We start from the raw sequence: 113294 nt of genomic DNA, 5'->3' as shown, positions 1-113294 counted from the left end.
ATGGCCGTTATTCGTTGATTGGGTGTAAGGGGAGGGACAGATTGCAATTAAAGGCGTATGAAGACTGGCTAGCCGAACTGACGCAGGAACTTCAACGATATTTAGTCGGGCGGGGTGCACAGCGCGAGGTTGCCGAGGACATTTGCCAGGATGTTTTTGTGAAGGTTTTGGAGATGGAACTCGTATTACCACCGGCTGAACTCAGACCCTACCTTTACCGGGTAGCGTGGTCAACCTATCTCGATCACTATCGGCGAACACGCCGATATCGGGAATTGGTCACGCGATATATTCGACCAACCGGGGTTGTAAATCCTCCGTTGATGGCCGAGAATCCGGTATTGGTGCGGGCGTTACGACGTTTATCACCACGGGAATGTCACTTGCTCGTCTTGCGGTACGCGGAGGATCGACCGATTCGGGAGGTGGCGGTGCAATTGGGCATTAGCAGTTCAGCGGTTAAGATGCGGCTACAGCGGGTGCAACGAAAGCTAGAGAAGATTATGCGGAGGGATCAAGATGAACGAGAGTAAGAAGTTTCGACGACTGGCGCGGTGGGTGAAGATTCGCCGTTGGTTGATTACAGTGGGAATTGCCGTGATTGTGGTGGGGGCCGCGCTACCAATCGCCTATAAATTAACCCAGATGCGTGCGGCCAAGGAATCGAATGCAATCATGCAGGCCATGACGTTGAACCAAGAAATTATGGCCCCAAATATTCAAACGAGTGACCAATATTTGGGGAATACGTCGATAATGGGTGGTGAGGTCATCAGTCACCGCTACAAGGAGATTGAGGGGTACCGGGTACCATGGTCAACGGCAAGTGGCAACTACACGTGGCTCGGTGGCGGCGGTGATACGCTGGCAAATGCCACCGACTGGGGGGACACGGCCGACGGGGGCCTATACGATCGGCTCACGCAACAGAAGATTCCACTGTTCTACAATACCCGGGTTAAGAAGCCGGAGATCAAGGTGACTCAGGCGATTAATCAGGTCGCTCGTTCACAGCGAGCCGTGGCCGAAATGGCGATTACCTTCAAGCAGCCACTGACCTATCGGCAGGTCCGCGCCAAATTACCGGCCAAGCTACACGCCCAATGGTATTGGATTGGGGTTGATGGCCAGGCGGATTCAACCATGATGGATAATAATTTCTTGGGTCTGCAGGTACCATCCATAAAGCATTCAGGCCGACTAACCACCGCGGATTATCAGCCATTTGTGGCGGCCCTACGCGAGGAAGGCCAAGCGTCATCGGGGATGTCATATGATAAGTTTGATCTCAGTAAGTTTGCCAGAAAGTACGCCAAACAGCATCCAACGTTGCGTCAGGCCAAGTTTGCCGGTGTGATTGTGACGGGCAATAGCGAAGATTTTACGGCATTGACGCAAGCCAATTGGATCTATGCCAGCTCGGTGGGAATTTTTAAACCACGGACCGAAATTAAATGATAAAATGATTAAATCGCCTTGACTTTTTTCTAATTAAATATTAATGTTAATGGCAATCGCGTGGCGCCATTACGGTAGATGTTGTGGTGGACGCGTAAATTTAAGGAGCGAATGTCTATGCCAGAAAAAAAGACCGATACCCTACAGACGGCGATCGATCAGGCCTTACAAGCCGATCGACCCCGATTAGCTAAGTATTTAAGCGTTGAAACGGTTGCGGCCAAACACCTCGGGATTGCCGAAACGGTCAGCGTGATCGAACAAGCCTTTCAGGATTTGGGTGCGGTGGTGACGGTCTGGCGGGACATTCCGGGCAGTAATCCCTTTGTTTTTGCGACATTACCGGCGGGGCCTAATGGGAACGCCGACAAGACATTATTATTCTACAATCACTACGACGTTCAGCCGGCAGAACCCTTGGAAGAATGGGATAGCGCCCCCTTCCAGCTCACGGAAAAAGACGGGCGATACGTGGCTCGTGGCGCGTCGGACGATAAAGGTGAACTGATGGTGCGGTTGTCTGCGGTCAAGGCCTTACAGCAGACCGGTGGGCTCCCTTGTAATCTGAAGTTCGTACTCGAGGGTGAAGAAGAGATTGGCAGTCCCCATATCCAGCCAATGACCGAGAAGCACGCGGCGGATTTAGCGGCCGATGCCATCATCTGGGAGACCGGTGGCAAGGATGCAGATGAGAACTTCCAAGTGACCTGTGGGGTCAAGGGCATTGTCAGCTTCAACGTTACCACCAAGTCGGCCGAAAGTGACCTGCATTCCTCGCTGGCTACCTTTGTGGATAATGCCGTATGGCGGTTAGTTCAAGGCCTCGCGACGCTGCGGGGAGCCAAAGGCGAGGTGTTGGTCGATGGGCTTAACGAAGGTGTGAAGCCGTTAACGCCCACCGAGCAAGCAGCGATCAACGACTTACCCTTTAATGAAGCCGCAACACGCCAAAACTTTGGCCTGAAGTTGCCATTACTCTCGGATAAGCCGGCGGAAGCACTGGTGAACCGACCGTCGATTACGATTAACGGTATTTCCGGTGGTTACGAGGGCGATGGTTTGAAGACCGTCCTGCCAAAGGAAGCCCGGGCCCAGTTGGATTGTCGGTTGGTTCCCGGCCAGGATCCACGTCACGTGGCCGAGTTGGTTCAGCAACAATTGAATCGCAACGGGTTTTCCGATTTACACGTGTCCTACAATCAAGGCGAACCAGCCTTTCGTTCCGACCTGACGGATGACTTCGTTCAGACGGCGGTCGCCACGGCCCATGAGGTTTACGGCGACGCGGTAAAGCTGGTTCCCAATGCCGGTGGGAGTGGGCCACAAGCCCCCTTTGCCGAGGCAGTGGGCGCCCCCATCGTGTCCATTGGGTCGACTTGGGCCGGTTCTGGGGCGCATGCACCAAACGAAAATGTTCGCGTCAAGGATTACGCGCAGGCAACGCGGTATACGGCGCGAGTCTTACAAAACTTTAGTCAAAAGTAACTTTTAATAAAGGATTTCAGAGAGAATCAGTTGCTTAAAAAAACGCGCGTTATCAGTAGGCCGAAAATGGCCGTAGCTGATAACACGTGTTTTTTAAATTTGAAATTAGTTGACGACGATGTAGTAACTTGCAGGCCAGTAAGTTTGGCTGAAGACGCCGATACCATCGGATTCATTTTGGGCGGCAACGTATTGGCCATTCCCCAGAGAGATACCGTCGTGGTAAGGGGCACTGTCGGATCCCCAGAAGAGGATGGCGCCGGCAGGGGCGTTGGCCACGTCATAGTGGTGGGTACCCAGGTTGGTTTGTTGATAGGTCGTCCGGGCACTCAGACCAAAGGCGTACTGCACCAGGCCGGAGCAGTCAAAGCCACTGAGGGAGCTACCTCCGTAAACGTAAGGGACACCGCTATTGGCAACGGCGAGGGCCTTGGCGACGGCGCTGTTAGAGCTGGCGGCTGGCGTGCTGGTCGTGGCAGAAGTTGCCGTGTTCGTCGCGGTCGCTTGATTGGCCGTGTTGGTGTGTTGGTAGCTGGTATTTTGGGCAGTGGCCGTGCCAGTCGAACTGGTTGTGGTCGTTGCCGCTGGTGCTTGCGTGCTGACCTGCGTAGTTTGGGCGGTGTTGGCACTGTTAGTCGTGGTCATATGTGCCGAAGCAGTCGTGGTGCCGGTAAGGAAAAGGGCTGCGGCACCCAGGGTCGTCACTAAAATTTTGGTCGTTGTGGTTTTAATAAATGTCACTCGCAATCTTCTAAGTATTTGGTAGCCAATTAGCTGACTACAAAACTGAGTATAGCGAAGAAAAATTGCGGGGGCGTATCAGTCAAGTGACAAACGAATACCGATTATATGACGGGATATGTCAGACGAGTTAAACGGTTACGTTGCTATCTAGCTGACCGTTTTAGTTGCTTGGCGGGTGAAATACCTGCGATTAAGGCGCCACCGAGATTTTGGCCAAAATAAAAACCCGTTAGTCGCGCAACTAACGGGTTCATCGATGGAGGCGGCGGGGATCGAACCCGCGTCCTAGCATATTGCCAACTTAACGTCTACACGCATAGGCAGACTACTTAAAGTTTCACTGAACAACTTGCCGCCTGTCAGGGCCAACATGTCCAGCTAACCTGATTTTTCTCTTCTACCGTACTTCAGGTGGGAGTCGTTAGCGTAAGTCTGTTAAATTTAGGACCCAGATCTAGACCACAGACAAACCTAGGAGGATCTACGTTAAGCGCCTATTAAGCAGCTAAAGCGTAAGAATTGTTATTATTTTTTGCAGTTATAATAAACTGGACCTTTTAACGTAGATGCCGCTACGGCGCGCAGTCAAGCTTCAACCTATACCAGTCGAATCCAGAACGCCCCCATAAATTGATACTCATCTAGTTTAACATACCGGTGGGGGAGTGCAAACAATTTTGCCCAGTCCCACGTAATTTAAGGAAAAAAACGGCAAGCCAGTATAGTATAATGGGGAAGTAAGCAACCAGATGGCACGGGCTCGCCGGAAAAAGTTACAGAAACTTCATGGTTCTATCATGACAGCTTCTGATTGACCGCGTAGTTTTAGGTCACTATGACGCACAAACTTTTTGCCGGCTCCGCATACAGTTAGCCTAACCTTGGGAGGTAGCAATGAAGTTATTAATGATTGAAGATAACCATTCAGTTTCACAGATGATGTCGATGTTTTTTAAGAAGGAGCAGTGGGACGCGGAATTTGCGTACGATGGTAATGAAGCCGTTGAAATGTTTAAGGCCGCACCCAACGATTGGGACATGGTGACGTTGGATCTCAACCTGCCCGGATTAGACGGGATGCAGGTGAGTGCCGAGATTCGCAAACTGTCACCAACCGTGCCAATTATCATGTTGACGGCTCGTGATTCGGAGAGCGACCAAGTGCTTGGCTTGGAAATGGGCGCGGATGATTACGTCACCAAGCCCTTCAGCCCCATTACGCTGATTGCTCGGATCAAGGCACTTCACCGCCGGGCCGAGCTGGGCCCCATTTCTAAGGGGACCGAGACGGCGCCGTTGGATGATACCGAAGCCTTCGACGTGGTGACGGAGAATTTCAAGCTGAATACCAAGACGCGAGAGGCCTATTTGAACGGCAAACAAATCCATGACTTGACGCCGAAGGAATTCGATCTCTTGAAGACCTTGGCTCAGAAGCCGCGACAGGTCTTCTCCAGAGAACAGCTCCTGCAATTGGTCTGGGACTATGAATACTACGGAGATGAACGAACCGTAGACGCCCACATTAAAAAACTACGACAAAAAATTGAAAAAGTTGGTCCACAGATTATTCAAACGGTCTGGGGTGTGGGTTATAAATTCGACGATAGTGGAGCAGATCAGCAATGAAGCTAATGTATCAACAAATGCTGGGATTTTTTGCGGCGATCATGATTATCCTGATTATCATGGGGGTGTCCTATTCCCAGATGACCCGGCACATGGTCTACAGTAATACCTGGAATTCGCTGGAAAAATATTCCAACAGTTTAATTGAACAGTCCTTACGGATCAGTTCACAAGATTCGCACACGGTTAATTTTGATACGACGTCGCTGGAGAGCAGTGAGCAACTTTTGCAGAATCAGGCGATTAGCACCACGATCTACAGTGCCAGCAATAAGGTGGTCTTTCCGGCCAGCGTTTATCAGCAGTCGATCAAGTCGTCTGACTGGAAGAAGCTCAAGAATAATCAAATCATTCACAAAGTGGTTGATCGTCGCGTCCGTAATAAGAATGGTCGGGTCAGCCCAGCCATGACGGAAGTGATGAAACCGTACTTTTACAATAACCGCTTGGTTGCCGTGGTGGTGATGGGGGCGTTTGTCTCCGATATCAATACCAGTGTGAACCAAATCAATCGTAATTTGATTCGGGCGTTACTAGTGTCCATTGTGGTGGCCATCGTGGCCAGCTACATCCTAGCACGCTACTACACGTCGCGGATTAACCGGCTGCGAAAGGCCACTAATCAAGTGGCCAAGGGAAATTACGATGTCGAGATGACCAGTAAGAATCGTGATGAAATCGATGACCTGATCAACGATTTCAACGGAATGGCCCATTCGTTAAAGGACTCACAAGAAGAGATTCAACGGCAAGAACAGCGTCGGCGTGAATTCATGGCGAACGCGTCTCATGAGATGCGGACACCATTGACGACCATCAATGGCTTGTTGGAAGGCCTCGCCTATGACGCCATTCCGGAGGAGAGTAAGGAAGAAAGCATTGATTTGATGCGGAGCGAAACCAGCAGGCTGATTCGGCTGGTCAACGAAAATCTGGATTACGAAAAGATTCGTTCCAACCAGATTTCGCTCAATCTTCACGAATTCAATGCCGTGGATGCGCTCCATAATATAGTAGAACAATTAAAACAAAAGGCCGACGATAGCGGGGATACACTCGAATTACAGTCGCCTAAAGAAATTCCGGTGTACGCCGATTACGACCGATTTGTTCAAATTATGTTTAACATTGCACAAAATGCGATTCAGTTTACCCAGCACGGGACGATCACGTTGTCTGCTCAACGCGGCTACGAAGAAACCATCGTCAAGGTGGCCGATACCGGGATGGGGATGAGTGAGGAGCAGTTACAAAATATTTGGGAACGGTACTACAAGGCCGATCCATCGCGGAAGAACACCAAGTACGGGGAATCCGGACTTGGGTTATCCATTGTTCACCAGCTGGTTCAATTGCACCATGGTAAGATTAGTGTGACCAGTAAGGAGAACGTGGGAACGACTTTCACCGTCATTTTCCCCGACCAACACCAGACCAATTCGGAACGGGCCAAAACGGATTAATTGGCGGAAAGTAAACCACTTGCTGTGTTTATGGCGTTCTCGTGATACAATGAGGGGAACCATTAAGGAGGAAACTATTGAAACGCGTACAAATTACTGGGAAGTCCGTTCGTAAATTTGAGGACGGCTATCCCATCGTATCTTTAACAGACTTAGAAAATGCCCAGGACTTCGACAACGGGGCTTGGGTGCAACTCGAAAATCACGGCCATTTTGTGGCCACAGCTTACTTTGCCAAACAACACCGCGGGGTTGGGTTTGTCATGAGCCTGCGGGAAAATGAAAGTATCGATGAACGCTTCTTTACCAGTAAGTTTCGGGCGGCCGTTGCCAAGCGCGCGGCGTTTGCCGACAGTCCCGCTTACCGGTTATTTAACGGGACCGGAGACGGCCTCGGTGGCTTGGTCGTTGACGTCTTCAACGGACAGTATGTCTTTCGTTGGCAGAACAATGCGATTAAGCAACAGGCCAAGCTGATCTATGCGGGATTTGAGCGCATTGTTGGCAAGGGACAGACGATTCTGGCCGAGGTTCCGGGACAGGAGCACCTGCAGTTGGTCAGTGGTCAATTGGCAGACCAACCAACCGACATTTTAGAAAATGGGGTCACGTACCCCGTCGATTTGACGGTCAGTCGGCAACAGCTGGCGTTGGAATTTCGTGATATTCGGGCCTGGGCCAAGGCAACCAGCCAACAACGGCGAATCTTGAACTTATTTAGCGCCGAAACGGGTCTGGTGACGGCCGCGATGCTTGGCGGCGCAATCGAAGCGGTGACCGTTGATCCGACCAATCGAGCAACGACTGCCGTTCAAGCCCAGTTAGCGGCGAACAACTTTGATCAGGCGGCCGTGGAGATGCGGACGATGGACGTGGCAAATTATCTGGACTACGCCGTTAAGCATGGGCTTACCTTTGACACCATCTTCATCAATCCACCGGCCTTTATTCGCGGGAAGAAGCGGGCGTTCACGTTAGAACAAGACCTGCAAGACCTGCTCGAGCAGGCGTTGAAGCTGGCCAAGGCGGGAACGCAGGTGGTTGTGACGACCACGACACCAACCTACAGCATGAAGCGGCTGCGCGAAACAATTCAGGACGCGGTACAAAATTATACCGGTCATGTAACAGTTTCCAACACGTACCTGTCACCTAATGACTTTTTGACGAATCGTGCCGACCGTCATAGCGAGGCCTTAAAGGGCGTTCAGTTGACTGTCGATTAATTGAAAACAGTTTGAAAAGCGTTGTCAAGAATCCCAACCGGTAAGATAGACCACTTGCCGATTGGGATTTTTGCTAAGTATTTATAGTTTACATTTAGAATCGAAAACAGTAGACTTACTATTGCTAAATAAAAAACGCTTTCAAGAAAATAACGCAGAATTGAAACGAGAGTTGAGGTTTACAAATGGGTATTTTACTAGCTTTAATCCCCACGGTCTGTTGGGGAAGTATCGGATTGATCAGTGGTAAGTTAGGCGGAACTTCTTACCAACAAACGTTGGGGATGACCGCAGGGGCCGTTTTATTCGGTCTATTTTCAGTCTTTTATTTTCACACGGCGATTTCCGGCATGGCAATGATTGTGGGGATTGCTTCGGGACTCTGCTGGTCCGTTGGGCAATTTGAACAATTCCAATCCATGAAGTTTATCGGTATCTCGCGGACGGTGCCCATCTCTACCGGGTTACAGCTGGTAGGAACGGCGTTGGCCGGGGTCCTATTGTTCCACGAATGGAAGACGGCGCGGATGGTTACGATGGGGACAATTGCCGTCATCGTCTTGATTGCCGGGGCAGCCTTAACGTCATTGCGGGATGCCAAGGCCCAAACGGCTGGAACGGGTCAACCGATGCAAGCCGGTAAAGGGGCAACTGCCATTATTATTTCCACGATTGGATACGTGCTCTACACGGTGATCGTGAATGCTTCGGGCCTGCCTTCAAAGACGGTCATCTTCCCGCAATCGCTGGGGATGATTCTGGGAGCTACGATTTTCGTTCTATTCTCACGGCAAAAGGTGATGCACAAGGCGACGGCCAAGAATATTATGACCGGGATCGTTTGGGGAATTGGGAACTTCTTCATGTTCATGGCCATTCCTTCGATTGGTCTAGCCATCAGTTATTCGTTGGCGCAATGTGGAATTGTGATTTCAACCTTCGGGAGCATCTGGCTCTTGGGTGAAAAGAAGACGAGTCGCGAAATGGTCTACATCACAATTGGCTCACTATTGGTCGTTGTGGGTGGGGTTACCCTAGGTTTGATGAAATAGGTTACATTTGGTTGATAACGATGGTTATCGACCTTTTTATTTACAAAAAATTTGGACTATACCATTTACATCGTGGCAGTTTGCGTTATAATGGACTAGTCAATAACAATAAAAGTGAGGTTTTCTGAATATGGCACATATCGCCTTTGATCTTTCGAAACTTGAACCATTTGTTCATGACAACGAATTAGGAGAAATGCAAGCAATGGTTACGGCGGCGGACACGGAGTTACGCCAAGGAACCGGTGCCGGGAGTGACTTCCGTGACTGGTTAACGTTACCTAAGGACTATGACAAGGAAGAATTTGCACGGATTAAGGCCGCAGCGAAGAAGATTCAGTCCGACTCTGCTGTGTTAGTCGTCATCGGTATCGGGGGATCCTACCTGGGTGCCAAGATGGCCGTCGATTTCTTGAACGATACGTTCTTCAACTACTTGCCAGCCGACAAGCGGAACGCCCCGCAAGTCTTCTTTGCCGGGAACTCCGTCAGTGCCGATTACGTCCATGATTTGATCAACCTGATTGGCGATCGGGACTTCTCCGTCAACGTGATTTCGAAGTCTGGGACTACGACGGAACCATCCATTGCCTTCCGAATCTTCAAAGACATGTTGATTAAGAAGTATGGTGAAGCAGGGGCCAAGGACCGGATTTACGCCACGACGGATAAGAAGCGCGGTGCCTTGAAGACCGAAGCCAATGCGGCTGGGTACGAATCCTTTGTTATCCCGGATGGCGTTGGGGGCCGTTACTCCGTCTTGAGTGCCGTTGGGTTATTGCCTATTGCGGCCTCAGGCGCCAACATTGACGACTTAATGCAGGGGGCTGCGGATGCGCAAGATGCCTACACGAACCCTGATTTAACTAAGAATGAAGCCTACCAATACGCCGCTTTACGGAACATTTTGTATCGGAAGGGCTACACGACTGAATTACTGGAAAACTACGAACCACGTCTGCAGTACCTGGCAGAATGGTGGAAGCAATTAACCGGTGAATCCGAAGGTAAGGATCAAAAGGGGATTTACCCATCTTCTGCAAACTTCAGTACTGACCTGCACTCATTAGGGCAATACATCCAAGAAGGACAACGGAACCTGATGGAAACGGTTGTGATGATCGACAAGCCACGTACTGACGTTGATGTTCCAACGGCTGACGATGATTTGGATGGCTTAGGCTACCTCCAAGGTAAGAACATGGGCTTTGTGAACCAAAAGGCCTTTGAAGGGGTTGTCTTAGCCCATACCGATGGTGGCGTGCCTAACATGAGCGTTCATATCCCAGATACGACGCCATACACGCTGGGTTACCTCATCTACTTCTTTGAAGTGGCCATTGGGATTTCCGGTTACCTGAACGGGATCAACCCATTCAACCAACCCGGTGTTGAAGCTTACAAGACCAACATGTTTGCGCTTTTAGGCAAGCCAGGGTTTGAAAAGTTAGGTAAGGAACTTAACGCTCGTCTGTAATTGTAGAATAACGAAACGAGAGGCACTCAATTCGATTGAATGGGTGCCTTTTTTGTTGGCATCGGGAGACCAAATCCCCTTGTTGTGGGGGATAGACGCCGTAAAGCTAGTGCGGGGTGAACCTATTCAAGGTCGAAATGACTGTTAGCAGAAATGTTACAGCAAGTGAAGATTTTGTTACAGATGTGTCATACCCCTTGAGAAGTGAGAAATGGCCCCGTATAGTGGTAGAGGGAAAGTTAAACTAGACATTACTGTTTCAATCGGAGAAATAGGGACTTAAGATAGGGGAGAGAATTTTAGTGAAGGCATCAAAGAAGAATTATGGGCTTTATACGCTAATCTTTGTTGGATTAGTCGTGTGCCTCTATGGCATCTTTATTCTGACGGGGAAGTCGTTTATTTGGGAAGGGGACGGCTTAGCACAACACTATCCCGTTTTGGAAAAGTTCTATACCTGGCTACACGCCGGGAGTTTATCAGGGTGGTCTTGGAATCTGGGCTTAGGCGCGGACAAGATGACGACCTTCTCTTACTATGTCCTGGGCGATCCCTTTAGCTACCTCATTTGGTTCTTCCCGAAACATAGCATTGAAATGGGCTACAACCTGCTTATTTTATTGCGATTATACGTGAGTGGGTTGGCCTTCATGCTATTTGCCCGGCAACGCCACTTCAAGCCGGGAAGCCAGATGTTGGGAACGTTAACGTATACGTTTACCGGATACTCGCTGTACGTCAGCATTCGACACCCGTTCTTCCTATTGCCAATGATCCTGTTTCCACTGTTGGCCTACGGGATTGACCACATTTATCTGGGGAAGACTTGGGTACCCTTGACCGTGTTCACTGGTTTGGCGTTGATTAGTAACTTTTATTTTGCCTACATTCTCGCAATTGGGAGTCTGGTCTACGCCGTTCTACGGTACTTTGCCGTCCGTGAAACGATTGCGCAGAAAGGCTGGCCACTGATTATAAGACTAGTGGGCGCCGGATTGGCGGGTTTCTTGCTAGCCGGTATCATCTTTATCCCATCGTTAATCGGGGTCTTAACCTCGACACGAGCGACGGGGAACTTTGCCAACGGCTACTTTATTTATCCCTTTAGCTACTATCTACGATTGCCGAATGCGTTAGTGACGACCGGGAATGCGATGCGTTTCTGGGCGAACCTCGGGCTAGCGGGACTGACCTTCTTGAGCTTGATGTACGTGGTGCGGCATGCACGGCGGTATCTCTGGTTTGATATTGGCCTGTTGATCTTAATCATTGGGTCGCTACTGCCGGAAGTCGCCGCAGTCATGAATGGGGGGACTACGCCCTCACAGCGGTGGCTGTTACTGGGGTGTTTAGCCTTTAGTTTGGCCGTGATGTACTTTATCGACGCATTACCGCGGATTGACCGCAGCGACCTCTCGGCGATGATTGTGGGAACCCTCTTCTTGTTGGTCCTGGTCTGGGCCGCCAACGGGTTTATTTTCAGTAATCAGCCACATGATCTCGTCATCTATGGCTTACTACTACTCACGCTTGGCGCCATCGTGGTGGGGCACTTCTATCAGTGGTCACGTCACCAGGTGATTTGGACGTTGCTCGGGCTCTTGTGCCTGAACATTGTGGCCAATGGGTATGGTTACTTCAGTCCCAATTCTGGGGGCGCTAGTAATCAACTGTTGACGCGTGGCGTGGCTAGCAAGTTCCAGAAGAACTTTTATGATGGGGCTGAGAAATACGTCAAGCAACAGCCCGGCTTTAACCGGAGCACGATTAGCAAGTATTATTACTACAGTAATGAAGCAAAAACCAACATGGGGATGAACCTAGGTGCTCATGACATCATGTCCTATTTCTCGATTCAGGATGGTTCGGTGGGTGAGTTCAGTGAAGAATTGGCGAACTCGCAGTTCAAGATGAACAAGCCCATTAATCAGGCGGATAATCGAACGACCATGAGTAACCTACTGGGCGTAAACTACATTTTTGCCCGTAGCAATCAGCTCAAGACACAAGGGTTCCCTTATGGTTATACGCCGGTAAAAAAGAATGGTCGGGTACTGACCTACCAGGATCAACCGGTTCACGATTTGGGAAATAACTACGATACGGTTATTTTGAAGTCAAAATATGCCCTGCCCCTGGCTTACCTGCAGACGAAGCAGCTCAGCCAAGCCCAGTTCAAGCAACTGAACGGGAGCGATAAGGAACAGGCACTCACGGTCGGAGCGTTACCGGAGAAACGGGTCAAGGGCGTTCCAACCACGTCGTACCACAGTCAGAATCGGACCTTGCGTTACCAGACCAAGGCGGACAACAGTACGGTGTTGGACAACTTACGCCAGGTGATGAAGTTCCGGCAACAGGGGAACCAGATGGATCCGGATAAGGTGACGACGACCAAGTCCTCACTGATGAAGAATAACCAAGATCGGTCGGTCAATATCACGGATGATAAGGCGCGGTTGCGACAGCTGACCAAGCAAAACCGGACGGCGTTGGCGAAAAACAATCGGGCTAACCGGACAACCCTACACAAACTGATCAGTGATAACCAGAATCAGCCGGTGACGTATCACTTACACCTCGAACACCCTAAGCAAAACAAGGGAACCGAGCTGTATTTGGAACTAGACGGTATTCAGGCTGAACGGTTCTCGGTGGCTGATAAGTATCGGGCCGCTAAGGCGACCAAGGCTTTCAGTAATCAGGCCTTTACGGGGATTGCGCGGCTCAATCAGCTACGGTCAGCTATTTGGAATCAGAGTGATGGGGCATACGGTGTGACGGCCACAACGGCGAATAACGTCACGAGCTTTAATCAACTGGGACAGTCGAACCTGTCGGATTATCAGAAAAAGCAGCATGTGCTCTTGAATCTGGGCTATTCGGATAAGGCGCGGCAAAATATTAAGTTAACGTTCAAGGGAGTCAAAAGTCTGTCGTTTAAGTCGGCTAAGGTCATTGCAGTGCCATTTGGTAGCCAATATGCACAACGGATGACGCACCTTCAGCGGCAGGGATTACAGGGCCTCCACGTTAAGGATAACCGTGTGACGGGAACGTCACGGGCAACGCAGGCCAGCGTCTTGACGACGTCGATTCCGTATAATACGGGGTGGAAGCTGAAGGTGGATGGCAAAGAACAGCCAATCACCAAGGTGAATGTTGGTTTCGTGGGTGCTCGGCTTTCAGCTGGTAACCACAAGATTGAATTAACTTATCGGACACCAGGACAACGATTGGGGATGGCATTGACCGCACTCGGCGTTCTCGTACTTCTGATAACGGGCGGCTACCATTATTGGTGGCAACGACGACGGTAAATTTAGAAAAAAGCATCTCTCGACACGTCGGGAGATGCCGGATGAAGCGGTACTTCGTGTAAAAGCGGGGTGCCGTTTTGCGTTTAATTGTAAGTGAAAAAATCCCAAATTAAGGTGATTGCGAGGCCAACGAGAAAGGCGAGTTCAGCGAAAAAGTAGTGATGGGGTGGTGTCTGTCGTCGGCCCATCATTGACGAAACAGTCCTGTGCGGGGTGCGATGATCGAAAAATAGTGGTCAAACGGTGACTGATCCAGCATTTTAGGTGCCTCCTTAAGCGATCTAACGGTACAGACCAATCTTAAAGGATGGACAACGATTTGACAAGAAGTTTATCTATTTAATTATTTATAGCATATCATTAAAATTATAAAAAGCCCGGCAATTTTTGGCGGATGGTTGAGCGGACGTAAAGTGGCTTAGGAGGCGGTTTGCGTCGTTCGAGAGAGGATGGTGAACTTCTCGATGACAAACTGCTGACGGGCGTTATAGTGGCCGTATACGGCGACCTGTGCGCCAAGAGTGGCTTGGTAGAGGAAATTCAGGCCGTGTTGATGAATTAAACAGTTCAGCTGGACGCCTTCTGCCGTTGTAAGTTTTGCGAAGAGTAAGAGGGGGGCGAGTTTTAAAACTTTGGGTGTGCCGGTAATTTTGCCATTTACGGCGCGTTTTGTCATTGTGATCACCTCAATCACCATTATACGAACAAGCGTTCGGCAAAGCAACTCGTCGTCTCTAACTTTTTTTAGCGTGCCATGATTTTTATAAATGAGCATAGCTTGAAAATAATACGATCATTTTTAAAGAACAATCATGGCTCTTCGCAAAGTTTTCGCTGGTTGTGGTGAATGATCCTATTGCAAAGAATTTGCAAAGATGAGGTTGCTCGTCGACGATTTTAAGCAAAACAAAACGTCCTGTAAACGCTGATACTACAGCACTTACAGGACGTTACGTACGTTAGTGAATCTCTAATTATCACCCGCACGGGGCTCGAACCCGTAACTCCGCCTTGAGAGGGCGACGTCTTAAACCAGTTTGACCAGCGGGCAATGTCATTAACTAGGCAATTACTAATGTACGCTAGTTGCTAAAAATTGTCAATTGTTGTTTGCATAAAATTACATGAAAATGGGAATTCATACAGTTTACTGAACTTTTTCGTGAAAATGAGTTGACACTAATATCCAAACAAGTTACTATTAAATAGTTGTTTCGACAACGAGCCTTATTGGGTATTCGCCAAATTGGTAAGGCAGCGGACTCTGAATCCGTAATTTACTGGTTCGAGCCCAGTATACCCAATCATAGCGTAATCATTAGTCATCGTAGGAGCTTATAAAGCCCGCTATGATGGCTTTTCTTTTGCTTTCGGTGGTTATTAGTCGCCATAAATTACGACGAAATGACAGCCAATTGACAGCCAAAAGACATTCAGTTTGGAAAGTCACAATGGTGGCTGGAAAACAGGGCAAGCGATGAGTTTCCGGGGCGATTCGTTTTTCCTTAGCAGCAATTTGTTTGTTAAAACCTGGGTCAAGGGTGTAAACCGAACCGGAGCCAAAATCGGAGCCAAAAATTTTCTAAAAAAAGTGATTCTGACCGAAGTTAGAATCACTTTTTGAATGGCTATATTGATCAGCTTGAGTGTTGATCAAGTTTGATTACAAACGTTTAGGCGTGGCGTTCATGATACCAGAGGCCCAAGCTTGCGAACAAGAGGGCAAATCCGGCAAGTGTCAAAATATGATTGCCAGTCTTATGTTCACCCGTTTGTGGAAGCTTACCGCTAGCATAATGACCGGATGCGGATGAAGTGCCCGCACCATTGGTTGACGCGCCAGATGCGCCAGTAGTTTGTCCGGCTCCATTGTCTCCTGAACCGCCATTACTGCTCGAAGGATTCATTCCTGAGTTGTTGGGCGACGTGACACTAGGATTCTCTGAAGAACCCGGCGTTTCTGGTTCTGCTGGCGTGGTTGGCGTCGTACCAGTTTCAGGATTCTCAGGTTCAGTTGGCGTGGTTGGCGTTGTGGTGCCCGGATTTTCAGGATTCTCAGGTTCAGTTGGCGTGGTTGGCGTTGTGGTGCCCGGATTCTCCGGATTCTCAGGTTCAGTTGGCGTAGTAGGAGGCGTCGTGGTGCCCGGATTCTCAGGATTTTCGGGTTCAGTTGGCGTAGTAGGAGGCGTCGTGGTGCCTGGATTCTCAGGATTTTCGGGTTCAGTTGGCGTAGTAGGAGGCGTCGTGGTGCCCGGATTCTCAGGATTCTCAGGTTCGGTTGGCGTAGTAGGAGGCGTCGTGGTGCCCGGATTCTCAGGATTCTCAGGTTCGGTTGGCGTAGTAGGAGGCGTCGTGGTGCCCGGATTCTCAGGATTTTCGGGTTCGGTTGGCGTAGTAGGAGGCGTCGTGGTGCCTGGGTTCTCAGGATTCTCAGGATTCTCAGGATTCTCAGGTGTGGTGCTACCGCCAGAGAGAGCCGTATCTTTAGCAGATACTGAGACTGTGGCAGAAGAACCTGCTGTAATGTCAAATGGAAGTGGTGCTGTATTTAAAGCATAGCCTTCAGGGGCTTGTGTTTCAACGAATTGATAATGTCCCGCTGCCAAATTAGAACACGTGAGAACACCTTCTGCATCAGTCTTCAGGCCAGATTCTAGAACATTGCCGTTGGCATCTTGTAGTTCATAGATAGCGCCAGCCAGAGCTTTACCGGTTGCGGCATCGGTTTTGGTTAATTTAACGTTACCCAGGTTTTCATCTGTGGTATTGTTATCATCTTCGTTACCGTTACCGTTACCACTACCAGTGCCCCCCCAAGCGATACTGGAACCAACATTTTGGCCGTTTAAAGAAGCACTATTCTTCCAAATGCCACTCGTGCCAGAGACGTCTGGCTTGGTGTGGTAGGTCATGTTGACCGCCGTGGTGACATCATCAAACGTAAAGATAACGGTATTACCACTGGCGTCAACACTTGGGGTCAGAGAATTGCCATCGCCGACAAAGTTACCATTTGCATCAAACTTACCCGTGGAAGCCTGGACACTTCCAGGAATGTAGGTTTGACCAGGGCCAAGGTTATCGGTAATGACCGTTTCACCTAAGTGCGTACTGTTTGGGTTAAACGCAATATTCCAGGTTAATTGCGAAGGGGTTCCGTCTGAGTTATGGCCGGAGACCCAACCAATCTTGTTGATCCCCCAATCAAGCCCAACATTTTCATTTTCTTGGGTTCCTTTAACGTAGAATTGAAGCGTTCCTTCACGGTTAGTCGCGGTGCTAGCTAAGGCATCGTTGAACGTAATTGTCCCGGTCGTGGCACCCTCGGCAATCGAGAATGTCCCAATCTCGGCGCCGTTGTCATCATAAAGTGGAAAACTGATGTCCTTATAACCGACAGCGTTTTGTGGAAGGTTAACCGTTACCGTATCGCCGGCTTGAATAGGTTCACCATCTGGAATCCCCCATTGATAATGCACTTCGTAGTTGTCCCATTTACTCAGATCGCTACCGTTGGGAATGGTTTTGCCGCTGGAATCTGTAATCGTGGCATCATTTTCGCCTAAACCGGAAACGCTAACTGTACTAGCGTGAGCAGAGATGCCGCTAGCACCAAAGCCACCGATCAAACAGATCATGACAGCTATTAGAAAACCAATCACAACGTGTGCTTGTTTTCTTTGCATTATAATTCCTCCAATCGCCTCAAATTAGTAGTCGACTGGTTGAGTCATGGTCAATCAGCGTAACTGCTGAGATTAGAAATATCTGATATGAGATATCTCACTTCACTGCTCTACTTTCACTATAGTGCGATTTTGACCGGTGGGGGAGCTGAAGGAACAAAATGGTCATGTTGAGAAAGGTGAGATGGTTAACGGAGCCGGAACACCGGTTTCCCGTTGACTTCGGCTCTCAGTTGCGACCACTGAAGTCACATGGAAATAATTTGATTGCTAAGTGAGTACGCGGATAAGATGTTTACAGGATTGGGGCCTAAAAAAGCAAAGAAAAAAAGCCACTCTAGAGAATGACTTGCCGTTTAGAATTTATCGCCGTCTAATTTGAATAAATGTGGTTTGCCGTAAAACCAGCCCTGACACAGATCGATCTCTAACTCATCGGCCATGTCTGCCTCGTCTTGGTTTTCCACACCCTCTAGAATTAACCGTAGTTTGTACTGGTCGGCAATCGACTTCCAGAACTTCAGATTCTTGGGGATCTCGGCTTCGCGTCCCTCTTGTCGAAAGTTTTGCATGGCAAACTTGATTTCACTGGCATAGGGCAGAATCGGTTTGAGGTGCTCATATGTATTAATGCCAGTGCCGATATCATCTAGACTCAACTGGATACCGTGATCATCAAAGAAGTGGACTTGCTCGATGATCTGTTGGTTGGTGACGTGCTTATCTGTCCGTTCTTCGGTGACTTCTAGCACTAGGTTGACGGGATAGATTTGTTTTTGCGCCGCAATGATGGCCTGCGCAATAGTCGGCTCAATGAACTGGCTCTGGTTAACATTGAATGATACGGAACCAATCTTTAACATGAGCTTCTTTGCCGTTCGCGTAATCAGGTCGGCCTGAATATCAATCGGAATGGATTCAAAATCGTGTGGAAGCGTCCATTTACCGTCAACTCGTTGGCGAATAAGCAGTTCATAGCCAATGAGAGAGTTGTTGAGAACGTCTAATTGTGGTTGTAAGAAATAACGATACATAAATTCTCAAATCCTCCTTCTGTAAGCGGTCAGTTACTATGATACTTTATTTTGCCGAATTAAAATAGGGGTTTCGGTTAAAAGGGGGGAAGGTCATAGCCGTTATGTTACAGGTTCGCCGATTCGAGTAACAAAGTGCTATAGTATTATCGGCATATTTGGATTATAGTTATAACAATGGATTAGTTATGCTGACAATCTTATTTGTCGATAATAAATTAATGTACCATTGCTTCCCATCGTGGGAAAACTACTGAAAACAAGGAGATTGATCAGATGACTTGGTCAGTTTGGTTGGTACCACCGATGATTACCAGTATCTTCTTCGTCTTGGGCGTCATCACCCTTTATTGGTCAATCTTTAATTGGGCGACTTCTAAGGCGGAATCACAAAACAAACCGGTGAATGTTAAAAGGGTTCAAACCATTGTTGGTTTAGTTTGTGCCGTGACTTCCGTGTTTGCCTTGCAATTAATCGTGCGCGATAGTCACTTGTCGTGGACCTTTACCAATTTTCAATTGCTACTTTTGATTTTCGTTGCGTATTTTCTTCAGGTTAAGATCCCTTATTGGGCGGTCTTTTTGGCCGGTATTGGCTTCATGCTGTTGAACGGCAACATTAATCAACCTCTATCTTGGACTTACACGTTTCTATTTGTCTTTTTCTATGTTTTTTCGTATGTGCAGAGTACCCATCTGTGGCGCGCGCCGTTTACCCGTTATGCGATTGTGGCCGTGGCGTTTGCCTTGCCGCTCTGGTATCTCGTCAAGTTACGGTTCCACTTGCCATGGTCGACGTATCTGGACGAAATGATTAACTATTTGATTCTGGTTGTTTTGATGTATGGTTACTTTAAAATTCAGGATAAGGACCGCCGGATTAAGGATCGGCTCTTTCAGTCTGCCAACTGGGACGCACTGACCAAAGTCCAAAATTTCGCGGCGTACGATCGGGCGATTGGCTATGAATTTCGTCAGAGTGCCACGCACGGCCGTGATTTATCCATGATGATGTTTGATATCGACCATTTTAAACACGTCAACGATACGTACGGGCACCTCGCTGGTGATGAAGTACTTAAGCAAGTTGCTCGAGTGGTGACGAACACGCTTAAGGCGCAGGACCCTAAGATTGTGCTCTACCGTACGGGTGGGGAAGAGTTCAACATCATCTGTCCCAACTATACGGTTGATCAGACGGAGAAATTGGCACAGTCCGTGTTCGATGCCGTGAAGGACCTGACGATCACGTACAATGACGTGACCATCAACGTCACCATTTCCGTGGGTGTCTCTGCGTTAAGCCTGAAGGACAGTAACCCACTGGATTTCTACAAACGGGTCGATGCCAACTTGTACCGGTCTAAGCAGAATGGGCGGCAACAGATTACGGTTGGATAATTTTTAATTAAACTGGGCAATAATTCGTGAAATGCCGCGGATTATCGTGTAAAATAGGCTTCTAGTCAGGGGGAAACCCGTGACGGATTGGAGCGATCACCGTGATCTTTTTATTACTTCTGTTATTGTTACTGTTTCCACTGTTACGCCTAATGTTCGGCTTGGCAGGCTGGCTGTTAGGAATCGTGGGAACGGTCATTATCGGGGCCATCGTTCTCGTCGCTTTCGCGGCACTGTTCCGGTTCTTCATCGTGGCGGTGCTGGTCGTTGGCGGCGGACTGTGGGCCTCACATGCCTTGTTTAGTTAATGTGAAGGCGACAACGCTGGTTGACGATAAATGTGATAAATAAAAAAGCTTCGGCCTAGCCGGAGCTTTTTTTGACGGTTCGCTATTCAAATGACATTTCTACGAGGTAGGTGTGTTCACTCGTGACGTAACCGGTGGTAATCCAAACTTGTTGGTAATCGAGCTTGGAACTCTTAGTGCGTGCGAAGAAGTCTTCCAACAGGTCGCCGTTTTTGGCTAAGAAATCATCGCCCATGCGGTTAACCAGTAAATTGTTTTCCGGAAAGTAAATATCGGCGTTGGCTACTGGTACCGTGTCGGGCACCCCAACGGTCACGACGTTACTGTTCGGCTGGGGAATGAATTTAACTTTGTCTTGGTGTCGGTGAATATAGGATAGAACATTATAAATTGAATCAGAGTTGCTCGCCACAGTTGTCTTGCTCCCTTCGGTGTCTATATTGTAACAAATATTTTTGCGTTTACCAGTAGTTCGCGAAGAGATAATCCGTTATTGCAAACGAATTTCAGGCGAGTATAATTGTCGCATATGTAGTTTACACAGTTTCCAGAGAGAAAAAAGAAGAAAGAAGGCCAAAATTCAATGATGCGACTTGCCCGAAAACACTTGGACTGGTGGGCAGTAGTCCTTGCTGTGGGCTTTATGATCATTCAAGTTATTTGTGATCTTTCGTTGCCAACGCTAACTTCCGATATTATTGATAAAGGGATTGCGCAAAACGACATTGGCTACATCTGGCAAACCGGTGGGAAAATGCTCCTGCTGAGTTTTATTGGGGTGTTGGGTTCTGCAGGTAACGTGTACTACGCGGCCACCCAATCGCAAAAGATGGGCCAACGGATTCGGTCGTCAATCTTCAAGAAGGTCACGTTTTCCTCAACCGAAGAGTTTGAAACGGTGGGGAACGCGTCACTGATTACCCGGACGACCAACGATGTGGTGCAGATTCAAAACGTCATGGTACAGATGTTGCGGATGATGTTGATGGCGCCCATCATGTTAATTGGTGCCGGCGTCTTGGCCTATGTGAAGAGTCCCAAGTTGACGCTGGTCTTTTTGGTGGCATTGCCCGTCTTGGCCATCTTTACCGGGGCCATCATGTATTTTGCGGTGCCCCTATTTAAGAGTCTGCAAAAAAAGATCGACCGGATTAACCTGACTTTCCGTGAAGGTTTGACCGGGGTTCGGGTCATCCGAGCATTCAATCAAGATCAGTTTGAACAGGATCGCTTTGAAGGTGCCAACCAAGACTATACGCGGACTGGGATTAAGGTCTTCATGATTGTATCCCTGATGTTCCCTGTCATTACGTTAATTATCAGTGGAACCAATATCGGGATTGTGTGGTATGGTGGTCAATTGATTGCGAGCCAATCGATGGCTGTCGGGAATTTGGTGGCGTTCATGACATATGCCACCCAGATTCTGATTAGCTTTATGATGGTTTCCATGATCTTTGTCTTCGTTCCCCGGGCACAAGCTTCGGCGGCGCGGATCAACGAGGTCATGGACTTGAAGTCTAAGATTAACGATGCCGATCAACCCGTTGATTTGACGGATGATGCGGCTAGTCTGGCATTTGATCACGTGGACTTCCGTTACACCGGGGCCGAGGAGTTGGCTTTGGCGGACGTGAACTTTAGCGCGACGGCCGGCCAGACGGTGGCGATCATTGGGGGAACCGGGTCCGGGAAATCCACGCTGGTTAACCTGATCCCACGGTTATTTGATCCCGAGAGTGGTCAGATTCGCCTGAATGGCACGCCCTTAACGGCGGTGAGCCAACACGATTTGCACCACGCTATTTCAATCACCCAACAAAAGGCGGTTCTATTCTCCGGCACCATCAAGAGCAACATGGTCTACGGGATGCCGGACGCGACGGACAGTCAGATTTGGCACGCCTTAGATGTGGCACAAGCCAGCGACTTCGTCAAAGAAGAGGGCGGCTTGGACGCAACAGTTGAACAAGATGGGGATAACTTCTCCGGTGGTCAACGACAACGGTTAGTCATCGCCCGGACGATTCTGAAGCGCGCGAGTGTCTACATCTTTGACGATTCCTTCTCCGCTTTGGACTTCAAGACCGACTCCTTATTGCGGCAAGAGCTGCGAAAGGATGAACAGGTTCAAAACGGCGTGACGGTCATCGTTGCGCAACGGGTCTCAACCGTGGCTGATGCCGATCTCATCTTGGTTATTGATGGTGGGAAAATCGTCGGTCAAGGGACCCACGAAGAACTCAAGGCAACCAACAAGACTTATCAAGAAATTCTGGACTCACAACTCCGAAAGGGGGATGTCGTCGATGCGTAATGGACGCGGATCCGTAACCAAACAGCGGCCACAAAGTTTCTGGGGCACGACGATTCGGCTCTTCCGTTACATGGGCCGTTGGATTCCAGGCATTGTGATTGTGCTTATTTTTGCTGCAATTGCGGTTATTTTACAAATTAAAACCCCTAAAATTTTGGGGAAAGCAACAACTGAATTGTTTAAGGGTGTGCTGAAGGGACAGGCGGAATTAAAGGCCGGGCTCCCGATTCACAGTCTACCCGTCGACTTCGGTAAGATTGGTCAAATCCTATTGGTCGTGGGGATCATGTATGCCGCTGCGGCCGTCTTCAACGTGATCCAACAGGTCATCATGAACTGGATTGCCCAGAAGGTCGTTTACCAACTGCGGCGAGATCTTAAGCAAAAGATGCAACATCTGCCGATCAGCTATTACGATACCCATAGCAACGGGGATCTGATGTCGCGGATGGCTAACGATATGGATAACATCGGTGGGACGTTGCAACAGACGCTGTCACAGATGGTGACCAGTGTGCTGACGTTCTTCGGGGTGCTCTACATGATGCTGACGATTAGTGGCTGGTTGACCTTAGTGGCCTTACTTTCCGTGCCACTGAGTTTGGTCGTCGTCATGATTGTGGCGCCAAAGTCACAGCGATTCTTCGCGAGTCAACAGAAGAACTTGGGGCTCCTTAACGATACGGTTGAAGAAACGTATGCTGGCCATACCGTGGTCAAGACGTTTAACCGCGAACAGGCGACCCAAGAACAGTTCGAGCAACACAACAAGAAGTATTACCAATCGGCTTGGAAGGCGCAGTTTGTCTCCAGCCTGATCTTCCCATTGATGAACTTCGTGAAGAACTTAGATTACTTGGCCGTTGCCGTCATTGGTGGGATTCAAGTCGCTAATGGCCAAGTTAGCTTGGGGAACGTGCAAGCCTTTCTGCAATATACTAACCAGTTCTCACAACCAATTACGCAGATGGCCAACTTGACCAACACCATCCAGGCGACAATTGCGTCTGCCGAACGGGTCTTCGCGGTCTTGGACGAAAAGGACATGGACGAATCCGCCGACGCAGCATTACCTGCGCAGACGGCTGATGCGGGCAACGTGATTGAATTTGATAACGTGGCCTTCCAGTACACGCCTGAGAATCCACTGATTGCAGACTTCAATCTGAAGGTGAAACCGGGTGAAATGGTCGCGATTGTCGGCCCAACTGGTGCCGGGAAGACGACCATCATTAACCTGTTGGAACGCTTCTATGACGTGGAGGCCGGTCAGATTAAGTACCGTGGCGAACCGACAACCAAGGTGTCCCGATCAGAACTGCGGAAACACTTTGCGATGGTGCTGCAGGATACGTGGCTCTTCACCGGGTCGATCTTCGATAATATTCGGTATGGTCGGGAGAACGCGACCAATGAAGAGGTCTATGCGGCGGCCAAGGCGGCTCATGCGGATACCTTCATCCGGCAACTACCGGATGGCTATGATACCGTCTTGAACGAAGCGGCTTCGAACATCTCACAAGGCCAACGCCAACTGTTGACGATTGCCCGGGCCTTCGTGGCCGATCCGGATGTTTTAATCTTGGATGAAGCCACAAGTTCCGTGGATACACGGACGGAAATGCTCATTCAACAGGCCATGGAACGCTTATTGGCGGGGCGGACGAGCTTCGTGGTGGCGCACCGATTATCCACGATTCAAAACGCGGAAAATATTGTGGTCATGAACCACGGCCACATCGTTGAAACGGGGAACCACGACAGCCTGTTGGCGGCCGATGGCTTCTACGCCGACCTGTACAACAGCCAGTTTGCGGGCAACAATCTTGCCTAATGGCTTGCTCAAAACGATACGGTAACACAGGGCCCTGGACGCGACTTGTTCGGGGCCTTTTCTATATCTGGCGAAACTTTGTCAATCCAGTAGTCAGCCACCAAGGTTCCGGGGTAGAATGGAATGGAGAGAAAGATGAGGCGATAGAAGTGACGTATCCACAGACAAAGGCGGCATTACAGCGGTTAATCAACGAGGGTATCGTTCCCGGGGTAAGTTATGCGTTTATCGATCAAGATCGCGTGGAGACCGGTGAATTAGGGCGAGCGGCCCTGGTCCCCCATAGCGAGACTTTACGGCCGGGGATGGTGTATGATGTCGCTTCACTGACTAAGGTAGTTGGGACTTTGAGCGTCACGCTACAACTTCTGGCGCAAGGGCGGCTACGGCTGACCGATTCCTTGCATGATTGGCTTCCCGCCTGGCAAGACCGACGCGTAACCATTCGCCATTTACTCACGCATACATCGGGAATTGTGGGCTATATTCCCAATCGTAATCAGCTAGCGGCACCGGATTTAACGGCGGCCTTACTCAAACTTCACGTGGGGCCAACCTTTAATCGCAAGATGGTTTACGCCGATGTTAATTATATTTTTATGGGGTGGATTGTCGAACGGATCTTGGGAGAACCCATCCAGAACGCCGTGCAACACCGAGTGCTGACGCCACTAGGAATGGTGCACAGTACGTTTACGCCTCAGGACCCGCAAGCCTGTGTGCCCACGGCCATAACGCGTGAGCGCGGCTTGATTCGCGGCGAAGTTCACGATCCCAAGGGATTTGTCCTGCAACGCCGCTGTGGGTCAGCGGGGCTCTTTAGCACGGCTCGCGACTTGGCCACGTTCTGTCAGGCTTATCTGTATCCCGAAAAGGTGGCCGGAATCCTGCCGCCAACCTGGGTGCACCGTCTAACGGCCGATTGGACGCCGAACGGTCAGGCTAATCGGTCCTTGGGCTGGGCGTTAACTGCCTCGCAGTGGCCCACCAGCCATCGGCTTATCTGGCACTCCGGCTTCACGGGCACTTACTTGGTGATTGATCAAACGGCCAAACAGGCCATGGTGTTTCTGTCGAATCGGGTCCATCCGGTTGCACCAAACCTGCCGTATCTCGACCAGCGCAATGCCGTGATTGGTACGTATCTAGCTGAAAAGTAAGGGTGTAGACACAGAGTACTGCATGGTCAAAAACTAAAAGCGCAACGAAAAAACTGCGGTTAACCAACGGATAGTGCTGGTTAATCGCAGTTTTGATTTTAACTGAATGTTGAAGTTTTTAAATCTTAGCTAGAACGTTGCCGGAATCGGTAAGGCTTCCTGCTGACTGAAATCGTCGTGAGGGAACTTACGTTGGAGAGCGGCAACCAGTAAGTGTTTGGCAATCTCGCCGTTACGGGTCAGGATGGGGCCGTGGAAGTAGGAGCAGTAGACGTTCTTGTAAATCGCGCCTTCCGTTCCATCTTCGCCATTATTGCCCTTACCACTGACCACGTTGCCCAGTGGTCGTTCGTTCTTGCCCAGATAGGTCAACCCTTGATGGTTTTCGAAGCCGTGGTAAGTTTCGCCGGTTTCCTGATTCTTGATCACGATGTCGCCGATAAACCGGTTGTGATCCTGGGCCAACGTATAGTGGTCCAACGCGCCAATGCCGGGCAGTTTCTCGCCATCGGCCCCGATGTAGTAGTGACCGAGCAGCTGGAAGCCCCCGCAGATAGCCAACAGGGGACCGCCAGATTCGATGAACTTGGTCAGCTCAGCCTTCTTGGTTTGAATATCCTGAGAGACAATGGTCTGTTCAAAGTCTTGGCCACCGCCGAAGAAGGCGAGGTCATAATCGGCCGCCCGAAAGTCTTCTTCCAGGCTGACAATCTTGACGTTTAAATGCACATCCATTTGCTTGGCATAGTAGTTTAATGCCAAAATGTTACCGACATCCCCATACGTATTCATGAGGTTACCGTAGAGATGTGCCACGTTTAATTCGTAGGTCATACGCCCAACCCCTCCTTGATGTAGCCCTTATCGGCTAAAATCTTTCGCATTTGTAGCATGGCGGTGTAGGTGGCCAGAACGTAAACGCGTTCCGTGGGCACCTTCTTAATCTCCGCCACGACTTTTTCCAAATCAGGTTCGACAATGTGGCGATCATCCGGAATTCCCGCGACCTTCAGTCTAAACGTGATGTCCTTGTAGCGTTCGCCACCGGTAATAACGGTCGGAATGTTGCGCTTTGCGAGTTGCTCGAAGTCACCATCCCAGATCCAACTGGTGTCGATGCCATCGGCATAGTTGGCGTTCAATAAGCCAACCAGTGAGAATTTCTGCTTGTCGGTGCCAATCATGTGGAGCACTTGGTCCAGTCCGACAGGGTTCTTGACCAAGATGATCGTGACCTGCTTGCCATCCACGTCGATGACCTCTTGCCGGCCGAAGACCTGTTGATTACCGGTAAAGGCACGCGCGATCTGGGCCGGAGCCACCCCCATGAAGCGACCCACGGCGTAAGCAGCGAGCGCGTTGTAGATGTTGTAGGTCCCGCCGACGCCAATCTTAAAGGCATGGCCGTCGACTTCGAATTCAGAGGAGGTCGGCGTCTGTTCGCCCAACTGCGTCAAACGGTAGGTCAATTCTGGCCGTTCGAAGCCACAGTTTGGGCAGAAATACTTGCCCTGGTTGCTGTAGGTCAACGAATGGTAATGTAAAATGTGTTCGCAGACGGGGCACAGGACGCCATCCGTATTGGGTTTGGCCTTCAGGTCCTGATCGGGCTGGTCGTCAAAGCCGTAGTATTCGATGGGATTCGGCAGTTCCTTGGAGTGGAAGATCGGTGAATCCCCATTGGCGATGATCGTGGCGTTGGGCGCCAGGGCCACCCCGTCGAGAATCTTTTGGTAAGTCGTGTAGATTTCGCCGTAGCGGTCCATTTGATCGCGGAAGATGTTGGTGAATACGAAGACTTTGGGTTCGATGTACTGGGTCACCTTGATGACGTTGGCCTCATCGACTTCCAGGACGGCCAAGGGACGACCGGTCTTGGGATTCTTAGCGTTTAAAAATGTGGTGACAATCCCTTGTTCCATGTTAGAACCGGTAGGGTTGGTGAGAATGGTGGGGTACTTTTGGTGAAGGACGGAGACCGTGAGTGCGGTGGTCAGCGTCTTACCGTTAGTCCCGGTAATGACGATGACATCGTACTTGGCACCCAGCGTCCGTAAAATGTTGGGGTCCAGCTTCAGGGTAATCTTCCCGGGCAGAGAACTCCCCCCGTGGAGAAATGTGTGGAGAAACCAGTAAGAGGATTTCCCCGCGAAGGTGGCAAAGCCGCTTCTTAATGACATGGCTATTTCGCTCCTTAATCGCGACAAATTTTTTAGTGTCAGTTCCTTAATTATTCAAGCCCTAATTTTAGCATTTTTTCAACGTTTAGGGGAGAACTACGCCCAACTTTGACAAAATCCCAAGAACTTTGGTCGCGTCACGGTCGAATTTTCGTAGGGAATCAGCTATAATAGATGGAAACTGTCAAAAAGGTGGGAATAACGTGGCGCAGCTATTTTTTCGGTACGGTGCAATGAATAGTGGGAAGACCATTGAAATCTTGAAGGTCGCCCATAACTATGAGGAACAACACAAGCGGGTCATTATCATGACGAGTGGGTTAGATACGCGCGATGAGGTTGGCTATATCGCCAGTCGCATTGGGTTAAAGCGGCAAGCCCATCCGATCTTTGAGAAGACCAATCTGTACGACGAAATCAAGCGGATTGATGCGCACGCCAACTGCGTTTTGATTGATGAAGCCCAGTTCTTGAAGAAGGAACACGTGCTTCAACTGGCCAAAGTGGTGGATGAGTTAAAGATCCCCGTGATGACGTTTGGCTTGAAAAACGATTTTAAAAACGAATTGTTTGAAGGATCGAAGTATTTATTACTGTACGCGGATAAAATCGAGGAAATGAAGACCATCTGCTGGTTCTGTACCAAGAAGGCCATTATGAATCTGCGGTTCCACGACGGTAAGCCCGTGTATGAAGGCGAGCAGGTTCAGATTGGCGGCAATGAGGCCTATTACCCGGTCTGCCGCCGACACTACTTCAATCCGCCTTTGGATCAGATTGGCCAATAGTAGTGCTGGTGCCATCACGAGATAATCAAAAAGAACTGGTACTCGCGGCCAGATATGGTAAGCTGGCTTAGCGAGAGTGACTGTCGTATTTGGCGGCCTAGACGCCATACGACTTTTTGTGCCGCGCTACTCTAGTGGCGGTTACGATCAAGAGAATTTAAGTTAAAAGAAATGAAACGAGGTTAATCGAATGGATGAAATGTTTGACAAGCTCCAAGCCGTAGCCGATCGCTACGATGAGCTGAATGAATTAATCAGTGACCCGGAAGTCATTGCGGATACGCAACGCTTCATGGCACTCTCCAAGGAAGAAGGGGAGCTGCGTGAAACGGTCGACAAGTATCACCAGTATCAAAAAGTCACCCAACAAATTAAGGATGACGATGAAATGCTACGCGAAAAGCTCGACGATGACATGGAGGCCATGGTCAAAGACGAGCTCAAGGACTTAAACGAGCAGAAGGCAAAGCTGGAAGAAGACATCAAGGTCTTACTGTTGCCGAAGGATCCCAACGATGACAAGAACATCATCATGGAAATCCACGGGGCTGCCGGTGGGGATGAAGCCAGCTTATTTGCGGCCGATCTTTTTAGCATGTACTCCAAGTATGCCGAACGCCAAGGCTGGAAGACGGAAATTGTCGATGAGAATGCCACCGAAGTTGGGGGCTTTAAGGAAATCGTCATGATGATTACCGGCGACAAGGTGTACTCCAAGCTGAAGTACGAAAACGGTGCGCACCGGGTTCAACGGGTGCCCGTAACCGAATCGGCTGGGCGGGTTCACACCAGTACCGCCACGGTGGGCGTGATGCCGGAAGAAGAGGATGTGGACATCGATATCGATCCCAAGGATATTCGGACCGATGTGTACCGTTCCTCCGGTGCCGGTGGACAACACATTAACAAGACGTCTTCTGCCGTGCGGATGACCCACTTGCCGACGGGGATCGTCGTGGCCATGCAAGACGAACGGTCACAACAACAAAACCGGGCCAAGGCCATGCAGATTCTGCGGGCGCGGGTCTACGACTACTACAAGCAACAAGAAGAAAGTGCCTACAACGCGGAACGGAAGTCGGCCGTGGGGACGGGGGATCGTTCCGAACGGATTCGGACCTACAACTACCCGCAAAACCGGGTGACCGATCACCGCATTGGTTTGACGTTAAACAAGTTGGACCGGGTGATGAACGGAGAACTCGACGACATTATCGATGCCTTAATTCTGTCCGATCAGGCCGCTAAGCTCGAAGACTTGAAGAACAATGGCTAAGCAACCGACCTATTTGGCCGCATTACGGCAGGGACAGGCCCAGTTGACGGCGGCCAATCAGGATCCCAGCGCGGCCCAATACCTGCTGACGGAAGCCCACGGGTGGACCTTTACACAATTGGTCCTACACTACCGCGAGGCGATGTCGGCGGACGCGGCGCAGGCCTTTCGGCAACAACTGGACCGGGTAGCCGCTGGTGAACCGGCGCAGTACGTTTTGGGTCGGGCTAATTTCTACGGTCGCGACTTTCATGTGACGTCCGCCACGCTGATTCCGCGTCAGGAGACGGAGGAACTGGTGGGGTGGATCTTGACGGCGACCGCTAACACGCCGTTGCAGGTCTTGGACGTGGGAACCGGCAGTGGGGCGGTCGCGGTCACGCTCAAGGCCGAGCGCCCAGACTGGGCTGTGACGGCGAGTGATCTTTCGGTAGCGGCCGTGGCGGTTGCCCGGACGAATGCCCAGCGACTAGCGGCACCGATTACCCTGGTAACGGGGGATCTGTTCGCGCCGGTCGCAGGACAACGGTTCGACGTGATTGTCTCGAACCCACCCTACATTGATCGGGCGGAGATGGCCGTCATGGATGCGTCCGTTAAGCATTACGAACCCGAACAAGCCCTGTATGCGGCGAACCACGGTCTGGCCTTTTACCAACGTTTCGCAACCGAACTGGCAACCTATCTGTTACCGGGTGGCCAGTTTTTTGCCGAGATTGGGTATCGACAGGGGGCGGCGGTCAAGGCCATCTTCGAGACGGCTTTGCCGGCCGCTACGGTGACGATTCGAACAGACATTAATGGTCATGATCGCATGGTGCGGGTACAACTCTAGTTTTTTGGCGATGGGAGAGAAGAGACACTTTATGGAAACTAAAATTTTTCAACCAGATCAAATTGATGAGGCGGCGGCCGCCATTCGCGCCGGTGAACTTGTGGCCTTTCCAACCGAGACCGTCTATGGCTTGGGAGCGGACGCCACGAATGAGGCGGCGGTGAAGCAGGTGTACTTGGCCAAGGGACGCCCTAGCGACAATCCCTTGATTGTCCACGTGACGGGCGAAGACACGGTCAAGCAGTATGCCCAGCCGCTGTCGGACAAGGCCGAGGCTCTAATCAAGGCCTTCTGGCCGGGACCGTTGACGCTGATTTTTAAATTACAACCCGGTAAATTGTCCAAGGCGGTGACCGGGGGACTGGAGACTGCGGCCTTTCGTAATCCCGACAATCAGGTCACCTTGGATTTGATCAAGACGGCCGGTGTGCCGTTGGTTGGTCCCTCTGCCAATACGTCGGGTAAGCCCAGTCCCACGCTGGCTAAGCACGTCTATCACGATCTCAACGGGAAGATTGCCGGCATCTTGGATGATGGACCTACGCAGGTAGGGGTGGAATCGACGGTCTTGGACATGTCGACGCCGGTACCGACCATCTTGCGGCCAGGCGGCGTCACTGAGGAACAGCTAGCTGCCGTGATTGGCACGGTGCAATCCAACCATCATAAGGTCGGTAAGGGTGAAATTCCCAAGGCCCCGGGGATGAAGTACAAACACTATGCACCGAATGCGCAAGTCACCATCGTGGATGACGAGGCCGACTGGCCGGCAGCACTGGCCTGGGCCGCGCAACAATCCGGAACCATTGGCGTCATGGCGTTGGACCGGACGTTAACGCACGAGAAGCTACCAGCCAACACCGAGGCCTTTTCGCTAGGCGCCGATATGGCGAGTGCCAGCCACCGCTTGTTTGCGGGGCTGCGCCACTATGATTTGGAATCACCGGTCACCGGTATTTTGGCGCAAGGATTTGCGGCCGATGGCTTGGGTGCGGCGTACATGAACCGCCTGAACAAGTCAGCGGGGCAACAGCATTTTACAAAATAACGACCTTTAAATGAAACTAGCTAGACCTTAGCTGGTGATACAGGATCCCCCTGGGACGGGTAGATGAAAAATAAGCACGTCATCTACCGGTTTTAGGGAGATTTTTGTGCGCTTTGATGGGCAATCGTGAAGCCGGGCAAACAAAATTATAAGTCTTTTGACGTCGAAAATGAGTGGGACTATGGTTTAATGAATCTAGAAATCTTAAAGAAAGTCGGTGGCAATTGTGGCTGATGAGATTAATCTGTTGGTAACCCTCAATTCAGGCTATTTAGACCCCCTAAAGACCATGTTGTACTCGGTTCACGTGAACAATCCGGACGAGCGGTTTCGCTTGTGGCTTCTGCACGCGAGCCTAACGGAGGCGGAAGTTGCGAGCGTTCGGCAATTAACGACGGCGTTTGGCTGGGCGCTCAGTAATGAAAGGGTCGCCACTGATTTTGCGGCTGGAGTGCCCCTCATCAAACGGTATCCCAAGGAGATGTATTTCCGATTGTTGAGCGGTCAAATTCTGCCAACGACGGTCAAGCGCGTGATTTACTTGGATCCAGATCTACTGGTGATTAATCCGTTACGGCCATTGTGGACGGTAGACCTGCAAGGACACCTACTGGCGGCGGCCGTTCACCGCGGGGTAACGGGGATCATGGATGGCGTTAACCAGTTACGACTGGGCACAACCACCAGTTACTTCAATTCCGGCGTAATGGTGATGGATTTGGACCAAGCGCGGGCCAAGATTAGGTTGCACGATATTATTGCAACGATTCAAAAATACGAAAGTGACTTGATCTTGCCGGATCAAGATATTCTTAACTTCTTGTATGGTGCCGACATTCTGGGGATTCCCGAAGAAGTTTGGAATTATGACACGCGTAAGTACTTGTCCTATCAAACGCGAAGTCTTAATCAACATGAGATTCACTGGGTGATGGCGAACACGGCGATTATTCATTATTGTGGAACGCCTAAGCCCTGGGAGTTGGCGAGTGATAGTAAGTTTACTGGCTTATTTTTACATTATCAGCGTTTGCAACAACGATTGGTTGCGCGATTAAACCGTGACTGAGTGAGCGGACGACCGGCTAGTTTTCTAAGAAAATGGGCACTAACGGTCGCGGCTGGTCGTCGTGATATAAAAAAATAAATAACGGCGTGTTTTCCCCGTAGCCCAATGAAATTTGGTAAAATGGGGACAACTACAGTTCAGGAGGGATCGCCAGTGAATTTTAAAGAACAAGATCCAGCGTTATGGCAAGCCATTGCCCACGAGGAACAACGACAAGAGGACACCATCGAACTCATTGCCTCGGAAAACATCGTGAGTCACGCTGTTCGTACCGCTCAGGGCTCTGTCTTAACCAACAAATACGCCGAGGGCTACCCGGGTAAACGTTATTACGGGGGCACCCAGTACATTGATGTGGTTGAGCAGCTCGCCATTGATCGCGCTAAGAAGCTGTTTAACGCCGAATACGCTAACGTCCAACCCCATTCCGGATCACAGGCGAATCAGGCCGCCTATGCGGCATTTTTGAAGCCTGGCGACACCATCTTAGGGATGGGTCTGGACGCCGGTGGGCATTTAACCCATGGTGCCAAGGTTAACTTCTCCGGGAAGCTCTACGAAGCCTACAGTTACGGCTTGAATTCCGAGACGGAACTCCTGGACTACGACATGATCCGTGATCTGGCCTTAAAAGTGAAGCCGCAGATGATTGTGGCTGGGGCTTCGGCTTACTCGCGCACGATTGATTGGCACGCCTTTCGGGCGATTGCCGACGAGGTTGGCGCTTACTTAATGGTCGACATGGCCCACATCGCCGGATTGGTGGCCGCCGGGCTACATCCGAGTCCGGTGGGAATTGCCGACGTGGTGACGACCACGACGCACAAAACCTTACGGGGTCCCCGTGGCGGACTGATTCTATCTCAAGCGGAGAATGCCAAACGGATCAATTCGGCCGTGTTCCCTGGCACCCAGGGCGGCCCCTTAGAACACGTCATTGCCGGTAAGGCGGCGGCATTCTTTGAGGATCTTCAGCCGAACTTTAAGGACTATGCCCAGCAGATTATCACGAACGCGGCGGCAATGGCCGATGAATTTAACCAATTGCCCACCGTACGCGTCGTCTCGGGTGGTACGGACAATCATTTGATGACACTTGATCTGTCAGCCACTGACCTAAACGGTAAGCAGGCACAGGAGTTGTTGGATAGCGTGATGATTACCACAAACAAAGAAGCCATTCCGAACGAAAAACTGAGCCCGTTCAAGACGTCCGGGATTCGCTTAGGCACGCCAGCGATTACGACCCGCGGCTTTAACGCCGACGAATGTCGTGAAGTGGCCCAGCTCATCGTCAAGACACTCTTGCATCCTAACGATGAGGCGGTCCTGACTGAGGTGAAGACCCAGGTTCACAAGTTGACTCAGGCACATCCCTTGACGGCTTTACCATAATTTTTCTGAAAAAACGTTTTCATTCAAAAATTATGCGTTCTGGTAGCGTAGATAATGGTACAATTGTAAGAAATCATAAAGGAGCGTTTATTCATGGGGAAGTTTCAAGTACTCGACCACCCGTTGATTCAACACAAATTAACTATTATTCGGAATAAGAACTGCGGTACCCGCAGTTTCCGCGAGGTGGTTAATGAAATCTCGACTTTAATGGCTTACGAAGTGTCGCGTGATATGCCATTACAGGATAAGGTTATTGAAACGCCGGTGGCCAAGATGACCGCCAAGGAACTTGCTGGTAAGAAGGTGGCGATTGTGCCAATCTTACGTGCAGGTATCGGCATGGTCGATGGGATCTTAGAGTTGATCCCCGCTGCAAAGGTCGGTCACATTGGGATGTACCGTGACGAAGAGACGCTGCAGCCCCATGAATATTTTGTTAAGATGCCTTCTGACATCGATCAACGACAAATTTTCATCGTCGATCCAATGCTCGCCACGGGTGGCTCCGCCATCATGGCGATCGATGCGTTGACGAAGCGTGGTGCTAGCGAAAAGAACATGAAGTTCGTGTGCCTCGTATCTGCGCCTGAAGGGGTTAAAGCCCTACGCGAAGCTCACCCGGATGTCGATATTTATGCGGCAGCCTTGGATGATCACTTGAACGAAGATGGCTACATCGTCCCTGGTTTGGGCGATGCTGGTGATCGTTTGTTTGGGACGAAGTAAACTTTAAAGAGATTCAGCTGCGGGCTGAGTCTCTTATTTATTTTCCGAAATGGGGGTGGTGCGCCGTTTGCACCAGATTTTCTTGGATTTATGCGGCAGACGATGGCCGTTTGCGGCTTGACCGGACGCATTTACAGAAAATCTCCTTGACAAGTCACGGTTATTATGGGGCTACTTGCGCGCGCAAACAGGATGTGAAAACGGTTACGAACCTTTTCAGCACTAAGTTTATCCAACTTCCGAATAATGTTTAGAGTATAAAAAATTGTTTTGTTTTTTAGCTGAATTGGTGGTATCATTTCCAGTGTATTTGAATGGAGCGCTCGCTTCGTTCACTATTCCGCATTTCTCGAAAGAAAACTTGATGAAAACGTTGGGTGAAACCTTCGAGAAACCGCGTCCATATAGTGTTGAAAAGAGGTGATATTCGGTGAATGATGGTCCAGTTTCGACCTTCCAATTTCTGGGATTGACGTTTAGTACGGCAAACATTGCATCTGCATCAATTGTTTTTGTTTTGGTGGTTGCCTTAGTATTCTTCACTTCCAGACATTTGGCCATGAAGCCAACCAAGGGGCAAAACTTTTTGGAATGGCTGATTGATTTTACCAACGGAATTTTGAAGGGGTCCATTCCTACCAAGGAAATTGGTGGTTTTGGATTGTATGGTTTCACTTTATTTATCTTCCTGTTCCTGTCTAACGAATTGGGTTTAATGTTCAATATCGCGATGCCGAACGGTGCCACCATCGTCCGGAGTCCAACGTCTGATCCAATCACGACGCTGACTTTCTCATTGATGACGTTGATGCTTGCGCAGTTTGCAGGGATAAATAAATTGGGTTACAAGACCCACTTTGAGAACTACTTGAAGCCTTTCAAGGTCTGGATAGTTATCAGTATCTTTGAAGAGTTCACAAACTTCTTAACGTTGGGTCTACGTATCTTCGGGGTTATCTTCTCAGGTGAAATGTTACTGGGGATAATCTGGAAGCTCGCAGCGTCACATGGCATCGCAACGATGATAGTCGCTGTACCACTCGAAATGGCTTGGCAAGGATTCTCCGCATTCTTGGGAGCAATCCAGGCCTTCGTCTTCGTTACGTTGTCATCAGTTTACATTTCTCAGAAGCTTGAAGTTGAGGAATAAAGTCTTTTTATAATTTAAGGAGGAAACAAAGATTATGGGAGCTATTGCAGCTGGTATCGCTATGGCCGGAGCCGCTATTGGTGGTGGTGTAGGTGACGGTCTTATTATCGCCAAAATGCTAGAAGGTATGGCCCGTCAACCTGAACTTTCAGGTCAATTACGGACGAACATGTTTATCGGTGTTGGGCTTGTTGAAGCTATGCCTATCATTGCCTTCGTTGTTGCTTTGATGGTTATGAACAAGTAGTTTTAGACACGATGATGTTTATATCTGATAGTAAAAGGAGGTGTCAATAGATGCTCTCACATTTAGTGGTTGGCGCAGGGCTTTACTTCGGTGATTCAATTTTCTACGTTATCACGTTCTTACTGTTACTGTGGATTGTTAAGGTACTGGCTTGGAAGCCAGTAACCAAGATGATGCAGGATCGGGCCGACAAGATCAGCAATGATATCGACTCCGCTGAAAGCTCACGGAATGAAGCGGCTGATTTAGTTCAGAAGCGGCAAACCGCGTTAGCTAATTCACGATCCGAAGCACAGACGATTGTTAACGATGCGAAGACCAATGGTCAACAGCAACGTGAACAAATCGTGACACAAGCTCAAACGGATGCACAGACGTTGAAGCAAAATGCCCAAAAGGACATTGAACAAGAACGCCAAGATGCCCTGGTCAATGCCCGCAATGACGTGGCGGACCTATCTATTGAGATTGCTTCCAAGATCATTCAACGAGAATTGAAAGCTGACGATCAAAAGGCATTAATTGATTCTTATATCGAAGGGTTGGGGAAGCAACATGAGTCTTAATAGGGCAACTGTAGCGAAACGCTACGCAAAAGCATTATTTGAACTGTTGTCCGAAAAAGACCAACTGGAGTCAGGCTTCACAGAGCTCAAAGAACTTCGAAGTATCTTCCAGGACAACCCGCAATTGAGCACTTTGCTCTCAGACGCTAGCCTGCAGGTTGCTGAACGTGACGCTTTAGTGCAACCGTTACTGAAAGACGCATCGCCATATATCAAGAACTTTGTTCAAATGGTATATGACTATGGCCGGATGGAAAACGTGGTAGATATCGTTGACCAATTCCAAGCCATGTATGATGAGGCGAACCATACGGTTTACGCTGAAGTAACCACGGCAGTGCCTTTGACTGACGACCAAAAGACGCAGATTGAGACGTCTTACGCCAAGCGCGTGGGGGCCGACAAGGTTATTTTGTCGAGCCAAGTCGATCCCGCTGTGATTGGTGGCGTCGTCGTTAAAGCCGCTGACACGGTTCTTGATGGTAGCTTAAGAACAAAAATCAATCGTTTACGGCAGCAACTGCTAGCATAACGAATTCGGTAATAAAGAGGTGAAACTTTCATGAGCATTAAAGCTGAGGAAATCAGTGCTCTAATTAAACAACAATTAGAAAGCTACAAGGATGAAATCTCAGTTGAAGAAACTGGTACGGTTACTTACGTTGGTGACGGTGTTGCTCGGGCCCACGGCTTGAACAATGCGTTGCAAGGTGAGTTGCTGTTGTTTGATAACGGGGTTTATGGGATGGTCCAAAACCTCGAATCCAGTGACGTTGGTATCGTTGTCTTGGGTGATTTTACTGGAATCACTGAAGGCGATTCTGTTAAGCGGACTGGACGGATCATGGAAGTTCCCGTTGGCGATCAATTAATCGGTCGGGTTGTTAACCCACTGGGCCGGCCAATTGACGGTAAAGGGGACATTTCCACGGACAAGACGCGGCCAATCGAACACAAAGCACCTGGTGTTATGGAACGGCAAGGGGTTAACGAACCTCTTCAAACCGGGATTAAAGCCATTGATGCCTTGGTTCCAATTGGACGTGGTCAGCGTGAATTGATCATCGGTGACCGGAAGACTGGGAAGTCCTCTATTGCCATCGACACGATCATTAACCAAAAGGATCAAAACATGATCTGTATCTACGTTGCCATTGGTCAGAAGGCTTCTACGGTGCGTGCCCAAGTCTCAACGTTGGAGAAATTCGGCGCCATGGACTACACGATTGTCGTTACCGCTAGTCCTTCCGAACCAGCGCCAATGCTATACATCGCGCCATATGCCGGTGCTGCCATGGGTGAAGAGTTCATGCACAACGGCAAGCACGTTTTGATCGTTTATGATGATTTAACCAAGCAAGCCGATGCTTACCGTGAACTCTCTTTGATTTTACGGCGGGCACCAGGTCGTGAAGCATATCCTGGTGATATCTTCTACACCCACTCTCGTTTGCTGGAACGGGCTGCGAAGTTAAGTGACGAGCTCGGTGGTGGTTCCATGACGGCGTTGCCTGTCATTGAAACCAAGGCCGGGGACGTTTCTGCTTACATCCCAACCAACGTTATTTCAATCACCGATGGTCAAATCTTCCTGAACAGTGATTCATTCTATTCTGGTATTCGGCCAGCTATGGATGCCGGGACTTCTGTTTCCCGGGTTGGTGGTGACGCCCAGATTAAAGCCATGAAGAAGGTTGCCGGGACGTTGCGGTTGGACTTATCTGCCTACCGTGAACTGGAATCTTTCGCCCAATTCGGTTCTGATTTGGATGCCGCAACCAAGGCTCGACTAGACCGTGGTGCACGGACCGTGGAAGTCTTGAAGCAAGGCTTGCATGAATCCGTTCCAGTTGCCAAGGAAGTTATCATCTTGTTTGCGTTGACTCATGGTCACTTGGACAAGCTCGAAATTGAGGACGTTTTACGTTACCAAAACGAGTTGTTCGACTACATGGATGCCAGCCATCAAGACATCGAAGACACGATCACCAAGACGGGGAATCTGCCTGAAGGCGACGCCCTGGAAGATGCTATTGCTGAATTCGATGAAACTTTCCAACCAACTGCTAAGGCCGACAATCAGGCGGCTGACACGGCTAATTAAGATTACTTGAAGGAAGGATGGTGAGAAATAATGGCTGAATCAATTCATGACGTTCAACGTCGAATTAATTCCACGAAAGCAACCCGTCAGATTACGGCGGCGATGCACATGGTTTCGACCGCGAAGTTAAATAAGATTCAGAAACACGCAGTCGGCTACCAAGACTATGTTTCGAAAGTTAAGGCTGTCGTTATGCATCTTTCACAGTCTCATCTGTTAGATAATTCCTCAAGTAGCCTACAGTCGAACCGTCCAGTAAAGAAAACCGCATATTTAGTGATCACCTCCGATCGTGGAATGGTGGGGAGCTATAATAGTAGCGTGCTCCGTGAAGCCAATACGTTCATCAAAGAACGGACACCCAATCCTGACGACTACATGGTGTTAGCCGTTGGGGGAACCGGGGCTGACTTCTACCGGAACCGTGGAATCAACGTGGCTTATGAATACCGTGGGGTCAGCGACGTTCCCGAATTTAACGAAATTCGAGAAATCGTTAAGACCGTCACCACGATGTTTGACAATGAGGTGTTTGATCAACTCTTTGTCTGCTACAACCACTTTGTGAACCGGATTTCATCCCGTTTTCGGGCTGAAAAAATGCTACCAGTCGACAAGGAAACCTTGTCCTCTGATGCGGCAAACGATACGCAAGCTGCACCTTTAACGGCTGAATACGATACTGAACCTTCCGAAGAAGAAGTGTTACAGGTCGTGCTGCCACAATACGCAGAAAGCTTAGTTTATGGTGCGATCTTGGACGCGAAGACTTCCGAACATGCATCCAGTTCTAACGCGATGCAATCAGCCACTGATAATGCCGATGATTTGATTGATACGTTGCAACTGCACTACAACCGTGCACGGCAAGCAGCGATTACCACTGAAATCACTGAAATTACCGGTGGTCAGGAAGCCTTAAATAATTAATGACGGGAGGAATTAACGAATAATGAGTGCTGGTAAAATTGTTCAAGTTATCGGACCTGTTGTTGACGTTGAATTCCCACTGAATGATGAATTACCTGACATCAACACCGCCCTTAACATCAAAAAAGATGATGGTAGTATCCTTGTAACCGAAGTTGCCTTGGAATTAGGTGACGGGGTTATGCGGACGATTGCCATGGACGGTACCGATGGTCTTCGCCGCGGGATGGAAGTTGAAAACACAAAGGCTTCGATTTCTGTTCCTGTTGGTGATGACACGCTTGGTCGGGTGTTCAACGTTTTGGGGAACCCAATTGACGGCGGTGCCGAATTTGGACCAGACGCAGAACGGATGCCTATTCACCGTGATGCACCGAAGTATGACGAATTAAACCCTACGACTGAAATCCTGGAAACGGGTATCAAGGTTATTGACTTACTCGAACCTTACGTTCGTGGTGGGAAGATTGGGTTGTTCGGTGGTGCCGGTGTTGGTAAGACCGTTTTAATTCAAGAATTAATTCATAACATTGCACAAGGCCATAACGGGATTTCCGTCTTCACCGGTGTTGGTGAACGGACCCGTGAAGGTAACGATATGTACTGGGAAATGAAGGGCTCCGGTGTTCTGAAGCAAACGGCCATGGTTTATGGTCAGATGAACGAACCACCTGGTGCCCGGATGCGGGTGGCCTTGACTGGTTTGACCATTGCGGAATACTTCCGTGATGTTAAGGGCCAAGATGTGCTGCTCTTCATCGATAACATTTTCCGGTTCACGCAAGCCGGTTCTGAAGTTTCTGCCCTGTTGGGTCGGATTCCTTCAGCCGTTGGTTACCAACCAACGTTGGCTACTGAAATGGGTCAGTTACAGGAACGGATCACGTCGACGAAGAAGGGGTCAATCACCTCGATCCAAGCCGTTTACGTGCCTGCCGATGACTATACCGACCCTGCACCTGCCACGACTTTCGCCCATTTGGATGCCACGACTAACTTGGAACGTGCTTTGACGCAACAAGGGATTTACCCAGCCGTGGACCCATTGGCTTCAACGTCAACGGCCTTGGCCCCTGAAATCATCGGTCAAGAACACTATGACGTGGCTACGGAAGTTCAACACGTCTTGCAACGGTACCATGAATTGCAAGATATCATCTCTATCTTAGGGATGGATGAACTTTCTGAAGAAGAACAAACGATTGTTAACCGTGCTCGGCGGATTCAATTCTTCCTGTCGCAACCATTCTCCGTGGCTTCACAGTTTACGGGTATGGACGGGAAGTACGTGAAGTTATCCGATACCATCCGGAGTTTCAAGGAAATCTTAGCTGGTAAGTATGATGACCTACCAGAAGATGCTTTCCGGAACTGTGGTGCTATCGAAGACGCCGTTGAGAAGGCTAAGCAAATGAACGCTGCCGTTGCCAACAGCTAGGGAGGGATTCTAATTGGCTGATAATCAATCAGTATTATCCGTTAGTATCGTAACCCCAGATGGCCGGGTCTATGAACACGATGGTGAGCTCTTAGTCATCAAGACTAAGCTAGGTCAACTCGGAATCATGCCCAATCACGTGCCCGTCATTTCCTCTTTGGAAGTCGACGAGGTGCGGATCAAACATGATGGTGAAGAAGATGAAGTTGCCGTTAACGGTGGCTTCCTCGAATTCTCCGATAATGTCGCCACCATTGTTGCCGACAGTGCGGAACGTCAAGACGATATTGACGTCGGTCGTGCCGAGAGTGCTCGGGATCGTGCGCAAGCTGCCATTAAAAAGGCACAAGACGAACACGATGCGGATACTTTGGCACGGGCTGAGGTCGCTTTGCGGCGGGCCATTAACCGAATTAACGTCGCCAATCATTAAGCACAAGCATAAGTCTTCAAAAAAACCATTCTCGCTAACGGGAGTGGTTTTTTTTGACCGAAAATTTGTAGAAGTGGGTACGATTGGTTTTCTTCGTAATCGCACATGCCAATGGTTTTGCTGCATAAATTTTACGATTGGTATAGAAGTGCACGAAAGGAAAGTTCGGTTTTTCCGTTGCGAGGGTGAACGACAGCGACGATCAATTGGCAGCCAAGATTGTTCACCCTATACGTCTTGAGATGCTATCAGTACTGAAGAGGCTAATCTTTTGAATATCTTATAGTTTGTTCAGTTATAAAAGTTAATAAAGCCAAATGTAATATTACAAACGCCGATTTTGCTGGAATTTCAAGGACAGGGACGAAAAATTATGCTATAGTTGGTGAGAATGTTTAGAAAGGATTGAGTTAATGAAACTTATCGGGTTGCAGGGGATTTTAACGATTATTAGTCATTTGACCTTTATCGCACTCGCATTTTGGGCGATATCGGCGTTGCACATTGAACGGCTAATGTCGGTATACCCACGTCAAGCGCGCGTTGTGATTGTGATGCTTTCGGTTGCAATAGGGTATGGCTGTAGCTCGTTCTTCCTAGACTTCATCAATAACGTTCGTAATCTGGGCTATTTACTTTAGCAAGCCCAAAAATTCTTTTGGAGGTATCCCATGGAAAAAATTATTGTTCATGGTGGGAACCGCTTAACTGGTGAGGTAAATATCGAAGGGGCAAAGAATGCCGTATTGCCAATTCTGGCGGCCTCGATTTTGGGCCAAGATGGACTCACCCATTTAGCAAATGTTCCAGTGTTATCCGATGTGTATACGATGAATAAGGTTTTACGTTTCCTCAATCTACGGGTTGACTTTAACGAAAAGCAGCGAGAAGTTACCATCGATGCAACCCACCAGGTATCCAGTGAAGCACCATTTGAATACGTTTCCAAGATGCGTGCGTCGATCGTTGTCATGGGCCCACTGTTGGCACGTTTGGGTCATGCTCGGGTAGCCTTACCGGGTGGTTGTGCGATCGGTACGCGGCCAATTGATCTGCACCTGAAGGGATTAGAAGCTTTGGGTGCGCGAATTGAGCAGCATGATGGCTTTATTGAAGCCTTTGCTGAACAATTGAAAGGAACCCATATTTATCTAGATTTCCCTAGTGTTGGGGCCACCCAAAACATTATGATGGCGGCCTGTCTCGCAAAGGGCACGACTGTGATTGATAATGTTGCCCGTGAACCTGAAATCGTGGACTTGGCTAACGTCTTAAACAAGATGGGGGCTCATGTTCGGGGTGCCGGGACGGAAACGTTGCGAATCGATGGCGTCGAAAAAATGCACGGGACCGAGCACAACGTGGTTCAGGATCGCATCGAAGCCGGGACCTTTATGGTTGCGGCGGCGCTGACCCAAGGTAACGTGCTCATTAAAGATGGGATTGTTGAACATAACAAGCCATTAATTTCTAAATTACAGGAAATGGGTGCTCGGGTGACCGAGGAAGCTGGCGGCATCCGCGTGATTGGTCCAGAAAAGTTACGACCAACAGACGTTAAAACGTTGCCATATCCTGGCTTTCCAACCGATATGCAGCCCCAGATGACCATTTTGCAGTTGGTTGCTGAGGGAACCAGTACAATGACGGAGACCGTGTTTGAGAATCGCTTCATGCACCTAGAAGAATTACGGCGGATGAATGCCCAGTTCCAAATCAACGGTCGGACAGTGGTTATGCATGGACCAACGGACTTTAACGGGGCCGAAGTGGCGGCTACAGACTTACGGGCTGCCGCAGCGTTAGTTCTGGCCGGCTTAGTTGCTGATGGCTACACGCAGGTCACGAACCTGAAGTATCTGGATCGCGGCTACTACGACTTCCACAAGAAGTTGACGGCACTGGGAGCCGAAGTCAAACGGGTTGATTTCCCCGAAGACGATACGGTTGTCCTGAAGAACGCACATGTTAAAAACTAGAACTTATTTGGGGCGGCATTCTTGGCCGTCCTTTTTATTTCGCTCTGGAAATGGGAGCCGACTTGAAACGTTAACAATTTGTTTAGTTCCACGGTATCCTAGAGAAACCGTTTAGAGTTCGTGAAGATTATGGTATAATGAAATGTTGAAAATTGGCATTAAAAATCAGGAGGACGCATAAGTATGGCGAAAGACATTGGAATTGATTTGGGGACTGCGAACGTTTTAATCTACGTGGTCGGCAAGGGTATCGTATTAAATGAACCGTCAGTTGTCGCAATCGACACAAAGACTGATAAGGTATTGGCGGTGGGCTCCGAGGCTTACCGGATGGTTGGCCGGACGCCCGGCAACATTCGCGCAATTCGGCCCTTGAAGGATGGCGTCATTTCTGATTTCGATATTACCGAAGCCATGCTCTCCTACTTTATTAATAAATTAAGCGTTAAGGGCTTTCTATCCAAGCCGAACATCATGATCTGTGCGCCAACGAACATCACCGAGATCGAACGTAAGGCCATTATTCAGGCGGCTGAAAAATCCGGCGGTGCTAAAGTTTATCTGGAGTATGAACCCAAGGTCGCCGCTCTAGGTGCCGGAATGGACATCTTCAAGCCAAGTGGTAACATGGTGATTGACATGGGTGGTGGGACCAGTGACATTGCCATTCTGTCGTTAGGCGATATTGTGGCTAGTCGCTCCATTCGTGTGGCCGGTGACCGGATGAACACGGAAATCGTGAACTACTTGAAGCATCACCACAACCTCATTATTGGGGAACGGACGGCTGAAACCATTAAGATTAAGATTGGGACGGCCTATCCAGAACCTGGAAACGAAGACAAGACCATGGAAGTTCGTGGCCGTGATTCCGTGAGTGGGATGCCGACGGAAACGACCATTACGGCCGCCGAAGTCGAATTGGCCATCCACGATTCCGTGGAACAGATTGTTTCGGCTGCCATGGCGGTTTTGGAGACGACCCCACCCGAATTGGCCGCTGACATTATTGACCGGGGCATCATGCTGACCGGTGGTGGCGCCTTATTAGATGGGATCGATAAGCTCTTCTCCGAACGCCTAACGGTTCCTGTCATCATTTCCGAAGATCCATTGGATAATGTGGCTAAGGGTGCCGGCGTTCTGCTGGAACATATGGATACGAAGACGGCAAAGGAAAATAATTAGGATTCACGAAAGGGCGGATCAGCGATGAAATGGTTACTGAAAAAATTAGTACGAGGCTATCAACGCTTCATCTCACCGCTGTTTCCACCGACTTGTCGGTACTATCCGACATGTTCGACCTACATGCTTCAAGCGTTAGATAAGCATGGGGCTATCAAGGGTGGCCTGATGGGGATTGCCCGTATCTTACGGTGTCATCCCTTCGTTCACGGCGGCGTCGATCCCGTACCGGATCACTTTACGTTACGGCGTAATTTTGCGGCCGAACAGGCTTACCGCAAGGAAATGGGCCTTGATAAAAATTCCCCCATTAAATAAAGGAGAGTTGTCATGAGTAAACGAGAAAAATCTGTCCAAGTGACGGTTGACGAACAAAAATTGCCAGACGGCACGACCATGTCCATTCTAAAGATTGGTCAGGACACCATCGGCACGGTTAAACCCAATGAAGATCGGTTTGAAGCACAGCTGAACGATGGCGACGTTTATCGGGTTAAGACCGTTGACGAGGGTGTTGAACTGCTCTTGCGGGACTATCATCTGCATCGCGGATAATAAATTTTTGTAAAATTGGCCGCAGTGGATCGTTAAAGTTCACTGCGGCCTTTATACTTAAGACAAATCTTAGTTTGAATTAAGGAGCAATCATTGTGGCAAAGAATGCGACAGAACAACGGACCGAGACAGACTCCCGGATTGATTGGGGAATCATCTTCTGCGTCCTGATGTTAGCCTTAATCGGGCTAGCGTCCATTTACGTGGCTGCGACCCATGATAGTAGTGCGACGAGTATCACCTCTGCCGTGGTCTCTCAATTGGTATGGTACATCATTGGGACAGTTGCAATTATCATTATCATGCAGTTTGATTCCGAACAGTTGTGGAAGGTGGCCCCACTGCTTTATGGCCTGGGACTTTTCCTACTGGCGGCCGTGTTGATCTTCTATAGCCGGGCTTACTACGCGAACACGGGTGCGCGGAGCTGGTTTGCGATTGGGTCCTTGACGTTTCAGCCCTCTGAAGTCATGAAGCCGGCGTTTATCCTGATGCTGGCGCGGGTGGTAACCGAGCATAATAGCTTGAACCCGATTCATACGATGCGAACGGACTGGACGTTGATTGGGAAGCTGATCCTCTGGACGCTTCCCGTGGCGGTATTACTTAAATTGCAAAATGACTTTGGGACCATGCTGGTGTTCTTCGCCATTGTCGGTGGGGTACTCCTGGTCTCGGGAATCACTTGGAAGATCATTGCCCCGGCATTTGCGATTGTTTTCGGTGTCGGTGGTAGTGCTTTGGCCTTGGTCACGACGGATGTTGGGCGAAAGATTCTGGAGAAGGTTGGTTTTCAAGCCTACCAATTCTCCCGGGTCGATACCTGGCTCCATCCCTCACAGGATACCTCCAATAGCGGGTACCAGTTATGGCAAAGTATGAAGGCGATTGGGTCCGGCGGGATCTTTGGGACCGGCTTCAATGTGTCCCACGTCTACGTCCCCGTCCGTGAATCCGATATGATTTTCTCCGTAATCGGCGAGAACTTTGGATTTATCGGCGGTTGTGTCCTCATCTTCCTGTACTTCCTCCTGATCTATCAAATGATTCGCGTGACGTTTGACACGAAGAACGTCTTCTACGCCTACATCTCAACCGGGGTCATCATGATGATTCTTTTCCACGTGTTTGAAAACATTGGGATGAGTATCGGACTGTTGCCGTTGACGGGGATTCCGTTACCGTTTGTTAGTCAAGGGGGGTCAGCCCTAATCGGGAACCTGATTGGGATTGGTTTAATCATGTCAATGCGGTATCATTATAAGAGTTACATGTTTAGTCGTAACGATGCATTTAAATAAAAAGGAGACGTGTGAATATGGCTGAAATGGTCAAGTATTTTTGGACAAAAGCAGTAGATGACGGGACACGTATCGGTTTGACAACTGAGGGCCAAGACGAATTAGGAACGATCAAGTTCGCTAAGTTACCAGCAGTTGGCGACACGGTTAAGAAGGGTGACAACCTGTTAAGCGTTGAAGCCGATAAGGCCGTTTCTGATATTCCTAGTCCAATTTCCGGGAAAGTCGCTGCGGTTAACCCCGCCTTGGCCGACGACTTCGCCGCTTTAAACGGTGCGGACACGGACGCTGCTTGGTTCGTGGATATTCAAGAAGCTTAATTGCACATCAACGACCGGTGTTAATCTCCTTTGTGAGGTTGACGCCGGTTTTTTGGATGGGGCCCGCTAGTCGCCAAAACCGGTTTTTTAGTGCTTTACGCGTGAGTCGGGTATAATGGAGATAGTATATCGGAAATGGAGTGAGTCGGATGAAGGAAAGAAATGTGTTTCACATCAACGGCTACCTGGGCCTGTTGATTGTCTTAGCCTTATTCATCGTTGGTGGGTGGATGGCCTTTGAGGGTATCATGATACCGTTGGCCGTGATCATCATTATTCTGGCGGCGTTGGCGGCCAGCAGTCTGACCATCATCAGCCCCAATCAGTCGAAGGTGTTGACGTTCTTCGGACGCTACATTGGGACGATTCGCGAGGCGGGGTTGTATTTGACCGTTCCGCTGACCAATAAGTCAACCGTCTCGCTGCGGGTACGGAACTTTAACAGTGCCATCCTGAAAGTCAACGACCTGCAGGGGAACCCCGTGGAGATCGCGGCGGTGATCGTCTTTAAGGTGGTCGATACCAGTAAGGCCTTGTTCTCGGTGGAAGACTACGAGCAATTCGTGGAGATTCAAAGCGAATCGGCTATCCGGCACGTGGCCTCGGAGTACGCCTATGATAACTTTGGCGATGGAGAGGCGTTGACCCTGCGGAGTAATCCCACGGAAGTGTCCAATCATCTGACCGAAGAGCTACAAGAGCGCTTAGATGTCGCCGGTGTAAAGATTATCGAGACGCGCTTGACCCACTTGGCCTACGCGACTGAGATTGCCTCGGCCATGTTGCAACGGCAACAGTCGCAAGCCATCCTATCCGCCCGAAAGATCATTGTGGAAGGGGCCGTCTCGATTACCGAGGGGGCCATCACCCGGTTGGCCAACGAAACGGATCTCGAACTTAGCGACAATCAGAAACTACAGTTGATCAATAACATGATGGTCTCCATCATTAACGAGCGGGGCTCTCAACCGGTGATTAATACCGGTAAGATTGAGTCTTAGGCTTATAGAAAATAGCAAGATGTGCGGAAAATTACTGGAGGGTCACGTATGGATGAACAGATTGGGGAGTTGCAGCGACAGCTAGCGGCCTTAAATCAGGAATTAAAGGACGGCGCGGTGTTTCAGTCACTTGGTCCACGGTTAGGGCAGTTAATGGACGGCATCCACCGGCATCGGCGGACGCCCGTCACCTTACCCGATGATCAGGATGGGATTACCGAATTTTTAGCTGAGCTTCGTGATGAGCTTAACCAAAATCATGCCTTGTATTTGCCGCTACAAGACCTGGACTTTCTGTTGGGGCATTTGGCCTCGCCCAATCCGGACATCCGGTATAATGGCGTGAACTTTACCGTTTACGACGCGCTTCAGCAGAACGCGCTAGATGCCAATGAGCAGGTGACGTTGATTAACTTTCTCAGTCGCGATGTCACCCTGTTTTCTCACGTCTTGGAACCCGTTAATACCGCGGTATTCGGACGGGCAAGTTCGGCATCGATGTTGGCCGTGGCCCTGCACTTTGCGGCCGAGAATCAGATTCAGGGGATGCTGGATTATCAGCATCTGGTGAATCAGGTGGCCACCTATATCTGTCTCGAGACGGATACCCGGGGCTTCGTGAATCAACAGGGATGGGCCCACGCGTACGCGGCCATTATCGACCTACTAATGGTGCTCTCCGAGACGGATGACTTGCCCCGAGCGGATAAGTTATTCCTGTTGCTGACCCTGATCGAACGGCTGAAGCGCCTGACCACGCCGCTGATCTATGGTGAAAATGACCGAATGGCCACGTACTTTGTCACGCTGACCAATCGGCATTCGTTGTACGAAGTGGCCTTACTCAACGCGCTTAAGCAATGGCGCCAGACCGTGGCCCGGCGTCGGCGCCCAGACAACTTGGCCGGCTGGAATCAGTTCTTTAATCGTAAACGGTTAGCGGACGCCCTGCGGTTACGCAAGGATGCCAGTCCCAAGCTCAAGAAATATTTAAACTCAACTATCGATTTTTTAGGCTGAAAAGATATTCAATTTTTTAGAGAAATGGTATACTGAAGGCTAACCGAAATATATACGATAGGATGAGTGACAAAATGGATACAAAAGCAAAATTACACGTAGGTCTATTATTCGGTGGTAATTCTTCGGAACATGATGTTTCTAAGCGTTCAGCCCACAACATTTACGATGCCATGGACAAGACGCGTTACGACGTTAGCTTATTTTTGCTGACACGTGATGGGTTTGTCCTGAGCGATGCGGCTTCACGGCGCGTGTTTGATGGCGAAGACGAGGCAACAGTGGCTGCTGAAGAACAAGCCCAGGTAGACGCTACGAACCCATTGGCACCCATTTGGAATTTATCTCAAGCAAAGGATATTGATGTTTTCTTCCCAATTATTCATGGTAACTTGGGTGAAGACGGTACGATCCAGGGGCTTTTCCGGTTATTGAAAAAGCCTTTCGTGGGGAGTGGCGTCTTGGCATCAGCGACGGCCTTTGATAAGGATATGACGAAGCAGGTTCTGACGACCCACGGCATTCGTAACACGAAGTACGTGGTTATCACGCCGGAAAACCGGGACGACTACGATTACGCCACGGTTCAAGAAAAGTTGGGGACCAACGTCTTCATCAAGCCTGCGAACCAAGGGTCTTCAGTCGGCATTCACAAAGCTGGTAACGAGCAAGAATTTAACGAGGGCCTCGCGGATGCCTTTCGTTATGACTTTAAGATACTAGTGGAAGAAACGATTGCAGGGCCGGAGGAAGTCGAAATTTCCATTTTGGGTAATGAACAGCCGCAAGCGTCCAAACTGGGCGCCATCCGGGTACCGGAATCCGATGTATTTTACGACTACAACAACAAGTTTGTTGATGCTAGTGGCGTGACATTTGAAGTCCCTGTTGAACTTCCGGCCGAATTGACGACGGAAATTACCACGATGGGTCTGCGGACGTATGCGGCACTTGGCCTGAAGGGAATGGCTCGGATTGATTATCTGGTTTCCCAAGACGGTGTGCCTTACGTCGGTGAAGTGAACACGTTGCCTGGATTCACCAACATTAGCTTGTACCCACAGCTGTGGCAAGCTTCTGGCATCAGTTATGCCGACCTGATCGACCGGTTGATTGACTTGGCACGCGATGAATTTAAGGTTCAAGACGAATTGGCTTACGACTTCATTCCGTTAGATGATAACTCGGCGGCTTCAACTTACAAGCCGAAGGAATAAGCGTAGATTCGGAAACAAGAGTGGGACAAAGGGCGGTTATTAGCCTTAATGCTCGCCAGCTACCTCTTGGCCCACGTTTCAGCAATTTAGTTTTAGAGATACCAAGGGTCTGGGCATTTTGTCCCAGACTTTTTTGGTTGTCGCGACATTGCGTTGGGATTGGGAGGTCGGAACGGATGGGATTACAGACGGCGTTTACGCACCGTTTAAGGAGAAGTTGGCGCCAGGGCCTATTTGCCCCGGGAATGTTATTAGGCTGGGAAATACTGGTGGGGTTATTTACCGCCGTACGTTGGCTCGGGCAGCGTCCTGGCTGGTCATTGGCCTTAGTTGCGGCTGGATTAGCGCTACTGGTGATGGTCGCGGGTCAATTGATGCAGGTGGCGCGACTGTACGGTCAACCGGAGATGCAGCCGGATTGGGCCACCACTTGGCGATTGGTCTGGCACCATAAATGGGCGTGGCTAGCTGTCGAATTGGTGGTGGTCTTGTTGGCCTTACCGTTGGGCTTGTGGGGGCTGAGCAGTCGGTTCCTGGTTCGGTTGCCCATGGCGGCGAGCGTGGTCAATGCCGTCTCGCTTCACCGTCGTCCCATCGTGATCACGGCTGGTGTGATCTACGGATTATTGGCGGGTTACCTGCTGTTATGGGGACCCCGGCACTTCCATCGGTTGACCCCGAAGCTGCGCCACCCCGGGACGATCCGTCAGATGTTGGAAGGCCTCGCCGTTTGCGGGGGATTAACCCTGGTTTGGTGGGTGCTCGGGGAGGCCCTCGTCTGGTTAAATTGGTGGGTTGATCGACAAGGCAGTCTCCGAGCCACACGCTGGTTACTGGGAGGCTCTCTGGCCGTTGTTTTGCTGCTCTTCGTTCTGGTTAGCATCCTGGGGGCGCTGACCCTGGTGTGGAGCTGGTGTGGTCAGCCGATGCTGGGAACACAAGGTCGACAGCCGATTCGGCAACGGTGGTCATTCATTGGCGGGGGGCTTTGCCTGTTACTCCTCGGGGCGGTCGTTCAGCAGACGTTGACCCAAGCGCCACAGTTTACACGAACCGCAGCCATCAGTCACCGGGGCGTGGATCACGCCCGTGGCGTTCAAAATTCGATTGGGGCGTTAAAGCGGGTAAACCGTGAGCGGCCGAACTACGTGGAAATGGATCTCCATGAAACGCGGGATCACCAGTGGGTGGTGCTACACGATGAAAATTTGGCGGCACTGGCCGCACGAAAAGCGACGCCTCATCAATTGACCTACCGGCAGTTAACCGGGCTGACGCTTCACGAGAATGGGCACTCAGCCCGGTTGGCGGGATGGCCCACCTATTTGGCGGCTGCGGAACGGCTACAGCAACCGTTGATGGTTGAGATTAAGACGACACCACAGGATTCAGCGGGGATGGTTCGGCGCTTCGCTCGGCAGTACGGTCGTCGTCTGGTCCGTGACCACGCCATCGTTCATTCGTTGGATTATCGGGTGGTCGCACAGCTTCGCCGGTTGGTGCCCCAGCTGAAGGTGGGGTATATTCTACCGTTCAACTGGGTGGCCCCACGGTCGGTTCCGGCAGACTTCTACTCATTTCAGCAGATTTCGGCGAGCCAGCAGTTTATCCTGGCTGCCCACCAAATGGGCGCTGCGGCCTATATTTGGACACCGGATTCGACGGCCAAAATGGCTCGGATGTGGGCGCTGGGGGCCGATGGCCAGATAACCAATGAATTACACCGCCTACGCACCGTCACCCAGCAGGATCCTAGCCGAGAGCAGTGGGCGGTGCTACAGAATTTTATGTACAGTTATTAATTAGTTTGTTGTTGATTAAATGCTAGATTAATAAGCGGATATTCTTAACTATAAAAGGATTAATATACGGCTGATTGGCGACCGAATATTAATCCTTTTATATCTAAATGATAAAATGGTATAGACAGATTAAAGTTCCTTAATAAATCCGCATAATGCTTGTAATTCCCGGTGAATCACTTATCATGGTAAATAAGATAAAGCGGCCATAGCATGGCCAGTCATTACCAGGGGATGAAGATTAACGCCTGCTATTGTTTGCGGTCGGGGATTGGGTGTTAAGAACATTTTGAGTAATGTTCGGTTTTATCAAGTTGACTGCTACCTAACGTTACGAATCGTAGGGAGAGATAAGATGCGTTTATTAGGGAATAAAGTTAAACAATACCGGAAACAGAAGAATTTATCGCAGCAGGAGTTGGCCGATGGCATTTGTACCCAAGCGACCGTCAGTCTGATGGAGAAGAAGAACAAAGTACCCAGTATCAAGATTATTCTACAGATTTGCCGACGTCTAAATATTTCACTGGACGATGTGTTGTCCGGGCTGGGCAGTGGGTTGGATGAACAGTTCAACTGCATCTCTACGGCGGTACGACGAGAGGACTATGCCTTAGCGGCCGATATGCTGGCCAAGATGAATATGACCAACGTTCAGAATGGGTTTGACCGTGAACGGTATCATTATTATCGTGGCTTTATTGAATTGGGGGCTCGGCAACGACCGGACGAAGCGATCTTTCATTTCAATCTGTTGTTGCACCGGTCGTACCGGATGCCGTGGGACCTTTACGCCATTGTCGGTAACGTGGGTATGGCAGCGGCTTATTTGGAACGACAAGAGCTGGATAAGACGCGTTACTATCTGAATGCGGCCAGCAACTACTTGGATGATTACGAATGGCATGATGAGGAGAGTTTTCAACGGATGATTTGGGCGCGGTACCGCATCTCTAAGCTGTACCTAGCACTCGAGCAACCCCAGTTAGCCGTTGATAATGTTGAAGCCGCTTTGCGGGCAGTGAAGTACCAAGCCTCGCTGTACTTAATCGATGTGTTGTATGAAGTTAAGGGTCAAGCGGAACAAGCCTTACTGGCTACGGCGGCTGCTAAACGGAGCCTGGTCATCGCCAGAACACTGGCGTTGGTGACGCACAACGTTGCTTTACAGGAACGGTTGATTCCCCAAATCGGACCAATGTTAACGGAATAGACGCAGCGCAGGTGGCCGAACGACCAGCGAGTTGTTACCACCACAAGCGGTGCTAAAAATTAAGAAGGAGTCGGGCCTTTTGGCCCGGACTCCTTTTTGGACGTGTGATCAGTTGCTAAATAAAAAAACCGCCACTGGTTGACCAGTAGCGGGGCTTGGTTTCAAGCGACTCTGTGTTATCTTTCAGGATGTGTATTCTTTGCGGGGCGGTTGTTTTGATCGGTCCGAACCACCAGAACATCACAGACCGCAGTCCGCGTGACATATTCGGTGACTGATCCAATCAGCAGCCGTTCTACCGCGTTTAACCCAGTGGCGCCGATCATGATCAGATCAGTATCGTTATCCCGGGGAACGTCGCGGGCAATGATGGTCTTAGGCGCACCATATTCAATCGCGTAGTCGATGCTTTGTAAGCCGTCAGCCTTGGCATCGGCCACATATTTATCCAGCGTCTTCTTCGCCGTTTCCGTGACTTGCTCAACCATGCTGGTATCGAAGCTGGAAATATTTTGGAAAGCCCGCGTATCAACAACGTGAACGAGATGTAAATCAGCATCGTTACGCTTAGCTACAGCGACCGCTTTCTTAAAGGCCAATTCAGCCTCGTATGAACCGTCAACTGGAACTAAAATGTGCTTGTATTGTTGTAACATATTGTTCACCTCTCATTACTTTATACTCTTATCATACGTTATTTGACGCCAAATAAAAAGCAATATGGTGAAAAAAGGTGGAAAACTTGGAAACGGTTACCGCTTTGGAAACCAATGCAAGAGCAACAATTGAAAAGCCATAATCGCAACAACGCCGGCGAGTAGGGTGAGCGAAATAAAGATGGTATTGTTCATGATAGTCGCGATGGCGGCGAGCACCCCAATCAGCATCAAAATAACGCCGCAGATGATGAGCACGTGGCTGAGCACGCTGGATTCTTCGGGATGAAAGACTAAAAATGGGCGTTGGCGGTGACTGAAGGCAAACCAGCCAATACCAAATGAGAGTAACGTGTAGCAAATCATGAGAATCGTGATGACCATGAGGGTCCTCCTTGTGGGGTGAAATTTAGTGAATTTGAGTCAGACGGTGACCCACCGACGGCATGAATCTTGGGTGGAACGCCTATCAATCTATTCAGAATAGCACACTGACACCAAAAGAAAAGGGCCATTCAATGGAATGGCCCTCAAAGCACGAATGCTTTTGATGATCTAAGTGGTGCCGTTAATTGTCTAGTCATGTTGACCCGCGATGACAAATGCAGGGGGGAGAGCGTGGCAGAGCGTCTGACTTCCAAGTGAAAAGGCATGTCATCTTCTCTGCCCTTAGACAATCCCGTTTAATAATTACTTGTTCGGCAACTTGTAGTGAGACAACGCGTACACCTTAGAACCACTTGTATAGTAGCATAATTTGCATGAAAATTCAATTCGTTATGGTCGATTGGCCTGGCGCAACCGCTTGTATTGTGCAGCTAGTTGACTTTCGAAGCGGCCATTTGTTTTCGGATGATAGTACTGCGCGTTGCGAAGCGTGTCGGGCAGATACTGTTGTTTCACCCAATCATTGGGAAAATTGTGTGGATACTGGTAGTCTGTGCCGTGGCCTAGCTTCTTGGCACCGGCGTAGTGGGCATCCTTTAAATGATCGGGTACGGCACCGTTATGGCCGTTCAGGACATCGGATAGGGCATCGTCCATGGCGGTAATGCCGGAATTGGACTTTGGCGACAAGCAGAGCTCAATCACCGCATCGGCCAGGGGAATCCGGCCTTCCGGTAGTCCCAGTTGCTGGGCGGCCGTGACCGCTTGGACTGTACGTGCAGCCGCGGGGAGATTGGCCATCCCAATGTCTTCGTAGGCGATGACCATCAGACGCCGGCAAATCGACGGCAGGTCACCGGCCGCAACGAGCTGGGCCAGGTAGTGAAGGGCGGCGTCGGTGTCACTCCCCCGGATGGACTTCTGAAAGGCCGAGATGACGTCGTAATGGGCGTCACCGTTCTTATCGCCGACGAGCGCTTTGCGTTGAAAACACGCCTCGGCAACTTGCAAGGTCACGTGAATCTGACCGTCTTCGGCTGGTGGCGTAGACTGAGCGGCCAATTCCAGGCCGTTCAGCGCGCTTCGCAGATCACCATTAGTGGCTCCGGCCATGAAGTGAAAGGCATCGTCGTCAACGGTGAGGGGCAGCGTGCCCAGTCCCCGGTCCTTATCCGTGATGGCCCGCCGTAAAGCCGTTTCAATGTCAGCCAGGGATAACGGGTGAACTTCAAAGATCTGTGTCCGGCTTCGAATGGCCGGGTTGATGTTGATGTAGGGATTTTCGGTCGTAGCGCCGATGAGGATAATGCGCCCACTTTCCAGGTGAGGCAACAGAAAGTCCTGTTTGGTCTTGTCCAAGCGATGAATTTCATCCAACAGGAGAATGACGGTACCACTCATCTTGGCTTCGGCCGCCACGACCTGAAGATCCTTCTTAGAGTCGGTGGCGGCGTTGAGCTTGCGGAAGGCGTACTTGGTGGAACCGGCGATGGCACTGGCGATACTCGTTTTCCCAGTGCCCGGCGGCCCGTAGAGAATCATGGACGATAGTAGTTTTGCAGCGACCATCCGGGCAATGATTTTGCCGGGACCGACCAAATCCTGTTGGCCGACCACGTCTTCTAAACGTTGGGGTCGCATGCGATAAGCAAGTGGTTGTGCCAAAAATAAAGGTCCTTTCGTTATTTACCCAAAAGTTTGTCCAGTAACGACTTCTTTTGGTCTGAAGGGGTCGTTGCAGGTGACGATTTTGGATATTTCTTAGTGAGATCAACGGGATTTTCATTAATCGCGTGGTCGCTGGCGACCAATAGACCGTAATCGTCTGCGGCCATGCCATAGAAAATGTCGTTGCGAATCGTAAATTTTAAATTGTGCTGACTGGCCAGCTTTAGGTAGGGGGCCAAGTCGGCTTGATCGATGTGTCCGTTTAAAATGACCTGATAGTCGGGATGAGCCGTGATTTCGGTCACGAACGCGTCCACGTTATTGCGGTCGGTGACTTCAGCAATGGTCATGGCTAACGAGACGCGTTCCCGGAAAGTCCCAAGGTAACGGCGTTGCTCATCCGGATTAACTTTGGGAACCCCAAAGGTAGAATTTTGTAAATGCTTGTCCATTTGACTCTTTTCAGCCATGTCGAATCCCTCTTTTCAATATAGTGTTGTTAGTATAACATGGAATGGGAGTCACTTTCAGGAAGGGGGACCTACAATGTATCAGGACCAAGATTTTCACGTTTTCGATGATCCCACGTTGCCGGGACGGTTGGGAAAGATTCGGCAATATATTGACCCGAAGTTTGAGGCGACCGTCACTGACTTGGCGCCAACCTTTGCGCGGTTGAGTATGCCCATCTACGACCACATCTCACAGCATCGCCGGCGTTCGAAGAATCCACCGCCAGATACTTGGGTGGCGTTCAGCACGTCCAAACGGGGCTATAAGATGTTACCGCACATTGAGATTGGGTTCTGGGACGACCGCTTCTTTATCTGGTTAGCGGTCTTGCAGGAGGCCAAGGCGCGCCAGACGTTGTTAAGCAGCTTGAAAGAAGACCTGGTGCTACAATTACCGACTGGTTTTGAATGTGGCGGTGACCATACGGATAAGAATTGCGGGGTGCCGTTGACGCGAGAAAACTATCAGGCATTGATGGCCACGCAAACGCAGCGCCATGCGGAGTGGCAAGTGGGGCGCAACTTTCGGCGTGGCGATGGGTTCTTCACGCTGTCGGCCGCAGGACAAAAACAGGTCATTCAAGACCATGTGGCGGCATTATTGCCAATCTATGATCAATTGATTCGATTGTAAGTAAGCGTAGACGGGTTGGCTAGGCCGACCGCAAGGGGGATTTTTGTGATAGATATATTGAAACGTTGGTGGCAGAATCCATTAACGATGTATTACTTAGCGTTACTGTTGCTGATTATCTTGGTGTGGCGGGCCCACGCCTTCTTATCGTTGGCGCTATTTACCATTATCTTTATTTATCTGGGGGATGCCGCCATCATGGGGTTAGAGCACCATTTGCGCCTGCACCATCTCTGGGCCACGCTGTTGGTTTACGTGCTGTTTCTGGGCGTGTTGGTGGCGGCCTTTGGGCAGATTATTCCGCCGTTGGTTTCCGAGGCGTCGAACCTACCGCATACGTTGGACACCTTGGTGCAGACGTATCCACAGTTGGAGACGCAACTGACCAAATTGGTGAAAAATTTAACCCAGAATGCTACGGTCATCAGTAATGGAAAGGCCATGCTGTCGAGTGGGATGGTCAAGCTATCCCGCTTTAGCTCCGGCGTGGAAACAATTCTGTTGGCGTTCTTCTTCAGTTTTATTTTCAATCTGACCAAGAATCAGTTAAAGCACTTCGTTCATGCGTTTACGAAGAGCCGGTTCGCCGGGCTATTCGTGCCCATGGGGGAACTTATCCTGAAGTTTGTCCGGATCTTCGGAACGGTGATTGAAACCCAATTGATTATTTGTACGATCAATACGATTTTGATGGTATTGGGCTTGTGGCTCTTGAAGATGCCTAGTCTACTTATCTTAGGGATTATGGTCTTCTTCTTGGGTCTGATTCCGGTTGCCGGCGTTCTGATCTCGATGATTCCACTGATGATTATTGCTTTTGTCACGGGTGGAGTTATTCGCGTGATTGAGGTCATTGTATTGGTCGTCCTCATTCATATGTTTGAGTCCTACTTCCTCCATCCCCGGTTGATGGCTAACGCGACTAATTTACCAATCTTTGTCACGTTTATCACGTTGATTGTGAGTGAGCGGCTCTTCGGGGCCTGGGGATTAATCGTCGGGGTCCCCTTGGTGGCCTTCCTACTGGACGTGTTTGATGTCCAGTTGAAGACTAAGCCGATGAGATCTAAGGTACCGGTTGATAAATCATAGTGCAAAAAATTCACGTTCTCCCAAACATAGGGAAAACGTGAATTTTTAGAAGTGCTGGAATTAGTGCATGATGAGCTTAGCCACGAGGAAAATGACCAGTAGCCCGGCGTAATAGATCAAGGTCTTGGTGGTGACCTGTGGCGTCTTGCTGTGGCGGTCGCGAAGCCAGAGAACAAAGACGACGAGTAGGGCAATGACGGCCAGCCCAAGTAAAATGTTAAGCACGAGTGATAGGCTCATAACGAGATTTAAGACAGGCATGTGATTCGCCTCCAATATGTAAATTTTCTGCGGCTTTTAGCGCCGGTCGGCAGGCGGGGCGAAAACATCTAGTTTAACTGTATAGAAAAAGTGTGGGGGAATCAAGACGGCGGGCATAAATTGGCAAAAGAAAAAAATCTCGCCAAGCAGTGAGAACCAATGTACCAAGAAACTTCAGAAAGAAAGTCGCTGGCATTCCTCTCCTGATTGAAGTTAGAATAGGAATGCCTGGGCTATCATTGAAGCGAAAGCACTCTATACGATCTGATGAATAGTGTGTCTTTTGTAAAGTTTCATGATACAAACTGTGCCTCGCGTTAAGTCATGTGAAGTTTGTGGTCCTGTATGTTATAATTCGATGTATAGAAAAGGCCGGTGCTAGAACACCGACCGAGTAAGCCGCTTTAAAGGCGGTGGCAAGAACGTTAGACTGTTAGGTCGTCCCGTAACTGGCCAAAGTTACATCGGGGCGGCTTTTTTATTTGCGTTTGTCAATGTACGTCAGCAACGCTATTAAAAACGTGCCAAATAGTAACATCAACGAAAGTGCCTGAAACACACTCACTGGCTGTGAAACCTTTCAAAGTTTATTCCATGTTCCCATAGACATCACCCCATAAGGGAAAAGACAGCCACCGTCCATAAAACTTCTCACAGACTGTATTATATCAGAGACGAAGGGGCCTGAATAGAATTGAGTGTTGTACTTAATTTACGTTAAAAAAACGCACCCTCCACAAAATGGAAGGTGCGCACCTCTATAATCCTTGACGCTGTCCTAAAAAGTTCCCACAGATGGGGGTAAAAAGGGTGAAAGAAAAAAGCCTCGCCAGATAGCGAGACTTTCTTCAAAGCCAATTAAGACGTTAATCTTAACGGTTGTAGTATTCATAATGCTTAGAACATAGGCTCTAAACCGTTGGTACCAAGGTATTTCGCATTTTGTAAAATAAAACTTCCCTCAAAACTTCCCTCACTAGCTAAAGGTTGACGATTTTTGCGAAGAGTTCTGCATTTTTTTCATCGTTGCCTTTAATCGCATGAGCGTAAATTCTTAGGGTGATGGCCGGATCAGAATGACCAAGCCGGTTTGCCACATCCACAGGACTGACGCCAGCGCCCATGAGCAAGGTAGCGTGGGTATGACGCAGACTGTGGATGACGTACTTACCTACTTCGATGCCGGCATTTTTGATGATGTCTTGGAAATAATAGTAGGCTGACGTGTGGTTGAAGCTAAAGATGAGGCCATCCTTGTCAAACCTCTCTCCGCTTCTCAGAAGGGCGGCCTTAGTGGCCACTTTGAACTTATGGAGAAGGGCAAGCATATCATCTTCAATGAAGATGGTTCGGACACTAGAAGGCGTCTTCGTTGGACCGACACCAAATGGTGTGCGTGAGCGTTCAATTGACACGGTCTTCTTTTTGAAATTGATATCATTCCATTCAAGCCCCAGTCCTTCGCTTAATCTCATGCCAGTCATTTCGAGCAGTTGAAAGAATAGACGTTTCTCCAACTATTCTTGTTTTAACTGGCCATTGAACCGAGCCAAGTCATCTTCACTGAAGGGTTTGCGGCGCTCTGACGTCTTGAAACGCACGCCCTTCAACTTATTTCGTGAGATAACTTCGTTTTCTTCCGCAGCGTTCATGATGACCATGAAATAACGGTGGTTAGCTTGAACGGAGGAAGGCTTCAGGTGTTCCAACTGTGGCTGAATGAAAAGGTAGTTGTATTCCATCTTGGTCAACTTACTAAGTTTACGGTCGCCAAGTAATGGCAAAATGTAACGATTGACGGCCGTAGTGATGTTCTGCTTGTAGTTTGGTCGCCACTCAGCCTGTTTCAATTTGATAAACTGTTGGGTCCATTGTCGTACTGTCATACCGGAATCTAAAAGTTGCCGGGCTTCATCATTGGCTACGAGAATTTCGGCTTCCAGTTCAGCTTTGTGGGCTGCCTCTGGGGTTTTAAATTTTCGTTGCTGCTTATCGTGACGTTTGCCGAAAGCATCCACAAACTGATAGCGGAACATCCACATAGTGCCTTTCTTAGTTTCATAAGAAAAAACGTTCTTGTACTCTGTTTTTGCTGGTTTCATTGGTATTCTCCTTAAATGCGTGGACAGCGCCGTTTTAGGAGAGGTTGTGGCATCACCTCCTTTCATTTATAATTGTGAATGTAAAGGGGTATAACTATCCCTTGAAGTGTATTGCATCCCATTATCTTGGCGGAGACGGGGATGTTTTTTAGTCTTTAAAGATCCAATCATGTGTGAGTTCCATTTTGGAAAGTAAGTACTGTTCATCGTTGGGAAATTGCTTTAGGTATTGGCGTGAATAATAAGAAATAGTTGCATTCAATTCATCAACAGGATCTTTATTATCTAAGATTGCCAATGTTTTTAATACCATTCCTAGCTGACTTTGTCCCTTACCAAGGCGATAGTCAGCCTCCGAGATCTTTAAAGTCTGCTTATGAAGGAATGAAAGATAAGGCAAAGCGTGCTTTTGAGAGCGGTGATTGTAGATTCTGCCACCGTGGGCTGCCGTATTCCGATAATCTAGGTATAACGTAAGCATAGAACCGAAGGTTTCACGCAGTTCTGGAAGAGTTGAAATAAATGATTCTGGAATATTTAACATTCTGGAAATGATTAAATCCGAGTATTCTGAATCCATTAATTTAAACCACCAAATTAAGTTTCCGAAACTCAGCTTTTTTACCAATATCCATGGTGGTACATTGCCGTGATGTTCACGATAATGTTTATAGGGATCAGTTTTTGCACTTACAATTTTTTTCATCGTAGAGATCAATTTATCAATTGGATAAGTGTACTTACGAAGATGATGATCATAATACTTTATTCCAGTTCTGTATTGCTTACGTTGAATATAGACTTCTTGATCATCGGATATTTTTTGAGCAACCGTATAAGCGATTACCTGCCTAATGTTCGCCTCAAAAAGTTCCAGCGAATTCATAACACCTTCACGGAGATGGCGATCTAGTTCAAACAAAGAGAAGATATGTTCAAAGGTTATTCCGGGGGTAAATCCTTGAGAATCATCAGTAGAATCAATCATAAAATGGTCTTTGTAGCCATTGATTATTTCGTAATATCCGTAACGCGTGAGCATATCGCGAGCATGTTCCTCAGAGTTAAAAAGTAATCCTCGTCCATCTCGGAGTTGCTTAATTTGATTATCAATTTCCATAAAAGGCTTTTCCATTGTCAAGATTGTCACCTCCTTATATAGCGCAAAAGGGATATGCCAATAACGACATATCCCTTTTGGTACGGCCGCACAGCAGCCACTTAATTGATTAATGCTATTTTCGCACTAAAAGTGATATTCGTCAATAAATTACTAAAATGTTCAGCTATTTTAAACAGCAGTCAGCTGTACTCAGCTAACTTAATTCCCTCCACTGGAGTCAAACCAGTACTAGCTACCGAGGAGGGCAGCGCATCTTACTTCTTGGCGGGAGGAGATGCGCTTTTTTTATTTTCTTAGCAAAATACATGAGCGGTAGAAACGTTCGTATAGCAGTGATTGCTTCTTTTCTTAATTAATTTGTATAGTCGAGAACGACTTCATAGGAATTGAATTTTTTATCTGTCATGAATTCGAATTGGCTGGTTTGATTTTTATCCCAATCATCAACGTAAGTTAACTGAGTATCAACTACAGTTTTGTCAGAATCCATTAATTTAACTTTAATACCAAAGTTCTTAAACGAATATCCCGAATTGTTCTTAACCTTGGCATCATAAGTGTAATTATAACCATCATCTTTAGCTTGCTTGAATTTGATAGATTTAACCAATGCATTAATGGCTTCGGTTTTTTGGTCTTGATTTGCCACTTCATCACCGTGACGAGTTAGTTCCGTCAGGTCGCTCTTGTATTTATCAGCAACTTTGAGTTTATGCTTCTGATTAATTTTTACAATCATCTGCGTTCGAGTGTTGTAGGCCTTATTCCATTTGTCGAAGAAATTTGACTTATCGTAGCTTTTTAGAGCTGTTTTCTGATCCTTGAGAGCGTTGATGTAGGTAATAGCTTGTTCGTGGAGTTTATCATTCTTAAACTTCTTATTTTCATACGGCTTTACAACATCTAGCTCAGCATTTACAGACTTTGTCAAGGTATCTTGGGAGGCTTTGTCAATATCTTTCACGGTGTCAGTGATTGCCCAACGTTTTTGAAGTCCACTCTCAAGAGCAGATATAAAATCACTATCATAATACTTTGTTTCGGACTTTTTGCTACCACAGGCTGTTAGTGATAGTCCAGCAAAAAGTAAGATAGCAATAGTAACTATGCGTTTCATGATGTTTCCTCCTAAATGGGGGTATGTATTTGCAGCTTTTAACGCCGTCAGCTTTATTGGGCCAATTTTATTTGAACACTTCGGTACCGTACTTTTGTACCATAGCTTCATGCCATTCCTTGTAGTTTTGGTGAGTGATGTTCTCGGTTTTTCCAGTTTTAGGGTTCCGTGCAACTCTTTTATCTGGTGTCGACAGTCCAGAAATGTGGGGAACAATTTCACATCGACACCCATCATGAAAAGGTGGGAGGTTAACTCCAGGTTTGGCATGAGAAGCTTGGAATACCCTTCCATCCATCTCACCACATTTTGCACAAGTTGCTATATCAAGTGAACCAAGAATTTCATAGGCATCGGCATCATAATCTTCAAGCAGGGTCAGAAAGTGTTTGGTAAGTCCTGCCTGGCTTCTTGAATAATTGAGTTTCGACTGCATTTCTTCGATGGAATGGTTCAGAGCATTAGCTACATTAATTACACCATCCTTAGAGTTGTGCTTATGAGCCCACACCAAATAATTATACTTTTCTAAAAGCAAATTACCGGCGGGCGTGCAGACAAGAGTTCTATCAGAAATAGTATTTGAATACGAACTTTCTTCAATATTATCAGCAATGCGGTGGATTAAGTCAGCTTTCTTTCCTGATAGTTTTTGGCCGTTACTCCGAAGGATACCTTTTAGTTCAGGTACTCGTAAGGACTTTAATGATTCGGAAGGGGATGCAATTGTTAAGTAGCCCAGCCTAGCGAGCTTATGTCTGTCTATAGTTGCATTGAGTCCATAATCATATTCAAAGTAGGCAGGTATACTGGCGTGTTCGCTTTTATGGTTGGACCATTCTAGAAGAATGATTTCTCCAGGAAGCAAGCCTTCTTCAAGGGGCTTCATCAATCGCTTATCTATGCGCATTGACGGGAAATGTCGTGCTTGTGCTTCGAATTCTTGCATATCTCTATTTGATGAGATATATGGTTCGACGGTCTTTGTGGGGAGTTCAGTAGATTTTTCAGTTCGGTTTGATAATTGTTTTTGAATCCAAGAAAAGATTCCCATTAGCTAAGTTCCTTCCCTCTAGAATGCTTTAATTAATTCGTCGCGACACATTTTCTCAAGATGAGCTGGAACGACAAACATGTCCATGAATTCGTTTACATTTATGTGATCCCTATCACGATCAGCTAAATAGTAGGGGATGAGCTTTTGAACTGCAAAGCGATTAGCTTGTAGCTCCATGGAGTAATCTATGGCCTGATCCCCAAAGTGTAATGGATTAGATGCCATATCTCCATTAACAATGTGGCCGATTTCGTGGGCCAATTGTAAAGGAAGCTGGTCTTTGTCAGAAAGATTAGTATTAAGAATGATAATCTTTGATTTAGTTTTTACCATGGATGGGGCGTCTAAAGTGAATTCAGGACTCATGGCCACTCTAATATGTTGATCCTTCAGCGCATATATTAGTAAGTCAGTTAGAATATTGTCCACATTATTTACCTCGCAGTAGTCGTTTAATTAGTTCTCGATCTTCTTCGGGAATCGGCTTACCTTCAAAAGTTAAAAAGGCATCATCATCGTTTAAGTCGACGGATTTCTTTGATCTAGTAGATTGATTTTCTTCTCCGAGCAGGTAATCCACAGTGACATTCAAAACGTTAGCTACTTTCTGTAAATTGTCAGTACCTGGAGTTTTGGTTTTCCAATGATAAATGGAGTTAGTTCCCAGTCCGGCTTCGTCATTTAACTTAGTTAAGGAGTATCCTCGCTCTTTTGCTAATTTTTTTATTCTTTCAAATACTGTCATATCAAGTGTTCTCCTAGGTTTGACAGTCCAATATTAGCATAAATGCAAATGAATGATTGACTTTTTAGCATAAATGCGCAATAATGAATTCATCAAGTAATTAAGCAATAAGAATCTAGGACCCATCAGAGAAGGCTTTGGCGAGTAATCACTGATTGGACAGGCTTATTTGCTTATGTCTTATGCACTTATTTTAGCACATATGCTAATCAAAATGCAATAACTTGATAAATAAATTACCGAAAGGGGGGGAAGTAATATGGCACAACATGATGCTCAGAATTTTTGAACACAACCATCAGAACAGGCGAAGGATTTCTTTCTAGCCTTGGTAAGCAATTCAGAAAATCAGAAAAGCCCAGCAATGGTGGCAGCCATCGCCGAACTTTATAAAGCACTTGTAAATTCAAGTTACCTGTAATGAAAGGAGAAAATAAAAAGCTTTACGCCTTATATCAAGGGAAGGCTTTCTTGGTATATGTACCTAGCTAAGACTGGAGGGATGAACTTGGTTAATCAACGTGAGTTGATCATTGAAGAAATGAAGATGTTGGCTGAAAGGTCAAAAGAAGCGTCTGTGACAGATGTTGTTGCGATTGTAGAACTTTTTGGAAAGCTCAGTCGAGAAGTAACTAACATTGACCGGATTCAGCATGAAAACTTTAAGGTTCGAGAAGAGATGGGAAGCATGCGTCGAAAACGAGAGGATACCAATTGGAGAATTGCAGGCTTGAGTTTGTCAATATTAGTAGCTGTGATTGTAAGTGTCTGGTTCATTTAATAAGGAGATTTGTAATCAAACTTACTGCAAAAGCTACAACGATAGGTGCACCAATGCTCCAGACCATTTTTTCTTTTGTCTTTCTTAGCCAAGTTGAGCGAATTCGTTCAAGATAGTTAGCACCAGTTTCCGTTAGGACGTATCGCTCTTTACTGTTTCGGACAATGTAGCCGTCTTTCTCAAGAGGGGTAAGACTAACGCCTATAGATTGAATATTTGTTTCAAAATGTCCAAGCAAGTACTCAAGGCTAAGCTCATTGTTGCGACCTTGCGGACTACGATTTAAAAATCTAAGTATTTCAATCTCTTTGTTGGAAAGTTCCAATAGAATCACCACCTTTCAACAAAATTATATCAAAAGGAAGTGAGTAAAAGTGACAGAACAGAATTTAGTTGAGGGCGCCAAAGCTATCACCAACCGAATCAAGATGCGCCTGCTTGAGAAAGACATGACGCAGGTTGAATTGGCTAGTTTAATCAACGAGAAGCCAGTGCAACTTAATCGCGCGATTCACGCGGATATGTCGCCCAAGTCGGTTGAGATTCGACAGAAAGTCTATCGAGTTTTAGACATTAAGGAATAGGAGGGACGGCAATGAATGATTTAGTGATTGTGAGGGACCAGCAGGCTGTGACCAGCAGTCTTCAAGTGGCAAAAACATTTGGCAAGCAACATAAAAATGTTGTTCAGGCAATTGAAAACAAAATTAGTACGGCTGAAAATTCAGCTCTACTGAAAAACATGTTTGTAGAAGGAAGATACACGGCATCAAATGGCAAGTCAAATCCGATGTACTACATGAATCGTGACGGATTCGCTTTTATCGTAATGGGATTCACGGGACGCAAAGCTGATAATTTTAAACTCCAATATATTCAAGCATTTAACCTAATGGAGAAACACGTCAGCCAGTTCCAACTGCCAACGACTTTGCCAGAGGCGTTGCGATTGGCTGCGGATCAAGCAGAGCAAATCACCATTATGCAGCCTAAAGCAGAATATACCGATAAGATGCTTGCTAATCCTGGATTGGAAGCAACCTCGGTTATTGCTAAGAACTATGGCTATTCAACGCGCGAGTTCAATAAACTATTACACGGGCTAGGTATTCAGTATAAGCAAGGCAAGACGTGGCTATTGTATGCAGTATATCAAGACAAGGGGTATACCCATGTCGAACCGTTTCCATATAAAGACAGCCATGGATTGGAACAGGTTAGGAACACGATGAAGTGGACTCAGGCCGGACAGAAGTTCCTATACGATTTTCTGAAGTTAAAAGGTATTGTGCCCAAAGTTGAACAAATTGTGCAGGAGGCATAGTTATGGTGATTCTAGTTAAATTTAGTCTGGTAATGTTCGTAGGCTGGTTAGTCGGTCATTACGGAATTGACGATATGTTTGAATAGGGGTGAACCAGTATGGAATTGGAAGCGGTCGTTGAGCATGCTGTGGCCAATGAAGTTGAAAAGTATCTGGGGCCACGTCTTCAAACAATCATTCGAGAGTACATCATGTTAGATCGTGATACAGCCTTCAAGGAACTCTGCGTTTCACGTGCTTTCTTCGATAAGAATATCAAGAACAAGCCGCAAGTAAAGCTGATTGAACGTCGGTACAAAGAGTCTAACAAGGTATTCTATGAACCAAGTGAATTGAAACGAGCAATCTTATCTATCACAGAATTTTAAGTCGTGGACAGCGCCAAGTGATGGATAAGGACAAGTGGAGGTAGCACAGTGACAGCAGTAGCGATTTTTGTAGCAGTCTTCGGGCTTGGCGGCCTGTTGAGAATTGGGTATGAGAGGTGGCGAAAATAGAGTGGATATTTCAGAGGCGTTAGAGAAAGCACATGAGGCATCTATAGGTATAACACGTGAATCCTGGATGCCGAACGGAGATACAGTTATCGGGACGAACACGGATTCAGCAATGATTATTGTAAGCAACAAAAAAGGTCCCATCACGGCAAGATGGGAACCGAAGCTTGAAGATTTGCTGGCAAGAGATTGGATGTTGATGTATTAGATGAATGGAATTAGTGATTTAACTTTTGCAATTGCTTCTACAACGTTATTGACCTTGTCTTGATAGCGATGTTCCATTCTGGCTATTGCAATAGTTGTTAAGCGGGCATCATGTACAAAGTTAGATGCTGAAACTGTTTTGACAAAATTCATTCGGGATAGTTCAAGTATAGTGTCGGCTACATCGTCTTGATTCCATTCGGGCATCAAGGACTCCTGAATATTGTCTGAACTCCCAAAATCTCTTGCATTTACTTTGATCATACCGTGGTTGCGCCGTCCAATATATTCCTTGTACAAGTTAAGAAGAAGGTACTTGGCATCATTAGTCAGGAGATTAAAACCATCGTTTATTTCATCAGACACTTCTCCACATCCTTTCACTAACTGAATTGTATCAGAAAAGAGAGGGAGACTTGAAATTATTTTAAGCACTAGCACTGTTAAGCACCTGTGGAAGTCAAGTCTACGCTCAGTTAATCCACAGACGAAGAAAAAACTCGTCAGCGGTGCAACGCTAGCGAGTCTCAGAAAAACATTTATCTACGGTAAGAATACCGGAAAGCGAGGCATTTTTCAATGAAGAAGAGCGAATACTGGCATCAGAAGTTTTTGCGGACCCCTATAGGCTATGAGAATCTAGCTTACTATCGTTTTCAAAAATATGAAATGTATCTCAAGCTAGAGGGAGATGAATTGGGATGGATGCATTAGAAAAAATGGATTTAGAGGATGCCCGTAATGAGGCGGATAAACCTAAATTCGAGATTACAGACACTGGTTCAGCAACTTGGGTAATGCGTAAGTACCAAGCATTGGTTGCAAACGATGAGGACAGTAAGCGAGATGCGGAAGAGCAAATCAAAGATATCAAGAAAAAGATTAAGGTTGTTGAAAAATGGCTTGATAATAAGCTACAAGCTAATGCCGAGAATAGGGCCTTCTTTGAAGAGAAATTAGCAGACTATCTGATGAAGCTGCGGATCGATGATCCCAAAGCACGTATTGATACACCGTTTGGGACCGTGTCTACACAGAAGTCCCGTAAAGGAGTTCTGTGGTCGGATGAGGCGGTTGTTAAGAGCTTAGAGAAACAGGGGCTATCTGATTTAATTCGAATTAAGAAGGAACCGGATAAGAAGGAGATTGCAAAGCATTTTCACTTTGTAGGCAATCGTTACGTCAATGAAGATGGTTTGGTCCTAGAGGGTGCTCTACCTAAAGAAGTGACTGAATCTCTGAAAATTAAGTTGGCGGAGGATAGCTAATCATGAATATGAGTGAATCTATCAAAAATATTGCAGCTGCCATCACCAAAGTACAACAAGAACTTCCGGCAGTCCCTAAAGACATTACTAATCCCATTACGCACAGTAAGTACGCGAACCTCGATTCAATCAATAAAGCACTCTTGCCGGTAACCAGTAAAAATGGGATTGCAGTCACGCAGTATCCAGTGTCGTCGAATGGAGAGATAGGTTGCGGAACATTGCTCCTGCATACCAGCGGTGAATATATCGACTATGGTCCTTATATGATCAGCATAGACAAAAATAAGCGTATGTCCGCGGCACAGGAAGGCGGTTCAACCATAACTTATGCGAAGCGGTATCAGCTGTCGGCAATTTTCGGGATTGTCAGTGATGCCGATGATGATGGCGAACAATCACAGAGCAATCAGTACCAAGGCAACCAGCAGAATAGAGGGCAACAAGGTGACCCACGTCAGGGTCAGTCTGGTGGGTATGACAGTAATCATAATCAATCAGGTCCAAGACCAATCACAGACGGACAAGTTACAACATTGATTTCATTATTTAAAGCGATTGCCGAGAAGGGGAAGACGGACCTGCCAACGGTTCAGAACAGCTACCTTAGACAATTAAAAATCAATAATTTAAATCAACTTGACCACGAGAGGGCAAATCAATTGACCGAGCAAGTGATCAAGAAGCTTGAACAAATGGGAGGAAGAACGAATGATCAATCGCGTGGTACTAACGGGACGACTCACTAAGGACCCTGAATTAAGATACACGCAAAACGGAGTCGCTACTGCAAACTTTAATTTAGCGGTGGACCGGCGTTATAAGAGTCAGAACGGTGATCGCGAAGCAGACTTTGTTAATTGTATTGTCTGGCGAAAGTCAGCAGAAAACTTTTCTAACTTTTTCCACAAGGGCTCCCTTGTTGGGATTGAGGGGCGCATCCAGACACGAAATTATGAGAATCAGCAGGGACAACGTGTTTATGTAACTGAGGTCGTGGTTGAAGACTTTACCTTCCTAGAGCCAATGAATCGGAACAACCAGCAAAGTGGCAGTTACAGCAATGGATATCAACCACAGCCTCAGGGACAAGGCCGACCGCAGAACAATCAGCAACGTCAGCCGCCTCAACAGGGGCAATATGGCCATCAGAACCAAGGTTACAGCAATCCTAATAATGGTGTCGACGGAATCGAGATTTCTGATGCGGATTTGCCATTTTAGGGGTGATGAGATGGAACGAGTCCCAGCAGAACTCAGAGGGCATGACTTAATCCTTCACTTGGATCATGAACTAAATGGCGATCACTTAGAAACAGTGAGTGGAAGTCGCAATCAGTTTTGGGTGGATTTTGAGGTAGCAGATACACGCAAGGCTCGAGGCAAACAACGCAGATTGTTTTTCGCCCTTCTGAACGATATTTCTATCGAATTTGTGGTTCCGTCTGAATTTCTGAAGTCGTTGTTTTATACCCAGTTCCAGATTTACACAGGTGGGAGGAACATTAGCTTAGCAGAAGCTACAAAATCGTCTGTCAGCGATGCTAAGCAGCTAATCGATCTAGTTATCGACTTCATGTTTGAGTGGCATGTACCCTTCAAGGAAGGCTATGAACTACTTCCGAGGGACGAGGAATACTTTCTCTATCAATGTTGCCGTCATCGACGCTGTATGATTTGCGGGAAACCAGCGGATATCCACCACTTGGATGTAGTGGGTATGGGAGTAGATCGTAGACGAGTTGATCACAGTAAACGTCATGTAATGACATTGTGTCGGAAACACCATACTGAATTTCATATGGTTGGAGCTAGTAAGTTTAGCAGCAAGTACCATGTACCAGTAGAAGGACTAAAGCTGGATGTGGAGACGCTTAAAAGGATTGGCGTACAAGGAAATTACGGAGGTGAGCAGGGTGGCACAACGTCGAATGTTTAGTAAGAAGATTACTGATACGGATATCTTTTTGGATATGCCGCTATCTTCACAGGCCTTGTATTTTCACTTGAATATGCACGCCGACGATGATGGATTTGTATCGAATGCAAAGACCATTCGTCGAATGATTGGGGCGAGTGAAGATGACCTAAAGTTGTTGCTTGCAAAGCAATTTATCTTCTCGTTTGAATCAGGTGTCGTTGTAATCAAAGATTGGAAAGTTCACAACTATATTCGGCGTGATACCTATAATGTAACGATTTATGGTGACGAAAAGCAGCGCCTTGATGAAGACAAAAATGGTGCGTATACGTTACGTGGACGGCCCGTGGACGAGTCGTCAACACAGGTTAGGTTAGGTAAGGATAGGTTAGGTAAGGGTAGTAAGAACCATAGTCCGGCTGACGCCGAACCTGACTTCCCATGGCAATCAGTAATTGACTACCTTAACGAAAAAACAGGAAAGCACTTTAAGCATACTGCTACGAACAAGGGCTTGGTGCTGTCTCGCCACAAGGATGGTTTCACGACTGATGATATGCGCCAAGTGATTGATAACCAGTGTAGGCTCTGGTTAGCTGATGCAAAGATGGCTAAGTACTTGCAACCATCGACACTCTTCCGAGCCAGCAAGTTTGAGGGGTATTTGAACAGCGCTCCAGCAGCACAGGTACAAGAAGGACGAGACTACTGGGTAGGTGATTAGGTGCAACCAGTGAATTTTGACGCGGCATATATCCGTCGTTTGGCCAAGGCTAAGCACGTTGATACGGATAATCTGCCGACTAAAGAAGAGATTGAACGGAAGTTTGTGGAGATGGCTAATAGCCGTTTAGCAAGGCAAAAAATGCGACGGTACTACAGTGACTCGGTGTGGTCCGGCAACATTCCAATCAGATTTGAGTTTAGCAAATGGGATATTGCTAAGCAAACTGATCCTAGCAGGGCAAAAAATCTTGGAAAACAGGCGTTTGTATTAGCTAAACAGATGGAGATGCAAAATTTCAATGTTGCTATGATGGGCGACCGTGGGGTAGGTAAGACCTCGCTTGCGTTGGCAATGATGGATTATCTGATGGATAAGGGGCGTAGTGGAATGTTTGTGTCAACAGCCGAATTATTACGACTGGTGGGAGACAAATATGATGATTCCAGTGTTGCGGCTAAGCTTCATGACATCAAGCGCTCGATGACAGAGGTTGATGTTCTCGTGCTAGATGATTTTGGCACCGAGGGTGGCATGACTGGGAATATCAAACCGGTTCACAAGGACTTACAAGATCTAATGTACCAAGTTTCTAATGCACGCGTTGATTTTGAGAATAATCAATCTCGAGGGTGCACTATCATTACGACCAACAATACAAAGCAACAGTTAAAGCAAATGTATGAAGGGAAGTTCATTGATCGGGTGTTTCCAAATAATCCGAAACATCAACTACTCTTTGAAGGGATGAAAGGGGTACGAAACGTATGAAAGTTAATGACCAGTCTGACGGTAGCATGACAGAATTACGAGAGTACGAAGTTGGCGACCTTATCAAGTCGGAAGGGTTTATCTATCTCGTTGTAGAACATGCCGGAGAATACGCCATTGTCGACTTAGACAGCAACAACGTGTCACGGCTATTTAAAAGCTTGCAGGAATTATACCGCAACGTTCACTCCACTGATGATCAGCTGGTGCATGGCGAAGTGGTAGTAAGGCGGTGTGACTATGGGGTGTGAGAGCTGCCATGGAAGCAGAGTAATCCATGTTGAAACTATGCCGGGAGTTATGACGTTTGAACCATGTCCAGAGTGTTGTTCGGCAGGAGCACAAGAAGAACGTAAATGTGGGAGTGATCGCAATGGCCCTCAATGAGGAACTTCTAACGCGGATTCGAGCTGTGGAAGCCGAATTTGGTCACGTCAAGAATTGGCCGGCTAGTGAGATAACTGAAATTCGGGCCATTGCTAACCGCGAGCCGGAGGGAACGGATCCCGATGAACTGTTAGAAGTCCGTGAGTTGGCGGAACGTGGGTTCTTCGTTACCCAGATTGCCATTAGGTTACACCACAGTCGGGGATGGGTATTGAAACGAATGCCAGAGAGCATCGAATACGTGCTGACGGAAGAAGACCGCCGGGTGCTCAAATATTATCGCCACAAAACTATTAAAGAGACCAGTTCGAAGTTACAGCGGAATGCGGACTGGGTTCGAGAGGTAAGGACCAGGCTTTGAATGTTTATCTAGGAGGGAAAACGATGAAAATTGTAGACGAACGGTTTAGCTCAACTGGAATGAGCAGTTATGGAGTGGGGCAGGTTATCTGTACTGATGGGACGCCGTACTTGATTGTTGGAAGTGTAACCGGTGAAAAGTGTTTCATGGTTGACTTAGAAGAAAGTGAAATTGTTGCTCATGCCGATTCATTGAGCGAACTATTCAAGAACGTTCATGACGAAGGTGATCAGTTAGTTGACGCAAAGTTGACGATTAATGGGAAGTAGCAACGATGCATAAATAGTTAGCTGTCAGTGAGTCGCGGCTAGAGAAAACAGTCAGATTGAGTGTTGTGACTGAAGAAATTAGTGTTGTTTACGAGCTTAAATCCGAGAAATGCTTATCTAGGAGGAATTGTAATGAATAATATCAAGATTGGTGACGTGGTTTACTGGCACGATCGTAATGGAGCGACCATGAGTGGAGAAGTCTTTCAAGTTGGTGAGGGCGCCGTTATGGTGACGTTTAACAATGGGTTAGGAACTGTGATTCTTAATGACAAAGTGGTTAAGGTGAAGAAGGGCAAGCGGGGAGGTACCAGCCATGAAGACTAACGAATTCAAAGAGAAGATGGAATTGCTTGGATTTAAGTTAATCCGCAGAAGAGACGACTGGGTAATTACTATCATTGGCGATGTAATTGGCACAGCAACAGTGAGTGCCAAAGATACTTCATACTGTATCAGCAGTCTGCCGTCCAAAGTTGCAAATATCATTGTTGAATTTGCCAACACGCCGGTTGAGGATCGGAAAGATGAGAAGCGATGGAACGTGGTAGTTGGACAAGATGTTGATAAGGCGGGTGAGTTTAGCATTTGGAGAAGGCCAGAATATCATGGGTTGATTGAAGATAGTTTCATTGACGCCGAAGCGTCATTGAATGATTTAAAAGATCCGACCACTATTTTTACCGATTCAGAGTTTAATCAGCTAATCAAATATCTTGAGGCATTACCCCATGGCGGCATTTATGCAAAGATTGCTGAACTGGGTAGGCGAGAGGTGACTGCCAATGATGCTAGTCTATAACCGCCTGTACGCCAGTCAAAACCGCCGAGTGAATTCTTTCAAAGAACTTCAGAAATTGGTTGTCAGTCGGTGTGCTAAGATTGGCGATCCTATCCGAAGTATTCGGGCGATTACACACGGTGCTAGTCAGCGAGGGTCAAAGGCGTATCCAACTTATGAGTTTGAAGCGATCCACGAAAAGAAACTAATTGATGGTCGGCTGTACAGAGAGAAAGTTGTTTTTGAGGTGATTAAGAATGAGTAAATTTAGAATTCCGGTTCCAGGTGATTTAAACAGTGAGTTTTTTGGTAAGAACTACTATGCAACTGATAAACACGGGAATTTGGCCGTTGTTGGAGAGAATGCGCGGCCCAACATCTTACGCCGGTACAATTTTTGGTTCACAGAGGAATCAGCGAAAAGCCACGGGTTGGAAAAACTTCCGAATGAAATGGAGGTAGTCGAATGAAAAAGCCTGAATTGAGTCCTGACGAGTGGAAATTGGTGCGACAAATTGTATGGGAGTATGGTACTGGGAATCCCGAAACGGTTGATATTTTTGATACGGTGGTTAGCGACTTGCTGGGTGTGGGAAGCACTGATCACTTAGTGTTTGAAAAGCCTGGCGAGGTCTATGAGGCGATTAAGTGGGTGATTGAAAATGGGTAAACAATCCTGTCCGTACTGCCACGGCAAGGCGGACCTAAACGATACAGCTAACAGTGACTTCCGAATTTCAGTTGATACTAGCGATCCAAGTTACCCAGTCATTGCGGTCGAGCACTTCGCGGGTGATTTGGACTACACAGGGGTTATTGCGTACTGTCCCATGTGTGGACGGAGACTGACGGATGAAGGGCAGTAGCAGAATATAAAAGGAGACGTAATCGAATGAGTAATTTAATTGAAAACATTGAAAGCATTGAAAACTGGTCGGTCGAACGCAACTTAAACGCTCAGTCCCCGGCCAAGCAGTTGCTAAAGTTGGTCGAAGAAGTCGGTGAGTTATCAGCCGCATACAACAAGCGTCAACTTAATACAGAAATTGATAGCGTAGGCGACATTCTGGTGGTTCTGACCATCTACTGCCAGCAACGAGGCCTATCTATCGAAGACTGCTTAGAACGTGCCTATAAAGAGATTAGCGGGCGTAAGGGTAAGTTGGTCAATGGGGTATTTGTTAAGGAGACGGACTTATGATGAAAATTGTTAGACTAGAACTTATTGAAACAGGTGAGACCGTAGTTGAATTGGGGGACAAAGAAACAAAGGCTTGTAGAATCGATAGCAATCAATTCTTACCAAATAAAATGCCACTATCAACTTTCGTTTATGAGGTCACTTTGAATGATGGACGGGTGTACACGGTTCCGGGAATTAAAGTTGTCGCTGAGTGGGCTGAAGAAGGAGTGACTAACAATGACTGATGACCAGAAAACGTTCCGTAACTACTTGCTGACCGTGTTTGAAGACCAATGCCAGGATATTATTCGCTCCCTGGTGTGGATTAGCAACCACGTCCACAAACTCCCTCACAACGTCCATGTGGCCTATCATCGGTTGTCTAGTCTTGAACGTAATGCAGTGATTCGGGAGGTGCTTGTGAATGGCGATTGAGCTGTCTGACAGTACTATTGGCAAAATTGTTGATGGGTTGATCACGCGTAGTAAGAGCTTTTCCAAGTCGGAATCTGAGAAAGAGTTGCGAAACACTAAGGAGCTTCTGAAAAATTACCGCTTTCTGGAAAATCATTTGGATGTTGCCTTACCGAAGATTGACGATGACACGCCACTATCTCAGTATGAATTATCCCTTATCTCCTTGTTGGGTTACCGGGCACGCTCCAAAGAGATGCTAGTCTTTGTCAACCAGATTTTAGAGCGGTACAAAAAGCTTTGCATGGAAGGTACCCCTGAGCAACAGCGGCGTTATCGTATCATTCGCGATTTGTATATTGATGGACCGGGTATTACTCGAACTAAACTAGCCGAAAGATTTAGTTGTGACGAGAAGACTATTCGACGGGACGAACGGCGGGCAATTGATGAGCTTTCAGTTATGATTTTTGGAGTTGATGGATTGAACGACATGTCCAAATAGCGCCGAATATCCGTCCCCAAAGTCCCGTTCTAAAGAGTTACTATGATATTGTGAGATAAACTTGAATTGTAGGTATTGCGGTGGCGGAATAGGTAGACGTAGCTAGACTGAAGTCCCAAGTCCTTCTTCAATCCAGTCTGCAGTTGTGAGGTGCAAATCCTCACCCGCAATGTTAAGTGGCTGTAGTCGGACCACTCCATAACGTAAGGGAGCCGAGGTTCGAATCCCCGGACTGCTTAAATCCAGAAGAGCGTCTGGCCTCTGTACACAGTGGGAAACGTGAGTTGATGGCTAATCTTAAAGCCTAACCGGTTGGGGACTATCCTTAAGTGGGTACGTGCCCCTTACATATGCCAGTGCGTTAGAGTAAGAGAGCTATGCCGGTCTGTAAAACCGGTCCCATTGGGTGAGTAGGTGCGAATCCTACCACTGGCATGATCCATTATTACATCTCCTTCAGACTGGCCCTAGCAGTAATGCTGGGGTTTTGTTATGCTGTGGTTAAAAGGAGTGGTCACTTTGAGTATGTGGGTTTCTATAGCCAGCTCAGTGGTAGTTAGTGCGGTACTTGCACCTGCCATTACGTCGTTTTGGAATAGGTACAACAGCAAGAAGGCATTGAAAATTCAAGATAAGCTTGAAGCAATTGATAGTCTTATAGTAGCAACGCGTAAAGCAGATTCGGCGTTAAGTAAGATTTCAATTGATTTTATCTTTTCGACAGACAAAGTTGATATTACATTTTACAATGAGGAGATACCACAGATTTACAATTTTTCTTTGACAAGGGAAAATTTAGACTTTGTTTGGGAAAAGTACAAGGGTTACTTTTCAGATGATCAAAGCAATGTTCAAACTAACGTTAAAGAAATTATCAAACAAATGGAAGAGACCAATAAAGAGATAGCCAAGATAGCACAGAAAGTTCAGAGTAATGAGACAGTAGATAAGAATCAGTTTAATTTTAAAATTTATTCACAAGATAGGTCAGAATATAAGGACCTTATTAGAGGCCTACTTGCAGTGAGAGAAAAGACTGTGTCTGGTAAGTGAAGAGGAGGCCTGCAAAATGCAGAAACTAACAGTAAAACAGCAGAAATTTGCTGACGAATACGTTATTAGCGGTAATGCAACGCAGGCCGCTGAACTAGCGGGTTATGCGAAGCGAAGCGCCCATTCAATCGGTGCTGAGAACTTGCAAAAACCTGCAATCGCTTCTTACATCGAATCTCGGTTAAAAGAGATTTCTGACGGAAAGATTGCTGACCAACAGGAAATCCTAGAGTATCTCACCGCAACCATGCGTGGTGAAGAGACCGAGTCGGTTGCCACGGCTAAGGGAATTTATACCGATGTGGAAGTTGGTGCCAAGGATCGAGTCAAGGCTGCTGAGCTTCTCGGTAAGCGTCTGGCTATGTGGACGGAGAAGCGAGACGTAACCGCAACAGTTGGTCCCGTGCAAATTACCGACGACATCCCCGCTGGGAGTGATGAAGATGGCTAAAATCAGCCTTGCACACTCCATGGCACCGAGCTTCTACCAGCTTTACCAAGATATTAAGCATCGCTTACATTCAAATTACTGGTTATCAGGAGGACGTGGGTCAACCAAGTCCTCTTTTATTTCGCTTGAAATTGTGTTGGGTATCATGAAAGACACGGACGCCAACGCTGTAGTCATGCGGCGGTATGCTTCCAACCTTCGTGAGTCAGTCTACGACCAGTACTTATGGGCGATTGATACCCTCGGAGTTTCCCATCTGTGGTCGGACTCAGTAAGTCCTATGCAGCTGACTTACATTCCCACCGGACAGCAGATACGATTTAAAGGGGCTGACAAGCCGGAGAAGATTAAGTCACAAAAGTTCCGACACGGCTACACGAAGTATAAGCATTTTGAAGAAGTTGCTGACTTCAAGGGTTGGAAGGAAATTCGGAACATCAACCAGTCGTTGAACCGGGGTGGCTCAGATATCCTGACTTTCTATTCCTACAACCCACCGGCCAGTGTTAATAATTGGGTCAATCAGGCCAGAGAAGAACAAAGCCGCCGTGAAGACACCTTGGTACATACATCTGATTACTTGTCAGTACCAAGAAGTTGGCTTGGCAAGGAATTCCTGGCCGATGCAGAACAGCTCAAGAAGGACAATCCAAAGGCCTATGCTCATGAGTATCTAGGCGAGGTTACTGGGACGGGGGCCGAGGTCTTCAACAATCTGACTATCAGAGAAATTACCGATGAAGAGATTAGTCACTTCGACAAAATCTATCATGGCATGGACTTTGGGTTCGCCCACGATCCACTAGCCTATGGGGATGCGTACTGGGACGCGGCAAGACGCCGGGTCTTTCTTTTTAATGAAATTTACCAAGTTGGCATGACCAATCGTGAGGCTGTGGAAGCCATTAAGCGGCTTAACCCTGAGAACGGATTGATTACCGCTGACTCTGCTGAACCCCGTACCATTGCTGAGTTCCGTGACTATGGATTAAACGTAGTCGGTGCTCGCAAGGGTCCTGGTAGCCGGGAACACGGCTTCAAGTGGCTACAAGATTTGCGTGAGATTGTGATTGACCCGGTACGGTGCCCGAATACTGCCCGTGAGTTTACAAGCTATGAGTTAGCGCGGGACCCCAACGGCAACTTTAAGGCTGGGTACCCGGATGGCAATGACCACAGTATTGATAAGACCAGATATGAACTCGAATCATTGATGAGGAAGGGAGGTTTCAGACCATGGAAATAAAGACGATGAAGAAACTACTTAAGAATACTGATGGGCGACGAACCAAGTTTGCCAACCAGTTCGACAAGTCGTTAAAGTACTACTTCAATAAAAACGACATCACGAACCGCAACAATGGTGAGTCTAAGCTAAACGAAGCTGGTAAGGATGAGCCGCTACGTCGAGCCGATAACCGTGTATCCAGTAACTTCCATCAGCTCTTAGTAGACCAGGAAGCTGGCTACGTGGCCACGGTACCGCCGACCATTGATGTGGAAGATGAGGCGCTCAACGATAAGATTAAGGACGCCCTGGGAGATAACTTCAACCTCCGACTTAATCAGATGGTGGTGGATGCCTCAAATGCTGGGGTTGCTTGGCTACACTACTGGGTTGATGATAGCGGCCAGTTCCGGTATGGTATCGTGCCGCCTGATCAATTGGTACCCATCTACTCAAGCGACTTAGACCGTAAGCTACTGGCCCTCAGACGTAGCTACAAGCAGCTTAATCCTGAGACCGGTAAGTTCTTTAGGGTTCATGAATACTGGACTGACAAGGATGTGACGGTATTTAAGTCAGAAATGTCAGACTACAGTGACCTAGCACTCTACAATGATCGCTTTACTCTCTATGATGTGACTAGCGGGAATGAGACGGGGACCGGAGCAGTATTGGAACACCAGCTGGATCGTATTCCATTTATTGCTTTCCCCAAGAACAAATACCAACGGCCTGAACTACTGAAATACAAGGGCCTAATTGACGTTTACGATACCGTCTATAACGGCTTCGTGAATGATATTGACGATATTCAGCAAGTCATTCTGGTGCTCACCAACTATGGTGGCGAAGATCTGGCTAGCTTCATGAAGGCACTCAAAGAAGACCATGCTATCAAGATGGACAGCGTTGGTACCGGCGACAAGTCAGGTGTGGATAAGCTGACCATTGATATTCCTGTGGAGGCCCGCAATGCGCTGCTAGAGGTTACCAAGTCAGACTTATTCGTCGAGGCACAGGGGATTAATCCTGTGGACTTCAAAGAAATTGGTAATGCGTCGGGAACGGCTATCCGTGCTCTGTATGGACACTTGGAACTCAAAGCGTCTATCACTGAATCTTACTTCCGAGACGCCCTCACCGAGCTAGTTCGGGCCATTTTGAGATGGCTAAAGGTACCTGACGCTGACGGTCGCAAGATTAATCAGACCTGGACTCGGACTGCCATTCAAAACGACTTGGAGCAAGCACAGATTGTGGCTCAGCTTGCACAGTATTCTAGTGATGAAGCGATTGCCAAGTCCAATCCGATTGTGGATGATCCACAGCAGGAACTCCAAGACCGGCAAGACGATATTGTGAAGCGTGATGGTTATGCTAACCCAGATGTACTTGATAACTTAGGCGGTGAGGACGATGACGAAAGCTAGCACCGAGAAGTACTGGAAACGGCGTCATCTTCAAGTCAAGGCCAAGGAAATCAAGAATGCTGAGGCTTACGAGAAGGCTCTCCAATCTGAACTTAATGGTATGTATCGTGAACTGCATGCTGAGATGGAGAAATGGTACGTTAAGTATGCCAACAACCAGGGGATGACCAAGGAAGAGGCTGTTACTGGCCTGGCAGACGTTAACTCTCAGAATTGGGGGATGACGCTAGAACGTTTTGAACGGAACGCCAAGAGAGGTCGGCATACCGAACGCTTAGATGAAGAGTACTATCGTAGCCGAGTTGCCAGGCTCCAAGACTTAGAGCAGCAGTTGCGGCAGGTTGCCCAACCATACGCTAGTCGAGAGGCTGACAGGATGCGAGATGGATTGGCTAATCAGTTTGAAGATACCTACATGCGGACCAATTATACCGTTCAAGCGTCCAAAGGGGCTTTCACAGCCAACTTTGCCCATTTCAATGAAGCACAACTGCGGATAGCTGTATCAACCCCCTGGGGGAAAGATGGCAAGGACTTCTCGAAACGTATCTGGAAGAACTACCAGCAGGATTTACCGAAGATACTGAAAGATTCGGTACTCACTAGTACGCTGATGGGCTATAGTCCACAGAAAGCTAGCCAGCTGTTTCACGCTAAGTTTCAGGACTTCAAGAAGTCTAATGTGCATCGGTTGGTCACTTCCGAGATGGGCCACATTGCCGAAGAGGCAGCAGCTAAGGGCTACGAAGAGAACGAAATTGAGTGGTATGAGTACATGGCTACCCTAGAATCCCATACTTGCGACACTTGTGGGAGGCTTGATGGTCAGAAAATTAAGCTATCAGAGCGCAAAGATGGTATCAACTATCCGCTTATCCATCCATACTGTCGTTGTACCACAGTGCCTTATTTGGAAGACTTGCCGGATATCACCGAACGCTGGTCACGGGACCCTGAGACTGGCAAGGGGAAGATGATCAAGGATGTTAAGTTCAATGAGTGGAAGAAGTCATTTGGAGCCGCAACGAATCCCGTTGTCACTTCACTTCCTGGCATTGACGCCTTGGACTCTAAACTGTGGCCGAAAGGTTTGAAAGTCACTGGGCTACCAGATGGAGATATGGTTACATTCGATTCTGAGAGAGGCCAGCGCCTGGGAAATGAGTGGCTCAATAAGTTGGTAGGCTACGAAGACGAAGAAGACCTTTCATACTTGCTTCCGAGAGGATTGAGCGATGGACAACAAATAGAGATGTCAAATTGGCTAAAGCAAGTCAATCAGAGAAAGCAAGCGATAGCTGAGGCTAAGAAGGCGAAAGCCAACGCTTTGATGACAGATGATGACATCATGAATCTTCGTAGAAAGGTCCTTATGCAACTCTATCAGCCTACTGAAGCGGAAATTAGCAGGGTTGGCCGCTCTCTGTATGAAAGAAGATTCGAAAAAGGATTTTCCAGTCGACAAGCCACCATTGATAAGCAACAATCTAATTATTCAACCCATCTTAAAGAGTACAACGCAATGCGTGTGAAGTATCAGCGTGATGGTGATCCAGAATTTTATAAGAAGGTTACAAGGAAGTATAATCAAGTAATAGCCGAACAAAAAAAGTTGGAAGCCAGCAAGTTTGGGATAAAAAACCAACAGTCACAAGATGTCAAAGACATGTTGAGTAAGTTTCGAGTTATGGGTAGGAAAAATGTTGAAATGAAGTTTGCTCCAGAATCAGATTCCAAGGTTGGAGAATTGATCAATAAAACGTATGATTACTATCCCAGTGATTGGTTTGATATTTCGAATTCGATTGGAACAATGAAGGTATTTGAGACAGACCGGGGCTATTACCGCCACGAATTTGGTCAGGCGACTTCGGAGTTAGCATTAAGTAATGTTCAGGACAGTTCTAATGGACTGAAGGTTGCATTTCATGAGTTAGGACATCGGAATGAGCATCTTGATCCCAGAGTCACCAAGTTGGAACATGAATTTTATCAACGTAGAACGTATAGTGATAGACTCGAAAAGCTGAGTAAGGTTACTGGAAATAAAGCTTATGACAGCTGGGAGAAAACGCGGAAAGATAACTTTCTGAGTCCGTATATGGGCAAGGATTATGGAAATACTGAGGATTCAGCTTACGAACTATTGTCTATGGGGCTAGAGTCTGTGTACCGGATGAGTTATGATGTAACCAAAGATAAAGATTATGCACAGTTCATTCTAGGTATTCTGGCAATTATGTAAGGGAGGGTAATCGCGATGGATTTTGAAGTAGAAGCCATAATCAGAGGCCAGCTGGTTCGCTTTTGGTGGATTAATGATGGTCTCCAATGTAGTGATGTCGAAGCAATGTCTTGGTTTAAACGGTTACTGGACCTTCACATTCCGCAGGAAACTAGGATTCCGGGTGGATTGGATTATACGAATGATTTGTCCGATGGAGCCAATGCTTTTCGAGCGGTGACCGGTGTTTTTGAAGATAGCAAGGTTCTTATTGAACCAAGCGATGAGTTTATGGGATTCGATAAAAATGTGATCTATTAGTAAGCACCCGACAAAACGATGAAACCGAACTACCTCAAATAAAAGAGGAGAGGCTTTGTATGAATCCCCAAAAGATGAAACTATCTAAAATCATTGCCGCGTTTCGGGCAAGGCAAGTTCAATTCAAATTGAAAGATGGAAGCATCAAAACTATTTTTGTGGAAGAAATTGAGAATGAGTTAGATGATCAACCAGAGCTTGTCTTTATGGCGGACGTTCCTGAAAAAGACATTAAAATTTCAGATGTAGTTAGTGCCACAGCGATTTAGTTAGGAGGTTCAGCTATGGCTAAGGATGATTACTTTGTTATTATGTATCAGTTATTAAAAATTCTGTATGACAAACTCAAACAGGGCAAATCAATAACTGATGATGAATTCAATATGTTGAGTGATAAGCTTAATGAAACCTATTGGCATTATATTTTGATTAATATGGCTAACGAGGGCTTTATCTCAGGAGTGCAATCAATTAGTACCCTGAATGGCGAAGATATCAAAACCCATAACGTGAAGATCACGCCTGCCGGTATTGAGTATCTATTCAGTAACTCCATGATGGAACGAGTAAAAAACACATTAAAGGATATTAAAGGGATTATTCCCGGCATTTAGCACCCGACAAATACGTTGAGTGCTATTTTTATACCCATTTTGACCCTAGCAAGTCGTAAAACTGCTTTTTGTTTTACCTTGATCGTGGTCGCCCCACGTAAAAACAGCGAGAGAGGGATGTAAGTATGAAACGAGAATTTTTAAAGAGTTTGAAACTGGAAGATGATCAAATTGATGCCATTATGGCCGAGCATGGTAAGGACGTGGAAGCCTCGAAGTCACAGTTGGCTGAGCTAACCACTGAAACTGAGAGCCTCAAGACTCAGATTGCCGACCGTGACAAGGATATCAAGTCACTCAAGAAAGACGCTGGTGACAACGAGGGGCTTTCTAAGCAATTGACCGAACTTCAGGACAAGTACAAGACTGACACAGAGAACCTGACCAACCAGCTGAGCCAAACCAAGTTGAATGGTGCGCTGGCTACGGCGCTGACGGGTGCCAAGGCACGCAATCCTAAGGCTGTGGAAGGGCTACTCGATATGGAAAAGGTCAAGCTAACTGATGACGGTAAGCTAGAGGGGCTAGATGACCAACTCAGTGCGCTTCGGAAGTCTGATGGCTATTTGTTCGATGGTGGCAAGCAAACCCACTACGACCCTGCTGGTGGTAATGGGTCTGATGATTCTGACCAAGTTCAAACCTTAGTTGACGCTTTTAAATAACAGAAAGAAGGAATAATTTATGGCAACAGTTAATTACGCTGAGGCTTATCAACAAGCTATTCAGCAAGCATTCTACGATGGACATTTATTCTCTGCTGATTTATGGAATTCCCCATCTAACGGCGTTATCAAATTCGATGGAGCTAAGCATATCAAGGTTCCACGCTTGAGCATTAGTGAAGGGCGGCGAGACCGGACACGGCGTACCATTACGCAGCCAAGTGCAAACTACTCTAACGACTGGGATAGCTATGAACTGACCAACGAACGTTACTGGGACACACTTGTTGACCCATCTGATATTGACGAATCCAATATGGTTATCAGCATTGCCAACATTACCAAGCAATTTAACTTGGATGAGAAGATGCCAGAAATGGACCGTCAAATGTTCTCTAAGCTGTACCAAGAAAAGTTGGCTGCTGCCGATGGTGGCCTGCACACCGATACGCTTGATGAAAAGAACATCCTGACTGCTTTCGATGACATGATGGTCAACTTTGATGAAGCACGGATTCCGCAGCAGAACCGGGTACTGTACTTGACACCTAAGAATAATGCCATTCTGAAGCGGGCCGAAGCCATGAACCGTGAGCTTAACTTGAAGGACCCTAACAATGTCCAACGGACGGTCTACAGTATTGATGATGTGACAATTGTGGTTGTGCCATCTGACCTCATGCAAACGGCATTCGACTTCACTGTCGGCTCTAAGGCTGTGGATGATGCCAAGCAGATTGAAATGTTCCTGATTTACAATGGTGTTCAAATCGCGCCACAAAAGTATAGCTTCGTTGGATTCGATGCACCTAGTGCTGCCAATAGTGGTAACTACCTTTACTACGAACAATCCTACGATGATGTTCTGCTGTTGAAGACGAAGACTAAGGGTATCGAGTTCGTTACGTCTGATAAGGTGGCTTCCACAGACGACCCAAAAGCGTAGCCCCCGACAAGCCGACTAGTGCCAGCACGGTAGCGGATATCACTGCTTGGCTAGACGCTAATAGTATCAGCCATGACGGGGTAACCTTGAAAGCCGATCTGTTGGCGCTGGTACCGGCCGACTAAAAGGGGGAATCCACATGGATAAACATCCACGGAGAGAAGAACTGCTAGGGCAATTGAAGCTGCTCAATCCTGACGACGGGAGTAATCCCAACTATCAAATGATGTTGGAGTTTGCGTTCGATAAGGTGGCCCAAGATGTGGCTAACTACACGCACTTGGCGATTGCGGTGCTCCCTGTTGAGCTTGACACAGTTCTGCTGAGTTTGTGCCAGCAGTTTCTAGCTACTCACCAGCTGCTTACTCCGGTAGCCGACCGAGATGGGGACGTTAAAACGCTCAGTGAAGGTGATACGTCCGTGACTTTTAAGTCGATTGGTGAGGTGTATGCGGAGTTGCAGTCGGTGAACTCACTGACTGACAACTACGTAGCCCAGCTCAATAGTTTTCGGGTGGTGAAGCGATGAAAGCAGCGTTTAATAGGATGGGCAATCAGCTCACCAAGCTGTGGTTCGATCGGGTGACGATTACCGGTGTCAAGACAGTCAAGGACGGCCCGTTTACTGATACAGAACCAGCCGTGATTGTCGAAAATGAACCAGCAAAGGTTATTTTGAAGGGCCTCAAAGCTAGTGAGCAAACGTTCTTCGGAACCGACGCTTATGATGCAAAGCTACTCATCCGTAATGGCTTAAAAGTCCCTGCTGGGGCCGAGATAGACGTGACTGATGTAAATGGTCAAGTCACACACTACAAGCGTGCTAGCAAGGGATATGCCGGGTACGTAAGCCACCAAGAAGTAGCGATGGTACGCGATGAGAAAGCTAGTGAGGAGGTGGAGTAGATGGCATTCTACACTGTCGATGATGATGAATTTCAGGCGTGGGCCAAAGAAGTTCAGGCCAAGGCCGCCAATCCAACTCAGCTTAAAACAGAGCTTCAGCAATCGCTTAAACGGGTGGGAGTACAGGCACAACGGCGTGTCAGTAACTCAACTCCAGTTGGTAAGCCGCCCCGTGGTACTGGTAATCTAAGGCGAGGTTGGAACATTGATGGGCCTTTCATTAGTGGAGCTGTTATCTCTCTCAAGCTTTATAACAATGTTGAGTACGCGCCGTTTGTTGAGAATGGTCACCGTACCCGCGGAGGTGGCGGTTGGGTGCCAGGACGCTTCATGCTACGCGACTCTATCGAAGCCATCTCTGGTGAGTTGCCGTTATTGCTGACACCAGGATTCATGAGCGCAATGGAGGGACTGCTGTAAATGACAATTATCGAACGTATCGGGCAACTTTTAGCGACTATCGCGCCTGCTGTGCCTGTTTATTGCGAGAATCAAACTGGCGGTTTCAAGGAACCGTCTTTTTACGTGTCGGCTATCGGCGGTCGCAGCCAACCGGAACTCTTTGGGCGGCAGAAACAGACTCATGGGTACCAAGTGGTCTACTTCCCGAATCCGAAGAGACCAAATGCAGATATGGAGATAGTAGAGAAGCTACTTTTTTATCAGTTTCTGACGCTTCCCAAGTTCGCCCATATCCGGGATCGCAACTTTAACCGGGTAGATGGGACATTAACACTGGATTTCAATATCGTGTTGTGGGCTCAGCCTGTGGATGATACACCGAAGCAACGAAAGATGAAACAAGAAGAAAGGGTGACAGATAGTGACCGTAGCGAAAACTAAGCAACGGGTGGCTAAGGCTACCTATGACAAGGCCGGACTGGTGAACAGTACCGGCTTTTCTACTACCCAACGAGCAATTCTGAACATCGTTTTGGACGATGGCAAAGAGTACTCGCTGGATGAAGCAAAGAATCTAATCAAGAAATTTAAAGGGGGTATCTAGTATGGCTGGTGGAATTTGGACAACGCAAAACAAGGTGCGACCTGGTGCTTATATCAACACCGCTGGAGCGCCACAAGCTAAGGCAGACACGACTTCCGGTCGAGTCCTACTGGTTAATGGGATTCAGTTAGATTGGGGCCCACAAGGGATTGTGGAGCTTGATAATGGCAGTGACTTTCAAGCACTCTTAGGGGCGCCATTATCTGACAGCAAGCTGGTAACTATTCGTGAAGCTTTGAAGGGGGCCGCCACGGTTCTCTACCTGAATTTGAATGGTGGGACGGCTGCTACGATTGCCGATGAGGCCTTGCCTTGGAGCTTCACAGCTAACTACGCTGGAACAAAGGGTAATGACCTGACTGTTTCGGTCACGAAGGACGCTACTGATGAGACGCGGTTGACCGTACAGTTCTTGTATGGCACTGCAATCATTGACGAACAAGTGCTCCATACGACTACGGCGGCCGGTCTTAAGAGTAATGACTTTGTCACGGTTAAGCTAACCGACACGGCAGATGCACAAACTAAGCTGGAGGCTTTAGCCGGTAAGACGACCTACAAGCTGACTGGTGGTGTAACTACTCCTGTGGACGTGACCGACGTACTCAGTGACACATTGGCCACCAAGACGTTTAACGTAGCTACCACGGCTGGTTATCCGGTTGAGAGTAACGTGCACGCTTTGCTAGTCCAACTAGTTGAAGGGCTACGCGACAACGAAGGCTACAAAGTCACGGCGGTTGTACCTGGTGTTGAAGGTCTGGATTATGACCATGAAGCCGTTACGGCTGTGATCAATGGGGTCGAATTGACTGACGGCGAAAAGCTGGACGCTACTACCGCCGCTGCATATGTAGCTGGGGTGGCCTCTGCTGCGGGTGCTACTGGGTCACTGACTTACGTCGCTTACCCTGATGCTGTGGATGCCAACCCACGGCTGACAAATGAAGCGACTATTCGGAACCTGGCTAACGGCTATATTGTCTTTACGGCACGCCGAGATGGTTCGGTAGTGGTAGAACAGGACATCAACACCCTCACGACGTTTACCGAAGCTAAGCCAAAAGACTTCCACAAGAATCGGACCATTCGGACGCTGGATGCGATTGCTAATGATACGCAGGATGTATTCGAAGGTCAGTTCATCGGTAAGGTGAACAACGATTCGATTGGCCGGGATTTGTTTAAAGCTAACCGGGTAGCTTACTTGCGGACTTTGGAAACTGCCGGGGCAATTGGCAGCTTCGATCCAAGTGACTTGACCGTTGAACCTGGGGATGAAAAGGATTCTATCTTAGTTACCCTAGGCATTACGCCGATTGATGCGATGGAAAAACTGTATATGACTATTACGGTTTACTAGAAAGGGGCGAGCGATAAATGGATAACGAACAATTTTCAACCGTCGGCCAATTTTTAAATGGCCGGGATACCATTTCTACCAAGGACGCCAAGGTTTTCGTGACAATCAACGGTAAAGTACTACCGATGATTGAAGCAAACAAGTTTAGTGCCAAATTAGAAAAGAACAAGGAAGACGTGCAAACGCTTGGCAGTCGGTGGAAGCACAAGAAGGTCACTAGCGTCGAGGGAACCGGGACGTTGGGGGGCTACCTGATTACGTCCAACTGGGCCAAGTACGCATTGCCTTACATTCGTGGTGGCAAGGACTTGTATTTTGAAGTTACGTTGACCATTGAGGATTCAACCTCTAAGGCTGGCAAGCAGACGCTGCACTTCTCTGGGGTTAACCTGGACGATGTGCCATTTGCTGACTTTGAAGCCGATGATGATGTGATGCAATGGGAATCAGACTTCACTTTTGAAGATGTAGAACTTGTAGAGCCATTCACTGGCTTCGATATTTAATTTAGGAGGAATTTAGCATGGCTGATCAAGTAAGTATTCAAGACTTTATTCAAAAGAACGAGGAAGAAACGGCTGAGGTAAAGCTGGACCGTTTTCCAACGCCATTCGTTTTGCGAGAGCTCAGCATTTCGGAGGGAGAACGTCTTCGGAAGCAAGCGACTAAGAAGCAACGCAACCCTAAGAGCGGTCAAGTGGAATCCACGGTTGACCAATCTTTGGCTGGAGAACTCATGCTAGTTGCGGGCATTGTCCAACCAGACTTGGATAATAATGAGCTTCAAACGGCCTATGGCACTTTAGGCGATAGCTTGGGTACCTTGAAGGCCATGCTAAAGATGAGTGAATTCGCGACGCTGGCTAAGAGGTTTAACGCAATCAACGGCTTTGATACCTCTGTTGATGATGATGTGGAAGCAGTAAAAAACTAATTGAGGCCGGCAACGGCAATGATTTTAAATACTACTTCTTCTCTATGAATGAATACCATTGGACACCCCAGCAATGGGCCAGACTTTCACGGAAGGAAAAGGCCGTTGTGATTGCTGGTATTGATATTCGAATTAAAGAAGAGGAACAGGAACGTAAAAAAGCTGAACGGAGGGCTAGGTCTAAGCATTAGGTCTAGCCTTTTCGTCGGTTAGAAAGGAGGTAGCCTATGGCGGACAAAGTTGTTAGCGCCACGATTAAAATCAACGATGGGTTTAGTGCTGCACTGAGTAAATTAAGCGCAGGGGTTGGCCGCGGCTCTACGGCGATGAATCAGCTGTCGGCCGGGGCTGGGAAGACTGGCGGCATGTTTAAGTCGATGCTAGGGGCCAACATCATTGGTGCTGGTATCACTAAAGGTATCGGCGTAATCACCAGTGGCGTTGGCAGCATGGTTGGAGAGCTTAATGAATCTAGCAAGGCGTGGCAAACATTTGAGGGCAACATGTCTATGATTGGGAAGAGTCCAGCACAGATTTCTAAAACTGAAGGTAGCCTTCAAAAATTTGCCGAACAGACTATTTATTCGGCATCTGATATGGCATCTACGTACAGTCAACTAGCCGCTGTTGGTACGAAGAACACAGGAAAATTAGTAAAGGGCTTTGGTGGATTGGCTGCTGCTTCTTCTGATCCACAGCAAGCCATGAAGACGCTGAGTCAACAGGCCACACAAGCCGCAGCAAAGCCAAAAATTCAGTGGCAAGACTTTAGATTGATGCTTGAACAAACCCCAGCCGGCATGGCGATGGTTGCGAAAACTATGCACAAAAGCACAGGACAACTGGTCAAGGATGTTCAGGCAGGAAAAGTTAAGACACAAGACTTCTTCAATGCAATTGCGAAGACTGGGACAAATAAGAGTTTTAGCAAAATGGCAACCCAGTATAAAACTGTCGGTCAAGCAATTGACGGACTACGCGAAGGCTTGGCTGGTAAATTACGTAAACCTTGGCAAGAAATTTCAGCAGTTGGAATCAAGGCAGTTAGTAGTCTTTCCAATAGTGTGGAGGGTATAGATTTTTCTGGTATTGGAAAGGGTATTGTTCCGGTAGTTCAAGGCGTTGTAAATGCCGTCAAGACTGCGGGGCAAGCAATTAGTGCCTTCTTCTCTTCGCTCGGCAAAACTGGGGCGTTAAGTTCAGTTAGTTCAGCGTTAAGCAGCATTGGGAAGGCGTTCGGTGACGTAATGGGTAAGCTATCTAGTAGCGGTGGTAAGGATCCATTTGCCATGTTTAAGACGTTAGGGAGCATTAGCGGCAGTGCTATCAAGGGTTTAGCAGATGGATTGAAAGCAATTGCTGATGTGGCTGGTAGTCTTGATCCCACAGCGTTAAAAATGTTGGGTGCCGCTTTCGTTGCTTTGAAAATGAGCACCAAAGGATTGGTGTTGACGGGTATCGTACTTGCTCTAACAACGCTAAGCAAGCTAGATCCAGGTGTCTTAAATGCACTAGCCATGGCAATCGGTTTAGTCGCTGTTGCCATTTTAACGTTCAAAGCCGCGAAAAACGTCAGCAGCATTATTAGTAAAATCGGTCAGTCTCTTAGCGGATTAGGTAAAGGAAGCGGAGTTGAAGATGTCGCGAAGTCTTCTAGTAAGGCTGCTGCGGGCTTCATTAAACTAGGTTTCTCGCTCCTACTGGTTGGCGGCGCGGTTGCATTGACCGGCGCTGGCCTGTGGATGATGGCTGAAGCAGTCACAACACTAGTCAGTGCTGGTTGGCCCGCCGTCGCTCTATTTGCTGGGATGGTTGTTGGTATTGGTGTTCTCGCGATGGTCGTTTCGAAGCTTGGACCAGCTATGATTATGGGTGCTGCTGGATTTGCTGTCTTCGGTGCTGCTCTAGTTCTTATTGGTGTAGCTATACTGATTGCAGCAGCAGGGATGACCCTATTAGCTACGCAGTTACCGACGATTGCCGAATCGGGTGCCATGGCGGCCCTTAACATCGTTTTATTGGGCGGTGCACTTGCGGTATTTGGCGCACTGTCTATTGTTGCTGCCGCCGGATTGTTACTGTTAGGTGTTGGGCTTGCTGTGGCCGGTGTTAGTTTTATGGTAGCCGCGGTTGGGGCGCTCCTATTCGGGGTAGCTATGATGGTTGTTGCTGTGGGTGTGACTATCGCAGCGGTAGGCATGATGATTCTGGCGGTTGCCTTACCACTTATTGCCGCGTCAACCATGATTGCAGCTGTAGGGATGTTACTCATGGGTACAGCTATGGTTGTTGTTGCAGCAGTCGCAATGATTGCCGGTGCTGGTATGATGATTTTCGCATTAGCACTGGTTATCGCGGCACCACTCATGATGGTGGCCGCAGCCGGTGCCATACTACTTGGTGCAGCTTCTATTGTTCTGGGAGCAGGACTTATGGTTGCTGGCGCCGGGTTGACGGTTGTGGCAGCTGGATTACGCTCAGTTATTTCAGCAGTAAGCGCTATGGTTTCAGCATTCGTTAATGGGGTGTCTCGATTAGTTTCAGGAGTTACTTCAGGTATGTCACAGGTTGTGTCTGCAGTCCGCAACGGGATGCAAAACGCGGTTAATGCTGCAAAAGGCTTCGGTAGCGCACTTGTAGGTGCTGGTGCTGATTTAATCGAAGGTCTCGTTAGGGGGATCACATCAATGGTTGGTAAAGCCGTGGCAGCAGTTAAAAATGTCGCTAAGAGTGTCGTTAATGCTGCGAAGAATGCAATGGGGATTGGCTCCCCGTCCAAGATTTTTAAACAATATGGCCGTTGGGTTGTAGAGGGACTCGCAATTGGCTTGGGGTCAAACCAAGCTGAGAACGCTTCGCGAAGTATGGCAATGGGAGTGGTTGGTGCAGCTAACGCACTGAACCATATGCCTAGTGCTAATCCTGGTAATCTCTTGGCCAACGGATTTAATAACGCGGCCACTGCGGTTGGTGGGCTTGCTTCTGCTATGCAAGGCATCAATGGCACGTCTGTGGATGTGAACGGCAATCTGAGTGGCAGTGCCACTGGGAATGCTCCTCAAAGCACTTCGTTCGGCAGTAGTGCCGGTGGCTATTCCACAGTTGCCAACTACTCAGATACCAGTAGTTCCGAACAAAGTGGTATCAACGTTACAATTCAGCCGGGAGCATTTGTGCTCCAAAGCACTAGTAATGCAGACTACGACGCTGAAACGATGGTTTCAAAGATTGAGACTTATCTAGTTAATTTAAAAGAACGGAGGGGATAGTCCAATGGCCGATATGCAATTCAACTTGACCGACAGTAAGAACAAAACGTTTGCGCTGCCAATCAATCCGAAAGAAATTTCTATTGATTCGTCCACGGAGGACTCTACCGTTTCTGTGGTTAAGTTAGGTCAGATTAGTTTGGTGGGCGATGAAAAGATTCGCTCGATTGAGATTAGTAGCACGTTACCCGTTAAGACGGATGAAGTGCACTACCTCAGCATCGCCAATCCATATAAGAACGGTCAGACCTATGTGGATAAGCTGGCTAAGATTTATAAGTCCAAGAAGCAAATTCGATTGGTCGTCACCAAGACTAAGATTAGCTTCAAGGGAATCATGTCGGAGTTCAAGTATGGTATGGAAAATGGCAACGCCGATGAATTTACCTACACCTTTAAACTGACTGAGTACAAGCCTCATAAGGCGAAGAAAATCAAAACGTCCAAGAAGAAAAAGAAGAAGGTGGCCAAGAAAGGCAAGTCCCGATCGAAACCACCTAAAAAGATTGGCCGGGGGTCTAAGGTGATCGTGAATGGTCGGCTCCATGCCAATTCTGCCGGTTTGGGACCAGGATTAATCGAGCGGAATGCTACCCGCAAGATTTCGCTGATTGCCAAGGGCGCCAAGTACCCGTACCACGTCACTACACTTAGTGGTGGGGCTCGGGGCTGGGTGTCTAAGGCAGCAGTAAAGGCGGTGTGATATGACAGTTACTTTCTTTCAGTCGCAAACGCCTAGTGAGAAGACCAAGTGGGACCTACGTGAGATTTTGAAGACCGACATCAAGTGGACGACTGACATTGACTTCTCGGCTGGACAACTGACGTTTGGACTAGTCGAAGTCGATGAAGGCTACACGCCTAAGAACGGGGATGTGATCTGGTTCAATTGGGATCATGATCACGTCTTTAAAGGTAAGGTCTTCAAAGTTGATTACGACGAGTCGGAAGTCTTCAATGTCACGGCCTATGACAGTCTGCGATACTTCAAGAATCAGGACTCACTTATCTGGCCAGTGTCGACTATCTCACAGCGCTTCACTAAGGTGGCTAAATTGGCCGGAGTGAAGCACAAGGTTGTCGACAAGTCGACTCACAAGTTAGTGGCGGAAGTGGCGGATAGTAAGAGCTATTTCGACATGCTCAAAGATTCCTTCAAGTCAACGCGGCTGGCTACGGGGCACCGGTACTTTCTGCACGACAATTACGGTGTGGTTGAGTTGCGGCGGTCGCCATATAAGAAATTGAAATATTACATTGGTGACCAGTCGCAAATGACTGGTTTTTCTTTTAGCAAAAGCATTGATGAGGCCGCCAACGTCGTTCGGGTAGTCCGGACCGATAAGAAAAAGAAGCAGAAGTCTTCATCCACAGCCAAAGCTAAGAAACAGACCGCAGCCCAGAAGAAGGCGGCTGAGGTGGCTAACACGAAGTTGAAGACCGTTACGGCGGCTGGCAATTCGGTTGATCGCTGGGGTAAGCTTCAGATTGTCGAGAAGGCCAAGGACAAAGCCAACGCGGCTCAGATGAAACAGAAGGCCAAGGATATTCTGAAGTCGAAGAATAAGCAGACCTACACGTTGAAACTGAAAGTGCTAGCTACTTTAGATATGGTTCCCGGCAACCAGGCGATGGTGAAGGTGAAGAGTTTGAAGGATATCGGACTTGGTAGCAAGTATTTGTTGATTACCAAGGCCACCCATACGTTCGGGACAGCCAGTCACACAGCTGAGCTAGAAATGAAGGTGAAAATCTAATGGCGGGAGAAACCATGTTAGGCTGGTGGGCCAACCGCGGTGGCCACGATAGCGAGTACTCGGATATCGTGTTTGGAACTGTGGTATCTGCGTCGCCGCTGGCCATTCAGATTTCTAATCAGATGACGCTCACCGAGGCCTTTCTGAATCTTAGTGAGTCGGTTACCGACCATAAGGTGAAGATGAAGATTGACGGTAAGGAAACAACGGTCACTATTTTGGGCGCCCTGAAGAAGGGTGATGGGGTCACGATGATCCGCCAAGATGGGGGCCAACAGTTTTACGTACTAGAAAAGACGGGAGGTGACGAAGATGGATGATGAACTGGAAGAGGTTGAGACCGAAGACGTAGTTGATGAGGTCGAAGACGAAGTTGAGGAAGAGACGCTCCCCAGCCGTACCTACAGGGTGCAGAACGACCGAATCATTGCGATGACGGATGGCCAATCTGCGATGGTGCAGGCTGTGGACAAGATTCTTCGAACCGAACGCTTTGTCTACCCGATTTACGATGACCAGTATGGTAATGACCTGGGAGAATTGATTGGCAAGGACTTTGATTATGCTGAGGTTGAAGTTGACCGAATGCTAACGGAAGCCTTGGAAGCCGATGACCGGGTTACCGATGTGTCGATTGATGAGACCGAACGGGTGGACTCGACGACCCTGAAGGTTATCGGCTCTTGTGAGACCATCTTCGGCACTATCCCTATTGAAAGCGAGGTGACACTGAGTGAATCCTGAATTACTGGCACAAGAGCTAGAGTCTCATGATTTCGATTATTTTATGGATTCGATGTTGGATGACGTGAGTGATGACGTGGACAAGCGGCAAGGGTCTATCATCTATGATGCGTTGGGCCCCGCAGCTACCCAGTTAGCTGAAGAGTCGTTGCAAATGTCTGGCGTTATCCGGGCAGCGTACACGAAGACGGCTCCCGGTGAGTTTCTGGACTATCGGGCTCCCGAACGCGGAACTGTCCGGCAAGCGGCTACCACAGCGCAAGTGCTGGCCAAGTTCTTGGATAGTGACGGTTCGGCAATTGGCAATATCGAGATTGGTGACCAGTTCGCTAGCGTGGGTGAAGAACCCATTTTCTACCACGTCACCAGAGTTAACGAAGACCAGACGGCTATTTTGACAACTGATGAGGTTGGTACCGCTGCTAACAGGTATCTCGGTCAAATCTTACCAGTGACGCCTAACGATTCATTAAGCTGGGCCGAGATTACCGCTGTGACGGTGCCCGCGAAGGATAGCGAGACCGATGACCACCTACGGGAACGACTGCTATCACCAGACGCTTACAACGCCTATGGCGGTAACGTTGCTGACTATCTGGATATGCTGTCTAAGATTAGTGATGTGGGTGCTGGTCAGGTCTATCCGACCTGGCAAGGTGGCGGCACAGTCAAGCTGGTAATTGTGAACAACGAGTTACGGGCCGCTAGTGCTTCGTTGCTTGACCAGGTCAAGCAGAATATTGATCCGGTCGAGTTTGAGGGACAAGGCTACGGCCTGGCACCAATTGGTCACGCGGTCACTGTGGTGGCGCCTAGCGAAGTTAAGGTTGCTATCGAATCAACGGTTACAACTGACTCGCAAGCTTCTGTATCAAGTGTGGAATCTCAAGTTAAGACCGGTATTGAATCATACTTCGCCAAACGGCGTGAAGCTTGGGATGACGTGGATAAGGTGACCGGCCGGGGTTATTCGCTGACAGTGTATCGCTCGCAAATTTTGTCCGAAATCATGCGAGTAGAGGGCGTGATTAACGCCACTCTCCCGACTTTGAACGGAAAAGAGAGCGATGTGGTGATGGTGTTTAACGACGATGTATCCGAGTTGCCAGTGGTTGGTGAGGTGGTGCTTCATGGTTAAGCTGAAAGAGTATCTGCCAGATTACTATGAAGACGTTCGTGAGATGCAGCGGTTGATGGAGGTCGAGCAGAAACAGGCAGACGGTTTCGATGATATGGCAACCCGGATTTTGTTGAACCAGTTTGTGTCGACCGCTGATAGCGATGGGCTAAGTATCTTTGAGAATCAGTTGGGATTACCGACGGATTTAAGCCAGTCCCTAGAATCGCGCCGCTACGATATCATGGTACGCTTACTGCCGCCGCGACCAATCACTATCTGGTATTTCCGGGAGTTGCTAGCTTCGATGGATATTCCGGCCACAGTGGATCATGATGCTATCCGCAGCCATGTAACCACGATGAGTCAGGCCGACGATATTACGCCGGAACAAATCAAGCGACTGCGCTATCTGCTGAATGTGATGTTGCCGGCTGACCAGACCTATCAAATTACTACTGAGTCGAATGTAGCGGTCAACCAGACTATTTTTACTGGTAGCCTGACACAGACTTATACCAAGGCAACGGTCATGCCTAAGACACGGCGAACCGCAGTGGTACGGCAACCGCAATACTTTGGCGGTATCAAGCCACAGATTTACGTAAGAACAAAAATTAAGGGAGGGGATGAGAATCAATGAGTAAGTATGATGCTTCAGAGTTGACGAACGAGGGTTTGCGGCTATCTAGCTTGGCGGCCAACGGGAAGACTAGCTTCACGATTACCCGGGTAGCTTCCACAGCCGATGACTTGTCTACCGTGGATGTGACCGAGTTAACGGCGCTACCGAATGAAGTGCAGACAGGGATCATCAACGACCGACTGAATTCACCCGATGGTAACAACGCCATCGTGGGGACCGACGTTATTTTTGAGAACTCCGGGCTGACTGAGAGTTATTCGATTGGCGCGGTAGGTCTGTATGCGACTGAGACTGGAGATAGTAAATCAGAAGTCCTATATGCTGTGGTCAAGGCTATCAAGCCAGAATTTATTCCGGACTTTGGCGACAAAGTATTGATGCAATTCGGCATGATCGTTTATGTGATTGTCGGTAAGGCTGAGAACGTGACAGTGACCATCAACCCGGCTGGTATGGCGACTAAGGAATACGTTGACAAGGCTATTGAAGCCCACAAAGTTATCCTGCCAGCTACACTGATGTACACGGATAAGGACGCTGAGATTGCAGCATTGTGGAAGTTCCTGAAGGACCCAACCAATGCAAACGGGAGTCCTTATGTGGCTAAGGAGACTGCCGACAAGGGGTATGTCCGTGATAATAAAAACGGATCTTTAACTTACGGTGATAACGTTACTATTGAGCCAGCCGACAAGGTGCATACGCAACAGATTCGGGAGAATGGGACTAGTGAACCCGCTAACTTTGATAGTGGAGATTTGACTATTGATAAGGACCTGGAAGTTCTTGGCGGGAAGATCTTTAGTGAGTCTGAAGATTATGCCGCGTTCGTGGCTGCACATGATAAGGGGATCTTCTTCATTACTGAAGATGATCCGGCTAGTTAGGAGAGATGAGATGCAAGTAGGCAATTCTAAAGTAAAGAAGATTCTGGTTGGTGACAAGGTGATTTATCGCGATTCGGACGGGTGGATTCCACTGGAATTACCAGACGGGGTAAATGGGGTGATTCTCTTTCGGGATAAAGGGGACAATACGGCCGAGCTTACCGGTACTCTTGGATTTGCAACCACATCGCAAACGTATACTACTTATTCCCCAGGGCATCTGGTTTTGACACCACCTCAGGGGTATCAATTTGTAGACACTGATTGGAAGACTGATACCGAAAACAAAAGTAAGATGCGGGTTTATGGTAGCAGATCCACTGGTGGACAAGCAATCATGTATACTGATGCCACCTTGCAATTTAGTGAGGGAAATATCTCCTTCAGCCAAATTTATAACAGCCAAAATGTAAACGGAGCGCATTTGATACTAGCATCATTTAATCGGATAAATACCAACTATTTGGCAAATGCGGAAGAAGACGCATTACCGGCCATTGTAAATATCAAACGAGTATAGGAGGTAACATCATGAAAAATAAGTTAACCCTATTTATCATGTGGGGGGGGTAGAAATACCTACCTAAACCACTTCTCCGGGGGTGGTAGCCTATGACAATATTAGTAGGTAATAAGAGAGTTAAGAAGATCGTTGCTGGTGGGAATGTGTTTGTTTCGAGAGAGGACGTTTGGTTGGAATGCAAGACGGATAATGTTTTCTCTGGAATTCCTATTTTGATGAAATACGATAAAACGACAGGTATTGCATCGTTCTTGGGTGGTCAGTATGCATCGTGGAGTCCAAGCGAGGAGCCATGGCATCATTTACTATTGCAGCTTCCAGAAGGTTTTCACTTTGCATCCGTTGACCCCAAAATTGGAGTTTATCCTGGAGGAAATCCACTTAATTTAGCAACTTTTCCTATCGAGTTGACTAATGGAAAGCTTTTTTCAAATTTTAAGTGGGCATTCGGAACAACCAACACTACGTCAGTTTATCTTTCATTTGGCAGTGTTTCTAGTGTTGTTGCCGGCGCAAAATCATCAGTTTGGCAAACTACCACAGTTGTACCTGATTAGTTATAGAAAGAAAGAGTACAGTTTGATGCAGAAATAACCTTTAACGTTGGTAAGATTAATTAAGGAGGATGATAAACGATGCAAGAGCAAACAATCAAAACGTATTGGAACCTAGACCCCGATAGTGGAGTTTCAATCGCCCAACCGACAGGCGAAGAAACGGAAGGATGGACAGTGCTGTACCTGTTACCAGAAACATTAGAATCCGTGCAGCGGTATTGGAAAAAGTATATCTACACTAATGGCGTCATGAAGCGGACTGTCAACTGGCTACCGGATCTTAGTATTGATCACCTCATCCACCAGAACGAGGTGGCTCAGGAAACGATCCAGCAACTGAAACAGACGGTTGCCATCTTAGGTGGATCGCAAGCACAAACGACTGTGGACGTGAATGGGGTTAAGCAAGATGTTACTGAAGTTAAGACGGCTACCAGCGCTTTAGGTGGTCAGATTGCACAAATGATGGTAGCTCAAACGCCAACTACGGATGCAGAATAGGAGGGTGAATCATGAATTATACAACGATTAAGTTATTTGCTAGTTGGGGTATGCTAACGCCGAACCTTGACTGGTACCGAGAAAATAATTTTCTGACCGACGAACAGTATAAAGATATTTCGGGCACCGACTACAAGCCAGCTGAGGCATAGGGGGGTGCTTTTCTTATGGACAAGAAATTGTACCAGCATTACAAGAAAAATCAATTCTGGTTCTGGTCATCAATCGAAACCTACGCAATCGCGATTGTCTTCATTATCCAAGTGAATTTCTTCGACTTGAAGCCCCCAGCGCGTACGATGCTGGGCGTCTTAGATGATCCGGCATCCATCTTCCTGATTGCAGTGATTGGAACTTTTGCCATGGTCTACTCTATCTGGGATTTTCATTGGTTCTACGCCCGGCCAATTATGATTGGTTGCCTAGTCTTTGTGTGGATGAGTTTCTTTCTTGGATTCCTAGTCCACGATATGGAGCTGGGAGCGTTGATTAGTCCCGGGGCGGTCCTGACTGGTGGGGTGATTTGTCGGATTATCAGCTACGCTTTTACAGGGGATGATTAGTTGAGCGACAAGGTATTTACGGCCATTCTCTCTGCAATCTCCGCTATTGCTGTCGGCTATGTGCCTGTTTGGGTGGCCCGGATTAACGCTGGTAAGCCGCCAACTAAAACTGACGAGATTAAGCGATTAAAGAGAGAGAATGACCGACTTAAGAAGGAAGTAGAAAAATTGAAGAAGCGAGGTGAGTAGCGTGGATTATATCCAGCAACTCAATCTAGGAACGGCGGCTGAACTGGCATTGACCACTTTAGTCGTTTTTGTTTTGACGCAGGCTGTCAAGCAGACCAAGGTGCCTAATCAGTGGATGCCGTGGCTATCGATGGCTCTGGGGACTGTGGTTGGCTTACTGTCAGTCGTTGTGACCGCCGACCATAACTATTTATCAGGAGCTGTTATGGGGCTTCTGGTAGGTGGGTTTACGTCCGGATTGTTTGATGGTTTCAAAGGACTTAATGTGAAGGAGGATGACAAATAATGGGCTATAGCTTGAATCGTAGTTTTGAATTGGCCGCTAATGCTGGTGACAACCGCAAGGCGGTTCTTAAGTACATCGTTGCCCATGATACCGGGAACGATAACAACAAGGGCATCGGGTCGGCCAAAAATGAAGCGTCCTACATGCGCGGACACTGGCAGAACGCCTACACCCACGCAATTGTGGATGACCAGGGTATTTACATTGTTGGGACTCCGGGGTACGTCGCTTATGGTGCTGGGTCACCAGCTAATGAGCGCAGCCCGTTCCAAGTAGAGTTGGCCCACGTTGATAGTCAGAAACGGTTCAATGAATCGTATAAGCGCTATGTGTGGGTGATTCGGTACTACGCTAAGAAATACGGGATCCCACTTACTTTGGACAGTGCCGGTAATGGGGTCAAGACTCATAAGTGGGTGTCCGATAATTTGTGGGGCAACCACCAGGATCCATATGGCTATCTTAAGAAGTGGGGTATCAGTAAGAGCCAGTTTGCCAAGGACTTGAAGAATGGCGTTGGTGGTTCGGCTTCCACACCAGCAAAAAAGGCCACCTATTTGAAGGCAGCCAAGCAAGTTAAAGCTAAGACTAGTGTGACGCGGTACCGAGATAAGGCATTTAAGAAGAAAGAACTGACTTTTAAGCCGGGGACCATCTTTGATATCGCCGGTGTAGTTGGGTATGGGAAGATTACGCGGCTGAAGCTAGGCAATGGACTGTATATCACTAGTAACACTGATTACGTGAAGAAACTTAAGTAACAACGAAGCCATTCTATCTATTGCGGGTAGGATGGCTTTTAATGTTTATTCTTGCTTACTTAGGCTTTGTATGAGTGGAACGGCAACGGATAAAGGTACAACTATGAGAAGTGGAAGAGATAGTTCAAATGGATTAGTGCCTACAGTCTTATTTTGGAGAAACGGCGTAGTGAAGGCTGTAACTGCAGTAATTATAGCGGTTAGCGATCCATTGAACTTTGAAAGAAAGTCAAATCTGATTTCAGTCCATTCTCCAAGCTCTTTATTTTCAAGTGTGTAGTCGGTTTGAACCATTCTAATACTTAAAAGTATTATGAACAGCAACAAGATGCTTGCAGTAAGGCTTTTAAGTATTAATAATTGAAAAGGAATAACGTGATTGTCAATTAGAGCCTTCTTGCCATATTCATCTATTAAGTGATGTAATCCGCAAATGAAAATGGCGCCAGTCGTAACAAGGCTGATGAGAGTTAAAACAAACCAACATACAAGAGAATAAACGAGCTTTTTAAAAAATTTTTTCACCAATATTCACCTCTATAAAAAAACGCACCCCCACAAAATGGAAGGTGCGCACCTCTATAATCCTTGACGCTGTCCTAAAAAGTTCCCTCAAAATCCCCCTCAAATGGGGAGAAATCTATAGTAAACACTAGAATGCGAAATTCTAAGAATGCCGCAATACCAACGTTCAAAGCACCATAGAGCAACCAGGAAAGACCGAAGTCTCTAACGGTTGTAGTATTCAACGATAAGAGAATCGTCGAGTTCTGCATCTAATTCTTCACGTTGAGGGTAGCGGGTAAGGGAACCTTCCAGCTTGTCAGCGTCGAATTGGACGTATTGTGGACGGCCAACAACGGCTTCAACAGCACCCTTGATGATCGTCATGTCCTTAGACTTTTCACGAACTGAGACAACTTGGCCAACTTCGACTTCGTATGAAGGGATGTCAACGCGCTTGCCATCAACCGTGATGTGACCATGGTTAACCAATTGACGAGCTTGGCGACGAGTCGTTGCCAAACCTAAACGGTAAACCACGTTGTCCAGACGACGTTCGAGTAAGATCATGAAGTTGGTACCATGAGTACCTTCCTTGATCTTGCCGGCACGCTTGAACAAGTTGTAGAATTGACGTTCAGTCATGCCGTAAGTGAACCGGAGCTTTTGCTTTTCACGCAATTGCGTACCGTATTCAGATAACTTTTGACGACGACCTTGACCATGATCACCAGGTGCGTAAGGACGACGGTTTAATTCTTTACCAGTGCCGGAAAGGGATACCCCTAAACGACGGGAAATACGCCAGCTTGGGCCAGTGTAACGAGACATAGATAGTTCCTCCAATAAAATATTATTTGGAGTAAAATAAGCTGTTTATAAGTTTAGTATTCGTGCAGATTGCTTTGCAGGTTTCACCGTGTACAGCCGCAGGTTACTTCCTGAACCAATGTCGCGGCAACAATCTGTTGACGAGCTTACCACTTATCGCTGCATTATTTTACACAAACACCAGTATAACCAGAAACACTAGGCATTGTCAACGTGTTTTAACAAAGTCCGGGCGAAATCTTCCAAAACGACCTGGTCTTCGCTGGTGAAGCGCCCTTTGGTTGGCGAGTCGATATCCATGACGCCCAGCTTAGTACCATCACTTAAAGTCAGTGGGACAACAATTTCCGCGTTACTGGCGGAGTCACAGGCGATGTGACCGGCAAAGGCGTGAACGTCGGGAACCAATTGGGTGGTTTGGGTTGCTAAGCCAGTACCACAAACGCCACTCCCATTTTCAATGTGGACACAGGCTACGTTGCCCTGGAAGGGGCCAAGAATCAGGTCATCCGATTCGGGCTGGTATAGGTAGAATCCGGCCCAATTGACGTCCGTCAACGTTTGCTTGAGCAGGGCGGATGCGTTGGATAGATTTGCCACAAGGTTCGTTTCTCCATATAGGAGGGCGTCAAGTTGTGCGGTAATTAAAGGGTTGACACGGTCACTCATGAAAAGGCCTCCATTATTTATCAATTAATTATTCGATTATAGCCAGAAAGGTTAAGAGAATCACGAAAACGTAGTGAAGCCAGTGCGTCACTTATGCTATAATCAAGATTAGATTAAATTATAAAATGAACCGAGTTATTTTACAACTCGTTTAAACGTTGAAATGTGGATGAAGGATGGGGTCAATATGATTGTGCTAATAGGAATCGTCATACTTGCGATCGTTGCGTACGTTGGCTTGCTACTATACCAACAGCGAATTCGGCGGCAAGTCACGACGTTAACTGCTAAGAAAGAAAAGATGGAGGCCATTCCACTAAAGGATGAGCTTCAGCTGGTGGGGCAGCTAAGTCTGACCGGTCAATCGCTTGAAGATTATGAGAATCTACAGGCGGACTTTTCCGAAATCACCGAGAACCGGTTTACCCGAATCGATGAACAATTGGCCCAGCTACTCAGCGATTCGCGCGGGGTAAACCTGATTCAACTGCAACAAAACTTGGGGAAGGTTACCACGTTGATCGACCAGACCGATGACTTGATTAAATCCGTTCAAGAACAGTTGACCCACCTGCAGGAGGTGGACAAGCAACATCGTCAGGCCGTGAAGGAATTGGAACAAAAGTATCAAGAGCTGCGTAAGACGTTGCTTGCCAAGAACTTTGCCTTTGGCCCCAGCATTGATGGGCTTGAGGAGCACCTGAGTGAGTTGGAGGATAACTTTGATACCTTTTCCCGGTTGACGCAAGAGGGTGACCACCAGCGTGCCGCCGAGGTCTTGGATCAGCTGCACGATGACACCGCCGTCTTGGAGGATTTGATCAAGGCCATCCCACCACTGTATAAAGATTTAACGGTTATTTTCCCCGATCAGGTCAAGGAATTACGGGGCGGTTACCAGCAGCTGACGGCCGAGAAGTTCCAATTTGGAGAGCAGAATTTACCGGAGCTCATCAATACGATTGAGGACCATATCAGTGCGAACCTCGATACGTTGGGTGACTTGCGGCCAGACGATGCCAAGATCGTTAACGAGCGGATCGCCAAACAGATTGATAACGTTTATGACTTGATGCAGACGGAAATTGATGCGAAGTCACCGGTCGAAGCCAATCTTGATGGCGTGGCCAAGTTTATTGCCCACGCGCAGAACCAAAGTCACGCGCTGATGACCGAATTGGACCGCCTTAGCCAGAACTACACCCTGGACCACCATGAACTCGAAACGGCTCGGGAGCTCAACGAGCAGTTGCGGGGGATCGATGGCATTTATCAACGTGATGTCCAAGATCTAACGGGGAAAACGGCCACGTTCTCGCGTGTGTTGGAACACCAGAAGCAGCAACAAAAAGATCTGGAACAGATTGAACAACAACAAGCTGATATCTTGAAGAGTGTTGCTGGATTGGCTGACGAAGAACGGCAAGCACGTGATACATTGCAGCAGTTCGACTTCAATTTACATAGCTTACGCCGACAGGTTGAGAATCTAAACCTTCCTGGCATTCCGCAAAACTATTTGGATTATTTCTTTGTCGTCCGGGATGAAGTTGCCCAGTTGGCGACCGACATGGATCAGCCCCAGATTGATATGGAACGTATTACCAAGCAGTTGTTGATTATTCAGACGGATTTGGACACGTTGCAGGAGAAGACGGACGATCTCATCGACAGCGCCGAATTGGCCGAACAACTGTTACAGTATGCGAACCGTTACCAGACCAGTCATGAAAATGTGGCGGCGGCTAGCAAGGAAGCGGCCGATTTGTTTGAACACAAGCATCAATACGCCCAGGCCCTTGAAACCATCGCCACGGTGCTTGATGAGGTGGAGCCGGGGTCCTACAAGCGTTTAGAGGATGCCTATTACCAGAGCAAGGGAAAGGCCAAGCCCAAACGCGAATCGGATGCGGCAAAATAAAGCTTTAACAGGGTCACGATGACGGAATCTTCGTCGTCGTGATTTTTTTGCGCTGTATGTGGGGGTTACGGTCATGATCACTTGAGTGATGGGACGTAAGGTGTCTATTTAATCAGCTTTTCCAGGCGGGGGGCTTGTGGGGAAGAACGATTGTGTTTATAATGAGAAAGAATTTCTATCGGAGTCGAACCAATAGAAAAGAGATAAGAGGGTTCAGTATGATTTATTTTGATAACAGTGCGACCACTAAGGCAGCACCCGAAGTGGTCGATACTTATGCCAAAGTCAGTGCGAATTACTGGGGAAATCCCTCAAGTTTACACAAGTTTGGCGAGCAGGCCTTTAACCTGTTGGAACAATCCCGGCAACAGATTGCCGATCTCGTCGGCGCCAAGCTGAGTGAGATTCTATTTACCAGCGGCGGTACCGAGGGTGATAACTGGGCAATTAAGGGAACGGCCATGGCCAAACGTGAATTTGGGAACCATTTGATTACGACCGAAGTGGAGCATCCCGCCGTTCACAATTCCATGGAACAATTGAAGCAACAGGGCTTTGAGGTTACCTACCTCCCCGTTGACGAACACGGCCGCGTTTCCGCCGATGATCTACGGGCGGCCATCAAACCATCCACGATTCTGGTGTCCACGATGGCGGTCAACAATGAAATCGGTGCGGTACAACCACTCGATGAAATTGCGGCCGTGATGCGTGACTTTCCGCGGATTCACTGGCATATCGATGCCGTACAGGGAATTGGTAAGGGCTTGGCCGACAAGATCTTCAACGACCGCGTGGATTTCGTGACATTCTCCGGGCACAAGTTCCATGCGCCGCGCGGAATTGGCTTCATGTACAAGCGTCAAGGCCGCAAGATTGCGCCGTTGATGGCCGGTGGCGGTCAGGAACGAAATTTACGGTCCGGAACTGAAAATCTGCCCGCCATTGCGGCGATGGCCAAGGCATTGCGCTTGTTGCTAGACGATGAGGCGGCCAAGGTCAAGCGGCAACGTGACATTCGCTTGGCGATCCTGCACCACGTGGAAACCTTCCCGAATGTGACGATTTTCTCCAAGGATTTGCCATACTTCGCGCCACATATCCTGTGCTTTGCGATTGCCGGTGTCCGGGGGGAAACCATCGTGCACGCCTTTGAGGAACACGACATTTTCATCTCGACGACCAGCGCTTGCTCATCGAAGAAGCACGTGGAGTCCAGTACGTTACAGGCCATGAAGGTTGATGATGGTATTGCCACCAGCGCGGTCCGCATCTCTTTAGACGAGCACAATACCATGGCAGAAGCTCAGACGTTCAACCAAGTCTTCGACGAGTTGTACACACAATTTGCCAAGTTGAACTAGCATGAATCACCGACACGATTAAATAATGAAAGGGGTCGCGCAATGGAATACAGTGAAATTATGGTCCGTTACGGCGAGCTGTCGACGAAGGGGAAAAATAAGAAAGACTTTATCAAGCAGTTGGGCCAAAACGTGCGTAAAGCGCTCAGTACCTTTGACGGTATCGAGGTCAAAGCACAACACGACCGCTTGCACGTGACCTTGAACGGCGCGGATTCAGACGCCGTGATGCACCGATTGAAGGGCGTTTTCGGAATCGAAAACTTCTCGCCATCGGTCAAGGTTGAAAAAGATATTGATCAAATCAAGGAAACGGCCGTGGCCATGGTCAAGGAAGCCTTTAAACCGGGCATGACCTTTAAGATCAACACGCGTCGTCAGGACAAGGACTTTCAATACGATACGTACCAGATGAACGAAATTCTGGGAAGTACGATTCTGGAAAATGTTCCCGGACTGACCGTTCAAATGAAGCATCCCGACCTGGAGTTGCGGGTCGAAGTGCGGATGAACGGGGTCTTCCTGTCCGGCGAAACGATTCAAGGTGCCGGCGGATTACCCGTGGGTACCGGCGGCAAGGCCGTGATGATGCTGTCTGGTGGAATTGATTCGCCAGTCGCTTCCTACTATGCCTTACGTCGGGGCGTCAAGATTGATATGATCCACTTCTACAGTCCACCGTACACGTCCGAACAGGCTTTGGCGAAGGCTAAGGAATTGACGGCACGGCTGGCCGGTTACTCGGGTGGGATTCAATTTATCCAGGTGCCATTTGCCAAGATTCAGGAAACCATCAAGGAAAAGGTGCCCGAGGGCTATCTGATGACCGTTCAGCGGCGACTGATGTTGCGGTTGACGGCGGCCATTGCTGAGATGCGTCACGCCAAGGGGATCTTTAATGGTGAATCGTTGGGACAAGTGGCTTCACAGACCCTGGAAAGCATGGCGGCCATCAATGATGTGACGTCCATGCCAATTCTGCGGCCACTGTTGTCCATGGACAAGACGGAAATTATCAAGGTTGCCGAGGACATCGACACCTATGATCTGTCCATCCTGCCATACGAGGACTGTTGTACCATCTTCACGCCACCGGCACCCAAGACGCATCCGAGCTTGGAAAAGTCCCGGAAGTACGAGGGGTACATTGACGTTGACGGGTTGATGAAGGAAGCTTTGGACGGTATTGTCATTTCTGACATTCGCCCTGGCGATAATTACCTGAACCAAAACGAAGATGTTTTTGCCGAATTACTCTAAAACTAAGTATGACGAAGCCCGGGTGGGAGGACTGCCCGGGCTTTTTGCGGACCAATTTTTGATTGAGAATTGGACGCAATTAGGTTATGCTAGTGAAGACAAACTGACCAAAACACGTTTATTTGCGAAAATGAAGTGCCGGTCTGACGGGATTTGTTTAGTGTATTCCCCGTGCATACGGGGGTGATCCCGATGAAATAGAATCAAACACTAACTATTCACTGTATTCCCCGTGCATACGGGGGTGATCCCGCCGCTCTGAACGCCCGCAGCTCCGCCTCAATGTATTCCCCGTGCATACGGGGGTGATCCTGACAGCAAGGATAACACTTCAATCACGCTAAAGTATTCCCCGTGCATACGGGGGTGATCCCGCCTGGTGACATTTTCGCAAGACTCAATAAATGTATTCCCCGTGCATACGGGGGTGATCCTTAAATATTCCTTGGCTGAGTTATAAAAAGACAGTATTCCCCGTGCATACGGGGGTGATCCTGTCAGCTGGACGTCCATTGGACGGCGGAGTGTCGTATTCCCCGTGCATACGGGGGTGATCCTATCTGCTTCTTGCCGTTGTGGAGGCCGTTTACGTATTCCCCGTGCATACGGGGGTGATCCCTCCGGTCGGGTTCTGTACACCCCTGGTCGTTGGTATTCCCCGTGCATACGGGGGTGATCCCAAGGACGGCGACCGCGTCGGCGAACTTTCAAAGTATTCCCCGTGCATACGGGGGTGATCCCGGATAAAAGGTTGCTAACCATTACAGGTTAACGTATTCCCCGTGCATACGGGGGTGATCCTATCCGTCTGAACCACTGGACTGTAGGTGGTAGGTATTCCCCGTGCATACGGGGGTGATCCTAAAAGCCCGGTAATTTAGCTTTACGTGAGAGAGTATTCCCCGTGCATACGGGGGTGATCCCTTCACCACTAGTTTCGGCATTGAGGTAGACGAGTATTCCCCGTGCATACGGGGGTGATCCTGGCGGCGTAGACACTCAACTGCTTTGCGGTATGTATTCCCCGTGCATACGGGGGTGATCCTAAACGTGGCTAATGCTGATATATACTTTATTGGTATTCCCCGTGCATACGGGGGTGATCCTTACGTCAAGGACAACTCGGTGAGCTTGGCTGCTGTATTCCCCGTGCATACGGGGGTGATCCCACGCAATTGCCACGTAAAGAACTCCGTTTTCCGTATTCCCCGTGCATACGGGGGTGATCCTAGGAATCAAAACTTAGTGGGCAAGCGTTTTGGGTATTCCCCGTGCATACGGGGGTGATCCCAGAAGAAACCAGTCATTAATGGCTGGAGAATCGTATTCCCCGTGCATACGGGGGTGATCCCTCATGGGATTCGGTGATTCCCTTTGAACCACTGTATTCCCCGTGCATACGGGGGTGATCCTCGGTATGAGCTTCAGTTGCGTACGGGTAAAGCGTATTCCCCGTACACACGGGGGTTGAGTCTGTGCCATTTCATTGGTCTAGACGGGGTATCTTTCATATACTGAAGTGACAACATGAGATTGGGTTATCCACATAAAAACAGGGGACACACTTAAAAGAGGGCGTGAACTAATGAAGTTTGAACCATTTAGTGAAAATGATTCCTTAGGTTGTGTTACGGTGACCGTAAGCTTGGTGGTTACTGTTTTCCTGATTTACCTGTTTATTGGTACACTTTCACAATTCTTCTAGGAAAAATGAGTTTGCGCACAAGCGAGAGTATTCCCGTGTTTGTGGGGAAATCATAAAATATACTGCATCTTAGCGCCATCTCTACAAGGGCAGGGAGAGTATCCCAGAGTTTTTCACGTTTTTATGGCAAAACACTTGTCATTGCCCCCGGAGTTGCGCGATAATTGAAATAACAATCGGTATAGCACCGATGTATATTTTGAAGGGGTTGATCTGCGTGGAAGTCACACGACTCGGCGATACATTTTCCTTATCTGGTACGTTACCAGAAGTAGGGGATCAGTTACCAAAGTTTAAAGTATTTGATCAGAACAATGTCAAAGTTAAGACGGCTAATTTAATTGGAAAAGTCACTTTGATTAGTGTTGTCCCGGATCTTGAAACGCCGGTTTGCACGTTACAGACGCGAAAATTCACCCAACAGGCGGATCACTATCCAGCCGCTCGGTTTGCGACGATTTCAAATAACTCAATCGCAGAACAAACTGGCTGGTGTGCCGCTCAAGGCGTTGAAAATATCGACTTGTTGTCGGACGAAGAGTTATCGTTTGGCTATGAGATGGGCCTATACGTTCCGAACTTGGGGAACTTGGCGCGGTCAATCTGGATCATTGATGACACGGGTAAGATTGTTTACCGGCAAGTTGTGACGGAACAATCCGACGAACCAAACTACTTGGAAGCCATCGAAGCTTTGGAAAAACTCGTCCCACGTGTTGACCTTTAACTCAAAATTGAGTAGACTATGTGAAAGTAGCGTTGAACAAGTCAGTAACGTCAGTGAATTGTGAAGAGAGCCGGAAGTGCTGGGACCCGGTGAATGTACTGACGTGAAAGTAGCTTGCGAGCTGCCGGGCTGAACCAATAGTAAGCTCGGACCGGAGCACTCTCCGTTAACAAAGAAGTTAAGTGGGGCATAAACGCCCAATTTAGGTGGTACCGCGAAGACTCTTCGTCCTAATTTTTTAGGATGGCGAGTCTTTTTTTGATGCCAGCGCCAGTTAACTTGGTTGGTGTGCATCACGGACCCGTATCAGGCCGTCCGTGAAGCACCAGCGTTGTGTGACCGTTAGAATCAGAAAGTAGAAAGGAATTGATTAATTTGGCAGATAAGCAAACCGATATGCCAACCAAGTATGATCCCACCGCCGTTGAAGCGGGTCGGTACCAAACTTGGCTAGACGAAGATGTTTTTAAACCCAGTGGCGACAAGAAAGCCACACCTTATTCAATTGTGTTACCGCCACCGAACGTCACGGGGAAGTTACATTTAGGCCACGCCTGGGACACGACGTTACAAGACATGATCATTCGGCAAAAGCGGATGCAGGGCTTCGACACGCTCTGGGTTCCGGGGATGGATCACGCCGGGATTGCCACGCAGGCTAAGGTGGAAGCCCGGCTACGTGAACAAGGCATTACCCGCTACGACCTCGGTCGCGAAAAGTTCGTGGACAAGGTTTGGGAATGGAAGGATGAATACGCTGCCACCATTCACAAGCAGTGGGCCAAGATGGGCCTATCCATGGACTACTCCCGCGAACGGTTTACGTTAGACGATGGGTTATCCGACGCCGTCAAGAAGGTCTTCGTTTCCCTCTACAAGAAGGGCCTGATTTACCGGGGCGAATACATCATCAATTGGGACCCACAAGCGCGGACCGCGTTATCCGACATCGAAGTTATTCACAAGGACGACAAAGGGGCCTTCTATCATGTGAAATACCCATTTGCCAATCCAGACGATACCTTCAATGGCAAGCATTACATTGAGATTGCGACGACGCGTCCCGAAACCATGATGGGTGATACGGCCGTGGCTGTTAACCCGGATGATGACCGGTACAAGGCCTTGGTTGGCAAGAAGGTCATCTTACCATTGGCTAACCGTGAGATTCCAATCATTGCCGACCAATACGTCGACATTAACTTCGGAACAGGGATGGTGAAGATTACGCCAGCCCACGACCCGAACGACTTCTTAGTCGGGAATCGTCACAATTTGGAACGGATCAACACCATGAACGAAGATGCCTCGATGAACGATCGGGCGGGCAAATACGCCGGCATGGACCGATTCGACGCGCGGAAAGCCATGGTGGCGGACCTGGACGACCAAGGCCTGCTGATCAAGGTTGATCCGATCGTCCACTCCGTTGGCCACTCAGAACGGACGGGTGTTCAGGTTGAAGCTCGGCTGTCTACGCAATGGTTCGTGAAGATGAAGCCACTGGCTGAAGCCGCCATCAAGAACCAAGAGGGCGACGATGCCGTTGACTTTGTCCCGAAGCGGTTTGAAAGTACCTTTACGCAATGGATGGAAAACGTTCATGACTGGGTTATCTCGCGGCAACTATGGTGGGGCCACCGGATTCCAGCTTGGTACAACAAGAAGACCGGCGAAGTCTACGTTAACGAAGAAGCACCGAAGGATATCGAAAACTGGGAACAGGATCCCGATGTCTTGGATACCTGGTTCTCCAGTGCCTTATGGCCATTCTCAACCATGGGCTGGCCCAACGAAGACAGTGCTGACTTTAAACGCTACTTCCCAACCGACACGTTAGTCACCGGTTACGACATCATCTTCTTCTGGGTTTCTCGGATGATCTTCCAAAGCCTTGAATTTACCGGGAAACGGCCATTTAAGCACGTGCTGTTACACGGCTTGATTCGTGCCGAAGACGGTCGCAAGATGAGTAAATCACTGGGCAATGGGATTGATCCGATGGACGTCATCGACAAGTACGGTGCCGATGCCTTACGGTGGTTCCTGTCCACGGGGTCGACAGCCGGTCAAGATGTTCGGTTCAGTTACGACAAGATGGACGCGGCTTGGAACTTCATCAACAAGATCTGGAATGCTAGTCGTTTCGTGATCATGAACTTGGGCGAAAACACCCAACCCGTTGTTCCGGCAGCCGATAAATGGGACCTGACCGACAAGTGGATTCTGAGTCGCTTGAACGGCACGGTCAAGCACGTCACTGAAATGTTTGATAAGTTTGAATTCGGTGAAGCCGGCCGTTCCCTCTACAACTTCATCTGGAACGACTTCTGTGATTGGTACATCGAAATGAGTAAGGAAGTCTTGACGGGTGATGATGCGGCCGCTAAAGCGACTAAGCAAGACCTACTGGCGTACGTGTTGGATCAAACCCTGCGTTTGTTACAACCAATCATGCCATTCGTGACGGAAGCCATTTGGCAAGCCATGCCTCACGACGGCCAGTCATTAGTCACGGCGGCTTATCCGGTTGCGCATGCGGAATTTGACAATGCCGCGGCGGAAAGCGATATGACCAGTCTGATTGACCTGATTAAGGCCGTTCGGAACATCCGGGCCGAAGCCAATGCCCCAATGTCAACGCCAATTGACCTTCAGATTAAGACCAGCGATGCTAACTTACAACGGGTCTTTGAGACCAACCGTGACTACATCGACCGGTTCGTTCACCCGAAGAACTTCGAGATTGGTGCCGATGTGACGGCACCTAAGCTGGCGATGACGTCCGTGATCAGCGGGGCTGAAGTGTCCGTCCCACTGGCCGAATTGGTCGACTTGAATGACGAAGCCGCACGCTTGGACAAAGAAGTGGCCAAGTACACGGCCGAAGTCCAGCGGGCCGTTAAGAAGTTAGGCAACGAACGCTTTGTGGCCAACGCGCCGGAAGACGTGGTTAACGCCGAACGCGAGAAGCAAGCGGATAACCAAAAGAAGCTGGAAGCCACGCAACAACGCTTAGCAGACATCAAGGCACAGCTCTAAGCCGTGTGTGTAAGTTGCTAGTCTGCTAGGGTGTAGTCAGCAAGGGCTAATTCAAGCACAATTAAAATGAGGATCACCATTCCGAAACGGGGATGGTGATTTTTTTGGCTCTTTGTCAACTGTTGTTGGTAATCTGCTGTATAGGGTTGCCTAATCGCATTGTGATTAGGCAACCTTTTTGATTCCGAATACTAGATGAATCCTT

At 48.1% G+C, this 113294-nt stretch carries 128 protein-coding genes, 2 tRNA genes, 1 other RNA gene, 1 CRISPR repeat array and 1 other annotated feature; of the genes, 104 read left to right on the top strand and 27 right to left on the bottom strand.

The annotated features are described in order from the left end of the window. The first annotated feature begins 41 nt into the window (after positions 1-41). From HEQ50_RS02055 to HEQ50_RS02045, 3 genes are all read left to right on the top strand, one after another. Positions 42-533: an RNA polymerase sigma factor gene (locus HEQ50_RS02055; protein ID WP_168898797.1), complete on the top strand. Its 492-nt coding sequence runs from the start codon at positions 42-44 to the stop codon at positions 531-533. Next, a complete protein-coding gene (locus tag HEQ50_RS02050; RefSeq protein WP_168898796.1) occupies positions 520-1458 on the top strand; it encodes an anti sigma factor C-terminal domain-containing protein in 939 nt (312 codons plus the stop codon). Before HEQ50_RS02055 ends, HEQ50_RS02050 begins: the two co-directional genes overlap by 14 nt. A 117-nt stretch (positions 1459-1575) precedes the next feature. Further along, positions 1576-2943 (top strand): M20/M25/M40 family metallo-hydrolase, encoded by a 1368-nt coding sequence (locus tag HEQ50_RS02045; protein WP_168898795.1) that lies wholly within the window; start codon positions 1576-1578, stop codon positions 2941-2943. 105 nt (positions 2944-3048) lie between these two features. Here the strand turns inward: HEQ50_RS02045 and HEQ50_RS02040 are convergent, their stop codons facing one another. Both HEQ50_RS02040 and ssrA read right to left on the bottom strand, forming a co-directional pair. Beyond that, on the bottom strand, positions 3049-3684 hold the full coding sequence (locus HEQ50_RS02040) for an NlpC/P60 family protein (RefSeq protein WP_334427165.1): 636 nt from the start codon (positions 3682-3684) through the stop codon (positions 3049-3051). A 257-nt stretch (positions 3685-3941) separates the two neighbouring features. Next, positions 3942-4312: a transfer-messenger RNA gene (gene ssrA, locus HEQ50_RS02035) on the bottom strand. 269 nt (positions 4313-4581) lie between these two features. Here ssrA and HEQ50_RS02030 point away from each other — a divergent pair. The 6 genes from HEQ50_RS02030 (at position 4582) to HEQ50_RS02005 (ending at position 13854) form a co-directional block, all read left to right on the top strand. After that, positions 4582-5316, top strand: a complete 735-nt coding sequence (locus tag HEQ50_RS02030; RefSeq protein WP_168898794.1) for a response regulator transcription factor — start codon at positions 4582-4584, stop codon at positions 5314-5316. Beyond that, a complete protein-coding gene (locus tag HEQ50_RS02025; RefSeq protein ID WP_168898793.1) occupies positions 5313-6779 on the top strand; it encodes a HAMP domain-containing sensor histidine kinase in 1467 nt (488 codons plus the stop codon). Before HEQ50_RS02030 ends, HEQ50_RS02025 begins: the two co-directional genes overlap by 4 nt. 77 nt (positions 6780-6856) lie before the next feature. Further along, the gene (locus HEQ50_RS02020) at positions 6857-8005 is read left to right on the top strand and encodes a class I SAM-dependent methyltransferase (protein WP_168898792.1); all 1149 of its coding nucleotides are present in this window, start codon (positions 6857-6859) and stop codon (positions 8003-8005) included. Positions 8006-8190: 185 nt separating this feature from the next. Further along, entirely contained in the window at positions 8191-9057 is an 867-nt protein-coding gene (locus HEQ50_RS02015) for a GRP family sugar transporter (protein WP_168898791.1), read from the top strand. Positions 9058-9187: 130 nt separating this feature from the next. Further along, the gene (locus tag HEQ50_RS02010) at positions 9188-10534 is read left to right on the top strand and encodes a glucose-6-phosphate isomerase (protein ID WP_168898790.1); all 1347 of its coding nucleotides are present in this window, start codon (positions 9188-9190) and stop codon (positions 10532-10534) included. Positions 10535-10836: 302 nt separating this feature from the next. Next, positions 10837-13854 carry a YfhO family protein gene (locus HEQ50_RS02005; RefSeq protein WP_168898789.1) on the top strand — a complete coding sequence of 1006 codons (3018 nt, stop codon included), beginning with the start codon at positions 10837-10839 and terminating at the stop codon, positions 13852-13854. A gap of 418 nt (positions 13855-14272) precedes the next feature. On the opposite strand, the gene HEQ50_RS02000 is transcribed toward HEQ50_RS02005, so the two are convergent. Both HEQ50_RS02000 and HEQ50_RS01995 read right to left on the bottom strand, forming a co-directional pair. Next, on the bottom strand, positions 14273-14530 hold the full coding sequence (locus HEQ50_RS02000) for a hypothetical protein (protein WP_168898788.1): 258 nt from the start codon (positions 14528-14530) through the stop codon (positions 14273-14275). 301 nt (positions 14531-14831) lie between these two features. Beyond that, positions 14832-14905, bottom strand: a tRNA-Glu gene (locus HEQ50_RS01995). A gap of 180 nt (positions 14906-15085) precedes the next feature. Here HEQ50_RS01995 and HEQ50_RS01990 point away from each other — a divergent pair. Then, positions 15086-15158: transfer RNA gene (locus HEQ50_RS01990), tRNA-Gln, on the top strand. Between the two features lie 369 nt (positions 15159-15527). On the opposite strand, the gene HEQ50_RS01985 is transcribed toward HEQ50_RS01990, so the two are convergent. Together HEQ50_RS01985 and HEQ50_RS01980 are read right to left on the bottom strand one after the other, a co-directional pair. Beyond that, positions 15528-17540, bottom strand: a complete 2013-nt coding sequence (locus HEQ50_RS01985) for a SpaA isopeptide-forming pilin-related protein (protein ID WP_168898787.1) — start codon at positions 17538-17540, stop codon at positions 15528-15530. Positions 17541-17896: 356 nt separating this feature from the next. Continuing rightward, entirely contained in the window at positions 17897-18574 is a 678-nt protein-coding gene (locus tag HEQ50_RS01980; RefSeq protein ID WP_168898786.1) for an EAL domain-containing protein, read from the bottom strand. A gap of 276 nt (positions 18575-18850) precedes the next feature. Between HEQ50_RS01980 and HEQ50_RS01975 the strand changes: the two genes are divergently transcribed. Both HEQ50_RS01975 and HEQ50_RS01970 read left to right on the top strand, forming a co-directional pair. Continuing rightward, the gene (locus HEQ50_RS01975; RefSeq protein ID WP_232842644.1) at positions 18851-19975 is read left to right on the top strand and encodes a diguanylate cyclase; all 1125 of its coding nucleotides are present in this window, start codon (positions 18851-18853) and stop codon (positions 19973-19975) included. 101 nt (positions 19976-20076) lie between these two features. Continuing rightward, entirely contained in the window at positions 20077-20283 is a 207-nt protein-coding gene (locus HEQ50_RS01970; RefSeq protein ID WP_168898785.1) for a hypothetical protein, read from the top strand. Between the two features lie 82 nt (positions 20284-20365). On the opposite strand, the gene HEQ50_RS01965 is transcribed toward HEQ50_RS01970, so the two are convergent. Then, positions 20366-20695: a hypothetical protein gene (locus HEQ50_RS01965; protein WP_168898784.1), complete on the bottom strand. Its 330-nt coding sequence runs from the start codon at positions 20693-20695 to the stop codon at positions 20366-20368. 171 nt (positions 20696-20866) lie between these two features. Here HEQ50_RS01965 and HEQ50_RS01960 point away from each other — a divergent pair, with 171 nt between their 5' ends. The 3 genes from HEQ50_RS01960 to HEQ50_RS01950 all read left to right on the top strand — a co-directional run bounded on the left by HEQ50_RS01960 (position 20867) and on the right by HEQ50_RS01950 (position 25594). Next, a complete protein-coding gene (locus tag HEQ50_RS01960) occupies positions 20867-22600 on the top strand; it encodes an ABC transporter ATP-binding protein (RefSeq protein ID WP_168898783.1) in 1734 nt (577 codons plus the stop codon). Continuing rightward, positions 22593-24434, top strand: coding sequence for an ABC transporter ATP-binding protein (locus HEQ50_RS01955; RefSeq protein ID WP_168898782.1), 1842 nt, complete (start codon positions 22593-22595; stop codon positions 24432-24434). Before HEQ50_RS01960 ends, HEQ50_RS01955 begins: the two co-directional genes overlap by 8 nt. A 149-nt stretch (positions 24435-24583) precedes the next feature. After that, entirely contained in the window at positions 24584-25594 is a 1011-nt protein-coding gene (locus HEQ50_RS01950; RefSeq protein WP_168898781.1) for a serine hydrolase, read from the top strand. A gap of 129 nt (positions 25595-25723) precedes the next feature. Here the strand turns inward: HEQ50_RS01950 and HEQ50_RS01945 are convergent, their stop codons facing one another. After that, positions 25724-26428 carry a type 1 glutamine amidotransferase gene (locus HEQ50_RS01945; RefSeq protein WP_168898780.1) on the bottom strand — a complete coding sequence of 235 codons (705 nt, stop codon included), beginning with the start codon at positions 26426-26428 and terminating at the stop codon, positions 25724-25726. Next, positions 26425-27774: a Mur ligase family protein gene (locus HEQ50_RS01940; protein ID WP_168898779.1), complete on the bottom strand. Its 1350-nt coding sequence runs from the start codon at positions 27772-27774 to the stop codon at positions 26425-26427. Before HEQ50_RS01940 ends, HEQ50_RS01945 begins: the two co-directional genes overlap by 4 nt. 203 nt (positions 27775-27977) lie before the next feature. Here HEQ50_RS01940 and HEQ50_RS01935 point away from each other — a divergent pair, with 203 nt between their 5' ends. The 27 genes from HEQ50_RS01935 to HEQ50_RS01805 all read left to right on the top strand — a co-directional run bounded on the left by HEQ50_RS01935 (position 27978) and on the right by HEQ50_RS01805 (position 53378). Next, complete coding sequence (locus tag HEQ50_RS01935; protein ID WP_168898778.1) at positions 27978-28562, top strand: thymidine kinase; 585 nt, start codon at positions 27978-27980, stop codon at positions 28560-28562. Between the two features lie 190 nt (positions 28563-28752). After that, a complete protein-coding gene (gene prfA, locus HEQ50_RS01930) occupies positions 28753-29838 on the top strand; it encodes a peptide chain release factor 1 (RefSeq protein ID WP_168898777.1) in 1086 nt (361 codons plus the stop codon). Then, positions 29831-30673, top strand: a complete 843-nt coding sequence (gene prmC / locus HEQ50_RS01925; protein ID WP_168898776.1) for a peptide chain release factor N(5)-glutamine methyltransferase — start codon at positions 29831-29833, stop codon at positions 30671-30673. Before prfA ends, prmC begins: the two co-directional genes overlap by 8 nt. A gap of 31 nt (positions 30674-30704) precedes the next feature. After that, on the top strand, positions 30705-31721 hold the full coding sequence (locus HEQ50_RS01920) for an L-threonylcarbamoyladenylate synthase (protein ID WP_168898775.1): 1017 nt from the start codon (positions 30705-30707) through the stop codon (positions 31719-31721). A gap of 226 nt (positions 31722-31947) precedes the next feature. Further along, entirely contained in the window at positions 31948-32790 is an 843-nt protein-coding gene (locus HEQ50_RS01915; RefSeq protein ID WP_168898774.1) for a glycosyltransferase family 8 protein, read from the top strand. 153 nt (positions 32791-32943) lie between these two features. Beyond that, positions 32944-34185, top strand: coding sequence for a serine hydroxymethyltransferase (gene glyA, locus HEQ50_RS01910; RefSeq protein ID WP_168898773.1), 1242 nt, complete (start codon positions 32944-32946; stop codon positions 34183-34185). A gap of 93 nt (positions 34186-34278) precedes the next feature. Beyond that, positions 34279-34914: a uracil phosphoribosyltransferase gene (gene upp / locus HEQ50_RS01905; protein WP_168898772.1), complete on the top strand. Its 636-nt coding sequence runs from the start codon at positions 34279-34281 to the stop codon at positions 34912-34914. A gap of 430 nt (positions 34915-35344) precedes the next feature. After that, the gene (gene atpB, locus HEQ50_RS01900) at positions 35345-36064 is read left to right on the top strand and encodes a F0F1 ATP synthase subunit A (RefSeq protein ID WP_168898771.1); all 720 of its coding nucleotides are present in this window, start codon (positions 35345-35347) and stop codon (positions 36062-36064) included. Positions 36065-36098: 34 nt separating this feature from the next. Further along, on the top strand, positions 36099-36311 hold the full coding sequence (gene atpE / locus HEQ50_RS01895; RefSeq protein WP_168898770.1) for a F0F1 ATP synthase subunit C: 213 nt from the start codon (positions 36099-36101) through the stop codon (positions 36309-36311). Positions 36312-36361: 50 nt separating this feature from the next. Next, a complete protein-coding gene (atpF, locus tag HEQ50_RS01890; RefSeq protein ID WP_168898769.1) occupies positions 36362-36877 on the top strand; it encodes a F0F1 ATP synthase subunit B in 516 nt (171 codons plus the stop codon). Beyond that, positions 36867-37409, top strand: a complete 543-nt coding sequence (atpH, locus tag HEQ50_RS01885; RefSeq protein ID WP_168898768.1) for an ATP synthase F1 subunit delta — start codon at positions 36867-36869, stop codon at positions 37407-37409. Before atpF ends, atpH begins: the two co-directional genes overlap by 11 nt. 30 nt (positions 37410-37439) lie before the next feature. Then, positions 37440-38981, top strand: a complete 1542-nt coding sequence (atpA, locus tag HEQ50_RS01880; protein ID WP_168898767.1) for a F0F1 ATP synthase subunit alpha — start codon at positions 37440-37442, stop codon at positions 38979-38981. Positions 38982-39011: 30 nt separating this feature from the next. Then, positions 39012-39911, top strand: coding sequence for a F0F1 ATP synthase subunit gamma (locus tag HEQ50_RS01875; protein ID WP_168898766.1), 900 nt, complete (start codon positions 39012-39014; stop codon positions 39909-39911). 22 nt (positions 39912-39933) lie between these two features. Continuing rightward, the gene (gene atpD, locus HEQ50_RS01870; RefSeq protein ID WP_168898765.1) at positions 39934-41349 is read left to right on the top strand and encodes a F0F1 ATP synthase subunit beta; all 1416 of its coding nucleotides are present in this window, start codon (positions 39934-39936) and stop codon (positions 41347-41349) included. 13 nt (positions 41350-41362) lie between these two features. Next, the gene (locus HEQ50_RS01865) at positions 41363-41782 is read left to right on the top strand and encodes a F0F1 ATP synthase subunit epsilon (RefSeq protein WP_168898764.1); all 420 of its coding nucleotides are present in this window, start codon (positions 41363-41365) and stop codon (positions 41780-41782) included. A gap of 413 nt (positions 41783-42195) precedes the next feature. Continuing rightward, positions 42196-42423 (top strand): DUF1146 family protein, encoded by a 228-nt coding sequence (locus HEQ50_RS01860; RefSeq protein WP_168898763.1) that lies wholly within the window; start codon positions 42196-42198, stop codon positions 42421-42423. A gap of 30 nt (positions 42424-42453) precedes the next feature. Further along, positions 42454-43761 (top strand): UDP-N-acetylglucosamine 1-carboxyvinyltransferase, encoded by a 1308-nt coding sequence (gene murA, locus HEQ50_RS01855; RefSeq protein WP_168898762.1) that lies wholly within the window; start codon positions 42454-42456, stop codon positions 43759-43761. Positions 43762-43944: 183 nt separating this feature from the next. Continuing rightward, positions 43945-44949, top strand: coding sequence for a rod shape-determining protein (locus HEQ50_RS01850; protein WP_168898761.1), 1005 nt, complete (start codon positions 43945-43947; stop codon positions 44947-44949). A gap of 24 nt (positions 44950-44973) precedes the next feature. After that, positions 44974-45267 (top strand): membrane protein insertion efficiency factor YidD, encoded by a 294-nt coding sequence (gene yidD / locus HEQ50_RS01845; protein WP_168898760.1) that lies wholly within the window; start codon positions 44974-44976, stop codon positions 45265-45267. 12 nt (positions 45268-45279) lie between these two features. Further along, positions 45280-45504: a DUF2969 domain-containing protein gene (locus tag HEQ50_RS01840; RefSeq protein WP_057733271.1), complete on the top strand. Its 225-nt coding sequence runs from the start codon at positions 45280-45282 to the stop codon at positions 45502-45504. A 95-nt stretch (positions 45505-45599) separates the two neighbouring features. Then, complete coding sequence (locus HEQ50_RS01835; protein ID WP_168898759.1) at positions 45600-46805, top strand: FtsW/RodA/SpoVE family cell cycle protein; 1206 nt, start codon at positions 45600-45602, stop codon at positions 46803-46805. Between the two features lie 17 nt (positions 46806-46822). Further along, entirely contained in the window at positions 46823-47125 is a 303-nt protein-coding gene (locus HEQ50_RS01830) for a glycine cleavage system protein H (protein ID WP_211089159.1), read from the top strand. A 149-nt stretch (positions 47126-47274) separates the two neighbouring features. Next, positions 47275-48126 carry an SPFH domain-containing protein gene (locus HEQ50_RS01825; protein ID WP_168898758.1) on the top strand — a complete coding sequence of 284 codons (852 nt, stop codon included), beginning with the start codon at positions 47275-47277 and terminating at the stop codon, positions 48124-48126. Between the two features lie 48 nt (positions 48127-48174). Beyond that, entirely contained in the window at positions 48175-49146 is a 972-nt protein-coding gene (locus tag HEQ50_RS01820) for a DUF2785 domain-containing protein (RefSeq protein ID WP_168898757.1), read from the top strand. A gap of 74 nt (positions 49147-49220) precedes the next feature. Continuing rightward, entirely contained in the window at positions 49221-50363 is a 1143-nt protein-coding gene (locus HEQ50_RS01815) for a D-alanine--D-alanine ligase family protein (RefSeq protein ID WP_168898756.1), read from the top strand. Positions 50364-50539: 176 nt separating this feature from the next. Then, positions 50540-52165 (top strand): glycerophosphodiester phosphodiesterase, encoded by a 1626-nt coding sequence (locus tag HEQ50_RS01810; RefSeq protein WP_232842643.1) that lies wholly within the window; start codon positions 50540-50542, stop codon positions 52163-52165. Positions 52166-52520: 355 nt separating this feature from the next. Then, entirely contained in the window at positions 52521-53378 is an 858-nt protein-coding gene (locus HEQ50_RS01805; protein ID WP_168898755.1) for a helix-turn-helix transcriptional regulator, read from the top strand. Positions 53379-53554: 176 nt separating this feature from the next. Here HEQ50_RS01805 and HEQ50_RS01800 read toward each other — a convergent pair whose 3' ends face one another. The 4 genes from HEQ50_RS01800 to HEQ50_RS01785 all read right to left on the bottom strand — a co-directional run bounded on the left by HEQ50_RS01800 (position 53555) and on the right by HEQ50_RS01785 (position 56559). After that, complete coding sequence (locus tag HEQ50_RS01800) at positions 53555-54034, bottom strand: universal stress protein (RefSeq protein ID WP_168898754.1); 480 nt, start codon at positions 54032-54034, stop codon at positions 53555-53557. 96 nt (positions 54035-54130) lie between these two features. Next, a complete protein-coding gene (locus HEQ50_RS01795) occupies positions 54131-54418 on the bottom strand; it encodes a hypothetical protein (protein WP_168898753.1) in 288 nt (95 codons plus the stop codon). Between the two features lie 393 nt (positions 54419-54811). Beyond that, positions 54812-56086 (bottom strand): replication-associated recombination protein A, encoded by a 1275-nt coding sequence (locus tag HEQ50_RS01790; protein WP_168898752.1) that lies wholly within the window; start codon positions 56084-56086, stop codon positions 54812-54814. Between the two features lie 17 nt (positions 56087-56103). After that, a complete protein-coding gene (locus tag HEQ50_RS01785) occupies positions 56104-56559 on the bottom strand; it encodes a YueI family protein (RefSeq protein ID WP_168898751.1) in 456 nt (151 codons plus the stop codon). 76 nt (positions 56560-56635) lie between these two features. On the opposite strand from HEQ50_RS01785, the gene HEQ50_RS01780 reads away from it, so the two are divergent. Both HEQ50_RS01780 and HEQ50_RS01775 read left to right on the top strand, forming a co-directional pair. After that, positions 56636-57235, top strand: coding sequence for a DUF1054 family protein (locus HEQ50_RS01780; RefSeq protein ID WP_168898750.1), 600 nt, complete (start codon positions 56636-56638; stop codon positions 57233-57235). 45 nt (positions 57236-57280) lie between these two features. Continuing rightward, positions 57281-58327 carry an AI-2E family transporter gene (locus tag HEQ50_RS01775; RefSeq protein WP_168898749.1) on the top strand — a complete coding sequence of 349 codons (1047 nt, stop codon included), beginning with the start codon at positions 57281-57283 and terminating at the stop codon, positions 58325-58327. A 60-nt stretch (positions 58328-58387) separates the two neighbouring features. Here the strand turns inward: HEQ50_RS01775 and HEQ50_RS01770 are convergent, their stop codons facing one another. From HEQ50_RS01770 to HEQ50_RS01730, 9 genes are all read right to left on the bottom strand, one after another. After that, on the bottom strand, positions 58388-58588 hold the full coding sequence (locus HEQ50_RS01770) for a hypothetical protein (RefSeq protein ID WP_168898748.1): 201 nt from the start codon (positions 58586-58588) through the stop codon (positions 58388-58390). Positions 58589-59066: 478 nt separating this feature from the next. Beyond that, positions 59067-59147: a putative holin-like toxin gene (locus HEQ50_RS12940; protein WP_370520122.1), complete on the bottom strand. Its 81-nt coding sequence runs from the start codon at positions 59145-59147 to the stop codon at positions 59067-59069. A gap of 421 nt (positions 59148-59568) precedes the next feature. Continuing rightward, positions 59569-60105, bottom strand: a complete 537-nt coding sequence (locus tag HEQ50_RS01760; protein WP_168898747.1) for a site-specific integrase — start codon at positions 60103-60105, stop codon at positions 59569-59571. After that, a complete protein-coding gene (locus tag HEQ50_RS01755; protein WP_168898746.1) occupies positions 60106-60690 on the bottom strand; it encodes a hypothetical protein in 585 nt (194 codons plus the stop codon). It lies immediately after the preceding gene. A 148-nt stretch (positions 60691-60838) separates the two neighbouring features. After that, entirely contained in the window at positions 60839-61825 is a 987-nt protein-coding gene (locus HEQ50_RS01750; protein WP_168898824.1) for an Abi family protein, read from the bottom strand. 340 nt (positions 61826-62165) lie between these two features. Continuing rightward, positions 62166-62930 (bottom strand): FxLYD domain-containing protein, encoded by a 765-nt coding sequence (locus HEQ50_RS01745; RefSeq protein WP_168898745.1) that lies wholly within the window; start codon positions 62928-62930, stop codon positions 62166-62168. A 67-nt stretch (positions 62931-62997) separates the two neighbouring features. Further along, on the bottom strand, positions 62998-63984 hold the full coding sequence (locus HEQ50_RS01740) for a minor capsid protein (protein ID WP_168898744.1): 987 nt from the start codon (positions 63982-63984) through the stop codon (positions 62998-63000). A gap of 18 nt (positions 63985-64002) precedes the next feature. After that, positions 64003-64416 carry an ImmA/IrrE family metallo-endopeptidase gene (locus tag HEQ50_RS01735; RefSeq protein WP_168898743.1) on the bottom strand — a complete coding sequence of 138 codons (414 nt, stop codon included), beginning with the start codon at positions 64414-64416 and terminating at the stop codon, positions 64003-64005. A 1-nt stretch (position 64417) separates the two neighbouring features. Next, entirely contained in the window at positions 64418-64732 is a 315-nt protein-coding gene (locus HEQ50_RS01730; RefSeq protein ID WP_168898742.1) for a helix-turn-helix domain-containing protein, read from the bottom strand. 508 nt (positions 64733-65240) lie between these two features. Here HEQ50_RS01730 and HEQ50_RS01725 point away from each other — a divergent pair. After that, complete coding sequence (locus HEQ50_RS01725) at positions 65241-65513, top strand: hypothetical protein (protein ID WP_168898741.1); 273 nt, start codon at positions 65241-65243, stop codon at positions 65511-65513. Here the strand turns inward: HEQ50_RS01725 and HEQ50_RS01720 are convergent. Further along, positions 65506-65838: a hypothetical protein gene (locus tag HEQ50_RS01720; RefSeq protein WP_168898740.1), complete on the bottom strand. Its 333-nt coding sequence runs from the start codon at positions 65836-65838 to the stop codon at positions 65506-65508. The two genes, HEQ50_RS01725 and HEQ50_RS01720, sit on opposite strands and share 8 nt — an antisense overlap. 49 nt (positions 65839-65887) lie before the next feature. Between HEQ50_RS01720 and HEQ50_RS01715 the strand changes: the two genes are divergently transcribed. The 4 genes from HEQ50_RS01715 to HEQ50_RS12865 all read left to right on the top strand — a co-directional run bounded on the left by HEQ50_RS01715 (position 65888) and on the right by HEQ50_RS12865 (position 67542). Further along, positions 65888-66097: a transcriptional regulator gene (locus tag HEQ50_RS01715; protein ID WP_334427288.1), complete on the top strand. Its 210-nt coding sequence runs from the start codon at positions 65888-65890 to the stop codon at positions 66095-66097. Positions 66098-66108: 11 nt separating this feature from the next. After that, on the top strand, positions 66109-66837 hold the full coding sequence (locus tag HEQ50_RS12760; protein WP_168898739.1) for a Rha family transcriptional regulator: 729 nt from the start codon (positions 66109-66111) through the stop codon (positions 66835-66837). Between the two features lie 98 nt (positions 66838-66935). Then, entirely contained in the window at positions 66936-67205 is a 270-nt protein-coding gene (locus HEQ50_RS01705) for a hypothetical protein (RefSeq protein WP_168898738.1), read from the top strand. 130 nt (positions 67206-67335) lie between these two features. After that, positions 67336-67542: an MW1434 family type I TA system toxin gene (locus tag HEQ50_RS12865; RefSeq protein WP_168898737.1), complete on the top strand. Its 207-nt coding sequence runs from the start codon at positions 67336-67338 to the stop codon at positions 67540-67542. On the opposite strand, the gene HEQ50_RS01695 is transcribed toward HEQ50_RS12865, so the two are convergent. Then, positions 67539-67907: a hypothetical protein gene (locus tag HEQ50_RS01695; RefSeq protein WP_168898736.1), complete on the bottom strand. Its 369-nt coding sequence runs from the start codon at positions 67905-67907 to the stop codon at positions 67539-67541. The genes HEQ50_RS12865 and HEQ50_RS01695 overlap by 4 nt on opposite strands. Before the next feature lie 335 nt (positions 67908-68242). On the opposite strand from HEQ50_RS01695, the gene HEQ50_RS01690 reads away from it, so the two are divergent. From HEQ50_RS01690 to HEQ50_RS01445, 50 genes are all read left to right on the top strand, one after another. Then, on the top strand, positions 68243-68809 hold the full coding sequence (locus HEQ50_RS01690; RefSeq protein WP_168898735.1) for a host-nuclease inhibitor Gam family protein: 567 nt from the start codon (positions 68243-68245) through the stop codon (positions 68807-68809). Positions 68810-68811: 2 nt separating this feature from the next. Beyond that, on the top strand, positions 68812-69558 hold the full coding sequence (locus tag HEQ50_RS01685) for an ERF family protein (RefSeq protein WP_168898734.1): 747 nt from the start codon (positions 68812-68814) through the stop codon (positions 69556-69558). Beyond that, positions 69521-70033 (top strand): single-stranded DNA-binding protein, encoded by a 513-nt coding sequence (gene ssb, locus HEQ50_RS01680; protein WP_168898733.1) that lies wholly within the window; start codon positions 69521-69523, stop codon positions 70031-70033. Before HEQ50_RS01685 ends, ssb begins: the two co-directional genes overlap by 38 nt. A 10-nt stretch (positions 70034-70043) precedes the next feature. Further along, a complete protein-coding gene (locus HEQ50_RS01675; RefSeq protein ID WP_168898732.1) occupies positions 70044-70748 on the top strand; it encodes a putative HNHc nuclease in 705 nt (234 codons plus the stop codon). Further along, a complete protein-coding gene (locus tag HEQ50_RS01670; RefSeq protein WP_168898731.1) occupies positions 70726-71454 on the top strand; it encodes a conserved phage C-terminal domain-containing protein in 729 nt (242 codons plus the stop codon). Before HEQ50_RS01675 ends, HEQ50_RS01670 begins: the two co-directional genes overlap by 23 nt. After that, a complete protein-coding gene (locus HEQ50_RS01665; RefSeq protein WP_334427289.1) occupies positions 71455-72225 on the top strand; it encodes an ATP-binding protein in 771 nt (256 codons plus the stop codon). Next, the gene (locus HEQ50_RS01660; RefSeq protein WP_168898730.1) at positions 72222-72476 is read left to right on the top strand and encodes a hypothetical protein; all 255 of its coding nucleotides are present in this window, start codon (positions 72222-72224) and stop codon (positions 72474-72476) included. The genes HEQ50_RS01665 and HEQ50_RS01660 overlap by 4 nt, the downstream gene beginning before the upstream one ends. A 56-nt stretch (positions 72477-72532) precedes the next feature. Further along, positions 72533-72973, top strand: coding sequence for a hypothetical protein (locus HEQ50_RS01655; RefSeq protein WP_168898729.1), 441 nt, complete (start codon positions 72533-72535; stop codon positions 72971-72973). A gap of 23 nt (positions 72974-72996) precedes the next feature. Further along, positions 72997-73242: a hypothetical protein gene (locus HEQ50_RS01650; RefSeq protein WP_168898728.1), complete on the top strand. Its 246-nt coding sequence runs from the start codon at positions 72997-72999 to the stop codon at positions 73240-73242. 132 nt (positions 73243-73374) lie between these two features. Next, the gene (locus HEQ50_RS01645) at positions 73375-73569 is read left to right on the top strand and encodes a hypothetical protein (protein WP_168898727.1); all 195 of its coding nucleotides are present in this window, start codon (positions 73375-73377) and stop codon (positions 73567-73569) included. Next, positions 73559-74044, top strand: a complete 486-nt coding sequence (locus HEQ50_RS01640; protein ID WP_168898726.1) for a hypothetical protein — start codon at positions 73559-73561, stop codon at positions 74042-74044. Before HEQ50_RS01645 ends, HEQ50_RS01640 begins: the two co-directional genes overlap by 11 nt. A 445-nt stretch (positions 74045-74489) precedes the next feature. Continuing rightward, complete coding sequence (locus HEQ50_RS01635) at positions 74490-74693, top strand: hypothetical protein (protein WP_168898725.1); 204 nt, start codon at positions 74490-74492, stop codon at positions 74691-74693. Between the two features lie 222 nt (positions 74694-74915). Then, complete coding sequence (locus HEQ50_RS01630; RefSeq protein ID WP_211089158.1) at positions 74916-75224, top strand: MazG-like family protein; 309 nt, start codon at positions 74916-74918, stop codon at positions 75222-75224. Continuing rightward, positions 75221-75451 (top strand): hypothetical protein, encoded by a 231-nt coding sequence (locus HEQ50_RS01625; protein WP_168898724.1) that lies wholly within the window; start codon positions 75221-75223, stop codon positions 75449-75451. The genes HEQ50_RS01630 and HEQ50_RS01625 overlap by 4 nt, the downstream gene beginning before the upstream one ends. After that, on the top strand, positions 75444-75641 hold the full coding sequence (locus tag HEQ50_RS01620; RefSeq protein WP_168898723.1) for a hypothetical protein: 198 nt from the start codon (positions 75444-75446) through the stop codon (positions 75639-75641). Before HEQ50_RS01625 ends, HEQ50_RS01620 begins: the two co-directional genes overlap by 8 nt. Then, complete coding sequence (locus HEQ50_RS01615; RefSeq protein ID WP_168898722.1) at positions 75631-76125, top strand: hypothetical protein; 495 nt, start codon at positions 75631-75633, stop codon at positions 76123-76125. Before HEQ50_RS01620 ends, HEQ50_RS01615 begins: the two co-directional genes overlap by 11 nt. Before the next feature lie 492 nt (positions 76126-76617). Beyond that, positions 76618-77178: a hypothetical protein gene (locus tag HEQ50_RS01610; protein ID WP_168898721.1), complete on the top strand. Its 561-nt coding sequence runs from the start codon at positions 76618-76620 to the stop codon at positions 77176-77178. A gap of 16 nt (positions 77179-77194) precedes the next feature. Beyond that, positions 77195-77629 (top strand): terminase small subunit, encoded by a 435-nt coding sequence (locus tag HEQ50_RS01605; protein WP_168898720.1) that lies wholly within the window; start codon positions 77195-77197, stop codon positions 77627-77629. Continuing rightward, positions 77622-78875 carry a PBSX family phage terminase large subunit gene (locus tag HEQ50_RS01600; protein WP_168898719.1) on the top strand — a complete coding sequence of 418 codons (1254 nt, stop codon included), beginning with the start codon at positions 77622-77624 and terminating at the stop codon, positions 78873-78875. Before HEQ50_RS01605 ends, HEQ50_RS01600 begins: the two co-directional genes overlap by 8 nt. Continuing rightward, a complete protein-coding gene (locus HEQ50_RS01595; RefSeq protein WP_168898718.1) occupies positions 78866-80287 on the top strand; it encodes a phage portal protein in 1422 nt (473 codons plus the stop codon). Before HEQ50_RS01600 ends, HEQ50_RS01595 begins: the two co-directional genes overlap by 10 nt. Next, positions 80274-82532 (top strand): minor capsid protein, encoded by a 2259-nt coding sequence (locus HEQ50_RS01590; protein WP_168898717.1) that lies wholly within the window; start codon positions 80274-80276, stop codon positions 82530-82532. The genes HEQ50_RS01595 and HEQ50_RS01590 overlap by 14 nt, the downstream gene beginning before the upstream one ends. A gap of 15 nt (positions 82533-82547) precedes the next feature. Continuing rightward, positions 82548-82832 carry a hypothetical protein gene (locus tag HEQ50_RS01585; RefSeq protein WP_168898716.1) on the top strand — a complete coding sequence of 95 codons (285 nt, stop codon included), beginning with the start codon at positions 82548-82550 and terminating at the stop codon, positions 82830-82832. 59 nt (positions 82833-82891) lie between these two features. Further along, positions 82892-83101: a hypothetical protein gene (locus HEQ50_RS01580; RefSeq protein WP_168898715.1), complete on the top strand. Its 210-nt coding sequence runs from the start codon at positions 82892-82894 to the stop codon at positions 83099-83101. A gap of 15 nt (positions 83102-83116) precedes the next feature. Continuing rightward, positions 83117-83446: a YjcQ family protein gene (locus HEQ50_RS01575; protein ID WP_168898714.1), complete on the top strand. Its 330-nt coding sequence runs from the start codon at positions 83117-83119 to the stop codon at positions 83444-83446. A gap of 125 nt (positions 83447-83571) precedes the next feature. Further along, complete coding sequence (locus tag HEQ50_RS01570; protein WP_168898713.1) at positions 83572-84111, top strand: phage scaffolding protein; 540 nt, start codon at positions 83572-83574, stop codon at positions 84109-84111. 19 nt (positions 84112-84130) lie between these two features. Continuing rightward, positions 84131-85057, top strand: coding sequence for a capsid protein (locus HEQ50_RS01565; RefSeq protein ID WP_168898712.1), 927 nt, complete (start codon positions 84131-84133; stop codon positions 85055-85057). 139 nt (positions 85058-85196) lie between these two features. Continuing rightward, on the top strand, positions 85197-85586 hold the full coding sequence (locus tag HEQ50_RS01560) for a hypothetical protein (protein ID WP_168898711.1): 390 nt from the start codon (positions 85197-85199) through the stop codon (positions 85584-85586). Continuing rightward, positions 85583-85963, top strand: coding sequence for a hypothetical protein (locus HEQ50_RS01555; protein ID WP_168898710.1), 381 nt, complete (start codon positions 85583-85585; stop codon positions 85961-85963). Before HEQ50_RS01560 ends, HEQ50_RS01555 begins: the two co-directional genes overlap by 4 nt. Next, positions 85964-86383 carry an HK97 gp10 family phage protein gene (locus HEQ50_RS01550; protein ID WP_168898709.1) on the top strand — a complete coding sequence of 140 codons (420 nt, stop codon included), beginning with the start codon at positions 85964-85966 and terminating at the stop codon, positions 86381-86383. Next, positions 86384-86806: a DUF6838 family protein gene (locus tag HEQ50_RS01545; protein WP_168898708.1), complete on the top strand. Its 423-nt coding sequence runs from the start codon at positions 86384-86386 to the stop codon at positions 86804-86806. It abuts the gene before it with no gap. Then, the gene (locus HEQ50_RS01540) at positions 86787-86969 is read left to right on the top strand and encodes a hypothetical protein (protein WP_211089157.1); all 183 of its coding nucleotides are present in this window, start codon (positions 86787-86789) and stop codon (positions 86967-86969) included. Before HEQ50_RS01545 ends, HEQ50_RS01540 begins: the two co-directional genes overlap by 20 nt. A gap of 1 nt (position 86970) precedes the next feature. Then, the gene (locus HEQ50_RS01535) at positions 86971-88332 is read left to right on the top strand and encodes a phage tail sheath C-terminal domain-containing protein (RefSeq protein WP_168898707.1); all 1362 of its coding nucleotides are present in this window, start codon (positions 86971-86973) and stop codon (positions 88330-88332) included. A 17-nt stretch (positions 88333-88349) separates the two neighbouring features. Continuing rightward, positions 88350-88838 carry a phage tail tube protein gene (locus HEQ50_RS01530; protein WP_168898706.1) on the top strand — a complete coding sequence of 163 codons (489 nt, stop codon included), beginning with the start codon at positions 88350-88352 and terminating at the stop codon, positions 88836-88838. 17 nt (positions 88839-88855) lie between these two features. After that, positions 88856-89266 (top strand): phage portal protein, encoded by a 411-nt coding sequence (locus tag HEQ50_RS01525; protein WP_168898705.1) that lies wholly within the window; start codon positions 88856-88858, stop codon positions 89264-89266. Positions 89267-89493: 227 nt separating this feature from the next. Further along, positions 89494-92535, top strand: coding sequence for a tape measure protein (locus tag HEQ50_RS01520; RefSeq protein ID WP_168898704.1), 3042 nt, complete (start codon positions 89494-89496; stop codon positions 92533-92535). A 4-nt stretch (positions 92536-92539) separates the two neighbouring features. Next, a complete protein-coding gene (locus HEQ50_RS01515) occupies positions 92540-93238 on the top strand; it encodes a hypothetical protein (RefSeq protein WP_168898703.1) in 699 nt (232 codons plus the stop codon). A 1-nt stretch (position 93239) separates the two neighbouring features. Then, entirely contained in the window at positions 93240-94292 is a 1053-nt protein-coding gene (locus HEQ50_RS01510; protein WP_168898702.1) for a late control protein D, read from the top strand. After that, a complete protein-coding gene (locus HEQ50_RS01505; protein ID WP_168898701.1) occupies positions 94292-94612 on the top strand; it encodes a DUF2577 domain-containing protein in 321 nt (106 codons plus the stop codon). Before HEQ50_RS01510 ends, HEQ50_RS01505 begins: the two co-directional genes overlap by 1 nt. Further along, positions 94605-95036, top strand: a complete 432-nt coding sequence (locus tag HEQ50_RS01500; protein WP_168898700.1) for a DUF2634 domain-containing protein — start codon at positions 94605-94607, stop codon at positions 95034-95036. The genes HEQ50_RS01505 and HEQ50_RS01500 overlap by 8 nt, the downstream gene beginning before the upstream one ends. Further along, the gene (locus HEQ50_RS01495; RefSeq protein WP_168898699.1) at positions 95026-96174 is read left to right on the top strand and encodes a baseplate J/gp47 family protein; all 1149 of its coding nucleotides are present in this window, start codon (positions 95026-95028) and stop codon (positions 96172-96174) included. Before HEQ50_RS01500 ends, HEQ50_RS01495 begins: the two co-directional genes overlap by 11 nt. Further along, positions 96167-96796 (top strand): putative phage tail protein, encoded by a 630-nt coding sequence (locus tag HEQ50_RS01490; protein ID WP_168898698.1) that lies wholly within the window; start codon positions 96167-96169, stop codon positions 96794-96796. The genes HEQ50_RS01495 and HEQ50_RS01490 overlap by 8 nt, the downstream gene beginning before the upstream one ends. Beyond that, entirely contained in the window at positions 96793-97686 is an 894-nt protein-coding gene (locus HEQ50_RS01485; RefSeq protein WP_168898697.1) for a hypothetical protein, read from the top strand. Before HEQ50_RS01490 ends, HEQ50_RS01485 begins: the two co-directional genes overlap by 4 nt. 10 nt (positions 97687-97696) lie before the next feature. Next, positions 97697-98206 (top strand): hypothetical protein, encoded by a 510-nt coding sequence (locus HEQ50_RS01480; protein WP_168898696.1) that lies wholly within the window; start codon positions 97697-97699, stop codon positions 98204-98206. Positions 98207-98298: 92 nt separating this feature from the next. Continuing rightward, positions 98299-98766 (top strand): hypothetical protein, encoded by a 468-nt coding sequence (locus HEQ50_RS01475; protein ID WP_168898695.1) that lies wholly within the window; start codon positions 98299-98301, stop codon positions 98764-98766. Between the two features lie 78 nt (positions 98767-98844). Then, a complete protein-coding gene (locus HEQ50_RS01470; RefSeq protein ID WP_168898694.1) occupies positions 98845-99267 on the top strand; it encodes a hypothetical protein in 423 nt (140 codons plus the stop codon). Positions 99268-99278: 11 nt separating this feature from the next. Then, positions 99279-99419 carry a hypothetical protein gene (locus tag HEQ50_RS01465; protein WP_168898693.1) on the top strand — a complete coding sequence of 47 codons (141 nt, stop codon included), beginning with the start codon at positions 99279-99281 and terminating at the stop codon, positions 99417-99419. Between the two features lie 15 nt (positions 99420-99434). Further along, the gene (locus tag HEQ50_RS01460; RefSeq protein WP_168898692.1) at positions 99435-99830 is read left to right on the top strand and encodes a hypothetical protein; all 396 of its coding nucleotides are present in this window, start codon (positions 99435-99437) and stop codon (positions 99828-99830) included. After that, positions 99831-100019 carry a hypothetical protein gene (locus tag HEQ50_RS01455; protein WP_125575301.1) on the top strand — a complete coding sequence of 63 codons (189 nt, stop codon included), beginning with the start codon at positions 99831-99833 and terminating at the stop codon, positions 100017-100019. It abuts the gene before it with no gap. A gap of 1 nt (position 100020) precedes the next feature. Continuing rightward, the gene (locus HEQ50_RS01450) at positions 100021-100305 is read left to right on the top strand and encodes a holin (protein WP_334427292.1); all 285 of its coding nucleotides are present in this window, start codon (positions 100021-100023) and stop codon (positions 100303-100305) included. Continuing rightward, the gene (locus HEQ50_RS01445; RefSeq protein ID WP_168898690.1) at positions 100305-101066 is read left to right on the top strand and encodes an N-acetylmuramoyl-L-alanine amidase; all 762 of its coding nucleotides are present in this window, start codon (positions 100305-100307) and stop codon (positions 101064-101066) included. The genes HEQ50_RS01450 and HEQ50_RS01445 overlap by 1 nt, the downstream gene beginning before the upstream one ends. 45 nt (positions 101067-101111) lie before the next feature. Here the strand turns inward: HEQ50_RS01445 and HEQ50_RS01440 are convergent, their stop codons facing one another. The 3 genes from HEQ50_RS01440 to HEQ50_RS01430 all read right to left on the bottom strand — a co-directional run bounded on the left by HEQ50_RS01440 (position 101112) and on the right by HEQ50_RS01430 (position 103070). Beyond that, complete coding sequence (locus HEQ50_RS01440) at positions 101112-101591, bottom strand: hypothetical protein (protein ID WP_168898689.1); 480 nt, start codon at positions 101589-101591, stop codon at positions 101112-101114. A gap of 204 nt (positions 101592-101795) precedes the next feature. Further along, positions 101796-102401 (bottom strand): 30S ribosomal protein S4, encoded by a 606-nt coding sequence (gene rpsD, locus HEQ50_RS01435; RefSeq protein ID WP_168898688.1) that lies wholly within the window; start codon positions 102399-102401, stop codon positions 101796-101798. Positions 102402-102599: 198 nt separating this feature from the next. After that, a complete protein-coding gene (locus tag HEQ50_RS01430) occupies positions 102600-103070 on the bottom strand; it encodes a GAF domain-containing protein (RefSeq protein ID WP_168898687.1) in 471 nt (156 codons plus the stop codon). A 187-nt stretch (positions 103071-103257) separates the two neighbouring features. Between HEQ50_RS01430 and ezrA the strand changes: the two genes are divergently transcribed. The 5 genes from ezrA (at position 103258) to HEQ50_RS01405 (ending at position 113089) form a co-directional block, all read left to right on the top strand. Beyond that, positions 103258-104991 carry a septation ring formation regulator EzrA gene (gene ezrA / locus HEQ50_RS01425; RefSeq protein WP_168898686.1) on the top strand — a complete coding sequence of 578 codons (1734 nt, stop codon included), beginning with the start codon at positions 103258-103260 and terminating at the stop codon, positions 104989-104991. Between the two features lie 218 nt (positions 104992-105209). Next, a complete protein-coding gene (locus tag HEQ50_RS01420) occupies positions 105210-106355 on the top strand; it encodes a cysteine desulfurase family protein (protein ID WP_168898685.1) in 1146 nt (381 codons plus the stop codon). A 42-nt stretch (positions 106356-106397) separates the two neighbouring features. Continuing rightward, positions 106398-107615, top strand: coding sequence for a tRNA uracil 4-sulfurtransferase ThiI (gene thiI, locus HEQ50_RS01415; RefSeq protein ID WP_168898684.1), 1218 nt, complete (start codon positions 106398-106400; stop codon positions 107613-107615). Between the two features lie 162 nt (positions 107616-107777). Further along, a CRISPR array of direct repeats spans positions 107778-109088; the repeat unit is 28 nt; unit sequence GTATTCCCCGTGCATACGGGGGTGATCC. Between the two features lie 449 nt (positions 109089-109537). Continuing rightward, positions 109538-110047 (top strand): peroxiredoxin, encoded by a 510-nt coding sequence (locus HEQ50_RS01410; RefSeq protein ID WP_168898683.1) that lies wholly within the window; start codon positions 109538-109540, stop codon positions 110045-110047. A gap of 23 nt (positions 110048-110070) precedes the next feature. After that, positions 110071-110283, top strand: a binding site (T-box leader). A gap of 160 nt (positions 110284-110443) precedes the next feature. Beyond that, positions 110444-113089: a valine--tRNA ligase gene (locus HEQ50_RS01405; RefSeq protein ID WP_168898819.1), complete on the top strand. Its 2646-nt coding sequence runs from the start codon at positions 110444-110446 to the stop codon at positions 113087-113089. Positions 113090-113294 lie beyond the last annotated feature (205 nt).

This window comes from Lactobacillus sp. HBUAS51381, assembly GCF_012641095.1.
Lineage (GTDB): Bacteria > Bacillota > Bacilli > Lactobacillales > Lactobacillaceae > Levilactobacillus.
This window is presented reverse-complemented; position numbering and strand designations above follow the sequence as displayed.

What these genes read in the sequence shown, in the direction of transcription:
- HEQ50_RS01515 (WP_168898703.1), top strand. Translation starts at nt 92,540, where the DNA reads ATGGCCGATATGCAATTCAACTTGACCGACAGTAAGAACAAAACGTTT.
- HEQ50_RS02015 (WP_168898791.1), top strand. Translation starts at nt 8,191, where the DNA reads ATGGGTATTTTACTAGCTTTAATCCCCACGGTCTGTTGGGGAAGTATC.
- atpE (WP_168898770.1), top strand. Translation starts at nt 36,099, where the DNA reads ATGGGAGCTATTGCAGCTGGTATCGCTATGGCCGGAGCCGCTATTGGT.
- HEQ50_RS01830 (WP_211089159.1), top strand. Translation starts at nt 46,823, where the DNA reads ATGGCTGAAATGGTCAAGTATTTTTGGACAAAAGCAGTAGATGACGGG.
- HEQ50_RS01530 (WP_168898706.1), top strand. Translation starts at nt 88,350, where the DNA reads ATGGATAACGAACAATTTTCAACCGTCGGCCAATTTTTAAATGGCCGG.
- HEQ50_RS01600 (WP_168898719.1), top strand. Translation starts at nt 77,622, where the DNA reads ATGGCTAAAATCAGCCTTGCACACTCCATGGCACCGAGCTTCTACCAG.
- HEQ50_RS01920 (WP_168898775.1), top strand. Translation starts at nt 30,705, where the DNA reads ATGGAAACTAAAATTTTTCAACCAGATCAAATTGATGAGGCGGCGGCC.
- HEQ50_RS01645 (WP_168898727.1), top strand. Translation starts at nt 73,375, where the DNA reads ATGAATAATATCAAGATTGGTGACGTGGTTTACTGGCACGATCGTAAT.
- HEQ50_RS01825 (WP_168898758.1), top strand. Translation starts at nt 47,275, where the DNA reads ATGAAGGAAAGAAATGTGTTTCACATCAACGGCTACCTGGGCCTGTTG.
- HEQ50_RS01745 (WP_168898745.1), bottom strand. Translation starts at nt 62,930, where the DNA reads ATGAAACGCATAGTTACTATTGCTATCTTACTTTTTGCTGGACTATCA.
- HEQ50_RS01815 (WP_168898756.1), top strand. Translation starts at nt 49,221, where the DNA reads ATGGATACAAAAGCAAAATTACACGTAGGTCTATTATTCGGTGGTAAT.
- HEQ50_RS01610 (WP_168898721.1), top strand. Translation starts at nt 76,618, where the DNA reads ATGCTGTGGTTAAAAGGAGTGGTCACTTTGAGTATGTGGGTTTCTATA.
- HEQ50_RS01780 (WP_168898750.1), top strand. Translation starts at nt 56,636, where the DNA reads ATGTATCAGGACCAAGATTTTCACGTTTTCGATGATCCCACGTTGCCG.
- HEQ50_RS01980 (WP_168898786.1), bottom strand. Translation starts at nt 18,574, where the DNA reads ATGTATCGTTATTTCTTACAACCACAATTAGACGTTCTCAACAACTCT.
- HEQ50_RS01630 (WP_211089158.1), top strand. Translation starts at nt 74,916, where the DNA reads ATGAGTAATTTAATTGAAAACATTGAAAGCATTGAAAACTGGTCGGTC.
- HEQ50_RS01460 (WP_168898692.1), top strand. Translation starts at nt 99,435, where the DNA reads ATGGACAAGAAATTGTACCAGCATTACAAGAAAAATCAATTCTGGTTC.
- HEQ50_RS01640 (WP_168898726.1), top strand. Translation starts at nt 73,559, where the DNA reads ATGAAGACTAACGAATTCAAAGAGAAGATGGAATTGCTTGGATTTAAG.
- prfA (WP_168898777.1), top strand. Translation starts at nt 28,753, where the DNA reads ATGGATGAAATGTTTGACAAGCTCCAAGCCGTAGCCGATCGCTACGAT.
- ssb (WP_168898733.1), top strand. Translation starts at nt 69,521, where the DNA reads ATGATCAATCGCGTGGTACTAACGGGACGACTCACTAAGGACCCTGAA.
- HEQ50_RS01875 (WP_168898766.1), top strand. Translation starts at nt 39,012, where the DNA reads ATGGCTGAATCAATTCATGACGTTCAACGTCGAATTAATTCCACGAAA.
- HEQ50_RS01975 (WP_232842644.1), top strand. Translation starts at nt 18,851, where the DNA reads ATGACTTGGTCAGTTTGGTTGGTACCACCGATGATTACCAGTATCTTC.
- HEQ50_RS01505 (WP_168898701.1), top strand. Translation starts at nt 94,292, where the DNA reads ATGGCGGGAGAAACCATGTTAGGCTGGTGGGCCAACCGCGGTGGCCAC.
- HEQ50_RS01625 (WP_168898724.1), top strand. Translation starts at nt 75,221, where the DNA reads ATGATGAAAATTGTTAGACTAGAACTTATTGAAACAGGTGAGACCGTA.
- atpH (WP_168898768.1), top strand. Translation starts at nt 36,867, where the DNA reads ATGAGTCTTAATAGGGCAACTGTAGCGAAACGCTACGCAAAAGCATTA.
- HEQ50_RS01960 (WP_168898783.1), top strand. Translation starts at nt 20,867, where the DNA reads ATGATGCGACTTGCCCGAAAACACTTGGACTGGTGGGCAGTAGTCCTT.
- HEQ50_RS02025 (WP_168898793.1), top strand. Translation starts at nt 5,313, where the DNA reads ATGAAGCTAATGTATCAACAAATGCTGGGATTTTTTGCGGCGATCATG.
- HEQ50_RS01480 (WP_168898696.1), top strand. Translation starts at nt 97,697, where the DNA reads ATGCAAGTAGGCAATTCTAAAGTAAAGAAGATTCTGGTTGGTGACAAG.
- HEQ50_RS01690 (WP_168898735.1), top strand. Translation starts at nt 68,243, where the DNA reads ATGGATGCATTAGAAAAAATGGATTTAGAGGATGCCCGTAATGAGGCG.
- HEQ50_RS01750 (WP_168898824.1), bottom strand. Translation starts at nt 61,825, where the DNA reads ATGGAAAAGCCTTTTATGGAAATTGATAATCAAATTAAGCAACTCCGA.
- HEQ50_RS01940 (WP_168898779.1), bottom strand. Translation starts at nt 27,774, where the DNA reads ATGTCATTAAGAAGCGGCTTTGCCACCTTCGCGGGGAAATCCTCTTAC.
- HEQ50_RS01510 (WP_168898702.1), top strand. Translation starts at nt 93,240, where the DNA reads ATGACAGTTACTTTCTTTCAGTCGCAAACGCCTAGTGAGAAGACCAAG.
- HEQ50_RS01795 (WP_168898753.1), bottom strand. Translation starts at nt 54,418, where the DNA reads ATGGTCATCACGATTCTCATGATTTGCTACACGTTACTCTCATTTGGT.
- HEQ50_RS01770 (WP_168898748.1), bottom strand. Translation starts at nt 58,588, where the DNA reads ATGCCTGTCTTAAATCTCGTTATGAGCCTATCACTCGTGCTTAACATT.
- HEQ50_RS01550 (WP_168898709.1), top strand. Translation starts at nt 85,964, where the DNA reads ATGGCATTCTACACTGTCGATGATGATGAATTTCAGGCGTGGGCCAAA.
- HEQ50_RS01520 (WP_168898704.1), top strand. Translation starts at nt 89,494, where the DNA reads ATGGCGGACAAAGTTGTTAGCGCCACGATTAAAATCAACGATGGGTTT.
- HEQ50_RS02045 (WP_168898795.1), top strand. Translation starts at nt 1,576, where the DNA reads ATGCCAGAAAAAAAGACCGATACCCTACAGACGGCGATCGATCAGGCC.
- HEQ50_RS01500 (WP_168898700.1), top strand. Translation starts at nt 94,605, where the DNA reads ATGGATGATGAACTGGAAGAGGTTGAGACCGAAGACGTAGTTGATGAG.
- HEQ50_RS01730 (WP_168898742.1), bottom strand. Translation starts at nt 64,732, where the DNA reads ATGACAGTATTTGAAAGAATAAAAAAATTAGCAAAAGAGCGAGGATAC.
- HEQ50_RS01810 (WP_232842643.1), top strand. Translation starts at nt 50,540, where the DNA reads ATGGGATTACAGACGGCGTTTACGCACCGTTTAAGGAGAAGTTGGCGC.
- HEQ50_RS01565 (WP_168898712.1), top strand. Translation starts at nt 84,131, where the DNA reads ATGGCAACAGTTAATTACGCTGAGGCTTATCAACAAGCTATTCAGCAA.
- murA (WP_168898762.1), top strand. Translation starts at nt 42,454, where the DNA reads ATGGAAAAAATTATTGTTCATGGTGGGAACCGCTTAACTGGTGAGGTA.
- HEQ50_RS01420 (WP_168898685.1), top strand. Translation starts at nt 105,210, where the DNA reads ATGATTTATTTTGATAACAGTGCGACCACTAAGGCAGCACCCGAAGTG.
- HEQ50_RS02030 (WP_168898794.1), top strand. Translation starts at nt 4,582, where the DNA reads ATGAAGTTATTAATGATTGAAGATAACCATTCAGTTTCACAGATGATG.
- HEQ50_RS02050 (WP_168898796.1), top strand. Translation starts at nt 520, where the DNA reads ATGAACGAGAGTAAGAAGTTTCGACGACTGGCGCGGTGGGTGAAGATT.
- HEQ50_RS01620 (WP_168898723.1), top strand. Translation starts at nt 75,444, where the DNA reads ATGACTGATGACCAGAAAACGTTCCGTAACTACTTGCTGACCGTGTTT.
- HEQ50_RS01605 (WP_168898720.1), top strand. Translation starts at nt 77,195, where the DNA reads ATGCAGAAACTAACAGTAAAACAGCAGAAATTTGCTGACGAATACGTT.
- HEQ50_RS01580 (WP_168898715.1), top strand. Translation starts at nt 82,892, where the DNA reads ATGAATCCCCAAAAGATGAAACTATCTAAAATCATTGCCGCGTTTCGG.
- HEQ50_RS01840 (WP_057733271.1), top strand. Translation starts at nt 45,280, where the DNA reads ATGAGTAAACGAGAAAAATCTGTCCAAGTGACGGTTGACGAACAAAAA.
- HEQ50_RS01740 (WP_168898744.1), bottom strand. Translation starts at nt 63,984, where the DNA reads ATGGGAATCTTTTCTTGGATTCAAAAACAATTATCAAACCGAACTGAA.
- HEQ50_RS01470 (WP_168898694.1), top strand. Translation starts at nt 98,845, where the DNA reads ATGCAAGAGCAAACAATCAAAACGTATTGGAACCTAGACCCCGATAGT.
- HEQ50_RS01635 (WP_168898725.1), top strand. Translation starts at nt 74,490, where the DNA reads ATGAAAAAGCCTGAATTGAGTCCTGACGAGTGGAAATTGGTGCGACAA.
- yidD (WP_168898760.1), top strand. Translation starts at nt 44,974, where the DNA reads ATGAAATGGTTACTGAAAAAATTAGTACGAGGCTATCAACGCTTCATC.
- HEQ50_RS01555 (WP_168898710.1), top strand. Translation starts at nt 85,583, where the DNA reads ATGAAAGCAGCGTTTAATAGGATGGGCAATCAGCTCACCAAGCTGTGG.
- HEQ50_RS01525 (WP_168898705.1), top strand. Translation starts at nt 88,856, where the DNA reads ATGGCTGATCAAGTAAGTATTCAAGACTTTATTCAAAAGAACGAGGAA.
- HEQ50_RS01475 (WP_168898695.1), top strand. Translation starts at nt 98,299, where the DNA reads ATGACAATATTAGTAGGTAATAAGAGAGTTAAGAAGATCGTTGCTGGT.
- HEQ50_RS02010 (WP_168898790.1), top strand. Translation starts at nt 9,188, where the DNA reads ATGGCACATATCGCCTTTGATCTTTCGAAACTTGAACCATTTGTTCAT.
- HEQ50_RS01590 (WP_168898717.1), top strand. Translation starts at nt 80,274, where the DNA reads ATGACGAAAGCTAGCACCGAGAAGTACTGGAAACGGCGTCATCTTCAA.
- HEQ50_RS01955 (WP_168898782.1), top strand. Translation starts at nt 22,593, where the DNA reads ATGCGTAATGGACGCGGATCCGTAACCAAACAGCGGCCACAAAGTTTC.
- HEQ50_RS01800 (WP_168898754.1), bottom strand. Translation starts at nt 54,034, where the DNA reads ATGTTACAACAATACAAGCACATTTTAGTTCCAGTTGACGGTTCATAC.
- HEQ50_RS01560 (WP_168898711.1), top strand. Translation starts at nt 85,197, where the DNA reads ATGGATAAACATCCACGGAGAGAAGAACTGCTAGGGCAATTGAAGCTG.
- HEQ50_RS01805 (WP_168898755.1), top strand. Translation starts at nt 52,521, where the DNA reads ATGCGTTTATTAGGGAATAAAGTTAAACAATACCGGAAACAGAAGAAT.
- HEQ50_RS01945 (WP_168898780.1), bottom strand. Translation starts at nt 26,428, where the DNA reads ATGACCTACGAATTAAACGTGGCACATCTCTACGGTAACCTCATGAAT.
- HEQ50_RS01650 (WP_168898728.1), top strand. Translation starts at nt 72,997, where the DNA reads ATGAAAATTGTAGACGAACGGTTTAGCTCAACTGGAATGAGCAGTTAT.
- upp (WP_168898772.1), top strand. Translation starts at nt 34,279, where the DNA reads ATGGGGAAGTTTCAAGTACTCGACCACCCGTTGATTCAACACAAATTA.
- HEQ50_RS01405 (WP_168898819.1), top strand. Translation starts at nt 110,444, where the DNA reads ATGCCAACCAAGTATGATCCCACCGCCGTTGAAGCGGGTCGGTACCAA.
- ezrA (WP_168898686.1), top strand. Translation starts at nt 103,258, where the DNA reads ATGATTGTGCTAATAGGAATCGTCATACTTGCGATCGTTGCGTACGTT.
- HEQ50_RS01490 (WP_168898698.1), top strand. Translation starts at nt 96,167, where the DNA reads ATGGTTAAGCTGAAAGAGTATCTGCCAGATTACTATGAAGACGTTCGT.
- prmC (WP_168898776.1), top strand. Translation starts at nt 29,831, where the DNA reads ATGGCTAAGCAACCGACCTATTTGGCCGCATTACGGCAGGGACAGGCC.
- HEQ50_RS01860 (WP_168898763.1), top strand. Translation starts at nt 42,196, where the DNA reads ATGAAACTTATCGGGTTGCAGGGGATTTTAACGATTATTAGTCATTTG.
- HEQ50_RS01485 (WP_168898697.1), top strand. Translation starts at nt 96,793, where the DNA reads ATGAGTAAGTATGATGCTTCAGAGTTGACGAACGAGGGTTTGCGGCTA.
- HEQ50_RS01575 (WP_168898714.1), top strand. Translation starts at nt 83,117, where the DNA reads ATGGCTAAGGATGATTACTTTGTTATTATGTATCAGTTATTAAAAATT.
- HEQ50_RS01535 (WP_168898707.1), top strand. Translation starts at nt 86,971, where the DNA reads ATGGCTGGTGGAATTTGGACAACGCAAAACAAGGTGCGACCTGGTGCT.
- HEQ50_RS01850 (WP_168898761.1), top strand. Translation starts at nt 43,945, where the DNA reads ATGGCGAAAGACATTGGAATTGATTTGGGGACTGCGAACGTTTTAATC.
- HEQ50_RS01430 (WP_168898687.1), bottom strand. Translation starts at nt 103,070, where the DNA reads ATGAGTGACCGTGTCAACCCTTTAATTACCGCACAACTTGACGCCCTC.
- HEQ50_RS01570 (WP_168898713.1), top strand. Translation starts at nt 83,572, where the DNA reads ATGAAACGAGAATTTTTAAAGAGTTTGAAACTGGAAGATGATCAAATT.
- HEQ50_RS01755 (WP_168898746.1), bottom strand. Translation starts at nt 60,690, where the DNA reads ATGAAACCAGCAAAAACAGAGTACAAGAACGTTTTTTCTTATGAAACT.
- HEQ50_RS01685 (WP_168898734.1), top strand. Translation starts at nt 68,812, where the DNA reads ATGAATATGAGTGAATCTATCAAAAATATTGCAGCTGCCATCACCAAA.
- HEQ50_RS01660 (WP_168898730.1), top strand. Translation starts at nt 72,222, where the DNA reads ATGAAAGTTAATGACCAGTCTGACGGTAGCATGACAGAATTACGAGAG.
- HEQ50_RS01465 (WP_168898693.1), top strand. Translation starts at nt 99,279, where the DNA reads ATGAATTATACAACGATTAAGTTATTTGCTAGTTGGGGTATGCTAACG.
- HEQ50_RS01445 (WP_168898690.1), top strand. Translation starts at nt 100,305, where the DNA reads ATGGGCTATAGCTTGAATCGTAGTTTTGAATTGGCCGCTAATGCTGGT.
- HEQ50_RS01585 (WP_168898716.1), top strand. Translation starts at nt 82,548, where the DNA reads ATGGATTTTGAAGTAGAAGCCATAATCAGAGGCCAGCTGGTTCGCTTT.
- HEQ50_RS01705 (WP_168898738.1), top strand. Translation starts at nt 66,936, where the DNA reads ATGGAATTGGAAGCGGTCGTTGAGCATGCTGTGGCCAATGAAGTTGAA.
- HEQ50_RS12760 (WP_168898739.1), top strand. Translation starts at nt 66,109, where the DNA reads ATGAATGATTTAGTGATTGTGAGGGACCAGCAGGCTGTGACCAGCAGT.
- HEQ50_RS01545 (WP_168898708.1), top strand. Translation starts at nt 86,384, where the DNA reads ATGACAATTATCGAACGTATCGGGCAACTTTTAGCGACTATCGCGCCT.
- HEQ50_RS01785 (WP_168898751.1), bottom strand. Translation starts at nt 56,559, where the DNA reads ATGGCTGAAAAGAGTCAAATGGACAAGCATTTACAAAATTCTACCTTT.
- HEQ50_RS01675 (WP_168898732.1), top strand. Translation starts at nt 70,044, where the DNA reads ATGGAACGAGTCCCAGCAGAACTCAGAGGGCATGACTTAATCCTTCAC.
- HEQ50_RS01615 (WP_168898722.1), top strand. Translation starts at nt 75,631, where the DNA reads ATGGCGATTGAGCTGTCTGACAGTACTATTGGCAAAATTGTTGATGGG.
- HEQ50_RS02000 (WP_168898788.1), bottom strand. Translation starts at nt 14,530, where the DNA reads ATGACAAAACGCGCCGTAAATGGCAAAATTACCGGCACACCCAAAGTT.
- thiI (WP_168898684.1), top strand. Translation starts at nt 106,398, where the DNA reads ATGGAATACAGTGAAATTATGGTCCGTTACGGCGAGCTGTCGACGAAG.
- rpsD (WP_168898688.1), bottom strand. Translation starts at nt 102,401, where the DNA reads ATGTCTCGTTACACTGGCCCAAGCTGGCGTATTTCCCGTCGTTTAGGG.
- HEQ50_RS01595 (WP_168898718.1), top strand. Translation starts at nt 78,866, where the DNA reads ATGGAAATAAAGACGATGAAGAAACTACTTAAGAATACTGATGGGCGA.
- HEQ50_RS01820 (WP_168898757.1), top strand. Translation starts at nt 48,175, where the DNA reads ATGGATGAACAGATTGGGGAGTTGCAGCGACAGCTAGCGGCCTTAAAT.
- atpA (WP_168898767.1), top strand. Translation starts at nt 37,440, where the DNA reads ATGAGCATTAAAGCTGAGGAAATCAGTGCTCTAATTAAACAACAATTA.
- HEQ50_RS01985 (WP_168898787.1), bottom strand. Translation starts at nt 17,540, where the DNA reads ATGCAAAGAAAACAAGCACACGTTGTGATTGGTTTTCTAATAGCTGTC.
- atpF (WP_168898769.1), top strand. Translation starts at nt 36,362, where the DNA reads ATGCTCTCACATTTAGTGGTTGGCGCAGGGCTTTACTTCGGTGATTCA.
- atpD (WP_168898765.1), top strand. Translation starts at nt 39,934, where the DNA reads ATGAGTGCTGGTAAAATTGTTCAAGTTATCGGACCTGTTGTTGACGTT.